97 protein-coding genes, 2 tRNA genes and 2 pseudogenes (1 of these 101 running past the window's edge) are annotated in these 115343 nt (G+C 45.9%); 41 read left to right on the top strand and 60 right to left on the bottom strand.

Going from position 1 to position 115343, the window contains the following annotated elements:
* Together D7V92_RS03900 and D7V92_RS03895 are read right to left on the bottom strand one after the other, a co-directional pair.
* A protein-coding gene (locus D7V92_RS03900; RefSeq protein ID WP_227805101.1) for an ABC transporter permease crosses the window boundary here: on the bottom strand, positions 1 to 870 show its 5' portion. Its footprint begins 336 nt before the window's first position; only the first 870 of its 1206 coding nucleotides appear in the window; it begins with the start codon at positions 868 to 870; its stop codon lies off the left edge, out of view.
* 83 nt (positions 871 to 953) lie between these two features.
* Entirely contained in the window at positions 954 to 2198 is a 1245-nt protein-coding gene (locus tag D7V92_RS03895; RefSeq protein WP_034531981.1) for an efflux RND transporter periplasmic adaptor subunit, read from the bottom strand.
* 183 nt (positions 2199 to 2381) lie between these two features.
* Here D7V92_RS03895 and D7V92_RS03890 point away from each other — a divergent pair, with 183 nt between their 5' ends.
* Positions 2382 to 3224, top strand: a complete 843-nt coding sequence (locus D7V92_RS03890; protein WP_005864747.1) for a PepSY-like domain-containing protein — start codon at positions 2382 to 2384, stop codon at positions 3222 to 3224.
* Between the two features lie 94 nt (positions 3225 to 3318).
* Here D7V92_RS03890 and galB read toward each other — a convergent pair whose 3' ends face one another.
* A complete protein-coding gene (galB, locus tag D7V92_RS03885; protein WP_121772303.1) occupies positions 3319 to 5823 on the bottom strand; it encodes a beta-galactosidase GalB in 2505 nt (834 codons plus the stop codon).
* Between the two features lie 87 nt (positions 5824 to 5910).
* Here galB and D7V92_RS03880 point away from each other — a divergent pair, with 87 nt between their 5' ends.
* Entirely contained in the window at positions 5911 to 7221 is a 1311-nt protein-coding gene (locus tag D7V92_RS03880; RefSeq protein ID WP_121772302.1) for an anaerobic C4-dicarboxylate transporter family protein, read from the top strand.
* A 70-nt stretch (positions 7222 to 7291) separates the two neighbouring features.
* Here D7V92_RS03880 and D7V92_RS03875 read toward each other — a convergent pair whose 3' ends face one another.
* A complete protein-coding gene (locus D7V92_RS03875; protein WP_005854641.1) occupies positions 7292 to 7651 on the bottom strand; it encodes a thioredoxin domain-containing protein in 360 nt (119 codons plus the stop codon).
* A 97-nt stretch (positions 7652 to 7748) separates the two neighbouring features.
* On the opposite strand from D7V92_RS03875, the gene ilvA reads away from it, so the two are divergent.
* Positions 7749 to 8948, top strand: a complete 1200-nt coding sequence (ilvA, locus tag D7V92_RS03870) for a threonine ammonia-lyase (RefSeq protein WP_008773447.1) — start codon at positions 7749 to 7751, stop codon at positions 8946 to 8948.
* A 162-nt stretch (positions 8949 to 9110) separates the two neighbouring features.
* Here ilvA and D7V92_RS03865 read toward each other — a convergent pair whose 3' ends face one another.
* The 4 genes and pseudogenes from D7V92_RS03865 to D7V92_RS03850 form a co-directional block, all read right to left on the bottom strand.
* Complete coding sequence (locus D7V92_RS03865) at positions 9111 to 9395, bottom strand: transcriptional regulator (RefSeq protein ID WP_005864739.1); 285 nt, start codon at positions 9393 to 9395, stop codon at positions 9111 to 9113.
* Positions 9380 to 10009, bottom strand: coding sequence for a hypothetical protein (locus D7V92_RS03860; RefSeq protein WP_005864737.1), 630 nt, complete (start codon positions 10007 to 10009; stop codon positions 9380 to 9382). The genes D7V92_RS03865 and D7V92_RS03860 overlap by 16 nt, the downstream gene beginning before the upstream one ends.
* Positions 10010 to 10027: 18 nt before the next feature.
* Positions 10028 to 12405 (bottom strand): annotated as a pseudogene (locus D7V92_RS03855) (outer membrane beta-barrel protein).
* 4 nt (positions 12406 to 12409) lie between these two features.
* Positions 12410 to 12781 (bottom strand): DUF2141 domain-containing protein, encoded by a 372-nt coding sequence (locus tag D7V92_RS03850; protein WP_008773449.1) that lies wholly within the window; start codon positions 12779 to 12781, stop codon positions 12410 to 12412.
* 334 nt (positions 12782 to 13115) lie between these two features.
* Here D7V92_RS03850 and D7V92_RS03845 point away from each other — a divergent pair, with 334 nt between their 5' ends.
* The gene (locus D7V92_RS03845; protein ID WP_005864731.1) at positions 13116 to 13643 is read left to right on the top strand and encodes an O-acetyl-ADP-ribose deacetylase; all 528 of its coding nucleotides are present in this window, start codon (positions 13116 to 13118) and stop codon (positions 13641 to 13643) included.
* Here D7V92_RS03845 and D7V92_RS03840 read toward each other — a convergent pair.
* Complete coding sequence (locus tag D7V92_RS03840) at positions 13624 to 14283, bottom strand: DUF5715 family protein (protein WP_008773450.1); 660 nt, start codon at positions 14281 to 14283, stop codon at positions 13624 to 13626. The two genes, D7V92_RS03845 and D7V92_RS03840, sit on opposite strands and share 20 nt — an antisense overlap.
* 226 nt (positions 14284 to 14509) lie before the next feature.
* Here D7V92_RS03840 and D7V92_RS03835 point away from each other — a divergent pair, with 226 nt between their 5' ends.
* Genes D7V92_RS03835 through D7V92_RS03820 form a run of 4 tightly spaced genes read left to right on the top strand, consistent with a single transcriptional unit; the run spans position 14510 to position 17976 of the window.
* Positions 14510 to 15502, top strand: a complete 993-nt coding sequence (locus D7V92_RS03835; RefSeq protein WP_005854625.1) for a PhoH family protein — start codon at positions 14510 to 14512, stop codon at positions 15500 to 15502.
* 11 nt (positions 15503 to 15513) lie between these two features.
* Positions 15514 to 16464, top strand: a complete 951-nt coding sequence (locus D7V92_RS03830; protein WP_005864727.1) for a phosphoribosylaminoimidazolesuccinocarboxamide synthase — start codon at positions 15514 to 15516, stop codon at positions 16462 to 16464.
* A gap of 10 nt (positions 16465 to 16474) precedes the next feature.
* The gene (ubiE, locus tag D7V92_RS03825; protein ID WP_008773451.1) at positions 16475 to 17218 is read left to right on the top strand and encodes a bifunctional demethylmenaquinone methyltransferase/2-methoxy-6-polyprenyl-1,4-benzoquinol methylase UbiE; all 744 of its coding nucleotides are present in this window, start codon (positions 16475 to 16477) and stop codon (positions 17216 to 17218) included.
* 14 nt (positions 17219 to 17232) lie between these two features.
* The gene (locus D7V92_RS03820; RefSeq protein ID WP_005854619.1) at positions 17233 to 17976 is read left to right on the top strand and encodes a shikimate dehydrogenase; all 744 of its coding nucleotides are present in this window, start codon (positions 17233 to 17235) and stop codon (positions 17974 to 17976) included.
* 87 nt (positions 17977 to 18063) lie between these two features.
* On the opposite strand, the gene D7V92_RS03815 is transcribed toward D7V92_RS03820, so the two are convergent.
* The 5 genes from D7V92_RS03815 to mutY are packed head-to-tail and all read right to left on the bottom strand — an operon-like array spanning position 18064 to position 22286.
* Positions 18064 to 18681 (bottom strand): 4'-phosphopantetheinyl transferase superfamily protein, encoded by a 618-nt coding sequence (locus D7V92_RS03815; RefSeq protein ID WP_121772301.1) that lies wholly within the window; start codon positions 18679 to 18681, stop codon positions 18064 to 18066.
* 1 nt (position 18682) lies between these two features.
* Entirely contained in the window at positions 18683 to 19264 is a 582-nt protein-coding gene (locus D7V92_RS03810; protein WP_121772326.1) for a gliding motility protein GldD, read from the bottom strand.
* Between the two features lie 6 nt (positions 19265 to 19270).
* A complete protein-coding gene (gene gldE / locus D7V92_RS03805; protein WP_121772300.1) occupies positions 19271 to 20623 on the bottom strand; it encodes a gliding motility-associated protein GldE in 1353 nt (450 codons plus the stop codon).
* Positions 20624 to 20648: 25 nt separating this feature from the next.
* Positions 20649 to 21158 carry a single-stranded DNA-binding protein gene (gene ssb / locus D7V92_RS03800; RefSeq protein WP_121772299.1) on the bottom strand — a complete coding sequence of 170 codons (510 nt, stop codon included), beginning with the start codon at positions 21156 to 21158 and terminating at the stop codon, positions 20649 to 20651.
* A 48-nt stretch (positions 21159 to 21206) separates the two neighbouring features.
* Positions 21207 to 22286, bottom strand: a complete 1080-nt coding sequence (gene mutY / locus D7V92_RS03795) for an A/G-specific adenine glycosylase (RefSeq protein WP_005864713.1) — start codon at positions 22284 to 22286, stop codon at positions 21207 to 21209.
* A 189-nt stretch (positions 22287 to 22475) separates the two neighbouring features.
* Here mutY and D7V92_RS03790 point away from each other — a divergent pair, with 189 nt between their 5' ends.
* The 5 genes from D7V92_RS03790 (at position 22476) to D7V92_RS03770 (ending at position 31209) form a co-directional block, all read left to right on the top strand.
* Positions 22476 to 22748 carry an HU family DNA-binding protein gene (locus tag D7V92_RS03790; protein ID WP_005854607.1) on the top strand — a complete coding sequence of 91 codons (273 nt, stop codon included), beginning with the start codon at positions 22476 to 22478 and terminating at the stop codon, positions 22746 to 22748.
* A 225-nt stretch (positions 22749 to 22973) separates the two neighbouring features.
* A complete protein-coding gene (locus D7V92_RS03785; RefSeq protein WP_005864710.1) occupies positions 22974 to 24551 on the top strand; it encodes an Rne/Rng family ribonuclease in 1578 nt (525 codons plus the stop codon).
* 201 nt (positions 24552 to 24752) lie between these two features.
* The gene (gene dnaK, locus D7V92_RS03780) at positions 24753 to 26684 is read left to right on the top strand and encodes a molecular chaperone DnaK (RefSeq protein WP_005864708.1); all 1932 of its coding nucleotides are present in this window, start codon (positions 24753 to 24755) and stop codon (positions 26682 to 26684) included.
* Between the two features lie 208 nt (positions 26685 to 26892).
* Positions 26893 to 28809 carry an ATP-binding protein gene (locus D7V92_RS03775; RefSeq protein WP_121772298.1) on the top strand — a complete coding sequence of 639 codons (1917 nt, stop codon included), beginning with the start codon at positions 26893 to 26895 and terminating at the stop codon, positions 28807 to 28809.
* Positions 28810 to 28902: 93 nt separating this feature from the next.
* Positions 28903 to 31209: a sensor histidine kinase gene (locus D7V92_RS03770; RefSeq protein WP_121772297.1), complete on the top strand. Its 2307-nt coding sequence runs from the start codon at positions 28903 to 28905 to the stop codon at positions 31207 to 31209.
* Between the two features lie 2 nt (positions 31210 to 31211).
* Here the strand turns inward: D7V92_RS03770 and D7V92_RS03765 are convergent, their stop codons facing one another.
* The 4 genes from D7V92_RS03765 to D7V92_RS03750 all read right to left on the bottom strand — a co-directional run bounded on the left by D7V92_RS03765 (position 31212) and on the right by D7V92_RS03750 (position 34267).
* Positions 31212 to 32462, bottom strand: coding sequence for an MFS transporter (locus D7V92_RS03765; protein WP_121772296.1), 1251 nt, complete (start codon positions 32460 to 32462; stop codon positions 31212 to 31214).
* Positions 32463 to 32482: 20 nt separating this feature from the next.
* Positions 32483 to 33268 carry an amidohydrolase gene (locus tag D7V92_RS03760; protein WP_121772295.1) on the bottom strand — a complete coding sequence of 262 codons (786 nt, stop codon included), beginning with the start codon at positions 33266 to 33268 and terminating at the stop codon, positions 32483 to 32485.
* A gap of 157 nt (positions 33269 to 33425) precedes the next feature.
* Entirely contained in the window at positions 33426 to 33974 is a 549-nt protein-coding gene (locus D7V92_RS03755; RefSeq protein WP_121772294.1) for a 1-acyl-sn-glycerol-3-phosphate acyltransferase, read from the bottom strand.
* Between the two features lie 2 nt (positions 33975 to 33976).
* The gene (locus D7V92_RS03750; RefSeq protein ID WP_005854588.1) at positions 33977 to 34267 is read right to left on the bottom strand and encodes a hypothetical protein; all 291 of its coding nucleotides are present in this window, start codon (positions 34265 to 34267) and stop codon (positions 33977 to 33979) included.
* 128 nt (positions 34268 to 34395) lie between these two features.
* On the opposite strand from D7V92_RS03750, the gene D7V92_RS03745 reads away from it, so the two are divergent.
* A complete protein-coding gene (locus D7V92_RS03745; RefSeq protein ID WP_121772293.1) occupies positions 34396 to 36054 on the top strand; it encodes a glycosyltransferase in 1659 nt (552 codons plus the stop codon).
* Between the two features lie 73 nt (positions 36055 to 36127).
* Entirely contained in the window at positions 36128 to 38698 is a 2571-nt protein-coding gene (glgP, locus tag D7V92_RS03740) for an alpha-glucan family phosphorylase (RefSeq protein ID WP_005864633.1), read from the top strand.
* A 212-nt stretch (positions 38699 to 38910) separates the two neighbouring features.
* On the opposite strand, the gene D7V92_RS03735 is transcribed toward glgP, so the two are convergent.
* A complete protein-coding gene (locus D7V92_RS03735; RefSeq protein ID WP_005864631.1) occupies positions 38911 to 40293 on the bottom strand; it encodes an OmpP1/FadL family transporter in 1383 nt (460 codons plus the stop codon).
* A 347-nt stretch (positions 40294 to 40640) separates the two neighbouring features.
* On the opposite strand from D7V92_RS03735, the gene D7V92_RS03730 reads away from it, so the two are divergent.
* The 5 genes from D7V92_RS03730 to D7V92_RS03710 all read left to right on the top strand — a co-directional run bounded on the left by D7V92_RS03730 (position 40641) and on the right by D7V92_RS03710 (position 45198).
* Entirely contained in the window at positions 40641 to 41810 is a 1170-nt protein-coding gene (locus tag D7V92_RS03730) for an esterase (RefSeq protein ID WP_121772292.1), read from the top strand.
* A gap of 13 nt (positions 41811 to 41823) precedes the next feature.
* Positions 41824 to 42702, top strand: a complete 879-nt coding sequence (locus D7V92_RS03725; RefSeq protein WP_121772291.1) for a helix-turn-helix domain-containing protein — start codon at positions 41824 to 41826, stop codon at positions 42700 to 42702.
* Positions 42703 to 42785: 83 nt separating this feature from the next.
* On the top strand, positions 42786 to 43250 hold the full coding sequence (locus tag D7V92_RS03720) for a nuclear transport factor 2 family protein (RefSeq protein WP_121772290.1): 465 nt from the start codon (positions 42786 to 42788) through the stop codon (positions 43248 to 43250).
* Positions 43251 to 43293: 43 nt separating this feature from the next.
* Positions 43294 to 44283, top strand: a complete 990-nt coding sequence (locus D7V92_RS03715; RefSeq protein ID WP_009018142.1) for a fimbrillin family protein — start codon at positions 43294 to 43296, stop codon at positions 44281 to 44283.
* 87 nt (positions 44284 to 44370) lie between these two features.
* Complete coding sequence (locus D7V92_RS03710) at positions 44371 to 45198, top strand: DNA-formamidopyrimidine glycosylase family protein (protein WP_121772289.1); 828 nt, start codon at positions 44371 to 44373, stop codon at positions 45196 to 45198.
* Positions 45199 to 45845: 647 nt separating this feature from the next.
* On the opposite strand, the gene D7V92_RS03700 is transcribed toward D7V92_RS03710, so the two are convergent.
* Positions 45846 to 45919: transfer RNA gene (locus D7V92_RS03700), tRNA-Asp, on the bottom strand.
* Between the two features lie 33 nt (positions 45920 to 45952).
* Positions 45953 to 46026, bottom strand: a tRNA-Asp gene (locus D7V92_RS03695).
* A 268-nt stretch (positions 46027 to 46294) separates the two neighbouring features.
* Here D7V92_RS03695 and hisH point away from each other — a divergent pair.
* The 8 genes from hisH to D7V92_RS03655 all read left to right on the top strand — a co-directional run bounded on the left by hisH (position 46295) and on the right by D7V92_RS03655 (position 53568).
* Positions 46295 to 46885 (top strand): imidazole glycerol phosphate synthase subunit HisH, encoded by a 591-nt coding sequence (hisH, locus tag D7V92_RS03690; protein ID WP_008780097.1) that lies wholly within the window; start codon positions 46295 to 46297, stop codon positions 46883 to 46885.
* A complete protein-coding gene (hisA, locus tag D7V92_RS03685) occupies positions 46882 to 47601 on the top strand; it encodes a 1-(5-phosphoribosyl)-5-[(5-phosphoribosylamino)methylideneamino]imidazole-4-carboxamide isomerase (protein WP_005854558.1) in 720 nt (239 codons plus the stop codon). Before hisH ends, hisA begins: the two co-directional genes overlap by 4 nt.
* Before the next feature lie 17 nt (positions 47602 to 47618).
* The gene (gene hisF / locus D7V92_RS03680; RefSeq protein WP_005854556.1) at positions 47619 to 48374 is read left to right on the top strand and encodes an imidazole glycerol phosphate synthase subunit HisF; all 756 of its coding nucleotides are present in this window, start codon (positions 47619 to 47621) and stop codon (positions 48372 to 48374) included.
* Between the two features lie 15 nt (positions 48375 to 48389).
* Complete coding sequence (gene hisIE / locus D7V92_RS03675; protein WP_005854554.1) at positions 48390 to 48986, top strand: bifunctional phosphoribosyl-AMP cyclohydrolase/phosphoribosyl-ATP diphosphatase HisIE; 597 nt, start codon at positions 48390 to 48392, stop codon at positions 48984 to 48986.
* Positions 48987 to 48994: 8 nt separating this feature from the next.
* The gene (locus D7V92_RS03670; RefSeq protein WP_121772288.1) at positions 48995 to 49672 is read left to right on the top strand and encodes a cell division ATP-binding protein FtsE; all 678 of its coding nucleotides are present in this window, start codon (positions 48995 to 48997) and stop codon (positions 49670 to 49672) included.
* A 66-nt stretch (positions 49673 to 49738) separates the two neighbouring features.
* Complete coding sequence (locus tag D7V92_RS03665) at positions 49739 to 51055, top strand: aspartate kinase (protein ID WP_005854548.1); 1317 nt, start codon at positions 49739 to 49741, stop codon at positions 51053 to 51055.
* Positions 51056 to 51117: 62 nt separating this feature from the next.
* Positions 51118 to 52278: a diaminopimelate decarboxylase gene (gene lysA, locus D7V92_RS03660; protein ID WP_008773487.1), complete on the top strand. Its 1161-nt coding sequence runs from the start codon at positions 51118 to 51120 to the stop codon at positions 52276 to 52278.
* Between the two features lie 126 nt (positions 52279 to 52404).
* The gene (locus D7V92_RS03655; protein ID WP_121772287.1) at positions 52405 to 53568 is read left to right on the top strand and encodes a glycosyltransferase; all 1164 of its coding nucleotides are present in this window, start codon (positions 52405 to 52407) and stop codon (positions 53566 to 53568) included.
* Here the strand turns inward: D7V92_RS03655 and D7V92_RS03650 are convergent.
* From D7V92_RS03650 to D7V92_RS03585, 12 genes are all read right to left on the bottom strand, one after another.
* Positions 53565 to 54098, bottom strand: a complete 534-nt coding sequence (locus D7V92_RS03650; protein ID WP_121772286.1) for a very short patch repair endonuclease — start codon at positions 54096 to 54098, stop codon at positions 53565 to 53567. The two genes, D7V92_RS03655 and D7V92_RS03650, sit on opposite strands and share 4 nt — an antisense overlap.
* A gap of 42 nt (positions 54099 to 54140) precedes the next feature.
* The gene (locus tag D7V92_RS03645; RefSeq protein ID WP_009018135.1) at positions 54141 to 55385 is read right to left on the bottom strand and encodes an ABC transporter permease; all 1245 of its coding nucleotides are present in this window, start codon (positions 55383 to 55385) and stop codon (positions 54141 to 54143) included.
* Positions 55386 to 56585: a pyridoxal phosphate-dependent aminotransferase gene (locus tag D7V92_RS03640; RefSeq protein WP_005854538.1), complete on the bottom strand. Its 1200-nt coding sequence runs from the start codon at positions 56583 to 56585 to the stop codon at positions 55386 to 55388.
* Positions 56586 to 56662: 77 nt separating this feature from the next.
* Entirely contained in the window at positions 56663 to 57949 is a 1287-nt protein-coding gene (locus D7V92_RS03635) for an MBL fold metallo-hydrolase (RefSeq protein ID WP_036613173.1), read from the bottom strand.
* Positions 57950 to 58007: 58 nt separating this feature from the next.
* On the bottom strand, positions 58008 to 58907 hold the full coding sequence (locus tag D7V92_RS03630; protein WP_121772285.1) for a YitT family protein: 900 nt from the start codon (positions 58905 to 58907) through the stop codon (positions 58008 to 58010).
* A 141-nt stretch (positions 58908 to 59048) separates the two neighbouring features.
* A complete protein-coding gene (locus D7V92_RS03625; RefSeq protein ID WP_005854532.1) occupies positions 59049 to 59441 on the bottom strand; it encodes a hypothetical protein in 393 nt (130 codons plus the stop codon).
* Between the two features lie 74 nt (positions 59442 to 59515).
* Positions 59516 to 59899 carry a hypothetical protein gene (locus tag D7V92_RS03620; RefSeq protein WP_005854530.1) on the bottom strand — a complete coding sequence of 128 codons (384 nt, stop codon included), beginning with the start codon at positions 59897 to 59899 and terminating at the stop codon, positions 59516 to 59518.
* Positions 59900 to 60355: 456 nt separating this feature from the next.
* Entirely contained in the window at positions 60356 to 60739 is a 384-nt protein-coding gene (locus D7V92_RS03605; protein ID WP_044545832.1) for a hypothetical protein, read from the bottom strand.
* Between the two features lie 118 nt (positions 60740 to 60857).
* The gene (locus tag D7V92_RS03600; protein ID WP_009018133.1) at positions 60858 to 61751 is read right to left on the bottom strand and encodes an agmatine deiminase family protein; all 894 of its coding nucleotides are present in this window, start codon (positions 61749 to 61751) and stop codon (positions 60858 to 60860) included.
* A 10-nt stretch (positions 61752 to 61761) separates the two neighbouring features.
* Entirely contained in the window at positions 61762 to 62418 is a 657-nt protein-coding gene (locus D7V92_RS03595) for a hypothetical protein (RefSeq protein WP_036613185.1), read from the bottom strand.
* A gap of 28 nt (positions 62419 to 62446) precedes the next feature.
* Positions 62447 to 63622: an MFS transporter gene (locus D7V92_RS03590; protein ID WP_022191729.1), complete on the bottom strand. Its 1176-nt coding sequence runs from the start codon at positions 63620 to 63622 to the stop codon at positions 62447 to 62449.
* 13 nt (positions 63623 to 63635) lie between these two features.
* Entirely contained in the window at positions 63636 to 65519 is a 1884-nt protein-coding gene (locus D7V92_RS03585) for an ABC-F family ATP-binding cassette domain-containing protein (protein ID WP_005864442.1), read from the bottom strand.
* A gap of 99 nt (positions 65520 to 65618) precedes the next feature.
* Between D7V92_RS03585 and ung the strand changes: the two genes are divergently transcribed.
* From ung to D7V92_RS03570, 3 genes are read left to right on the top strand one after another with little or no spacing between them, the layout of a single operon-like run.
* A complete protein-coding gene (ung, locus tag D7V92_RS03580) occupies positions 65619 to 66281 on the top strand; it encodes a uracil-DNA glycosylase (protein ID WP_036631024.1) in 663 nt (220 codons plus the stop codon).
* 27 nt (positions 66282 to 66308) lie between these two features.
* A complete protein-coding gene (locus D7V92_RS03575; protein WP_121772284.1) occupies positions 66309 to 66854 on the top strand; it encodes a DUF169 domain-containing protein in 546 nt (181 codons plus the stop codon).
* The gene (locus tag D7V92_RS03570) at positions 66844 to 67155 is read left to right on the top strand and encodes an MGMT family protein (RefSeq protein ID WP_005864435.1); all 312 of its coding nucleotides are present in this window, start codon (positions 66844 to 66846) and stop codon (positions 67153 to 67155) included. Before D7V92_RS03575 ends, D7V92_RS03570 begins: the two co-directional genes overlap by 11 nt.
* A 52-nt stretch (positions 67156 to 67207) precedes the next feature.
* Here D7V92_RS03570 and D7V92_RS03565 read toward each other — a convergent pair whose 3' ends face one another.
* The 5 genes from D7V92_RS03565 to D7V92_RS03545 form a co-directional block, all read right to left on the bottom strand.
* Positions 67208 to 68266, bottom strand: coding sequence for an alpha/beta fold hydrolase (locus D7V92_RS03565; protein ID WP_121772324.1), 1059 nt, complete (start codon positions 68264 to 68266; stop codon positions 67208 to 67210).
* An 11-nt stretch (positions 68267 to 68277) separates the two neighbouring features.
* On the bottom strand, positions 68278 to 69429 hold the full coding sequence (locus D7V92_RS03560; RefSeq protein WP_008780082.1) for a carboxymuconolactone decarboxylase family protein: 1152 nt from the start codon (positions 69427 to 69429) through the stop codon (positions 68278 to 68280).
* 12 nt (positions 69430 to 69441) lie between these two features.
* Positions 69442 to 69630: a nuclear transport factor 2 family protein gene (locus D7V92_RS03555; RefSeq protein WP_233572784.1), complete on the bottom strand. Its 189-nt coding sequence runs from the start codon at positions 69628 to 69630 to the stop codon at positions 69442 to 69444.
* Positions 69631 to 69696: 66 nt separating this feature from the next.
* Entirely contained in the window at positions 69697 to 70506 is an 810-nt protein-coding gene (locus D7V92_RS03550; protein WP_008780080.1) for an AraC family transcriptional regulator, read from the bottom strand.
* A gap of 36 nt (positions 70507 to 70542) precedes the next feature.
* Positions 70543 to 71577, bottom strand: a complete 1035-nt coding sequence (locus tag D7V92_RS03545; RefSeq protein ID WP_121772283.1) for an alpha/beta hydrolase — start codon at positions 71575 to 71577, stop codon at positions 70543 to 70545.
* A gap of 180 nt (positions 71578 to 71757) precedes the next feature.
* Here D7V92_RS03545 and D7V92_RS03540 point away from each other — a divergent pair, with 180 nt between their 5' ends.
* The 5 genes and pseudogenes from D7V92_RS03540 to D7V92_RS22385 all read left to right on the top strand — a co-directional run bounded on the left by D7V92_RS03540 (position 71758) and on the right by D7V92_RS22385 (position 75769).
* Positions 71758 to 72756 (top strand): aldo/keto reductase, encoded by a 999-nt coding sequence (locus D7V92_RS03540; protein WP_005864422.1) that lies wholly within the window; start codon positions 71758 to 71760, stop codon positions 72754 to 72756.
* Positions 72757 to 72851: 95 nt separating this feature from the next.
* A complete protein-coding gene (gene msrB, locus D7V92_RS03535; protein WP_036613204.1) occupies positions 72852 to 73943 on the top strand; it encodes a peptide-methionine (R)-S-oxide reductase MsrB in 1092 nt (363 codons plus the stop codon).
* Positions 73944 to 73979: 36 nt separating this feature from the next.
* A complete protein-coding gene (locus tag D7V92_RS03530; RefSeq protein WP_036613207.1) occupies positions 73980 to 74789 on the top strand; it encodes a helix-turn-helix domain-containing protein in 810 nt (269 codons plus the stop codon).
* 110 nt (positions 74790 to 74899) lie between these two features.
* Positions 74900 to 75337 (top strand): annotated as a pseudogene (locus tag D7V92_RS22390) (GyrI-like domain-containing protein); the annotation flags it as partial.
* A gap of 15 nt (positions 75338 to 75352) precedes the next feature.
* The gene (locus tag D7V92_RS22385; protein ID WP_227805176.1) at positions 75353 to 75769 is read left to right on the top strand and encodes a pyridoxamine 5'-phosphate oxidase family protein; all 417 of its coding nucleotides are present in this window, start codon (positions 75353 to 75355) and stop codon (positions 75767 to 75769) included.
* 116 nt (positions 75770 to 75885) lie between these two features.
* On the opposite strand, the gene D7V92_RS03520 is transcribed toward D7V92_RS22385, so the two are convergent.
* Positions 75886 to 76743, bottom strand: coding sequence for a GyrI-like domain-containing protein (locus D7V92_RS03520; protein ID WP_005864418.1), 858 nt, complete (start codon positions 76741 to 76743; stop codon positions 75886 to 75888).
* Positions 76744 to 76890: 147 nt separating this feature from the next.
* Here D7V92_RS03520 and D7V92_RS03515 point away from each other — a divergent pair, with 147 nt between their 5' ends.
* On the top strand, positions 76891 to 77541 hold the full coding sequence (locus tag D7V92_RS03515; RefSeq protein WP_005854501.1) for a pentapeptide repeat-containing protein: 651 nt from the start codon (positions 76891 to 76893) through the stop codon (positions 77539 to 77541).
* On the opposite strand, the gene D7V92_RS03510 is transcribed toward D7V92_RS03515, so the two are convergent.
* The 6 genes from D7V92_RS03510 to D7V92_RS03485 all read right to left on the bottom strand — a co-directional run bounded on the left by D7V92_RS03510 (position 77538) and on the right by D7V92_RS03485 (position 85690).
* Positions 77538 to 77798 (bottom strand): GNAT family N-acetyltransferase, encoded by a 261-nt coding sequence (locus D7V92_RS03510; RefSeq protein WP_005864416.1) that lies wholly within the window; start codon positions 77796 to 77798, stop codon positions 77538 to 77540. The genes D7V92_RS03515 and D7V92_RS03510 overlap by 4 nt on opposite strands.
* Before the next feature lie 3 nt (positions 77799 to 77801).
* A complete protein-coding gene (locus D7V92_RS03505; protein WP_057329054.1) occupies positions 77802 to 81041 on the bottom strand; it encodes a hypothetical protein in 3240 nt (1079 codons plus the stop codon).
* A gap of 131 nt (positions 81042 to 81172) precedes the next feature.
* The gene (locus D7V92_RS03500) at positions 81173 to 82177 is read right to left on the bottom strand and encodes a sugar phosphate isomerase/epimerase (RefSeq protein ID WP_121772282.1); all 1005 of its coding nucleotides are present in this window, start codon (positions 82175 to 82177) and stop codon (positions 81173 to 81175) included.
* 23 nt (positions 82178 to 82200) lie between these two features.
* Positions 82201 to 83649: a Gfo/Idh/MocA family protein gene (locus tag D7V92_RS03495; RefSeq protein ID WP_121772281.1), complete on the bottom strand. Its 1449-nt coding sequence runs from the start codon at positions 83647 to 83649 to the stop codon at positions 82201 to 82203.
* A 150-nt stretch (positions 83650 to 83799) separates the two neighbouring features.
* Positions 83800 to 84582: a porin family protein gene (locus D7V92_RS03490; protein WP_008773509.1), complete on the bottom strand. Its 783-nt coding sequence runs from the start codon at positions 84580 to 84582 to the stop codon at positions 83800 to 83802.
* A gap of 13 nt (positions 84583 to 84595) precedes the next feature.
* Positions 84596 to 85690, bottom strand: coding sequence for a PCMD domain-containing protein (locus D7V92_RS03485; RefSeq protein WP_008773510.1), 1095 nt, complete (start codon positions 85688 to 85690; stop codon positions 84596 to 84598).
* Positions 85691 to 85954: 264 nt separating this feature from the next.
* Between D7V92_RS03485 and D7V92_RS03480 the strand changes: the two genes are divergently transcribed.
* On the top strand, positions 85955 to 87268 hold the full coding sequence (locus tag D7V92_RS03480) for a Gfo/Idh/MocA family protein (protein ID WP_121772280.1): 1314 nt from the start codon (positions 85955 to 85957) through the stop codon (positions 87266 to 87268).
* Positions 87269 to 87316: 48 nt separating this feature from the next.
* Here D7V92_RS03480 and D7V92_RS03475 read toward each other — a convergent pair whose 3' ends face one another.
* Positions 87317 to 88837, bottom strand: a complete 1521-nt coding sequence (locus tag D7V92_RS03475) for a DUF4301 family protein (RefSeq protein WP_095231455.1) — start codon at positions 88835 to 88837, stop codon at positions 87317 to 87319.
* Positions 88838 to 89013: 176 nt separating this feature from the next.
* Here D7V92_RS03475 and D7V92_RS03470 point away from each other — a divergent pair, with 176 nt between their 5' ends.
* Positions 89014 to 91227 carry a bifunctional (p)ppGpp synthetase/guanosine-3',5'-bis(diphosphate) 3'-pyrophosphohydrolase gene (locus tag D7V92_RS03470; RefSeq protein WP_121772279.1) on the top strand — a complete coding sequence of 738 codons (2214 nt, stop codon included), beginning with the start codon at positions 89014 to 89016 and terminating at the stop codon, positions 91225 to 91227.
* Positions 91228 to 91334: 107 nt separating this feature from the next.
* Here the strand turns inward: D7V92_RS03470 and D7V92_RS03465 are convergent, their stop codons facing one another.
* Positions 91335 to 92765 (bottom strand): CCA tRNA nucleotidyltransferase, encoded by a 1431-nt coding sequence (locus D7V92_RS03465; protein WP_005854484.1) that lies wholly within the window; start codon positions 92763 to 92765, stop codon positions 91335 to 91337.
* Positions 92766 to 92853: 88 nt separating this feature from the next.
* Here D7V92_RS03465 and D7V92_RS03460 point away from each other — a divergent pair, with 88 nt between their 5' ends.
* Positions 92854 to 93678 carry a hypothetical protein gene (locus D7V92_RS03460; protein ID WP_011966674.1) on the top strand — a complete coding sequence of 275 codons (825 nt, stop codon included), beginning with the start codon at positions 92854 to 92856 and terminating at the stop codon, positions 93676 to 93678.
* A 108-nt stretch (positions 93679 to 93786) separates the two neighbouring features.
* On the opposite strand, the gene D7V92_RS03455 is transcribed toward D7V92_RS03460, so the two are convergent.
* The 3 genes from D7V92_RS03455 to D7V92_RS03445 form a co-directional block, all read right to left on the bottom strand.
* Entirely contained in the window at positions 93787 to 96441 is a 2655-nt protein-coding gene (locus D7V92_RS03455) for a DUF6383 domain-containing protein (protein ID WP_044545365.1), read from the bottom strand.
* A gap of 266 nt (positions 96442 to 96707) precedes the next feature.
* On the bottom strand, positions 96708 to 97037 hold the full coding sequence (locus D7V92_RS03450; protein WP_121772278.1) for a hypothetical protein: 330 nt from the start codon (positions 97035 to 97037) through the stop codon (positions 96708 to 96710).
* Positions 97038 to 97526: 489 nt separating this feature from the next.
* The gene (locus D7V92_RS03445) at positions 97527 to 98372 is read right to left on the bottom strand and encodes a mechanosensitive ion channel family protein (RefSeq protein WP_005854480.1); all 846 of its coding nucleotides are present in this window, start codon (positions 98370 to 98372) and stop codon (positions 97527 to 97529) included.
* Between the two features lie 158 nt (positions 98373 to 98530).
* Here D7V92_RS03445 and D7V92_RS03440 point away from each other — a divergent pair, with 158 nt between their 5' ends.
* Positions 98531 to 99352 (top strand): tetratricopeptide repeat protein, encoded by an 822-nt coding sequence (locus D7V92_RS03440; RefSeq protein WP_008773516.1) that lies wholly within the window; start codon positions 98531 to 98533, stop codon positions 99350 to 99352.
* 132 nt (positions 99353 to 99484) lie between these two features.
* Here D7V92_RS03440 and leuB read toward each other — a convergent pair whose 3' ends face one another.
* From leuB to D7V92_RS22380, 10 genes are all read right to left on the bottom strand, one after another.
* Positions 99485 to 100546, bottom strand: coding sequence for a 3-isopropylmalate dehydrogenase (leuB, locus tag D7V92_RS03435; protein ID WP_036613247.1), 1062 nt, complete (start codon positions 100544 to 100546; stop codon positions 99485 to 99487).
* Between the two features lie 15 nt (positions 100547 to 100561).
* The gene (locus D7V92_RS03430; protein WP_005854477.1) at positions 100562 to 101005 is read right to left on the bottom strand and encodes a methylglyoxal synthase; all 444 of its coding nucleotides are present in this window, start codon (positions 101003 to 101005) and stop codon (positions 100562 to 100564) included.
* 20 nt (positions 101006 to 101025) lie between these two features.
* Positions 101026 to 102540 (bottom strand): alpha-isopropylmalate synthase regulatory domain-containing protein, encoded by a 1515-nt coding sequence (locus tag D7V92_RS03425; RefSeq protein ID WP_008773518.1) that lies wholly within the window; start codon positions 102538 to 102540, stop codon positions 101026 to 101028.
* A 2-nt stretch (positions 102541 to 102542) separates the two neighbouring features.
* Positions 102543 to 103130: a 3-isopropylmalate dehydratase small subunit gene (gene leuD, locus D7V92_RS03420; protein ID WP_005854475.1), complete on the bottom strand. Its 588-nt coding sequence runs from the start codon at positions 103128 to 103130 to the stop codon at positions 102543 to 102545.
* A 26-nt stretch (positions 103131 to 103156) separates the two neighbouring features.
* The gene (gene leuC, locus D7V92_RS03415) at positions 103157 to 104554 is read right to left on the bottom strand and encodes a 3-isopropylmalate dehydratase large subunit (protein WP_005864399.1); all 1398 of its coding nucleotides are present in this window, start codon (positions 104552 to 104554) and stop codon (positions 103157 to 103159) included.
* A 14-nt stretch (positions 104555 to 104568) separates the two neighbouring features.
* Positions 104569 to 106071, bottom strand: coding sequence for a 2-isopropylmalate synthase (locus D7V92_RS03410; RefSeq protein WP_048927576.1), 1503 nt, complete (start codon positions 106069 to 106071; stop codon positions 104569 to 104571).
* A 408-nt stretch (positions 106072 to 106479) separates the two neighbouring features.
* On the bottom strand, positions 106480 to 109902 hold the full coding sequence (locus D7V92_RS03405; protein ID WP_121772277.1) for a T9SS type A sorting domain-containing protein: 3423 nt from the start codon (positions 109900 to 109902) through the stop codon (positions 106480 to 106482).
* Positions 109903 to 109905: 3 nt separating this feature from the next.
* Entirely contained in the window at positions 109906 to 114369 is a 4464-nt protein-coding gene (locus D7V92_RS03400; RefSeq protein ID WP_121772323.1) for a T9SS type A sorting domain-containing protein, read from the bottom strand.
* A gap of 173 nt (positions 114370 to 114542) precedes the next feature.
* Complete coding sequence (locus tag D7V92_RS03395) at positions 114543 to 115004, bottom strand: HU family DNA-binding protein (RefSeq protein ID WP_121772276.1); 462 nt, start codon at positions 115002 to 115004, stop codon at positions 114543 to 114545.
* 91 nt (positions 115005 to 115095) lie between these two features.
* Positions 115096 to 115343 (bottom strand): hypothetical protein (locus tag D7V92_RS22380; RefSeq protein WP_233572782.1); only part of this gene is annotated, 248 nt, incomplete at its 5' end.

The following is a 115343-nucleotide window of genomic DNA, read 5'->3' as shown; positions in this document are numbered from 1 at the left end:
GGACGACCGTGTCACGCCCAGCAGGTTCAAGGCAGGCACCAACAGCAAAAATAGCAAGAGGCAACCGGTCTCCGGCAAGAAGTCTCGCAACTCCACCCGATCCAGTCCCGCCGATCCGATAGCCAGGTCGAAACGGGTATATATATAGTCCAGGAATTCCACCTTCACCTCTTTCTTCGTGGCTTGGTAAGCGCCCAGCCGATGGGCGATCTCCTGCCGGATCGCGGGAAAGTCCCCGGTAGCGGGCGCCAGCAGGCAGACCGAGAAGTTTCCCAGCGTATGCTCGTGGAAAGAGCTCATGCGCAACTCACTCTCGCAGGTATAAGGCACCCATGCCTCCGCATAGGCGGTATTCGCCACCTTGCTGACATTCTCCACCACGCCGCATACGGTATAGGGGGTCACGTCTACCAAGATCTCCTTCCCGACCGCCTCATCCGATCCAAACAACCTCCGGGCTACCCGCTCGGACAAGACCATCTGACGGACTCCCGACAGGAACTCCTCCTCGGAAAAAGGCTTCCCCTCCAAAAAGCGAAAGCCAAAGACCTTCCAGAAACCGTCATCCACGTATTTCACCCGATAGGTCTTATTCGAACGCCTTCCCTGCAAGGAGAGCGTACGATCCGTATAGGCGATAGCCGTAACAGCCTCCACAGATCGAAGCGGATAGAATATCTCCCTTACCGGCTCCAAGCCCAAGGATCCCCCGCTAACGTTTCCATTCTCGTAAGAGACCCGCAAGGACTGCACCTGTAGCGTCCGGTCCCGATGGTATTCCGGATAATAGTTCACCCATTGGATTTGCAGCACAAATACCACGACCATGATCATCGCAATCGCGACCGCCGTCCCAATGATAGATATCATACTAATTAAGCGATTCTCCTTCAACATGCCAATCGCCTGCATCCCATATTGCCTAATCATTCCGCAGTCCATATCACCGAGCCTTATCTCAATTTCAACTTGTTCTTCTCTTTGAAGCTACTCATGTCCGAGATCACCACCTCATCGCCCGGCTCTAGGCCGCCCACTACCTCCACGTACTCAAAGTTGCTGTCGCCCAGCCGTACCTTGCGCTTGATGAGTTGGTCGCCATTCACCACGAATAGCTCATATTCGCCCTTGCCCACATAGAACGAGGCGTTGTGGATGCGCATCACGTCATCCTTCACGGCATTCATCACGTATACATCGGTCTTCAAACCGGAGCGCAAGCGGCGATGATTATCCTCCTCCAACTGTACCGTGAAAGAGATTACACCGTTCTTCGATAAGGGGGTAACATCGCTAACCACCCCATCCAGTTTATCGTTGCCGATCTTTACGACGGCTTTGCTACCGGCGGCGATCCGGTCACCATAGGTATCGGCGATCTCCCCCTCTATCTTGAAATGGGACAAGTCGGAGACGATAGCGACACGACTGCCTTGAGAGACTTGGGCACCTACCTCGTTGTTCACGTAGGTCAGGATCGCCTTGCGGGGAGAGCGTATCTGGGCGTCTTCCAAGGTACGCTTCGTCTCGGCTAGGCTCTTTCGGAAGATGTTCAGGTCGAGTTCTTTCACTTTATAATCGGCATCCGTCAAGGATTTCTCGTTCTCATATTTTTGCTCATCCTCTTTCAGTTTCAAGACGCTAACGTTATAGTCCAGTTCCACTTGACGGACCTTATCGGTCGTTCCGGCGCCTAGGCTATCCAGATAACGCTCGTTGCGCAACTCCACTTCCTTTCGGTTCAGTTCCATGCGAGAGACTTTCAATTGCATCTCCATCTCGGAAAGCTTATTGCGGTTTTGGATACGGAGTTGATCCAATTGGAGGCGTTTCATTTGCTCCTCGTCCAATTGTTTCTTATAATCCGTCTCGGCGCTGAGCAAGTCCAGTTTCAAGATCGGAGTACCTACATCCACGGAATCGCCTCCCTTTTTATAAATCTCGACGATACGGGAGTTGATCGGTGAGTTGATGATTTCCTCGAAAGCAGGAACCACCTTGCCTGACGCGCTAACGGAAACCTCGATCACTCCTTTATCTACCGTTGAAAAAACCAAGTCCTTCCGTTGCAGGCTGGTTTGCATGAAACCGATCACCCCGCCTATTAAGACAACGGCAATACCAATCCCCGCCCCCAGCTTTATAAACTGTTTACGCTGCTCCTTCTGCCGAACCTCTTTTGATATCTCTCTGTCCATATTTCGTTTGTTTTTATTTTCCACCCTCCAAAGAGCAAACCCCGTGCCAAAAACGTAAGTAACTGATTCTATGAGAATATCCATTTTTAGTACTGTTCGATTTCGGACACTGTGTTCGGTTTCGCTCAAAACTTTTCCGATAGGCCTGTTGTTCTATGCCCAAAACTTATAAACGCAAAATGTATGAACACAAGACTTATCCTATTCACATGTATAGCCGGTCTGACTCTCTTTTTCTCTGGCTGTAGCAAAAATGATGATGATCATCAAGGTATTATCCCTCTCCCCCCGGTAGAGAACGCTTTCCAAGAGAAATATCCCGATGCCAAGAACCCTGTTTTTGAGATCGAAGGTAACTATTATGTGGTAGATTTCAATAATGAAGGCTCCGAGACAACCGCTTGGTTCACGGATCAAGGCGTATGGATGATGGAAAAGATAGACATCTCTTTCGCCCAATTACCGGCAGCGGTATCCACCGCCTTCAAACAAGGCTTTTACTCAAATTGGACCGTGGATGACACGTACGCCATCAATCGCCTAAATATGGGAATCGTTTACAAGATCGAGGCAGAGCAGTCCAATAGCGAAGTAGACCTGTATTATTCACAGTATGGAAACCTGATCAAAGCCGTGGACGATGAGATCAATAATGACGCACCGATCGTTATCCCGAAAGAGGTCAGCAACCTGATGGAGATCACTTTCGCCAACGCCGAGTTGCTGGATATCCAACAGAACAGCCTAGGTTACGAGTTGGATATGATCGATAACCAGATTTATAAAGTGGCGCAATTGAATAAGGATTACAGGTGGCAAAGTACCACATGGGCCATGTCCGAGCAAGAGGTTCCGCAGATCGTGATGCAAGGCTTCGAATCCTCCGCTTACGCTAGCGACAAGGTACAGTCCATATATACGTTATTGAATGCCAATGGCACCTTCTACCTATTCAAGGTTTCACATAACGGGCAGGACGAGACGATTACCTTTGATGTATTCGGGAATATCGTGAAGCCTGAATAAAGAGCGGAAACAACATCCAACTGATAACAAACCGCGCGATTCACAGCCGTCTCCGGACTTGAATCGCGCGGTTTGCGTTATATGATAATCAAGCTTATTTACTGATCAATTCCAAGGTCGCCCCTTTTACTCCCGGTGCGGAAGCCTCGAAATAGATCGTTCCCGGTTCCTCGGCCGTCTGCACGATAGCGGTAAGTTGCCCGCTAAACAGTTTCATTTCCGGAAGATGGAAGAGTTCCAGACTGGCGCTATTTCCATTTGCCGCCGCACGGTAGGCTCCGGCACCACGAACCTTAAACTGGATCTGTCGGGTATCATCCGGACAAAGGTTCCCGTTCTTGTCTACGACTCTAACATTGATGAAAGAAAGGTCTTTTCCGTCAGCCGTCAATTGGTTACGATCGGCGGATAACTCAATATGATGCGGCTTCCCTGCGGTATGAACCTCCTCCTCGGCCACAGCGTTACCCTCCTTGTCATAAGCGACCACCTTCAAAGTTCCCGGCTCGTATTTGGTATCCATCCACATCAAACGATATCGTTTCTGGCGCTCGAAACTCTTTTGAGCCGCTTCGGTATAACTACTATCGATACCGATGCTTAGATCTTTCGTACGTTTCCCTTGGCTCTTTCCGTTGATAAACAATTCGGCGGAAGGATAATTGGTATAAACGAATACGGGTGTCACCTCGCCCTCACGTCCCGGCCATGTCCAATGCGGCAGGATATGCAATGTCTTGGCGCTTTTGTTCCAATGACTACGGTATAGATAGTAACGATCCTTGGGGATACCCGCCAAATCGATAATACCGAACAAGGAGCTATGGCTTGGCCAATTCGTATAATAAGGAGTAGGCTCGCCCAGATAATCAAATCCAGTCCATACGAATTCCCCGATACAATACGGAAGGTCCTCATGCTGGATAAAATCGTCTTCCGGCAGATTAGACCAGCTGCAATGCTCCACGTCGTACGAGGAACTTTGGTGATCCTCATAGACAGCCATCGCCTTACGCTCTACCGGGAATTTATACACCCCTCGTGAGCTAACCGTGGAGGCAGTCTCGCTTCCCAAGATTATCCCTTGGGGTAATTTCTGGTAATTCACCTGATAACGGAATGGACGATAATTAAATCCCGCCACATCCATTACCGCCGCCATATTATTATTCACGACGGCATCCGGGGCATCCATACCTTGCGTCACCGGACGAGTCGGGTCTTCCCGATGGCAGATATCCTGTAAGAACTTGGAGATCTTACAACCGCTCTCATCCCATTGGTTAGGCACCTCGTTACCGACGCACCACATCACGACGCTCGGGTTATTCCGGTAATGATGTACCAAATTCACGAGGTCTTTCTCCACCCATTCGTCGAAAATCAAATTATAGCCGTTCGCGCATTTCGCCTTGTTCCATTCGTCGAAGCTCTCTGCCATCAACATCATACCCATCTCATCGCAAGCCTTTACCAACTCGGGAGCCGGCATATTATGGGAAGTACGGATAGCGTTGCATCCCATGTCCTTCAAGATCCGGATCTGACGACGGATAGCGGCATCATTGACGGCAGCCCCTAACGGGCCTAAGTCATGGTGATTACAAACGCCTTTGAATACCGTCTTCTCACCATTCAAGAAAAATCCTTTATTCGGAATGATCTCGATCGAACGGATACCGAATGGGGTCGTATAGAGATCTTTCAGTTGATCGCCCTCATAGAGACGAGTCTCCGCAGAATACAAGGCAGGCATATCCGGCGACCATAAAGTCGGGGTCTGGATGATAAACTCTTGGGAGAGGCTATTATCATTGTACTTAATCTGTGAGAGAGGCATAGTCTGCTCCGTCAACTTTTGCCCGTTCGGATTCCATACACTGGTTTTCACGCTATACTTGCTGGCATCGGCCCCTTCCGGCAGTACGATTTTCGTCTGTACATTGACTTTCGCAAATTCCTTCGTGGCGGTCGGGGTCGTAATATAAGTTCCCCAGACCGGGATATAGGCGTTTTCCGTCACGATTACATGTACATTCCTATATAGTCCCGCTCCCGGATACCAACGGGAGGATTCCGGCAAGTTCTCAAGGCGAACCGCCAAGGTGTTCTTTTTCCCCGGGATGAGCTGTTTCGTGATATCGAAATAGAAAGAATTATAGCCATACGGCCAATATCCAACCTCTTGCCCGTTCACGTAGACCTTGGCATGGCTCATCGCACCGTCGAACAGGATCGTGGCACGCTTCCCATCCGTAAATTGAGGAACCTCAAACTCGGTCCGGTACCAGCCGACTCCCACGAAAGGCAAACCTCCGGTTCGGCCGGCATGTTCCATGGCCTCCGTTTGTCCGTCTTGGGCGATAGCGACCTCTTGCTTATCATTCTGAGAGCTGAAAGGGCCGTAAATCGCCCAATCATGCGGAACGGTCACCGATTGCCACTTACTATCATTGAAAGTAGGATTGATAAACTCCGGGCGGTCTTCCCGGGTGAACTTCCAATTCTTTTCCAACAGGAACTCACTGCGTACTTGCGAGAAAAGCGCAGGGAAAAGGCAAAACAAACCGATCAAAATAGCGAAACTTGTTCTTTTCATTCGTTTTTTGTGTTTTTGTTATTCATAGCGGAACAAAAATAAGTATTTTTGTCTCCAATACAAACTAAATCAAAAGAATTGCACAGCATGTTGTTACAATTAGCTTTCGTTTTAATAGCCATCATCATAGGTGCCCGTATCGGTGGTATCGGATTAGGCGTGTTAGGAGGTCTCGGACTCGGTATACTCACCTTTGGATTCGGGCTCCAGCCCACTTCCCCTCCTATCGATGTCATGCTTATGATCGTTGCCGTAATAGCGGCAGCTAGTTGTATGCAAGCCGCTGGCGGACTTGATCTGATGGTTAAGTGGGCGGAGAAATTGCTTCGCAAGAATCCTCAACGAATCACGATATTAAGCCCGTTCGTCACCTATTTGTTTACCTTCATAGCCGGAACGGGGCATGTGGCTTATTCGGTCCTTCCGGTAATCGCCGAGGTCGCTACGGAAACGAAGATCCGTCCCGAACGTCCGATGGCGATCGCCGTGATCGCTTCCCAGCAGGCTATTACGGCCAGTCCGATATCGGCGGCTACGGTAGCCATGCTTAGTATGTTATCCGGATATCATATTTCCTTGATGAATATCCTTATGATATCTGTTCCTTGTACCTTATTGGGGGTATTGGCGGGAGCGATCTATTCTTTAAGGGTTGGTAAAGAATTGGATCAAGATTCGGAATACTTAAAGCGGGTAGCGAACCATGAGTTCAGCACGAAGCATTACGAGGCGAAAGGCGTTGAAAACCAAATAAAAGCGGCCTTATCGGTCTCTATATTTGTTCTCGCTACGATAGCGATCGTTATTTTTGGTTCTATGGAGTCCCTACGTCCGGTCTTTACCGTCGGCACGGAAAAGGTCTCGATGCAGATGTCACATATTATTGAGGTATTAATGTTGACAGCCTCCGCTTTCATCTTATTATTTACAAAAACAGATGGTATCAAGGCCGCACAGGGTTCCGTTTTTTCCGCAGGCATGCAAGCGGTGGTAGCGATCTTCGGTATCGCTTGGATGGGAGATACATTTATCGCCGGCAATATGACTGAATTAAAGGGATCTATCGAGCATATAGTTACACAGATGCCTTGGTTATTCGGATTGGCCCTTTTCGTAATGTCCATTTTATTATTTAGCCAAGCGGCTACCATTCGTGCGTTATTGCCGCTAGGGATCGCATTGGGAATCTCACCCTATATGTTGATCGCTTTATTCCCCGCCGTAAACGGTTATTTCTTCATCCCAAACTACCCGACAGTCGTAGCCGCCATCAACTTCGATCGTACAGGCACGACCCGCATCGGTAAATACATCTTGAACCATTCTTTCATGATGCCGGGATTGATAGCGACCGGGGTTTCTGTAGGATTGGGGTTACTATTCATTCAATTCATATAATAAGAAAGCAAAAATAGAGACGCAGCATACACGCTACGTCTCTACACCCCACACCATATATCATATTATATTACTTCAACAATTTTTCCTGAATCAACTGCTTTAACTCCAGTTTTCCCATCGTGCCGATCATCATCTCACGGGGGCCGTCTAGCGGGCAAAACATCAAAGTGGGAATCGTTCGGATATTAAAGGCTGTCTCGAGTGCCTCCTCTTGATCTACATCCACCTTATAAATATAAATCTTCCCATCAAATTCTTTGGCAAACTCATCCAATATAGGGCTTAAGCGTTTGCAATAACCGCACCAAGGAGCGTGAAAATCTATGAGGCAAGGACGACTTCCTATATATTTCCAATCTTTGGGATTCGCCTCAAAATCACCGACATTGGCGATAAAACCATCTTTCGTTAAATCGATCACTACCATACTTCTCTATATTTTGATTTATAATATAACAAAGATAAGTATGAATAGGTTGCGGTATTTTTTATACTTTTGCGGCATCGTTTTAACAACAGACAGAATGCTCACACTTGATAAAATTTATCAGGCATCATATGCCTTGAAGACAGTCATCAGACGCACTGATTTAATCAGCGCTCCCAATATCAATCCGGAATCCCATATTTTCCTAAAACCAGAGAACTTACAAGTAACCGGATCGTTTAAAGTGCGCGGCGCTTGTTTCAAGATCGCCCAGCTTACGGAAGAAGAGAAATCGCATGGCGTAGTGGCTTGCTCGGCGGGAAACCATGCCCAAGGTGTGGCATTAGCGGCTACCGCTCATGGTATCAAGTCCTTAATCTGCTTACCCGATAACGCTCCTATCTCTAAAGTCGAGGCTACTAAATCTTATGGGGCAGATGTATGCCTTGTCGAAGGTGTTTACGATGACGCCTATAACAAGGCTTTACAATTGAAGGATGAGAAAGGATACACATTTATCCATCCGTTTGATGATGAGGATGTGATCGCCGGACAAGGGACCATCGGTTTGGAGTTATTGGAACAACTCCCGGAAGTAGAGGCCGTAATCATTCCGATCGGAGGGGGTGGGCTGATCTCCGGAGTCGCCTATGCCATCAAGAACTTGAACCCGAATATCAGAGTTTACGGAGTGCAAGCCAAAGGAGCGCCCAGCATGTTAAACTCTATCGAGCATGGGAAAATCGAACGCCTCGAAGGTGTCCGTACCATAGCCGACGGTATCGCCGTAAAAGAACCGGGAATACATACTTTCGATCTTTGCCAGCAATATGTGGACGAGATCGTATCCGTGACAGACGATGAGATTTCCACCGCTATCCTCGCGTTGATCGAGCAACATAAATTAATCGCCGAAGGGGCGGGTGCCGTAGCCGTGGCCGCCGCCATGTTTAATAAAGTACCCATCAAAGGGAAAAAAGTAATCTGTTTGATTTCCGGCGGAAATATCGACGTGAATATCCTTTCCCGGGTAATCGGACGTGGTTTGCAGAAATCCGGCCGCTCTTGTTCCATGACGATCGAATTGGTAGACAAACCCGGACAACTACAGCACGTATCTGAAATCATTGCCTCTACCGGCGCTAACGTAGTATCCGTATATCACGAGCGTGTCAGCCATACGGCTGATATCAATGGCTGTTATCTGCGGTTGGAGATGGAAACAAGGAATCAACAGCAGATTAATGAGATCCGGCAATTACTCACCGTTTCGGGATATAAGATAGTGGAAGGATAAACAATTCGCCCCTAAGCATACAATTGATTGGCAAACCATTACTGTGCCACTACTTTCCATAGGCGTGGCACAGCCGTGCCATCCTAGTGGCACACTTGTGCCATCCTTATGGCATAGCTGTGCCATCACGGTGGCACAAGCGTGCCCTAAGAATGGCACAAGCTAAATATTAATATATTGTCTTAATGTATTCACATACTCCTCCATCGCCAAGCGTCCTTTGTCTGTGATCCGGCAAACCGTTCGGGGCTTCTTCCCGGCAAACCCCTTCTCGATCTCGATATAACCAGCTTCATTAAGTTTGTCCAATTGGACGCTGAGATTTCCTGCGGTAGCGCTCGTCTTCTCCTTGATATAGACAAACTCCGCCTCCTCCACCGATAGTAAAATGGACATCACCGCTAGCCGGAGTTGGGAATGCAATAAAGGATCTAATTCTTTAAACATTGTTTTTTAGCTTTATTATTAAGAATATGCCCGGGAATAATCATCATTACCACAAATGAAAGGCCAAAATACAAATACCATAAAACCGTGACAGGATCATGATTTATCAAACTCATCAGCATGTGGATAACTAAAACGAAAGCAACCACCGGAGAGTAAATCATCCATTTCTCCCGCAAGATAATACCATTTATAGATACCCCTAATCCACAATATAATAACGATAAAGGAAGCATCAATATAAAATTGACGGATTGCCCATAAAGCGCACAAAATACCGCGATCAAGACGAACGTCAGTCCAAACATACAGCCAAACACTTGCCATACCTTGGAGATCGTCTTGTCCGTATAAGTCACCACGGCTGGCTCACAACCTCTTTGCTTATATGAAATAACTGGTCCGACAGCAAACATGAGCATCCATCCCCAAGACCAAATATAATTTTGAGTACACAATATCAAGGATGATATCACGACCGATAAGAGCACAGTAAAATATCCCCAATAAAGTAACACATTGCCACTCCCTACTTTCATGTTTCGCTTACTGGAGTTAATCATCTGAGTGATAATATCCAGACTTTCTTTTTCTGATAATTTTCTATCTTCCATAATTGTATTTATTTTATGTTATTTTTCATTCAAGCGACTCCGTTCGGAACCGGAACCTATCTCAATCTTACTCTTCCTTACTTTCTTTCCGCTATTGAAATTCCATGTCAACGCAACCTTAAAGACCCTTCCAGTAAGTCCGTTTTCATAACGGGATGATGTTCGATAAACATCCAACGTACTGGCGTACTCATTGGCTTGGTTAAAGATATTATCGACTGAAACTGCCAACAATAGCTTATCATTCAAGAGTTTCTTCCTCGCCATTACTCCAACCGTATGCCGGGGGGCGACCTCGCTATTACCGGAATAAGCCGGCTCGTTCCACTATACCGGGCCTCCACCGTAAAACCTGCCGGCAACGTAAAGGTAGCGATCGCATTGGCAAACCCTAAATAATGAGACGAGAAAGAAGACAATTCCGTCATCCGGATATCCTGCCGTACGCCTATGAAATTCCCTGTCAAGTTACACCAAGTAAAGGGTTGATACGGCAAGCTGACCGCTACAAACCAATGGTTTTCCCGATCGTGATTTTCATACGTGATATAGGATACATCGGGATTCACCACATCTTGTTTACAGAACTCCCGGATCAAGTCGTGGTGCAAGTTTCCTCCTACAGTCACCGTATAACGATAATTATAAACCAACGTTACACTGAAACGATTGATATAAGTAGGACGCAGATAGGGATTCCCGATCTGGTAGCTATAGTCCGAACTCTGTATACGATTCGGATTCAAGGTATAGAACGGAGGACGTTCGATATTACGAGCATATTGCCCGACCAGCATCCACCTCTTGATGGGATCGAACGCATAGGTCACGTTCAAGTTCGGAAAAAGATCCAGATAATCCCGACTAAAATCCTCACTTCTATCCGACGTCTTGGAATATTCCGCAAGTACCCCCGCAACGAACGACCAGTTCTTGATCGCCGCAGAGAAAGAGGCGTAAGCTCCTACAATGTTTTCATTATATCTCAAGGTATATCCATATTCCTCATTAGGAATCCAACTCCCACTAGAGTTTAAACCCTCGTACAAGGAATGATCATCCATCAACGTATAGGTATATTTAGCCCCGATTTTCAAAGACATTTTTTCACGCAAATTCTTTTGGAAAGAAATATCGGTTGTCGCCATATCATAATCCGCCGCCGCATGACTCCGGTAAACCGTATCACGGCTCCAATTAGATTGTTCATAACGGATCGTATGGAGATTATCCCCGGTTGATCGCTTATTTACGAAATCGGCTATGACCTTAAATATCGAGCCTCGTTCATCCATTTTACGTAAGTAATTGACCGTAGCGGAAAACGTGTTATAATCATCCTTCTGTCGATAATTCCCCGTACTCTTCATAGGATAAGAGTTCTTTACTAAATCCGTTTGACTCCAAGATGTTCCGTCCGAAGCTTGATTGATATATTCGATCTCAGCTCCGACACTATTCAGCGAATCGATCTCGAAAATAGCCCCGACACGTCCATTCCCATATTTGGAATCCGTATCATACAAAGATTGAGACACAAACTTATTCCCCACCGTTCCGTATTCCCTGTTGGAGTTCATCTCTCCTTTATCCCGGGGAGTAAAAGTACCCGATACCGCTCCATTCAAGCTCCATTTCCCGACACGTGCATTTACGGACGCCGATGGAATATACCCTTGTAAAGATGGAGACAATGACGTACCTAAAGATACATATCCTTGCATACCGTTATCCGGATGTCGCCGCAATGAGATCTTGATCACTCCACCCTTAGTTGAGGCCTCATACTCAACTCCCGCGATCGGTATTACCTCAATCCTTTTTATATCCTCCGATTTCAAAGACCGCAAATAAGCCAGTAGTTCCTCTCCCGTTAAACGAATCTCACGATCATCCACAAACACCTTCGTTCCTTGCGCCCCATTTATCGAGATAGTTTCATCCGAGAGCCAGACACCCGGTGCCTGTGATAATAATTCCGTACCATCCTTTCCGGCAGATGGCATGACCGACATGATAAAGCGGTCCGCCTTCCGCTCGATATTCTTCGCTTGAACAACGACTTCCCTCAGAACATGGTTCGATAGATCTAGAATCAAGGAATCCCGCCGTTTTATCGGCAAGATCAGCTCTTTCCGTAAAGGCTCGTATCCGAGGCATTGAACAACAAGCCTATACTTCCCAGCCTCCGCCTCCATGCTAAAATCGCCATCACTATTGGCCACGGCACCCCCTACCTGTTTTTCTCCCGATAAAAGCACAGCGATCGCATATTCCACGGCATTTCCCTCCGCATCGGAAACATGGGCTTTATAAACCGTTTGTCCCGAGATCTTTTGGGCACTACCCCCGCCTATCGCCAAAATCCAGAGCCATAGTAGTAAAAACCGTACCATGGCTCTATTGATTTACCGGATAATACAGTTTTAATTTGAAAGTCGCTTCCTCATCCTTCACCTCGCAACTTTTCAACACATATCCTTCCGCAGGCCCTTTTCCTTCCAGCATATCCATTTGCCAATTCTCGTTCTCGTCATGGAATACGGACAGATCAAACTTTTCCCAATCCACGTTTTCCAGCCGGATCGTAACCTTTCCTTTCTCAGACTTCGCCATGCCATAAACAGGCTTGGTATCTTTTCCTGACTGAGCCATAACTAGGATATTCCCATGGTTACCACGTATATTTCCAATCTCTACAATAATAGTACGTGCCTCTATGCAACCACATACCAACATGAATAAAGATAATATGAATAAAACTCGTCTCATTTTAGTATCCTCCTCTTAATTATTATCACTGTTACTGCAAACAAGTTTATTTTATAAACCATCCATGGATAAAAAAATGCAAAGGAGCTGCGCATCACTCTTTGCACATCGCAAATATAGACAAGTTTATTTTATAAACCAAATAATATTATAAAATATTCCAATAAAAATTTGACTCTGCAAAATACAGCCAAAATCCCCCACTAACCCTCCTAGAAAACACGTACATGCTTTCAAAACAACCATTTTAAGTTTGAAACAAAGCAACTTTTTCGCTATATTGCGCACATTTAGAATATATATGAACAGGACCAACATACAAATAACTAAAGATATGAACGAACGAATAATTGCTATACAAGCAGATATTACGACATTGGATGTAGACGCCATCGTAAATGCCGCGAACAATAGCTTATTGGGAGGTGGCGGCGTAGACGGTGCCATCCATTGGGCCGCCGGTCCGGAACTCCTTGACGAATGCCGGACTTTACAAGGATGCCCGACCGGAGAGGCGAAGATAACGAAAGGTTATCGATTGAAAGCCCGTCATGTCATACACACCGTCGGTCCCATCTACCGAAACGGACAACACGGAGAGCCGGAGCTACTGGAAAATTGTTATCGAAACTCCTTGCGATTGGCGAAAGAGAACAGACTGAGAACAATCGCTTTCCCATCAATAAGCACCGGCGTATATGGCTATCCTATCGAGGAGGCTGCACAGATAGCGATCCGCACGATCGATACCTTCCTAAAAGAGAATCCGGAAATCCAGCAAGTCACGATGTGCTGTTTCTCCGGATACGACAAATCGGTTTATACGAAAGCGCTGGAACAAATTACAACTCACGAGCCGTAATGTGGAAACACCCTTGCTTGCGTTCGTGCTTGATATAGCAACGATCCGCCCTGCGCAAATCACGAAGCACGGAGGCAAGCACCATTTTCAAGCGGTCCTTATCAATATTTAAGGTATCTTTCTCATCTATCTTAGTATAGCGTACCCATGATACATCGAACGTAGTTCCGTATTGGTGGGCAGAGTTGAGAGAAGAGTTCGTATTCCTTTTTCTCAATTTCTTGACATCGGCAACCGTACGGGTTACACTGGTTACCTTTATTTTATAGATGGAAGCATTCAAGTTTTTCAATGAGTCTTGGAAGTTTTTCCCGATATCCTCCAGCAGATTAGCGGCTTCCGGCACCAAATACGGAATAGAGTGCGTCAACTCCTCTACCTCGTAATAGTCATTCGTCTTGATCTCCACCATATCCCGGGAGGCGTGCTCCGCTCCTTCCCTCGAAGAGACAGGCTCTATGCCGATCTTCTTCGCGACGGACAAATGAACGTCATTCAAATCATTAAAATCACGATTATAGCTTCCATTGTACCAAATCTTCTTCAATTCACCTCTTTTCTCCTTACAAGAAGAAAAAGCCGTCGCCGACACGATCACGACCAGCAACAACATCACATTAAACACAGTCTTCATCTTCATTACCTTCGTTTTGCCTGACAAACATACGGAAAAATCCGAAATTCCCCCTTAACTCCAATTAGTTTTTCTCTAAATGGTAGACGGACGGCTGAAAGATGTGTTCCCGTGAAATAAAACTTCTCCCTTTGCATCAATGGATAAAGAATATTACTAATTTTGTAACTTGATTCGAATAATAAAAAATAGCACATCTTTTTGAAGCGTAATTTAATAAAAGGAATAGCGGATGATTGAAAGAATTTATATTCTTGAAAGCGTAGACCCGGTAATTTTCTACGGTGTGAATAACTCTAATATGCAATTGATCAAGACATTGTTTCCGAAATTGCGTATCGTTGCCCGTGGAAATGTGATGAAAGTGATTGGAGATGAGGATGAGTCCGAGCTTTTTCTCAAGAAAATCCGTGAGGTGGAAAAATACTGTGAGGAGTTTAACTCGCTCTCCGAAGACGTGATTCTGGATATTATCAAAGGAAAAGGTCCCACGGTCGTGAAGCAGGAGAACCTGATCATCCACGGCATGAATGGCAAGCCGATTACCGCACGTACCGAGAATCAACAGTTATTGGTAAAGGCTTTCGAGAACAACGATCTGGTTTTCGCCACAGGACCCGCCGGTTCGGGCAAAACATTCGTCGCTATCGCCCTAGCCGTAAAAGCATTAAAGAATAAGGAAGTACGGAAGATCATCTTAAGCCGTCCCGCCGTGGAAGCCGGAGAAAAACTGGGTTTCTTGCCGGGTGAGATGAAAGATAAGCTAGATCCCTATCTGCAACCGCTTTACGATGCCTTGCAGGATATGATACCGGCAGCTAAGCTGAAGGAATATATGGAGAATAACGTGATACAGATCGCCCCGCTAGCGTTTATGCGCGGTCGTACCTTGAACGACGCCGTCATTATATTGGACGAGGCGCAAAACACGACGACGCATCAAATCAAGATGTTCTTGACCCGCTTGGGAATGAACGCCAAGATGATCGTCACCGGAGATGTCACGCAGATAGACCTTCCGCCTTCTACCACGTCCGGATTGATACAGGCCATGCAAATATTGAAGGGCGTAAACGGGATCGGTAAGATCGAGTTCACCAAGAAAGATATTGTCCGGCATAAACTTGTCCAACGAATCGTAGAGGCTTATGATAAGTTCGATGATAAACGGAAGAAAGAGATCAAAGAGGCAAAAGAGAAGAAAACGAATATAGACAACAACTAAAAGTAAGAGTCATGAAGAAGGCATTAGTTAAAACAGACTTCAATTTCCCGCGACAAAAGAGCGTATACCATGGGAAAGTACGCGACGTATACAACATCAATGACGAGGTATTGGTAATGGTCGCTACAGACCGTATTTCCGCTTTCGATGTTATCTTGCCGGAAGGTATTCCTTACAAGGGACAAATGTTAAACCAGATCGCCGCCAAGTTCCTTGACGCTACGACTGATATTTGTCCGAACTGGAAAATGGCTACTCCGGACCCGATGGTAACGGTTGGCGTTCAATGCCAAGGTTTCCCGGTTGAGATGATCGTACGCGGTTATCTGTGCGGAAGCGCATGGCGTGCTTATAAGAGCGGCGTACGTGAGATCTGCGGCGTGAAACTACCGGAGGGTATGCGTGAGAACCAACGTTTCCCCGAACCCATCATCACCCCGACCACAAAGGCTGAGATCGGAGAGCATGATCAAGATATCTCTAAAGAGGAGATTCTCGCTAAAGGTTTGGTCTCTAAAGAGGACTACGAGGTTCTTGAGAAATATACGATGGCCTTGTTTAAACGCGGTACCGAGATCGCTAAGGAACGTGGCTTGATCTTGGTTGACACGAAATATGAGTTCGGTCATCGTGACGGCAAGATCTATTTGATCGACGAGATCCATACTCCGGATTCCTCCCGTTATTTCTACTCAGAAGGATACGAGGATCGTTTTGCCAAAGGGGAACCGCAGAAGCAACTTTCCAAGGAGTTCGTCCGCGAATGGTTGATGGAAAATGGCTTCCAAGGTAAATCCGGACAGAAAGTTCCTGAAATGACACCGGAGATCGTAGAAGGAATCAGCAACCGATATATCGAATTGTTCGAGCATATCACAGGGGAGACTTTCGTAAAAGGCGAGACTGATAACTTGCTGAACCGCATCGAGAAAAACGTTACCGAATATTTACAGAATAAATAAGATACCGCACATGACACAGTATGGTTCAGAGACAATACTTCCTTATAACAAAGAGGAACAAAAGGGTACGCAAGTCAAACGTATGTTCGACTCGATAGCCGAAACGTATGATCAACTCAACCATACTCTCTCATTTGGTATCGACAAGATATGGCGCAGGAAAGGGATCGCTTTCCTGCGTCCTTTCTCTCCTAAAACGATACTGGATATCGCTACCGGTACCGGAGACTTGGCTATCTCCATGTACAAAAAGCTGCGACCCGACCATATCGTCGGTGCCGACATCTCGTTAGGCATGATGGAAGTGGGACGGAAAAAAGTAGCTGCCGCCGGTTATTCGGAGTATATATCCTTCGAGCAACAGGACTGTACGGCCTTGACCTACGAGGAAAACTCGTTCGATGCCGTAACCGCCGCTTTCGGGGTTCGTAATTTTGAGAACATAGAGCAAGGTATCTCAGAGATGTACCGGGTGCTGAAACCCGGTGGACATATCATGATCTTGGAACTTTCCACACCGGAACATTTTCCCATGAGACAACTCTACCAGATCTATTCAAAGACCGTCATCCCCTTTATCGGACGTCTACTCTCTAAAGAAAAAGTCGCGTATAATTATTTGCCGGCTTCCATCAAGGTAGTTCCTCAGGGAAAGGTCATGACGGATTTACTCACCCGCCAAGGCTTCAAGCAGGCCCGTGTACGGACCTTTACCTTCGGGATCTGTTCATTATATACAGGATCTAAAGAATAAACAATAAAAAGGTTATGCAGAAATATGGCTTACTGGGATATCCCCTCGGACATTCGTTTTCTAAAACGTATTTCAACCAGAAGTTTGAGGCGGAGAAGATCGACGCTGAGTACTTGAATTTCGAGATTCCCTCTATCAAGGAGATTAAGAACGTAATCAAAGAAAACCCTGAACTTAACGGTTTAAACGTGACCATTCCTTATAAGGAACAAGTAATCCCATATTTAGACGATTTGGATGACGATGCCCGTCAGATCGGAGCGGTAAATGTCATCAAGTTCACAAAAGGTCTTTTCGGCAAACTTAAACTGAAAGGATATAACTCGGATATTATCGGATTCAAGCAATCGATTGATCCTTTATTGAAAGAAACGCACCGGAAAGCGTTGATCCTTGGTACGGGAGGGGCGTCGAAGGCAGTCTTCCACGGACTGAAACAGCTAGGCGTTGGTGCCACGCTGGTTTCTCGCAAACCGAAAGAATTTTGTATCACGTACGATGAGATTACTCCGAAAACCATGGAGCAATATACGGTGATCGTAAACACGACTCCCTTAGGCATGTTCCCTAATATAGACTCATGTCCGGATATCCCGTACGATTTACTTACGCCGAATCATCTATTGTATGATTTACTTTACAATCCGGATGAGACCCTTTTCATGAAGAAAGGAAAAGAAAAAGGCGCCGTCGTGAAAAATGGTCTGGAAATGCTTCTATTACAGGCTTTCGCCGCTTGGGAGATCTGGCAGAAATAGATCGAACGATATCTTTCCAACCACATGATTTGATGAAGCTAGCTTCGTGAGCCAATGAAGTTAGCTTCGTTAGTCAATGAAGTTAACTTACTTCAACCAAGTCAATACATAGTCCGGTGTAACTTGATATGCCAACTCATATTCCCGGCATGCCTCGGTCCGGGTTTCTCGTCCCTTAAACGTCCCACTCGATAAATAAGGAAAAGGATTCACGTGAAGATGCTTTTGAAAGTCCACTCCTTCCTGCTCGATTATCTTGAACAAGGTTTCTTTGGCGCACCAATGGATTAATAGATGCTCGACCTCATGCTCCAGATCGATACCCGCCTCTTCCTCCGGATTCATAAAGCGACTTCGTATTTTCAAGATCCGGTCCGAACGATACTCGATATCGATCCCTGTCGGACGCTTATCCAAGATTACCGCCACATAATCTTTCGTATGAGATATACTTATATATAAAGGTACGCACGCGAGGAACGGGGCACCCGTAGAATGATAGTCAACCCTTACCTCCTCTCCTAAAAGCTCTTTTAAAAGCACCCGGCTGGCGAAACGTTCCTGCCTCCGCTTCTCTGCCGATACCCGCTCCAAAAAAGAAGAATAGTCCGCTTTATGCTCAAGCATCCCCAAAAGCTCATCAGAACTTTCTTCCATTTTCCAGACTCCATGCAGCGGCGAGAGTTGTTTATATAGCAAGGCCATATTATTCTTTCCAACTAAAAGTTTGTATAAGTTCTATGATATCTTCCCGGATATATTGGATAGCGGGAGCTAATGAATCCGCATTGGGTTTACAGTCAAAATACAAGGCTCCCCGGAAGAAATTCGATACACTATCTGTCAACAGGAATTGTATGGGAGAAGCCGATTCTCCATCCAGAAGAAACAGCGAGCCATAAACGTTTGCGGCAGGGTTGGAATACGCTTTCTCCGATATCCGACTCTCCGACTTTATTTGGCGGGCGACGAAAGAGCGGCTTTCCGTCTCCACCGTCACCAAGGACGCGGGAGTAATTGGCAAATAGCTGCAATAAAGCTTAGCCTCTAACTCCGGATACGAGATATTCAAGCCCGTAACACCCTTCTTTTGATCCGGCACCTCTATGACCGCAGTCTGAGAGACATCAAAATTAAAAGGCAGGTAACTGAGATCAAGCGGTTTATATTGTGCCTTCGAAGGTTCGATACGAACATAGCCCCGTGGCTTCGGCGTATATTCCACACACGAAATACAGCATATCCCTAAAAACAGAGAACCTCCTATGACAGCAGCTATCCATTTCATAAACATTTACTTCGTATCTTTCCCATTCTCATCATTCCCTGTACCTTCAGGGATACGGTTAAATTTAACCTTTAATATCCTCCTGTTATCCACTTCCAGCACTTGGAAACGATATTCCTTAAAATCTATAATCTCCCTACGGCGTGGAAAATCCCCTTTTATCTCCAACAAAAGACCGGCCAAAGTTTCCACTTCTTCCGTCAATTTACCAAAATCTGAGGGATCGGCATCGATAACCCGGAAGAAATCCGTCAATAATATCTTTGCCTCAAAGATCAAGCTACCGTCTGCTAAACGGATGAATTGTTGCTCATCCTCATCATACTCATCGGAGATCTCTCCGACAATTTCCTCTAGGATATCTTCCATCGTCACGATACCGGAGGTACCGCCAAACTCATCGACCACGATCGCCATATGAATTTTATTGGTACGGAACTCTTCCAGCAAATCATCGATCTTCTTGGTTTCCGGCACGAAATAGGCCGGTCTGATCAAACTCTGCCAACGGAATGTATCGGGCTTGTCAATATAGGGCAATAAGTCCTTGATATATAAGATACCTTTTATATTATCCTCAGTCTCGGAATATACCGGAATACGCGAATAGCCGGATTTGATAATAAAATCAACCACCTCACGGAAACTGATCTTGATCTCGATATCTTCCATATCCAGACGAGGAGTCATGATCTCATCAGCGGTCTTATTATAAAACTTGATAATCTCCGCCAGCATCTCCTTCTCCTCCGGGATCTCGGTAGAGGTTAGCTCTAACGCTTTAGAAAGCTCATCTACAGAGATATCATATTTCTTTTTCGCTAACGCTTTATTGATGACCGATGTGGAATTAACCAAGATTTTCGAGAATGGGCGGCAGAAGCTTTCCAAACCACTTAATACAGAGGCTGAAAAACGAACAAAACGCAAAGAATTCTTCTGTGCGTAAATCTTAGGCATGATCTCCCCAAAAAGTAAAAGCAAGAAAGTCAGTAGAATCGTCTCAAGCACAAAGCCTAGAAGAGGAGCGGCCGAGAAATTAATCCAAGCGTTAATCGCATAGGTACACAACATAACGACCGCCACATTTACGAAATTATTAGCGATCAATATAGATGCCAATAGATACTCCGAACGTTCAAGGAGACGTTTGATAACAGGATCTGCCGGGCGATTCTCTTCCCCGATCTCATTTAGGTCGCCCGGGGTTAGAGAAAAGAATGCCACTTCAGAGGCCGACACGAAGCCGGAAACAAACAGCAGTAAAAAAGCGAGGCTTAATGCGATCACAGGACCCGCTGTCAGCGCCTGCACCGTTACGTTTTCAAATAAGCCCGATAAATAATAGTCCGAGTCCAAGGGAAACAGTATTAGTTAAACAATATCAGAACGGGAGATCATCCGCGTCACTGGATTCTGAGAATGCGCTAGGCTGCGAGGCGGCTGGCTGTTGATAAGCGGTATTTGGCGCCGTAGTCGGTTGAGCCGATTGTCCTTGCTCCACATTGGGCTGCATACTACCGCCTTGTGCAGTCGTATTTCCACCATCGGCCGGACGGGAACCCGTACTGTAAAACTCGATACGATCCGCATGGATCTCCGTAACATATCGTTTCACGCCGCTTTGGTCATCATAATTACGAGTACGAATCTTGCCTTCCACATATACACCGGAACCTTTACGTACCCATTTTTCCACGAAAGGAACCAAATCCCGACGAACTACGATATTATGCCACTCCGTACGTTCCGGAACCACCGTTCCATTTGCCAACGTATACCCACGTTCCGAGGTTGCCAGCGGGAAATTAGCGACAGCGGCACCACTGTCAAAATAGCGAACGTCAGGATCTTTGCCTACGTTGCCGATCAATATAACCTTATTCAATGACATAATTCAAATTCTTAATAACCATACAAAGAAACACAAATTCAATCATTCTCACAAGTTTCCGTTTAATTTCTCTAAATAAATATGTATCAGCCGGGGAACGGCATACTTCTCAATATCCCGGCAAGGCAAAGAGAGATAATTCCCCAAGGATTCCGGAACCAGCTCTATCTCTATTTGATAGAAAGAAGCGTATAAAATTTGATGGGAGAGCGTATGCTTTACATTCGATAACCCTTGGGTGATACTCAATTTTCCAGCATCTCCCAATAGGTTACGGAAGGCTTGCGTCTCACACAAACCGGAAAAATCCATCGCATGATCCGTCTCGATCAAAGGAAATTCATACAAGCCGGTCCAGATATCCTTCCCCGCCCGTCTGTTCATCCAAGTTTGTCCTTTATATATAATGTATAGATAGTGGAAATAACGATCCCTTGTCTTCGTCTTATTTTGTTTCACCGGATAAGCTTGCACATTGCCGGAAGCGAACGCCATGCATTTATCTTTTAGCGGGCACACCCCGCAGTCCGGGTTTTGAGGAACACATTGCAAAGCACCCAATTCCATGATCGCCTGATTATGCGTCCCTGCGTTCTTAGGGTCCAAGATCATTCCGGCCAGTTCCGCAAATTGCTTTTTACCCTTCGTGGTGTCGATCGGCGTATCTACGGCAAACAAACGGGAAAGTACCCGGTACACATTTCCATCCACGACCGGACACGGTTGGTTCCAAGCAAAGGAGACGATCGCCGCCGCCGTATACTCCCCGATACCTTTCAAGGATAATACCTCTTTATAATTCTCCGGGAAAACCCCGTTAAACCGCTCCATGATAGATTTAGCCGCCGCATGTAAGTTACGAGCCCGGCTATAATACCCCAAGCCCTGCCAATATTTCAGCACCTCATCCTCTTCCGCCGCCGCTAGAGATGCCACATCCGGGAAACGTTCGGTGAAACGCAAAAAATACTCCAATCCCTGTACAACCCGGGTTTGTTGCAATATAATCTCCGATATCCAGATGATATAAGGGTCTCTCGTTTCCCTCCAAGGAAGCTCTCTTTTATAGGTTTCATACCACTCAACCAATATCCGGCTGATTTCTAACTCACTTTCATACTGTAACATAACTGCTCCCTTTCTCACTTTTCAACATCATAACTATTTGATTACCGCAAACATACATATATATTACGAATCGAGAAGAATCTTTTTATTTAAAAATTGAAGCTCAATTCTTTTTCCACTTAAATAAAAAGCTATATATTTGCATTCCAAAAAATTAATAGGTCAAAATCAATTAATTAATTTATAGACATGACTAAAGCAGATATTGTTAGCGAGATTTCAAAAAGCACTGGTATCGACAAACAGACAGTGCTAGCAAGCGTTGAGTCCTTCATGGATATCGTAAAAAGTTCTTTAGCCCAAGGCGAAAACGTTTACTTGAGAGGTTTCGGAAGTTTTGTTATTAAGAAGAGAGCTCAAAAGACAGCTCGTAATATTTCAAAAAATACTACGATCATCATCCCGGAACACAACATTCCGTCATTCAAGCCGGCTAAGACTTTTATTGGTGAAGTTAAGTAATTAATTATTATACGTTTAATTTAAAATTTTAAAGCGATGCCTAGCGGAAAGAAAAGAAAAAGACATAAAATGTCTACGCACAAGCGCAAAAAGAGACTGAAGAAGAATAGACATAAGAAGAAATAAGTCTATCTAACGAACTCTAAAGAACAAACTTAATAAGTGACCTTTTAAGTTTGTTCTTTGCGTATTTTATAAGGTCTGATCTTAAAAAACACATCTTAAGTGATTAGTGAATTAGTAGTTGATGTACAGCCCAAAGAGGTATCTATCGCCGTCTTGGAGGACAAGAGCCTTGTGGAGCTCCAAAAGGAGGCCCGCAACGTCTCGTTCGCCGTTGGTGATATCTATCTAGGTAAGGTTAAGAAACTGATGCCGGGCTTAAACGCTGCGTTCATTGATGTCGGTTACAAAAAGGATGCGTTTCTTCACTATTTGGACTTAGGTCCTAACTTCAACACCCAACAGAAATATTTAAAGCAATTGCTGAGCGATCCCAAAAAGGCGCCGGTACTGTCGAAAACTCAGATTCTACCGGAGATCGAAAAGAACGGGAGTATTAGCGACGTGCTGAAAGTAGGACAAGAGGTGTTGGTTCAAATTGCTAAAGAGCCTATCTCGACGAAAGGTCCCCGATTGACTTCCGAGCTTTCTTTTGCCGGAAGATATATCGTGCTGATACCGTTCGCCGATAAAGTATCTGTCTCCACCAAAATTAAATCAAGCGAGGAACGGGCTCGTTTGCGCCAGTTAATCCAAAGTATCAAACCGAAGAATTTCAGTGTTATCGTACGGACATCCTCGGAGGGCAAACGTGTCGCAGAGCTTGATCATGAACTAAAGACATTGGTGAAACGATGGGAAGATAATATCGTGAAGGTGCCTAAACTCAAAGCTCCGGCTATCGTTTACGAAGAAACGGCACGTACCGTAGCTTTACTTCGGGATATATTCAACCCCTCTTTCCAAAATATTTATGTAAATGACAAGGAGGTCTACAATAATGTCCGCGACTATGTAAGCTTGATCGCACCGGGACGGGAAGAAATCGTACAGTTATATACGGGAGAGCTTCCTATCTTTGACAACTTTGCGGTCACCAAGCAAATCAAGTCGCTATTCGGACGAACTGTCACTTACAAGAGTGGAGCTTACTTGATTATCGAGCACACGGAAGCTATGCACGTTATCGACGTGAACAGCGGGAACCGTTCCAAAGGCAGCGATGCTCAAGAGAAGACAGCTATCGACGTAAATATAGCCGCCGCCGATGAGATCGCCCGTCAGCTCCGCTTACGAGACATGGGAGGTATCATCGTTATAGACTTTATCGATATGGCAGAGGCTGCCAACCGGCAAAAGCTATTTGAACACATGACAAAGGCAATGGCAAATGACCGGGCTAAACACAACATCCTTCCTCTTAGTAAGTTTGGCTTGATGCAGATTACCCGTCAGCGGGTACGTCCGGCAATGGACGTGGATACGTCAGAAGACTGCCCATCCTGTTTCGGAACAGGAACGGTTAAGCCTTCCATCCTGTTTACCGACAGCCTGGAAGAAAAAATAGATTGCTTAGTAAACAAACATCACGTGAAGAAATTCACCCTGCATGTACATCCGTATGTCGCAGCGTATGTGAACAAGGGGTTGTTCCCCTTGAGCATGAAGTGGAAAATGAAGTACACCCATGGTTTAAAAGTTATTCCCAATCAAAGTCTCGCCTTTCTTGAATACAAATTCTTTGATGCCGACAAGAATGAGCTTGACATGAAAGAAGAAAAGGAAATAATCAACAAATAACAAGAGAAGCCCCGGGCCTATTAGAACGGTTCCGGGGCTTTTTGTATCCTGCCAAACCGTCAAAATGTCACGATTCATGACACGCATTATTTATTTTCAAACCCGAACTTCTTTGGCACGGCATTTGTTGAATACTATGTGAATCCTTTCAACAAGGAAGATGACGGACGATGAATAATAACAATTAAAATATTTACAATCATGGGAAAGATTATTGGAATCGACTTAGGAACAACCAACTCTTGTGTTGCCGTATTGGAAGGTAACGAACCGGTTGTTATTGCGAACAGCGAAGGTAAAAGAACAACACCTTCAATCGTAGCTTTCGTAGAAGGCGGCGAGCGTAAGGTAGGTGATCCCGCAAAACGTCAGGCTATCACCAATCCTGAAAAGACTATATTCTCTATCAAACGTTTCATGGGTGAAACTTATGACCAAGTACAAAAGGAAATCAATCGCGTTCCTTATAAAGTAGTGCGTGGTGATAACAACACTCCTCGTGTAGATATCGAAGGACGTTTGTATACTCCGCAGGAAATCTCAGCGATGATCCTGCAGAAAATGAAAAAGACAGCTGAGGATTATTTGGGACAGGAAGTAACGGAAGCCGTTATCACAGTACCTGCTTACTTTAGTGACGCTCAACGTCAGGCTACGAAAGAGGCTGGTGAGATCGCAGGTTTAACCGTACGCCGTATCGTAAACGAACCGACTGCCGCTTCTTTAGCTTATGGTTTGGATAAGACGAACAAAGACATGAAGATCGCCGTATTCGACTTAGGTGGTGGTACATTCGATATCTCCATCCTTGAGTTAGGTGACGGCGTATTCGAGGTAAAATCAACAAACGGTGATACTCACCTAGGTGGTGATGACTTCGACCACGTAATCATCGACTGGTTGGCTGAAGAATTCGAACGAGAGGAAGGCGTAGACTTACGTAAAGACCCGATGGCTTTACAACGTTTAAAAGAAGCTGCCGAGAAAGCGAAGATCGAGTTGTCAAGTACGACTAGCACGGAGATCAACTTGCCGTATATCATGCCGGTAAACGGTATTCCAAAGCACTTGGTTAAGACTTTGACTCGTGCTAAATTCGAGCAATTGGCTGACGGTCTGATCCAAGCATGTATCGAACCGTGCCGTCAATCCTTGAAAGACGCAGGTTTGTCAACTTCTGATATCGACGAAGTGATCTTGGTAGGTGGTTCTACTCGTATCCCGGCTGTACAGGCTATCGTTGAGAAATTCTTCGGTAAAGCTCCGTCTAAGGGCGTTAACCCGGATGAAGTAGTAGCCGTAGGTGCAGCGATCCAAGGTGGTGTATTGACAGGTGAGGTTAAGGACGTATTGTTGTTGGATGTTACTCCGCTGTCTTTAGGTATTGAGACAATGGGTGGTGTAATGACTAAATTGATCGAGTCTAACACGACCATCCCGACCAAGAAGTCCGAGACATTTACGACTGCTGTAGACAACCAGCCTTCTGTTGAGATCCACATCTTGCAAGGAGAGCGTTCTTTGGCTAAAGACAACAAGTCTATCGGCCGTTTCCACCTAGATGGAATACCTGCCGCACAACGTGGTGTCCCTCAGATCGAGGTTACATTCGATATCGACGCCAACGGTATCTTGAACGTATCCGCCAAGGATAAAGGAACCGGTAAAGTACAAAGTATCCGTATCGAGGCTTCCAGCGGTTTGAGCGATGATGAGGTTAAGCGTATGAAAGAAGAGGCTGCCGCAAACGCAGAGGCCGATAAGAAAGAGAAAGAGCGTATCGATAAATTGAATCAAGCGGATAGCATGATCTTCCAGACCGAGAAACAATTGAAAGATCTTGGCGACAAGCTTCCGGCAGACAAGAAAGCTCCGATCGAAGGTGCCTTGAACAAATTGAAAGAAGCTCATAAAGCTCAGGATATCGCAGGTATCGATGCTGCTATGGCAGAATTGAACAGCGTATTCCAAGCAGCTAGCCAAGAAATGTACAACGCTCAAGGTGGCGGTGCTCAAGGCGGCCCGCAAGCAGATCCTAACTTCGGTGGTCAACAAGCTGGCGGTAACGCAGGTAGCAGCAACAACAGCAAAGACGGTAACGTTACGGACGTTGACTTTGAGGAAGTAAAATAAAAAGAAGCGGTTTTTAACCGCTCCTTTACTCCACATAAGATAGAAAAACGGCTATCGGGTCCTTCGGGATCTGATAGCCGTTTTTTATTTTAGCCCTATATATTCAATAAAAAAGCCATTGATATCCAATAATTATTAATAAGTTTGCACTCGCATAAAAACACTCATTTTAAATTACGATTAAGGGCAACGTACTAATTTTCGACTTATGCTAGCGAGATCTATACAGAAATATTACATATTTGTTCTACTTTTTCTGCTAGCCATTCTACAGTCCTCTTGTCAACAGTCGGGAAATAAATATCGTATATTAGTAGTACATTCCTATGAAAGCGATTATGTAGCTTATAAAGACTGCGATCGGTTGATCCGGGAATCCCTCGAGAAAAAGGGGATTAATCCGTCGATCCAAACATTCTATTTGAACTGCGAGCAATATGCGGCACCCGCCGAAGAAAAACGGATGTACCTGTATCTAGATTCGATCTCTACTTGGAAACCCGATCTGATATTAGTCTACGAGGATCAAGCGACTTACACGTTAATGCAATGCCATCATCCGCTAATTTCTACAATTCCCATTGTATTTGGCGGCGTAAATTTCCCCAATAAGGCACTATTGGCGCAATATTCGAATGTTTCCGGATTCTGGGACGAGCCCGACTACGTCACGAACATCCGCTTGATAGAACATCTGTTGGGCAAGTCTACGATTTATATGTTGCACGATAGTACGTATATAGATAGGCACATTAAGGCTACGTTACATGAGCAATGTGCTCAAGTAGACATTCGGGTCGATAATAATCGTATCATGTATATACCGGTAGAGATCGCTACTTTGGACAGGGTCAATCAAAGCTTAAAGCGGCCGGATAGTACGACCGTCAACATCGTGCCCGTACAAGGAGACAAGCTATCAGCTGTTTCTTGGTACATGAGTAAACACGTCCCTTACATCTACTATCTACAGGCCAAACGGGATTACCGGGTATTGAACACCAGCCGTTTTTCCAGTAAACCCTCTTTTACGGCGATCAACGAGGATCTAGGATATTCGAATAAACTTGTAGGTGGCTATATCACCTCCTTGGAAACCCAAATAGAAGAATCTACCGATAGAGCCGCAGAAATATTAAAAGGCTCCCCTAGCGAATCATTCCCACAGATAACAAAGAGCAAGAAGAATTATGTATTTGATTTCAATGAAGTCAAATATTGGAATATCGATAAAAGGCTTCTTCCGAAGGATGCTATACTTTTGAACTTTCCTTTTAAGGACCAATATCCAAGATTATTCTGGAGCTTGATAATCGTAGTCAGCACGATGTGCTGCTTTGTCTTCGGTAGCTTCATCATCATGTATACCCAAGAATCCAAGGCAAAACGACAAGCGCAAAAAGCCCTATTACATGAAAAGGAATCATTAGCGGAAGCCTTGGAGAAAGCCAATGAGTCCGACCGGATGAAATCCGTATTCTTGGCTAACATGAGTCATGAGATACGTACCCCTCTAAATGCGATCATCGGCTTTTCAAGCCTAATCGCCGAACTGGATCTGACAGCGGAAGAGAAGGAGCAATACGCTAATATCATCACGACCAATAACGAGTTATTACTAAAGTTAGTCAATGACATATTGGATTTGGCAAGGATTGAATCCGGAGGTATCGTCTTTCATAAAGAATCCTGCAATTTAACGGATTTAGTGAAAACCCTTTACAAACAACATCTTTCCGATGTCCCCGAAGGTATCGAATTCAAGGAGAAATGCCCCGATACGCCGATCTGCTTATATTCGGATAAGGAGCGACTTTACCAAGCGCTCGAGAACATACTGAAAAATGCCATAAAATTTACTTCCGCAGGCTTTATAGAGATCGGTTACGAGTATTCCGCTGACGCACAAGACGTCCGACTTTATGTGCAGGATACAGGCATCGGGATCTCTCCCGAGGACCAAGAAGCGATATTCGAGCGTTTCAAGAAGCTGGATGATTTCGTGCAAGGAACAGGTCTTGGATTATCGATCTGCCAAGCTATCGTAAAACAATTAAACGGGCGTATCTTGCTCCAGTCCGAAAAGAATAAGGGGTGCCGCATCTCCTTGGTTTTCGAATTATAAACCAACCTCAGAAGCCAAGAAAAATAGACATTTGTCTCTTTGATATCCAATTACTTTTTATACATTTGTACCTATTATATTGAAGCTATACACATGGCGAACACTTCTTATCGTTATCTTTTTTTATTGTTGCTTCCATTATTTCTATTGGTCGCAAATTCTTGCGAACGCTCAACCACGGAAAAGCGTATCTTGATAGTCCAATCTTATGAGCCGGACTTTCAAGCCTATAAAGATATAGAAGAGGCTTTTAAAAAAGGATTCCAGAAGGAAGGCATTCATGCCAGTATCTTCACGTTCTATCTTAATTGCGAAGCTTATCAATCGCCAGAAGAGAAACAAAGAATATATACGGAACTCAATACGTTATCTTTATGGAAGCCTGATATCATAATCGTAAACGATGATCAAGCGACCTATTCCTTATTGGCTTGCGAACATCCTTTATTAGATAGCGTACCTATCGTTTTTACCGGAGTCAACTACCCAAACATACCCTTAATTCAAAAGTATCCTAACGTATCCGGATTTTGGGATAAGCCGGACTATCGGAAAAACGTCGAACTTATTGAGCGAATCATGGGAAAATGCGTGATTGTACGTGTCTCTGATAGTACAGCTCTTGACAAAAAGATCCTGAAAGATATGGATGAGCAAATAAAAGGGCTATGCTCCAAGGCTAGACCCGATTACCTTAAATATCCCCAGTATTCATCCCCATCCGATAAAAAGAGATCCTCTTCTTTAGTGCGGTTCCCAAAAGTACCGTTCGATTCCCTCTATATACAAACCATTCAACCCCGCACCAGTTCCAACTTGATCTGGGGATTAGGTACAAGTACTTACAACAAGGCCTACCTTGCTACCAAAAGAGATTATACCTCGATAGCCTTAGGTAGGTTCTGCTCATTTCCCAGCTTCTCGGCGATCAACGAATCCGTAGGATATGACGGAGGCTTCATCGGGGGATATATGACCCCGGTAGAGAGCCAAACCCAAGAAGCCTTACGACGAGCTGCCAGCATACTCAAAGGCACACCGGCCAATAGCTTCCCACAAATAACAGAAAGCGCCAAAAACTATCTGTTCGATTACCCGACTTTAAATAAATGGGGGATCGATTGGAAAGAACTGCCTCAAAACAGCATCTTCTTGAACATGCCCTTTGTGGTTCGTTATCAAACATATATTATTCTATGCGGGATTCTTCTAACCCTATTTATCCTATGGACGCTTTTCTATCAAAGAGTACAATACCGTCGCGAAGCCTCTCACAAGAAACAGGCTCAAGAAAGTTTACGGAAAGAGAAAGAATTCCTCTCGTTGGCTTTAGAGAGCGGTGATATTTTCGCATTCCGATACAGCAACGGCGTATTCGAGTTCGACCATGATTTCTATAAGTCGTTGGATATGCCGATAAAGCCGATCACCTCCACGCAATTCCAAGAGTCTATCCACCCTGAAGACCGGGAAGATTTCATCCAACATAAGCACCTGCTTGATACAGGATTCCCTTCCCGTAAGATCACCCGCCGCCGATATAATTTCAACGGCAAAGGGCATATATGGTGGGAATTCAGATATGCGCAAGCGAAGAATGGACAAGACTCCACCCGCAATAATGTCGGAGTAAACGGGCTCTGCTTAAATATCCAACAAAGTAAGGAAGTAGAGGAAGATCTTATCAAAGCCCGTATAAGGGCCGAGGAAGCGGACCAAATGAAATCAGCGTTCCTCGCCAATATGAGCCATGAGATACGTACCCCGCTTAACGCCATCGTTGGATTTTCGGAACTGCTAACAAGCGATATGGAAATAAGCCCGAACGAGAGGGATGAGTTCATGCAAGTTATCAGTAAGAACAGCGACCTCTTATTGAAATTAATCAATGACATTCTCGATCTATCCCGCATCGAGTCCGGTAAGATGTCGTTTACCCTCACGAATTGTGACTTAAACGAATTACTATCCCATATCTACCGCACCCATCAATTGTTGATGCCCCAAGGCGTAGCGCTTAAAATACAACTGCCGGTCCTCCCGGCCATTATCCAAGCGGACTTACATCGATTAACCCAAGTGATTACCAACCTCATAAACAACGCCGCAAAATTCACGACGCAAGGATACATCTTGATTAAATACGATTATACGCAAGATAAACGTTGGATCCAGATCTCCGTTACCGATACGGGCAAAGGCATTCCCGCAGATAAGCAAGCCCAAGTATTCGAACGGTTCAACAAACTGGACGAGTTTGCGCAAGGGACAGGTCTCGGACTGGCGATCTGCCAAATTATCATCGAACACTTCGGAGGATATATCACCCTAGAATCCAAAGAAGGGGAAGGTAGCACATTCATCGTGACCCTCCCCTACACTCCCGGATTATCGGTATAAGATTATTTTTTCTTGAAACGCAAGAACGGCAATACAATAAATAAAGGTATGCAACAGATCATTACCCAGATAAAGAAATGTTGGTAACCGATCTGCTCCTGTATCCATCCCGATGCCATTCCCGGTAGCATCATACCTAACGCCATGAAACCGGTACTGATCGCATAATGCGAAGTCTTATATTCCCCTTCGGCGAAAAGCATCAGATACATCGTATAAGCCGTAAAGCCAAATCCGTAGCCGAATTGCTCGACAGCGACACAAGCGTTTACGACAACAATACTCTCCGGCATCGTATAAGCCATATACAAATAAACCAGATTCGGCAAGGAGATAGCCAATGCCATAGGCCATAACCAAGTCTTCAAGCCCCCCCGGGATATAGCCAGACCTCCTAAAACCCCTCCGAGCAATAAGGAGATCACTCCCACCGTACCATAAGCGAACCCGACCTCACCGGTACTGAGCGCCAGCCCGCCAACCTCCCGCCCATCCAGCAGGAAAGGAGAAGCCAACTTTACCAATTGGGATTCCCCCAAACGATACGTCAGCATAAAAAGCAAAGCCGGGACAATCCCTTTCTTGCTGAAAAAACTCACGAAAGTATTGCCAAACTCCACCAAGATGGTATGAGGGGTGATATTCGTACGTTGCGCGTCACTCGCCGGACGGGGTAAGATATACTTATGCCACAAAGCCAAGGCGATAAAGGTACCGGCTAATACAAAAAACACCAGACTCCAAGCAAAAGAAATCCGCCCGGTACTCTCCTCCAAAAGCCCCGCCAGCATGACCAGCAGACCTTGTCCCGTTAGCATCGCCACCCTGTAGAACGTATTTCGGATACCGATAAAGAACGCTTGTTGCTCCTCCGTCAAGCCCAGCATATAGAACCCATCCGCAGCGATATCGTGCGTAGCGGAACTAAACGCCATCAACCAAAAGAAAGCCAAGGTAAACCGCAGAAAGAAATCCCCGGGAAGGACGAACGCCACACCTGCCATTCCCCCGCCAATCAATAGCTGCATGCTATAAATCCACCAACGCTTCGTTTTAATCAAGTCTACGAACGGGCTCCAGATGGGCTTGATCACCCAAGGAAAATAAAGCCAACTGGTAAATAAGGCGATATCCGTATTTGAGACGCCCAGACGTTTATACATGATCACAGAAAGCGTCATGACTACCACATAGGGCAAGCCTTCGGCAAAATAAAGAGACGGGATCCAAGCCCAAGGATTACGTTTTTCCATAATAAGAAGGAATTAAACGATTAGAAGTCAATACTAAATCCATCCGCATCCTTCCACGCCGGGAACTTAGCCCGGAACTCATCCAGCTCGCTCTTCTTCAAGGTACATGTCCGGGTGATTTCCTCTCGTTTTCCGGCATCAGCCAATTTCTTTCCTTTTGCGTTATAAATCATGGAATCCCCTCTGAAAAGAAAACCTTTCCCATCTACCCCCACACGGTTCACGCCACAGACATAAGCCATGTTCTCGATGGCACGTGCATGCAGCAATGCCTTCCACGCCTTCTTCCGGGCCTCGGGCCAATTGGCTACATAAATCAAAAGATCATATTCGTTATTCACGTTGCGGCTCCAAACCGGGAAACGTAGGTCATAACAAACCTGCAAACAAATATTCCAGCCTTTATAAGGCACGATCAGACGTTTGTCGCCCGCCGAGAAATGCTTGTCCTCTTCCGCCATACGGAACAAATGACGCTTATCGTAATAATGCTCCTCTCCTTCCGGAGTGATGAAAAAAGCCCGGTTGTAGAACTTTCCGTTATCTTTCGCGATAAAACTTCCAGCCACGGCCAGTTTATATTTCTTAGCCCATTCCTTTATAGTCGGTACAGTCCGTCCATCCATCGTATCGGCTTGTTTCTCTACGTCCATGGAAAATCCCGTAGTAAACGTCTCCGGCAATACCGCTAAATCGGTTCTTCCACTAACACGGCGCAACAGTTCGCCATAATAACCCAAGTTCTCTTCACGGTCTTCCCAAATGATATGGGATTGTATCATACTGATACGTAAGTCTTCAGTCATAGAATAAAGATATTAAGGTAATAAAAAGACATATTGTGACAAGGAAACAGTTTCATGGTGAAGAAACAGTAGTTTCTTCATAGCAAAACTTTTGTTTCTCCTAGGGAAAACTTTTGTTTTCCTATAGCAAAACTCTTATTTCTTCACCATGAAACTCCTATACCTGTACGAAATTCTCAGGATGGCAGGCGGTAACTCCCCGATACATCTCTCGTATCGTATGGATATCTTTATCCACATCACCTGTCGGATAAAAAACACCTTTCGTGCCAACCTCTTTCTTTCCATAATCAAAATAAGCCACCACGATCGGCACGTTCGCTTTCAAAGCGATAAAATAGAATCCTTTTTTCCAGTCCTTGGCCCGCTTCCGGGTACCTTCCGGTGTGACGGCCAATTGAAACCGCTCACTGGTCTTGAAACGTTCCACCATCTGATCGGTCACCGACGTACGTTTACCACGATCCACCGGAACACCTCCCAGCCAGTTAAACAGCAAATTAAAAGGGAAAAAGAACCACTCTTTCTTAATAAGGAAACCGGCGTTACACCCGATCGAGGTATAAAAAAGTTTCCCTACGATAAAATCCCAGTTACTGGTATGCGGAGCCACACATACGATACATTTCGGCAAATCCACGCCATCCACCGGGCCCAGCTTCCACCCCGCCATACGGAGTATCGTCTTACTAATTGCCTTCTTCATGCCTATTTGTCCTTGCTCAACTCTCCTATCTCGTCGGCGATAGCGTTAACCTCGTTTTGCAAGTCCTCTCTTAATTTGCGATAATAATTCCGTACGAGAGCCTTGTTATCCTTGCCGTCGGGGTGTCCGGCACGAACGATATAACTATCTTGCATATCTAGGATACGAGCCATCAAAGCATCCGCTTTCTCTTGATTTACTCCGGGTATATACAATTTGCAAACCAGCGCTTCCGTGAACAATTCACCAGCCACGTAGCTGATCTCTTTCTTTAAAATTCTTCTTTTAGCCATAATTATTTCATATTTAATTATCCACAAATATAGAACATATGTTATTAAATACCGAGGAAAGGCCAAGAAAAAACATAAAATGAATTATCTTTGCAGCGGTGAAATCATTGATTATAAACAAATCAAATATGAACGAAATGATAAAGACGCCAGAGTTTCTCTTTGAAAGCAGCTGGGAAGTCTGTAATAAAGTGGGAGGTATTTATACCGTACTATCGACTAAAGCTCATACGCTTCAACAAATTTTTAACGACAAAGTAATATTCATCGGTCCGGATGTGTGGGCAAACACAACCGCTCCCGATTTTACGGAAGACGCATCTTTGTTTGAGGATTGGAGAAAGCACGCCGAGGCAGTAGATCACTTGAAAGTTAAGGTTGGTCGCTGGAACGTACCGGGTATCCCCCCTGTTATACTGGTAGATTTCAAATCCTACTTCAGTGAACGAGACGCCTTTTTCTATTCTATGTGGGAAAATTTCCGAGTTGACTCCATCCACGCCTACGGCGATTACGATGAGTCTTGTATCTTCGCGTATGCGGTCGGTAAGGTAATAGAGAGTTTCTATCACTTTTACAAACTGGAAAACAAGAAAGTCGCCGCCCTATTCAACGAATGGATGTTGGCGATGGGAGCGCTTTACATTCAAAAGCAAATCCCTGCCATAGCGACACTTTTCACGACGCATGCCACATCGATCGGACGCTCTATCGCCGGTAACAACAAAGCGTTATACGCTTATATGGACGGTTACAACGGCGATCAGATGGCTAAGGAGCTAAACATGGAGGCCAAGCATTCCGTAGAGAAGCAGGCCGCCCATTACGTAGATTGCTTCACGACCGTAAGCGATATCACGGCCCGTGAATGTAAACAGTTATTGGATAAGGCACCGGATATCGTTACCCCGAACGGCTTTGAGCCCAACTTCGTACCCGAGGGTAAGGAATACGCTAAAAAGCGGAAGGAGGCACGTCGTACATTAATTAATGTAGCGGAGAAATTATTGGGCTGCTCTATCGACCCGAACGCTTTGCTGGTTTCCACCAGTGGCCGCTATGAATACAGAAATAAAGGTATCGATGTCTTCATCGAGGCGATGAACCGTGTACGTACGTCCGGACGCCTGCAGCGTGAGGTCGTCGCCTTTATCATGGTACCGGCTTGGGTACGTGCTGCCCGTGCGGATTTAAAAGAGGCGATCGAGCAGGACATAAAGACGACCTCTCCGCTTCAAATCCCTTTCATTACGCACTGGTTGCATAATATGCCAGAAGATAAGGTCTTGAATTATATCAACCACGCCGGCTTCACGAACGCGGCATCCGAAAAACTAAAAATCATATTCGTTCCTTGTTATTTGGACGGTAAAGGAGGTATTTTCAATAAGACCTATTATGATATGCTGATAGGGATGGACGCTACCGTATATCCTTCCTACTACGAGCCGTGGGGATATACCCCGCTGGAAAGTATCGCTTTCGGTATACCGACGATCACGACCAATCTGGCCGGTTTCGGTATGTGGGCGAAGAAAACGGTATCCGGAGATAACCTTAGCGAAGGCGTAGAGGTTATTAATCGTACGGATTTCAATTATTTTGAGGTAGCGGACGCTATCATGAACTCCATCCTAGCTCTCAGCCAAAAGGATGCTACGGACATCGAGGAAATCAAACAGCGTTGTTTCGATCTCGCTCGAAAAGCTGAATGGAGCAAGTTTATCGACTATTATCTGACCGCATTCGACATCGCCATAAAGCATGCCGAGGAAAGAAACAGCTAAATATTGCTCATAATTAATAAGATAATGCTATCTTTGCACTCGTTTTTAGACAAACACTTTAAACTTCACGATAATGAAAATTAAGGCGAATAACGCAAACAGTCCTATTTGGAAGGACGTCTACTCACATTCCAAGCTTCCACAACAGTTGGAACCACTTAATGAGATCGCTACGAATCTTTGGTGGGTATGGAATCATGAAGGCGCTAAACTATTTGGCAAGATCGACAAACAACTTTGGAAATCCACAGAAGGTAACCCTGTACAGCTATTGCAAAGCCTTTCACACAAACGTATGGAAGAGATCTTAGCAGATAAGGAGTTAATGGCTGAAATCCAAAAGGTATACGCTGATTTCAAAGCTTATATCAATGTAAAACCCGACAAGACACAACCATCTGTAGCCTACTTTAGCATGGAGTACGGTTTGACCAATGTATTAAAGATTTACTCAGGTGGTCTGGGAGTATTAGCCGGTGACTACTTGAAAGAGGCCAGCGATAGTAATATCGATTTATGTGCCGTAGGTTTCTTGTATCGTTACGGATATTTCACACAGACTTTGTCCATGGACGGTCAGCAGATCGCCAATTACGAGCCGCAAAATTTCAACGCCCTGCCGTTGACTCAGGTATTGCAGTCGAACGGAGAGCCGATGGTATTGGAAGTTCCTTATCCGGGCAGAACCGTTTACGCTCATATCTGGAAAGTTAGCGTAGGTCGTGTACCTTTGTACTTAATGGATACGGATATACCTCAGAACAGCGAATGGGATCGTTCCATCACGCACCAATTATATGGTGGCGACTGGGAGAACCGTATGAAACAAGAGTATTTGTTGGGTATCGGTGGTATCATGATGCTGAACAAGTTAGGTATCAAGAAACAGATTTATCACTGCAACGAGGGACACGCCGCTTTGATCAACGCTCAGCGTTTGGTAGACTATATCCAAAACGACGGCCTTTCATTCAACCAAGCGTTGGAGGTAGTTCGTGCTTCCGCTCTCTATACGGTACACACTCCGGTTCCGGCAGGTCACGATTACTTTGATGAGGGTTTGTTCGGACGTTACATGGGTGAGTTCCCCGGCAAGTTAGGTATTAGCTGGCAAGACTTCATCGATATGGGACGTGAGAACCCAGGCTCTAACGAGAAATTCTCCATGAGCGTATTCGCCTTGAACACTTGCCAAGAGGCTAACGGCGTAAGCTGGTTGCACGGTAAGGTTTCTCAGCGTATGTTCGCCCCGGTTTGGAAAGGTTACTTCCCGGATGAACTGCACGTTGGTTATGTAACGAACGGTGTACACATGCCGACTTGGGCCGCTACGGAGATGAAGAAATTCTATGCGGATAAATTAGGCACGAAGCTTTTCGAGGATCAATCAAATCGCAAATGTTGGGAAGGAATTCAGAATGTATCCGACGAGGAAATCTGGAATCTCCGTATGACCTTGAAGAATAAATTGATTGATTACATCCGTGTTCAATATAAAGATAGCTGGTTGAAGAACCAAGGTGATCCTTCCAAGGTGGTTTCTATCCTAGAGAAGATCAACCCGAATGCCTTGCTGATCGGTTTCGGTCGTCGTTTCGCTACTTACAAGCGTGCGCACTTGTTGTTCACGGACTTAGACCGTTTGGCTAAGATCGTTAACAATGAGAAGTTCCCGATTCAGTTCGTATTCACCGGTAAGGCTCACCCAGCTGATGGTGGTGGTCAAGGTTTGATCAAACACATCGTAGAGATCTCTCGCCGTCCGGAGTTCTTAGGAAAGATCATCTTCTTGGAGAACTACGATATGCGTTTGGCCCGTCGTTTGATTTCTGGTGTAGACGTATGGTTGAACACGCCGACTCGTCCGTTAGAGGCTTCCGGTACTTCCGGTGAGAAAGCCGAGATGAACGGTGTATTGAACTTCTCCGTTCTTGACGGTTGGTGGTATGAGGGTTACGTAGAAGGCGCAGGTTGGGCATTGACCGACAAGCGTACTTATGAGAACCAGCAATACCAAGACCAATTGGATGCGGCTACGATCTACCATTGCTTGGAAACTGAGATCATCCCGACTTACTACGCTAAGAACAGCAAGGGTTACTCTCCGGACTGGATCCAATATATCAAGAACTCTATCGCCAAGATCGCTCCGGATTATACGATGAAACGTATGTTGGACGATTATGAGGATCGTTTCTATCACAAATTGGCTACTCGTTCCGCTCATATTTCCGCTAACAACTACGAGATCGCTAAGCAATTAGCTGCTTGGAAAGAGGAAGTTGCGCAACATTGGGATAGCTTCCAAGTGGAATCCTTCACTTGCGACCAAGATTTGACGGTGAATGGCCCGGTTGTAGGAAAAGAATACAACTTCAATTTGGTAATCGACCGTCATGAACTACAAGGTATGTTAGGTGCTGAAATGGTTGTCATGAAGGAAGATCCGGAGAAACACACGCTGTCACCAATCAATACCGCTCAGTTCGAGTTGATGAAGGAAGAAGGCTCCAAGTTATTCTTCAAGTTAACGACCACTCCTTCCGAGGCTGGTAACCATAAGATGGGCTTCCGTGTATATCCTGTAAACAAGGAGTTGCCTCACCGTATGGACTTCGCTTATGTACGTTGGATTCAGTTATAATCGGCAACAAGTAAAACAAATAATCAAGAAAGAGGGTGCGTCATGCACCCTCTTTTTTTATGCCATACCCAGCTATGCTTTACAGCGACTAAAACCTATGGTTACGAGCCGTAAAGCATAGGTTCATATAGTCCGTGAATACCCATGAATCAAAAAAAGGAAGCCGCACGACAGCAGCTTCCTTTTTCAATAGGATACGAATATTTTCAAGCTTAGAAAGCGTAGTCCAAACTTAATCCGAACACCTTGTTGGTGCGGCTATACACATTCTGCCCAGGAAGTCCCGTGCCGCAGTAGTTGTCCATCTTCTTGGTATAATCGTGGTAAGTTGTCCACATATATCCCACGTTCAAAGCCATTTTTTCGCTCAACATCACTTTAGCACCAAAGCCCAGCGAATAAGAATCGCAGGAGAAACTAACATCACTTTGGAAATTATCAGACAAACCATAATCTGTAATTTGAGCGCCACCGCTAATGGTCAATCTCTTGACAACATCCCACTCTATACCAAACAGATACTCATTCGTACCTCTTTCCAGTTCCTTCTGCTTTCCACCGGCCATTCCCGCCTTCTTGTCATCGAAGAAGTGATATTCAACAGAAGCCTTCAACATGGGCAAAAACCGATAAGAAGCTGCCACCGAAAGCATGGAAGGAATATCGTTCGGCGTATTTACACCATGCTTATAAGGGCCAACCAAATCTTCCGCACTGTCGGGATAATCCAACTTCTTGGTATTGTTTTCGATGTTCAAGTTCGTCTTAAACTCATATTTAGCTCCGAAATTGAATTTACCATATTTGACATCGACACCCAAAACCGGTGTCAACCCCCAACCTGTCTGGTCGCAATCCAAAGCCAGGTTCATTAAATCCGCTCCACCAAAATTCTGTTTTAATTTTGCATCCAGATACCCGTCATAGTTTCCTGAGAAATAGTTCATCCGGCCACCGGCAAAGGCAGAAAGCCAATCCGTGATCTTGTATGATAGGCCAAGTTGTAGGGAATAAATATACTGTTTTCCGTCCATCGCACTGTTAATAGTATACATATCCGGCGTGACGATGGGACTTTGACCGCCAGTCTTTATATATTTCGCTACACTTTCCTTGAAGATACCGGCCATAGCAGCCGATTCGAACATTGGCAGGCCATCGTCAAACGAAGCCTTACCACCTCCACCCGTAATGGCAAAGAAACCGGAGATCGTCCAATCACCTTTTTTGTAAGCCGCAAAAACACTCGGAATCACGGGAGCGGCTGCCTTTCCTTTGTAATACTTTTTATAGGGAACGTCGCTCACTGTCGGCACCTTATTCACTGGGTCGAAACCATTGTATGTACTGAAAGAGGCATCGATATCCCGGGTCTGGAAAGCACTTTGGATACTCACACCAACGCGGAAACCGTCTGTCGGCAAAAAAGAAAGACCCGCCGGGTTTGACAAAGCGCCGTCTATATCAATTGCAGCACCTCGCGAAAGTGACCTTAAAAAGGCTGCATGCTGATTCGTATTCGTCAAATATCCTCCAGCGAAAGAAACCAAAGGCATCATCATCAATGCCGCACCTAATACTACTTTTTTCTTCATGTTTTACTTTTCTTGATTACAAAACGGTCGCAAAGATAAATACTTTTTTCAAACACTGCACACTTTTAATAAAAATGTGCCGCACAAAACAGCAAATACTGTGCAAACACATAAGACTAATTAACAATAGAAGAGCCGCAAAGGTAGTAACGTGAAATCAGGTATTAGTTATAATCAAAAAGAATCATCCTAATCAGAAAAGGATATATACAGCAAGTACTAAAGAAGATATACTTACTTTACCAAAAAAGATATACTACAAGTGCCAAGTAAGTATAACTTCTATTTTTCCGAAATAAATCGTATATTTGTCTCTATAACTTAATTCTTTAAACCGTATAGATAAAATGAAAAGACTAGCATTACTCGCGGCTCTCTTACTGCCTCTATCCATGGCTTTCGCCCAACAGAACGTAGGATTCAAGACCGATAAGGTAGAACCTCTCGTGATCAACTCAGACAATAGCGTTACTTTCTATGTAGAAGCCCTAAAAGCGAAGTCCGTCTCCGTAAAAGGAGACTGGGAAGCCAACGAGGGCAATGGCCAGATGACGAAAGGGAAAAACGGTACATGGAGCTATACGACTCCCCCACTGCCATCCGAAATGTACACCTATCGTTTAAACATAGATGGTATTTACAACATCGCCCCAAACAACCCATTCTCTTGCCGTGACGTAGGCACCTTGTTCAGCCTGTTCTATATCAACGGGGGAAATGGGGATTATTATCAAGTACGTGACGTGCCCCATGGCGATGTAACGACCACGTGGTATCACTCGGATATCCTCGGGAGCGAACGTAGGCTTAGCGTTTATACACCTCCTTTTTACGATAAGAACATCCAGTCTTATCCCGTTCTGTACCTGTTACACGGCAGTGGCGGCGACGAGAACGCTTGGCTGGAGCTTGGCCGTACCGCCCGTATCATGGATAACTTGATTGCCGAAGGCAAGATACAGCCAATGCTTGTCGTTATGCCAAACGGCAATCCCAGTAAACAGGCCGCTCCCGGCGAAACATCCGATAACCTGAATTACAAACCAGCCATGAGCAACAGCTTCCCCGGTTATAAGGATGGCTCGTACGAGAAGAGTTTCACCGAGATCATTCATTTCATCGATAACCGTTACCGTACGATCCCGGATAAGCGACACCGAGCCATAGCCGGACTTTCGATGGGTGGTTTCCATACATTATATATATCATTGAATTATCCGGACTATTTTAACTATATAGGACTTTTCTCCGCTGGGCTCAGCGCAAATGGTGTAGACCCCAATAGCCCGATGTACACGAACCTCGACGAGAAGTTAGGAAACCTCAAGAGATCCGGTTATCAATTGTTCTGGATCGGTATCGGAAAGGACGATTTCCTGTACGACGCGAACCAGCAATTCCGCCAGCGAATGGATAGCCTAGGTATGAAATACCAGTACGTAGAATCCACCCGAGGGCATATCTGGGCCAATTGGCGGGCTTATCTCCTCCAATTCGCTCCTATGCTTTTCAAATAAAAGACATGAGCAGATGAATCATAATATACCGCAATACGACTTCTATAAACACAAATACGGCGATGAGCTACTTATCGACGTCGTTCCCTTGAACACGATCAAGAAGTATCTCAAGGAACAACCCGTACATATATTGACGTATTACGATATAACATTGATCACTAGCGGGGAGGGAGAATTCCTTATCGATCATCAAGCGAACCGGGTAAAGCCTCAAGATATCATCTTTACCCGGCCCGGCGAAATACGCAAATGGGACGATAAAACGATACAAGACGGATTCGCTCTTATCTTTGAGGAAGAGTTCCTGCTCTCTTTTTTCAATGATCCGGCATTTCTCCGGAACCTCTCTTATTTCCATACGGAAAGACGGTCTTCCAAGCTCAGTCTCGACAAGAAAGCCTATGCCCGCATCTCCGAGTTGATCTCGGAGATCGATAAAGAGATCAAGAACTATCAGTCGAAAGACAAACACTTGCTCCGGGCCTTGTTGTACGAGACATTAATGTTGCTCAACAGGTTATATTCTAACTCGAACGCTTTACCACCAGACACAAACGCCCGATCTAAAAGCATCTATGTAGACCGATTTATCGAGTTAGTAAACCATTCCTTCAAGCGAGATCATTCCATCCGGAGCTATGCCGATCAGCTTTGCATCACCCCGAACTACCTGAATGAGATCGTGAAAAACGCTACGGGCATCAACGCTAAACAATACATCCTAAACAAAATACTAATCGAGAGCAAACGGCTATTGACTTATACAGACTTGCCTATATCCGCCATAACGGAAGCTCTAGGTTACGAGGATCCATCCTATTTCATCCGTCTATTTCGTTCCCAAACAAACATGACCCCGCTAAACTATCGCAGGAATACAAAACCGTAAAAAGTACTATTTCCTCCTTTATACGTATTATACGAACTCCATTCGGTATGTCTAATTTTGCCTCTATCAATAAATAAAGCATCATGAGACAATACAAATCATGGATAGCGGCTCTCATATTAGGAAGCACGTTATCCGCTAACGCACAACAAAAGAATATGGAGAACAAAACATTAAACGAGAACATCCCGGAGATGATCATCTCCCTTGAAAAAGAGGCCCTAGCCTCGACCGACCCGATGGTATTCGTAGAGCTTTCAGACACCGACGTGATTTACTTCGATCCTTCCCTAGAGACGAAAATAGAGGGATTGGAACAACTGCGCACTTATTATAAAGGTATGCAACTTCCTCCTGCAGATCATTTCGACATGATCCGCCCGGTCGTACAAGTCGCACAAAACATAGCGGTACTCACCTTCAACCTTGATAGCTACTTATCCGACAAGGTAATAAAATGGAACTGCACCGAGGTTTACAGACGTAACCCCGACAACCAATGGAAGATCATACAAACCCACTGGTCTTACGTGAAACCGCTAGATTAAAGTTAAAACATTTGCCGCTTTCTGAACCAAAACGGTTCGTAAAATGTATTATATAGACTATTCACTAAACACAAATTATATGATACGGAATTTACTGAAAGCGGCAAATGCGCTTACATTTAGCACGATGTTCCTGTTACTCCTCGCCGGATGCAACAAGAACACGATTATTTTTGAGGATGGAACAACCCCAAACGGCTCTTCGGGAAACGAGGACCCGGGAAACAGTACGTTGGTGACTTTCAACGCCTCCGTGGAGGGCCGGAACCTATTACGTTCCATGTCTCCCATGAATAAAGGGATACAAAGCAGGGTTTATGTCTTCGACAGCAACGCCGGAACCAAGGGAAGCCCCGAGGCGTCAGGTCTTTACATAACCTCATCTCCCGGGGTGTTAACAGGAAGTGACGGATATAAAATGTTTCTCTCCAATGGCACTTATAATTTCTACGCCGTATCCGACAATTTCTCCACGATTCCCCCGACATTCACGAGTGGCGTATCCGAACCCCTCTTCAACGGTATCGATTATCTTTGGTGGAGCGCCATACAACAGGATGTTAATAGCTCCCAAATCAATATACCGATTGTTTATGGCCATGTGGCTACCCAAGTCGTAGTAGAATTAACCGGCGGTGAAGGTATCACGATCAACCAATTGGTCTCCGCCATGATCACTCCTCCTGTGGTTGGGGCTACCATGGATCTGGGCACAGGTGTCATCACTCCTGCTACCGCCTTCGGGAAAGCTGATAAGATGGGGATAAACGGATTAACCGCCCAATATATCATGTTGCCGATAAGACATACGGCTCCTATGACTCTCACGCTGGAAATATCCGCCGACAATGAAAACAGTACCCGCACCTATACCACCCAGATCCCTCTTCCGGATGGCGAGTTGAAAGCGGGAAACTCTTATTTATTTAAAGCGGTAATCAACGGTAATTCGGTCACTTTGGCCAGTGTCAACGTAAAAGACTGGACAGATGTGGACGAGACAGGAAAGCCCCTTTATCCGACCCAGAATTAAAGTCCGGTTCCTATTTTCCGTATTAATGAATATTGATACGGAAAATATGCCTATATTTACCCTGTCACCTCTAAAAACAATACGAATATGATTGAGATTCCCGAATCCGCCACCATTGGCAAACAGGCTAGCGAAACGCTAAAGGGTAAAAGAATAGCGCATGTTATCGAGTCGAACAGTCCTCACCGTTTCACGTTCTATAATGGCGATCCGGCGGAATACTCCAATAGGCTGGTAGGACGAACGGTCCTAGGCGCCCAAGGCTATGGCGCATTCGTGGACATCCTTATGGACGCAGATACCCACCTCTTAATCGGAGACGGAACCAATATGCGTTATTATACCTCTGCGGAAAAGGCCCCGAAGAAATATCAGCTTATGATCGTATTCGAGGACGATTCGTTCCTAGCTTTCACGGTTTCGATGTATGGTTCCATCTACGCTTTCAAAGGCGAGTTTGACAATCCCTATTACCAAGGTAGCATCCATAAGCTATGTCCGTTGGACGAGAGATTCGATAAAGCCTATTTTATCAGTCTCATCCGGAATCTCAAGAAAGATATATCTGCGAAGGCGTTACTCGCCACCGAGCAACGTATTCCGGGCCTGGGCAACGGAGTCTGCCAAGATATCTTGTTCAATGCCCGGATCTCCCCCAAACGAAAAATATCGACTTTATCAGAAGAGGATACAGACCGCCTCTTCAACACCGTGAAATCCACGCTGGAAGAGATGACTCGCGGAGGAGGCCGGGATACGGAGAAGGATCTATACGGTGCCTTAGGCAATTACCGCACGATCCTATCGAAGAACACCTACCATGACCCTTGCCCCGTCTGTGGCGAACAGATACAGAAAGAGGCTTACCTCGGAGGCAGCATTTATTATTGCCCGCATTGCCAGCGAGAAAGATAAGTAATACGCTCAAATTGACAATATGACAATATGTAATCTGAAGCCCCGGAGAATCGTTTTTTCCGGGCAAAGATACATGCTGTTACCAAATACGAGAAAAAATATCAGCAATCAATTGTATTATAACACTTTGCTTAAATATACCCTTTCATTCTAGCGAGATTAATTCATCCTATCTCATATTTATGCAGGAGAAAGGTGCTTTTCATACGGATGCGTCGCCCATTTCTATAGGTTGCGTACCCAATTCCTACCGTATGTATCGCCAAACACATACGGTAGCGTTGCCTAACACTGGTTTTCGCGTTACCTAATCCCATTACTTTCGTCTCCCAACAGAGATATTCATGCAAAAAAACAGGGTAAAATGGATAATTTGAACATAAAGCACTCCCTATTTCTTCTATTCGCAAAAAGGCCCTGTCATCATAATCCCTGATTTTCAAACAAAACGTCAAGGTTATCGCATTTTCGCTTACAACATCATTGAAGCCAACCGCAAAACAGATTGCCGCCCCCTGCTTTTGCGAGTGTTTTACAAACATAGAGTTTTGCAGGTGAGCCGTCATTCTTGATAAGTGAGGAAAAAGAAAAAGCCCTGTAATCTTTAAATTACAGAGCTTTACTTTATTTTGCTTTCTTTGAAGCGGTCCGGACGGGACTCGAACCCGCGACCCCATGCGTGACAGGCATGTATTCTAACCAGCTGAACTACCGAACCATTTTATAATCAATAATAATTTTGAAAAAGAGGCGGTCCGGACGGGACTCGAACCCGCGACCCCATGCGTGACAGGCATGTATTCTAACCAGCTGAACTACCGAACCTCTTTTCTTTTATCGCTATCTCTCGATTGCGGTGCAAAGGTAAGTATTATTTTTAAACCTGCAATAGCTGACGCAAAAAAATATCATATTTGATAGTAAAAATATCTGGAGAGACCTCAGAAGCTACATAATTATGCCGCCCCTATCCCCTTCCCGATCACACCAGTTTATCACAAATACATTTCATTTTGGAACTTTTCAGTCGCCATTCATAATTATGTAATGATAATTTGTTACTTTTGCGACTCAATATAAATGCTTAACAACAATGGACGTTGCCATTATTAAATATAATGCCGGAAACATCTACTCGGTAGATTACGCTTTGAAGCGGTTGGGCGTTACCCCGATCATCACGGCTGATCCGGAATTATTAAATAAAGCGGATAAGGTTATCTTTCCCGGAGTAGGTGAAGCTTTCACGACCATGGAGTATTTAAGGGAGCATAAATTGGATCAGGTGATCTTGAACCTAAAGCAACCGGTACTCGGGATATGCCTCGGCATGCAATTGATGTGCATGCGTTCGGAGGAGGGAAACGCGGATTGCTTGGGGATCTTCCCTACGGAAGTGAAACGTTTCATTCCGCAAAAGCATGAGGACAAGGTTCCTCACATGGGTTGGAATACCTTGACAAACGTTAAAAGCGGCCTATTCAATGAGCGATTGGAGAACAAATTTGTTTACTTCGTACATAGTTATTATGTACCTGTAAATGAATATACGGCGGCTACGACCGATTACATCCTTCCGTTCAGCGCCGCTTTACATAAGGACAACTTCTACGCGACACAGTTCCATCCGGAAAAAAGTGGATCGGTAGGAGAGGTTATATTGAAAAACTTTTTAAAGATATGATTGAGCTTATTCCCGCTATAGATATAATAGATGGCAAATGCGTCCGGTTGACGCAAGGAGATTACGCGACCAAGAAGGTTTACAACGAAGATCCTCTGGAGGTGGCCAAGATGTTCGAGGGTAACGGCATCCGGCGTTTGCATGTGGTAGATTTGGATGGAGCCCGCGAGGGACGCATCATCAACTACCGCATCCTTGAGCGGATAGCGACCCGGACTTCCTTGATCATTGATTTCGGAGGGGGCTTGAAACAAGAGGATGATCTGGAGATCGCCTTCGAAAGCGGTGCCCAGATGGTAACCGGGGGCAGTATCGCCGTGAAGAACCCGGAAATGTTCACCTCTTGGATCAGCAAGTTCGGTAGCGAGAAAATCATATTAGGGGCCGATGCCAAGGAAAAGAAGATCGCCATCAGCGGTTGGGAGGAAACGACCAGCCAAGAGTTGATTCCTTTTATCAAAGGATATTACGACAAGGGGATTACCAAGGTGATCTGCACGGATATCGCACGGGATGGTATGCTGCAAGGCCCGGCTATCGATTTATATAAAGAGATACGGGACGAGATCCCCTTCCTTTATATCATAGCGAGCGGTGGCGTAAGCTCGATCGAGGATATTGAGAAATTATCTGAGGCTGGGATTCCCGCTGTCATTTTCGGCAAGGCCATTTATGAGGGGAAGATCCAGTTGAAAGATTTACTTCGTTTTACTTGAAATAATAAAATAGATATATGCTAGCCAAGAGAATTGTTCCCTGTCTGGATATAAAGGATGGAAAGACCGTAAAAGGCATCAACTTCGTGAACTTTCGCGACGCTGGAGACCCCGTGGAGTTGGGCGCCCAGTACAGCCGTGAAGGGGCCGACGAATTAGTGTACTTGGATATCACCGCCTCACACGAGGGGCGAAAGACTTTCACCGAGTTGGTAAAACAAGTGGCGGCCCATATCAGCATCCCTTTTACCGTGGGTGGAGGTATCAACGAATTGAAGGACGTGGATCGTTTGCTTAGCGCTGGCGCCGATAAGGTCTCGATCAACTCGGCGGCTTTACGTAACCCGGCATTAATCGAGGAGATCGCCAAGAACTTTGGTAGTCAGGTATGCGTAGTCGCTATTGACGCTAATTTTGAGAACAATGACTGGCTATGCTATCTAAACGGAGGGCGTGTCCCGACGGATAAGTATTTGTTTCAATGGGCCTCGGAAGCGGAAAGTCGTGGCGCCGGCGAGATTCTTTTCACCAGTATGACGCACGATGGCGTAAAAGACGGATACGCGAACGACGCTCTGGCTACCTTGGCCGATACGTTGCATATCCCGGTTATCGCTTCCGGTGGAGCGGGAAAGATGGAACATTTCCGGGATACGTTTTCCAACGGGAAAGCGGACGCGGCTTTAGCGGCCAGCGTTTTCCATTTCGGCGAGATACGGATAGGCGACTTGAAGCAATACCTCAAGGACGAGGGGATCAATGTAAGGATATAAACATTATATATAAAGATGAAATTAGATTTCGAGAAAATGGGCGGATTAATACCCGCTATCGTACAAGACAACAACACTAGTAAGGTATTAATGTTGGGCTTCATGAATCAAGAAGCTTATGATGAGACAGTAAGTACGGGTAAGGTTACATTCTTTAGCCGCACGAAAAACCGTTTGTGGATGAAGGGAGAGAGTAGCGGAAATACGTTGCAGGTGGTTAGCATCACGGCGGATTGCGACAACGATACATTATTGATCAAGGCGATTCCAGCCGGACCGGTTTGTCATACGGGAGCGGATACTTGTTTCGGCGAGAAGAACGTAGAGGATATCATGTTCTTGAAATACTTGCAGAACTTCATCGAGCGTCGCCGTCAAGAAATGCCGGAAGGTTCCTATACGACTACCTTATTCCAGAAAGGAGTGAATCGCATGGCCCAGAAAGTCGGCGAAGAAGCGGTAGAGACCGTTATCGAGGCGACCAACGGAACCGAAGACGGCTTCATCTATGAGGCATCCGACTTGGTTTACCACTTAATCGTATTATTGACAAGCAAGGGACTTCGTCTGGAAGACCTCGCCCGTGAATTAAAGAAAAGACATAAAGGTTGATAAATTCTATGGAAGAAGATATTCTACTCAAATTAGAAAACGTGGAGATATGCCGTGAGGAAAACAGGGTATTACACGACGCATGCCTCACGCTTCGTAACGGGGAGTTCGTATATGTGATCGGAAAGGTAGGCTCCGGTAAAAGCAGCCTGCTCAAGTCCTTTTATTGCGAGATACCGATCTTGCGAGGCGAGGCACGTATCATGGATTACAACCTCACCAAGATGAAGCGGAAGGATATCCCTTATTTGCGTAGGAAACTAGGTATCGTCTTCCAAGATTTTCAATTGTTGACCGACCGTTCCGTCTCCAAGAATCTGGAATTCGTGTTGAAAGCCACCGGATGGAAAAAGAAAAGCGAGATCAAGGAACGGATAGACAACGTGCTCCGTCAGGTAGGCATGCAAGACAAAGGCTATAAAATGCCGCATGAGCTATCCGGCGGGGAACAACAACGTATCGTTATTGCCCGTGCCCTTCTGAACAACCCCAAGTTGATACTGGCGGATGAGCCGACCGGCAACTTGGACCCGGAGACGAGCGGACAAATCGTACAACTCTTACACGACATCTGCCAGCAGGGAACGGCGGTGATTATGACCACTCATAACTATACGATCGTGCATAATTATCCTGCCCGCATAGTAAAATGCGAGAATGCCTGTCTAAGTGATGTCAGAGAATAATTTTTTTGTAACTTTGCGGTCGCATTCGATTGAAAAAGAAAACAATTTAATATAGAACAAAAGAAGATGAAAGTTTTAAAGTTTGGCGGTACTTCTGTGGGATCTGCACAGAGAATGAAGGATGTAGCGAAACTGATCACGGGAGACCGTAAGATCGTTGTATTGTCAGCCATGTCGGGTACAACCAACTCGTTAGTCGAGATTTCCGACTACCTGTACAAAAAGAACCCAGACGGAGCGAATGAGATCATCAACAAGCTTGCCATGAAATACATGGGCCATGTTGAGGAACTATACAGCACCGAGGAATATAAACAGAAGGCCAAAGAACTGATAAAATCTCATTTCGAATATATCCGTACGTTCACGAAGGATCTGTTTACCTTGTTCGAGGAAAAGGTTGTCTTGGCACAAGGAGAGTTGATCTCTACGGGTATGATGAATCTTTATTTGAACGAATGCGGCGTGAAATCCGTATTGATCCCGGCTTTGGATTATATGCGTACGGATAAGAACGCGGAACCGGACCCAGTCTATATCAAAGAGAAATTGGTGAAATTACTCGCTGATAATAAGGATGCTGATCTATACATCACACAAGGTTATATCTGCCGCAACGCTTACGGCGAGATCGATAACCTACAACGGGGTGGTAGCGACTATAGCGCATCCTTAATCGGTGCGGCTATCGGTGCGGAAGAGATCCAGATCTGGACAGACATCGACGGTATGCACAATAACGACCCTCGTATCGTACAGGGAACGTCTCCAGTCCGTCAATTGCATTTCGAGGAAGCTGCCGAGTTAGCTTATTTCGGAGCCAAGATCCTTCACCCGACTTGTATATTGCCGGCTAAATTGAACAACATCCCGGTCCGTTTGCTAAATACGATGCAGCCGGACGCTCCGGGTACATTGATCTCTAACGCGATCGAGAAAGGTAAGATCAAGGCGGTTGCCGCCAAAGACAATATTACCTCTATCAAGATCAAGAGCGGACGTATGTTGCTAGCTACAGGTTTCTTGCGTAAGGTATTCGAGACTTTCGAGAACTACCAGACTCCGATCGATATGGTTACGACTTCCGAAGTGGGTGTCTCCGTTACGATCGATAACCGCAAGCATCTGGAAGAGATCGTTGACGATTTGAAGAAGTACGGAACCGTGACCGTAGACGAGGATATGGTTATCGTTTGCGTGGTTGGCGACCTAGAATGGGATAACATCGGCTTCGAGGCTCGTATCGTACAGGCCATGAAGGATGTCCCGGTTCGCATGATCTCCTACGGAGGAAGCAACTACAACGTCTCCTTGCTGATTAAGGCCTCGGACAAGCAGAGAGCGCTGCAAGCTCTAAGCGATCATTTATTTAACAACAAATAAAAACAAACGAGGGCGGCCTTTTACAGACTGCCCTTATTTATCTTTATATAATTTCGTATAATATGCTCAAAGGAACATTTCCTGTAGAAAAGTTCAAGCAGCTTTCTACGCCTTTTTATTATTATGATGTCAAGCTATTGCAAGACACATTAGACGTAGTAAAAACCGAATCCGGGAAATATGGTTACCACGTGCATTATGCCGTGAAAGCGAATGCCAATCCCCGTATCCTTTCCATCATAGCGGCAAACGGCCTTGGCGCAGACTGCGTAAGTGGCGGCGAGGTACAGGCAGCTTTAGATGCCGGTTTTCCTGCCGATAAGATTGTCTTTGCTGGTGTTGGCAAAGCGGATTGGGAGATCAACCTAGGGCTGGACAATGATATTTTCTGCTTTAACGTGGAATCTGCCGTTGAACTGGAAATCATCAATGAGCTGGCGGTCGCTAAAAATAAAGTAGCCTCTATCGCCCTTCGTATCAACCCGGAAGTGGATGCCCATACGCATGCCAAGATCACGACAGGTATGAAGGAGAATAAATTCGGTATCAACCTGAGCCAATTAGGAGGCGTACTGGATAAATTAAAGGAGATGAAGAACGTGAAGTTGATCGGTATCCATAGCCATATCGGTTCACAGATCACGGATATGTCTAGCTTCCGCAATTTGGTAATTCGTTTCAATGAGATACAGGAAGAACTGGAAGCTCACGGGGTTACAGTGGAGAACCTGAACTTCGGAGGTGGATTAGGTATCGATTACTATCACCCGAATCATTTATCGATCCCGGCTTTCGATAACTATTTCGCGGCCATTCATAAACTGCTTCAAGTACGTCCGGGTCAACAGGTACATTTTGAGCCGGGACGTTCGATCGTCGCTCAATGCGGAACATTAATCTCTAAGGTATTATATGTCAAGGAAGGAGAGACGAAGAAATTCGCTATCCTCGATGCAGGTTTCACAGAATTGATCCGCCCGGCGATGTACGACGCTTATCACCGTATCGAGAACATCAGCAGCGATGAGGCAGTAGAGACTTACGATGTAGTGGGCCCGATCTGTGAGTCATCGGATGTATTCGGTAAGGATGTAGAGTTGAATAAGGCTCATCGTGGCGACTTGATCGCCCTTCGTTCCGCCGGCGCTTATGGCGAGGTCATGGCCTCCCAATACAACTGCCGTCATTTACCGAAAGCCTATTATTCCGATACGATAAAATAATGAGCCAATTGATCAATGTGCCAATGTAAATACCTTGAGTAGCTTATTGGCACATTGGCGTATTAATCATATTGGCTCATTAATGATATTGGCACATTGGCATATTAATCACATTGGCACATTATTATGTTTCTACTCAATAATACAGAGCTTTTCCTATTGGGAATCTCCTTAATAGGGTTCGTTATCTTATCTCTTTATTATCTGATCGCTTATGCCCGCCCTTTACGTGCGTCAAAACGAACGGATGATACCTTAGAGGAAGGTAATAAACTCCCCGTATCCATCATCATATACGCTAAAAATGATTCTGAGAACCTCAAGAAACACCTTCCTGCGTTACTTACACAAGATTACCCTGAATATCAGGTAGTCGTTATCAACGATGGCTCGAGCGACGATACCGACGATACGCTAAAGTTCTTTCAAAATGAGTATAAACATTTGTATCATACTTACGTCCCCTCGGACGCTCGTTACCTAAGCCGCCGTAAACTGGCGTTTACCTTAGGTGCGAAAGCGGCCAAATACGATATTCTTCTATTCACGGAGGCGAATTGCCAACCGCTCAACGATCAATGGTTATCCGCCATGGTTGGTGGATACACACCCGAGACCAGTATTATCTTGGGCTACTGCAAATACAGCAACTACAAGGGATTCTTTCATAAGTTGATCGCCTATGATAACTTATTGACGGGTTTACGTTATCTATCTTCCGCCCTCTCCCATCACCCATATACCGGAAACGGACGAAATTTATCTTATCGGAAAGAGTTATTCTTCAAGCATAAAGGTTACTACCAATCCTTGAACTTGCATGCGGGAGACGATGACTTATTCATCAACGAAGCCTCGACCAAGGAGAATACGAAAGTAATCTATACCCCGGACAGCCTAACGGAAATGGATCAAATCGAACGTTTTGGAATCTGGAAAGAGATGAAGGTTTCCCGTGCCGCCACTCAACGGTATTACAAAGGAAGCGCCTTGACATTCTATCATCTCGAATCCACTTGTTTCTACCTTTTCCAAGCATCGGTTATCGCTACGGTAGTGATCGGATTACAGGGCAACTGGCTAATCTCCTTGATCGCCATATTATTATATTTGATACGTTTTATAATCAAGGCAATCGTTTTCGGCAAATCGGCTCGAATGCTTCAACAAAGCCCTACTATCGGTTGGTTATTCCTATTGGAGTTTATTCAACCCATATTCAATGGATATGTCCGTATTTACCGGCTTTTCAGAAGTAGGAAGGATTATACGTTCCGGTTGGAGAATTAATAATGATGAGCACTCTCATAGGATATCTCTTCTTCCGCCACTTTGGGAAGTTCTTCCTCCTCTAATAGCGGGTAGGCTGGGGTAAACTTCGCATGATAGGTAGATTCCAAATACGTCTTTTCCAATAAACGGACGACATTTTCTAAAGTAGCTTGCCGTTCTTTGGGTTTAAGCTGGCATTCCCAGATCACCATCGTATTCCAGCCCATCGCTCGTAATTCCTCACGTACACGGGCATCCCGAGCTTTATTCCGGTTTAGTTTCTCGGTCCACCACTCTACCCGGGTACGGGGAGGACGAAATCCAGGGCAACCCTCGTGCCCATGCCAGAAACAGCCGTTCACGAAGATAGCGGTCTTATATTTACGCAATACGATATCAGGGGTACCGGGAAGGCGCTTTACATTCACACGAAAGCGAAAGCCACAATGGAACAGGTATTTACGGACTATAATCTCGGGCTTTGTATTCTTGCCCTTAATCATAGACATGATATAGCTACGCTTTTCTTTAGAGATAAGATCTGTCATATCAATCCGGCAAAACTAGAACGTATGCCAAAGATACGGCTTTTATTCAAAACGGATACTCTTGGCCGGATCAATCTTCGTAATCAAATAGGAAGGTCCTAACATCATCAACATGGAGGCGACCAATGTCCCTATATTCAAAAGGAACAGTGAAAATAGGCTCAGATCGATAGGCACGGCATCCAAATAATAAATAGAAGGATCTAATTGGATAATGTGGAAATGAGATTGAAGCAAACAAAGAGAGATACCGATGATATTCCCCCACAACATTCCTTTGCCGATCAAGAAGAAAGAGACATACAAGAAGATCTTGCGAATACTGTTATTATTTTGTCCCAAGGCTTTTAGGATTCCGATCATATTGGTACGCTCTAAGATTATGATCAATAATCCGGAGATCATGGTAAACCCTGCGACGGAAAGCATCAGCGCCAAGATAACCACCACATTGATGTCCAGCACATCCAGCCAATTAAAGATCATCGGGTTCAACTCCTTGATCGAGCGGGCGTAGAACGTATTGCCATTTCGGTCTTGCCGTTCCGTCAGATCGAAATAAACATCCTCGGCCACTTGGTCCAAACGATCATAGTCATCCACTTGCAACTCCAGTCCGCTTACTTGATCTTTATCCCAACCGTTCAAGCGGCGTATCTGCTTAATATCAGCGATTACGAACATCTTGTCATAATCAAGGAAACCCGTCTCATAAATCCCCGTGATCGTGAACTTACGGGCACGCACGTCATCTTGCACAAAATAAGTCAGGAAAGAATCCCCTACCTTTAGTCCTAGCAGATCTGATAAATACTTGGAAATAATAACATCTGTAGAGTTCTTATCCGGTTGGATCGTAAAGATCTCGCCTTCTTTTAAATTATCCTTGAAGAAAGTCCAGTCATAATCCGTGTCCACCCCTTTCAAGACAATTCCTTGAAAATCTTGGTCAGTCTTCAAGATGCCTAGCTTCGTCGCAAATTTCTCGACATGGCGAATACCGGGGAATGCATCGAGCGCATTCAATAAAGTATCGCTAACCGCTATCGGCTGCGACTCATAGGAAGAATTACTATCGAAATTCGTGATCTGGATATGCGAGCCGAAACCGATCACTTTGTTCCGGACCTCTTTCTTAAAGCCTATCACGATCGCCACCGAAAGAATCATCACCGCCAATCCCAAGGCGATCCCGATCATGGCAATACGAACAGCGGGAGGAGTAACCTCTCGATCCCCCTCCTTGCTGAAATGTATCTTTTTGGCGATAAATAGCTCTAAATTCATTTATAACATTCTTCCCGGATAAGCTTCCAGCGCCTTTGATAACACCGTCAAAGCTTTCGCCAAATCTTCCTTTTTCAAGACATAGGCCATACGAACCTCATTCTTACCAAGTCCCGGTGTCGTGTAGAAACCCGACGCCGGTGCCATCATGACCGTCTGACCCTCGTATTCGAACTCTTCCAGACACCAAGCGCAGAACTTATCGGCATCATCCACCGGAAGTTTAGCCACCGTATAGAAAGCGCCCATCGGTATGGGAGAATAAACGCCGGGAATACGGTTCAAGCCATCGATCAAGCATTTACGCCGTTCCACATACTCGTCATAAGTTTCACGGGCATACTCCTCGGAAGCATCCAAAGAAGCCTCGGCCGCGATCTGTCCGATCAAAGGCGGGCTTAAACGAGCTTGGCAGAACTTCATGACGGCACTACGCACTTCGGCATTTTTCGTAATCAACGCACCGATACGGATACCGCATTCCGAATAGCGTTTTGAGACAGAATCGATCAATACCACGTTCTGCTCGATACCTTCCAGATGACAAGCCGAGATATACGGGGAACCGGTATAGATAAACTCCCGGTATACCTCATCCGAGAAAAGATAAAGATCATATTTCTTTACGATATCCCGGATTTGATTCATCTCACGACGCGTATACAAATAACCCGTAGGATTGTTCGGGTTACAGATCAGGATCGCTTTGGTACGCTCATTGATCAACTCCTCGAATTTCTCTACTTTCGGAAGAGAGAATCCTTCCTCTATCGTAGTCGTCACTGTCCGGATCACGGCTCCTGCCGAGATAGCGAATGCCATATAATTGGCATAAGCAGGTTCCGGTACGATAATCTCATCACCCGGATTCAAGCAACTCAAGAAGGCAAACAAAACAGCCTCCGAACCACCGGTAGTGATGATAATATCGTCAGCCGTAAGATTAATATCATACTTTTTATAATATCCAACCAACTTCTCGCGATAACTGCGATATCCCTGACTAGGGCTATATTCCAACACCGTACGATCGACATTACGGATCGCGTCGAGTGCCGCTCGCGGAGTGGGAAGGTCGGGCTGACCGATATTCAGGTGATACACATGAACTCCTCTCTGTTTGGCAGCATCGGCCAATGGAGCCAGCTTCCGGATCGGGGAAGCGGGCATTTCGACTCCTCTTTGTGAGATGTTGGGCATTATTATTCTATATTTATTCGTTTTTGAATGGCAAAGATAGGTATTTTAGTTGACAGTTGACACCAAATTCAAGCCGTTTATGACTTGAACCGCATCACGCTCTTTACAGTCATCGACTCATCATTGGCAGTGAGGTAAGTAACCGAATAGTCCTTGCCTCCCTCCTCGACATTGACAATCACATGACCGGCATCAAACGACGAGGGGTTAAGTATATCAAGCCACGGCTGTCCGGCATCCTCGGCACGACGCTCCGCGGGAAACACGGTAGGACACACGATGCGCTCGCCGGGATAAAGATTCCGGTTATAAAAACGCTCCATGACCGAGGGCAGCGTATGAAGCTGATCCCACACGTTGTTGACAACTACACGCGGACGCAACGCAGCCACGAGCTTATCAGTCATTGACTTGTGTCCGTGGTGATTGATTTTCGCCACACTCACCGGCTCAACCACGTCGGCTATCGCATCCTCTATCTCGAATCTCTTTCCATTAGGCAACTCCCAGCCATCCGAGAAGTCTCCCGCCGTATAAAACTTGAAATCACCGTAGGTAAAGATCACACCCAGGCTCATCCCGTTTTCACTGAACTTAACCGGATTGGATTTCTTGCGCTCCGCATAGAGGTCACGTATATTCCCCTCCTTATCGGCAATGCGGCCGTTGGCACAGATATTTCTTACCGAGAATCCCGGATATGCCGTAGCGTCTTTCTTCAAGGCGATCTGGTTGGTTTCGCCAAGACGGAACTTCTCAATCTCCATCTTCTTATGAGCCAACATATAGTCGTAAAAATCCTTCATGTGCTCAAAAGCATCGGCTGCCTCCTGGGTCAAAGGAAGAGGATCGTTGTAGTCGGGCCAGCAACGGTCAAAAGCCTTGCCAAACGTAAGGTACTCGGCAGCCTGAGAGAATCCACTTAGGTAGTAATCCTTACCATCCCTCGTCTCCTTACGAGCGTAGAATTTATTGTTGCCACCGTGATCTGAATGATAGTGCGTCAACATCATATAATCAACATAATCCTTCTGAGGGTTCACTCTCCGGACATAGCGTGAGATCCACTCCCCGGCATGCCGATCGGGATTGGGAAGCACCGGCACAGCCAATTTACCGCGCCCAACCGCATTATGATCACCACAATCAAGCAGCATCGTTGTACCGTCGGGGAAAATCAAGAACATCGATTCCGACACCCCGGTATAAATCAGATGAATCTGGAACTGCCCCTTTTTCCATCCTTTCCATGCTTTTCCTACTTCAGCATCCTTAGCGCCCCACGCCAAAGCCTCCCTGAAATCCATCAAACAAGCAGCGCTCACAAGCGTAGCATTCTTCAAAAAACCTCTTCTATCCATCATTCAAAACCGATATTAATATTAGCCTACCCACAAATATACGGAATAATTCTTAATTCTATTAAATACCCGGCCGTGGCGAATCCTTGCTAGCGTGCATCGTAGAAACAAAGGCATTCGGATCGATCTCTTTCACCTCATCTTTCAAGCGGGGCATATCTTTTCGTTCAGCGATCGTGAATATAATCTCAGTCTCATTTCCCTGATACATTCCCTTACCGTGAATAAAAGTACCCCTCATACCCATTTTATCGACTATCAAGGTCTTCAACTCCTGTGTCTTACGAGAGACAATGAAGACGGCACGGTTCGGGTTCTCCGTCTGGAACATCTCCACGATCTTTCCATATACGAAAATAGTAAACCAAGAATACAAAGGTACCGCCCAATCCTTAAACACGATCAAGCCCAACAATACGACCGCGGAATCCAATACGATGATCATATTGCTAACCTTCAAGTTGGAGTCATTAGCGATCACACGTGCCAATACATCCGTACCGGCACTCGTACTTTGCGCCCGGAAAATACAGGTAACGCCCAAGCCTAAAATAGCTCCACCGTAAAAGGCGGCGATAAAGGCATCGTTCTCCACCAATGGATCGGTAAGGAAATAAGATAATGAGTCGGTAAATATAGAGATCAGCAAGAAAGTGACGATCGTCTTCGGGCCGGAAGACAATCCGATCTTTTTCATCGCCAAAATCAGCAACGGGATATTGAAGCAAAGCGCCGTCGCACCCATCGGCAAACCATCCGGGAAGAACGGGAACAAATCTTTCGTCACATAGTGGATTACGATAGAGATACCGTACACACCTCCCGGTACGATTTTGTAAGGCGCTAGGAAAAGCACGTAACTAAGTGCCTGCAAAAATGAACCTACCACGATTAAGGAGTAGTCCATTACATTTCTCTTCAAAGTAGCATTAGAAGGGACTAAAAGTTGTTGTGTTGTCATGACTCGAATTAAGCGTTATTTGTAAAACGCCGCAAACTTACACAATCTTCTTCGATTTATACGCAAGCCTTAAAAAAAAGTATCCCCACTATTTACCTTTTGACAGGAAATAGTGGGGGACACACTCTTATATAGTATAAATTACTTACTTGCGTTATCCGCTAAGTACACTTCCGGGAACGTATTAACACCCAGTGTACGGTTGTTATTATTCGTGATGTTCAATAAAGTAACATACTTACGATATTGATCCGGGCTCAAAGCCTTCTTCATCAACTTCAAGTTACCGTAAACCGCCTGATACATCTTCTTGTCCTGCAATTTAGCGCTAGCTTTTACACTTGCGTTCTGCATCTCGATGAAATATTCGTTGATGTTAGCTACCTCGTCCAACTGGCTCGGAGTCAATTGCAAATAGTTCGCTAACTTCTCTGTACTTACCACAAACGGTTCTCTACTCAAACTCGGTTTCTGAGCGAAGCTCATTGTCGCACACATCAATAAGGCTGCGACTGCCATTCCAAAACGTTTCATAATACCTAAAAACCTTAAATTGTTAAACCTAAACAAAAACCTTAAAAACACATAGCCCAATCACATTGGCTTAATTACTTCTCAGCCAAATAACTGTCCAAAAGCGGATTAGAAACCTTATCTTCCTGATTAGCGCGAGTCACATTAATCAACGCTACATATTTACGATATTGATCTTTAGTCAATGCACGTTTCATCAGTTTCAAATTACACAACAATGCGTTGCGAGTTTCTTCCGGTCTTGCGTTATTGCAAAGCGCTTCCGCAGACAGGGGTTGACCTAATTGATTCTCGAAGTAAGTATTAATCTCTGACACCTCAGCGATCTGGTTTGCGTCAAGCTGCAAATATCTGCTTAGCTTATCGAAACTCATACTCTTTGAATCACTAACCTTTTGAGCGAAGCTCATTGTCGCTACCATCATTAAAGCGACTACCATCATACCTAAACGTCTCATAATACCTAAAATTTAAACCTAAACTAAGACCTTAACTAATAAATGCGGCGTTTCCGCATCTTCTATCTTTCTCTTTTTGTTACTGCAAATATAACAGTATGTTTTATAACATTGTTCTTCAATACGGTTAATTTTTGCAAACAATTGACGTTATTGATATATATCAAGGCATATAGCAATCATTTTGTAACACATATTACGATAAACACTATCTATTTCATCATAGACACCGTTTATAAACAAACAAAAGCCTAGATATATTCTTATACAAGCCTAGCTGTATTCTTATACGATACCATATCTATTCTATAATCTCCGTCGTGGATTATACAAACCACAGCGTGGTCTATAAAAACCACGACATGATCTATACAGACCACGACGTGGTTTATAGAATAGATACAGTCACAAGATACTTTTTATGCAATAGCTTGATACTTTACATCTATCCTTTACTTATTTATCGGCTAGATAAACATCGGGGAAGGAAAGCCCGCTCGTCATCCGGTTATTATTGTTCGTTACGTTGATCAAAGCCACGTATTTCCGATATTGATCGGTGCTTAACGCCTTTTTCATCAACTTTAAGTTGCCAAATACGGCTTGCCGCATCCGTTTATCCCGCATTTTATGACTTCCCCTCAAGCCCTCGCTTTGCTTTTCCCTAAAATAATCGTTGATCATCCCTACCTCATTAATCTGGCTGGGACGTAATTCCAGATAGCTTACCAATTGGCCCACATTGACTACAAACGGTTCTTTATGTAAGCTCGATTCCTGCGCAAAACTCATTGTCACACTTACCAACAAGGCTGACATAGCCATTACTAAACGTTTCATACTACCTATTCCTTTCATTTGTTAAACCTTAAAAACCTATTTCTCTGTGATCTTTGATACAAATATAGGGTGAGGTTTCCCGCTAGAAAAGGAAGAATCGACGAAGTACGCCGTAGGTTTAGACGAAACCGGGAATCGAAATGTATGAATCAATATCTTCTGTATTTACAGTCCAAGTCAAACAATTGAAAGCCCCTCCATATTCTTCAACAATAGGTGCAATAATGATTTGATGGATTCGTCCTTTATAATCGGGATATAACCTCTCTATCTGACCCATGGCTTCATTGTCAGAATCTGTTCCTAATCCGGGTACTATGACGAAATCTTTTGTGCGAAGCAAATTAACATAGGCCCAGTTATTCTTTTCATCATGCGTGAAAATCAATTCATGAGTATCAAATACATCATTCAAGAGTTTTCTCATTTCTTTAGCGATATTCTTAGGATAAAGAGAAAAATATGCCATGATAGAAGGTTTGGACGATAACCCATTAATAAAATTAACAATTCCATCTGTGTGTCCGCATTCATCGCTAGTATCCCATGGTAACCATACTATTTTTGCACCCAAATCTTTTTCCAACATAGAAGTAATTTCCGCCTTTGAGAAATCAGGATTCTCTATAAGAACCTTTTCAGTCATTACGACCCAAGTCTCTTCGTTGATATTATTACATACAACTATATTCCCTCCATCAACAAGCAACTTTGACTTTGAAATCTTAGGAGTAAAATCAGTGATATGCTTTACCGTATCATTCGGATTCGTTTTATACTTCCTTAAATCAGTCAAATAATCCGGATCATATTGGAACTGCACGAACTCATTGCTTCCAACTTGAATCGGCATGAAATCTCTACACCAATAATCTTTGGTATAGGTCAATCTGCCTGCCGAATAACCATAGATTGATAGGACATTACATATCTCCTTCCATATTGACGGATAGTTCAAGGCTAACAGATTGGAGAAATATACTTTATTCTTTTGATTCTCTGACAGTACCATATCGTAAGAGTTATCTATTCCAAGGTTTTATCGAATAAGTATTTACAACTGATTTCCTCGTGCTGGGATTATATCGTTTCAGTTCAGCATCTTCAAAGCCCCACTTTCCACTTTTGTGCATATATTTTTTGTTGTAAAAACAATACGGTGCATTCTTCATAGAACTTCCCACAGGAACATTATGCCGTATTGCTGTTTCCAACTCGACCTGAGTATCTTTTTCTTCTCCATAAGTCAATTTCGAAAACACATTTTCTGAACCTCCCATATAGTTTATGAGTGCATAACAGCAATCCCAAGGACCAGTTACTACCGACTGCTCTTTACCTTCAATTCGTAACAATGAACGAATCAATATGCCACCATAGCCATTATCGGATTTGAAGCAAAGATCCATACCGCTAGCATGTACCAAGTATTGCGCAGGCTGAGTATTATTACGTGGGTAGACAAAAGGCACTTCTTTTTTTCCCTCATTATCAAGCTTGTTATCTTTATGGGCTTCACTCCAAAAGTAAAATTCAACTTCAAGGAATTTGTACTTTACGGCTTCGCCTTGTTTGATAAAGCAATGCTCGAATAATTCAGTCGCAATATCCGCAAATATTTTTTGAGCATTATCCTCATTGACATTCCCAATTGTAAATAGACTATTAATTTTATCCATATTTTATGATTTAAGTTCCACATTTAGATCAAGAAATCAGCTTATTCCTCTCGTACGAGGCTTTTACCAAGCGGATATAGACGAATAAGGAAAGAAGGCAACAAACCGCCCCGACTCCGTAGGCGGTAGCCAGATTGGCACGGGTAGCGATAAAGCCGGCGGATAACATCCCGATCCCCATCCCGAAATCGAAAGAGGTCAAGTAGGTGGAGGTAGCCGTACCGCGCATATGGTGCGGAGCGACATTCACGAAAAGACATTGAAAAGCCGGTACACTCACGCCAAAACCGATACCGATCGCCAAGGCGCAAGCGAAAAAGACAAACGATGTATGTACGGTAGCGAACACGGAAAACGAGATCGCTAAAGAGACCAAGGATACGATGGACACGACATGGATCTTGCCATGGTCCACTAACCGTCCGGAAATCAAACGGGCCGTCCCTACACCGATCGCCATAAATATAAAGAAGTAGCCGGGGTCCGGCACCTCGATCTCTTTACCATATAATACCACGAACGAGAGCAACATCCCATAAGGTATAGCGACCAGCAAATAGGCCAAGGCCGCAGGAAGTGCTTTCACCAAGATAAAACGATCCAACGAGAAGGCCGGACGAGGCACTTTCTCCCGTTTCGGATAACGGATCAGCCCGACGGAGCCGATCCCGACCAATGCGATCACCAAAGCGACCCCTATAATCCAGAAGAACCCCTGCCGGTCGTACAACCCGACCGCAACCAAAGGGGCCAAAGACATCGCGAGATTGATCGTCAATCCGTAAAAGCCCATGCCTTCTCCCCTTCGCTTGGAAGGGATCACGTCTATCGTAATCGTATTGCCGGAAACAGAGGTCAGTCCCATGAACCCGCCTTGGATGAAACGAACCGCCATGATCGTATAGACCGTCATGGCAAACCAATAACCGGCGAACAGACAGGCGAATATCGTGAAGGCGAATACATATAACGGTTTGCGGGAGAAACAATCTACCAGATATCCCGAGAACGGGCGCACGCACAGCAAGCCGATCGTATAGCTAGACAAGACCATCCCCACCTCAGACGTGCTGATGCCCAATTCCTCTACCAGATAGACCGGCATAGTAGGCATCAACATATAAAAGGCGAAATTCATCAAGAAGTAAGAGATACAACATTGGACGAAATTCCGGTTCCAAAGTACAGGTTTAGTCTCGCTCATTCCTCTTTATTACTTATGCCAGCTCGCTCAACTCCAGCCAGCGCATCGTTTTCTCGTCGATCTCTTCCATGACTTGGGTGATCCGTTGAGATTTAGCCATGAGCTCGTCCGTAGACAAAGTACCACTGCTCATAGCGGTCTCCAACTCCGCTTTCTCTGCCTCCAAAGCCGGTATCTCCTCCTCTAAGGCCTCGAACTCTTTCCGCTCCTTGAAAGTGAGTTTTTTCTTTTGCTCATTGACAGGACGAGACGGTTTCTCCGGAGCCGGGTTTTGTCTCGCTTGCAAAGCAGCCTCCGCCTCTTTTTCCAGTTGGTCTTGCACGTCTTTCCAATCCCGGTACTGCGTATAGTTGCCGGGGAAATCCTTGATATCGGCGTTACCCCGGAAAACCAGCAGGTGATCTACCACCTTATCCATAAAGTAACGGTCGTGGGAAACAACGATAGCGCACCCCTTGAAGTTACGAAGGTATTCCTCCAATACGTTCAAGGTCACGATATCCAGATCATTGGTCGGCTCATCGAGCACCAAGAAGTTCGGGCTACGCATCAATACCGTACATAAATACAGGCGACGTTTCTCCCCACCGCTCAATTTATAAACGTAACTATGCTGTTTCTCCGGCGTGAACAGGAAATAGTTCAGGAACTGGGAGACACCCATCTTCTGTCCGTTACCCAAATCCACGTATTCGGCGATCGCCTGCACCACGTCGATCACTTTCATTTGCTCATCGAACTTCAAGCCATCTTGACTGTAATAACCGAAACGAACGGTCTCGCCGACATCGAAATGGCCGCTATCGGGAGCCACCTCCCCCATCAGCATCTTGATAAAGGTAGATTTGCCCGTACCGTTATTCCCGACAATACCCATCTTCTCGTAACGGGCGAAAATATAGTTGAAATCCTCCGTAATCTTCAAATCACCGAAACGTTTGCTTACATTCACCGCCTCGAAAATCTTCGAACCGATGTAAGAAGCCTTCACGTCCAAGTTCACCTTTCCGGTATCCCGTTGTTGCTTCGCTTTCTTTTCCAGCTCATAAAAGGCATCGATACGGTACTTCGCTTTCGTGCCCCGTGCCTGCGGCTGGCGGCGCATCCAATCCAGTTCCGTACGGAGAAGATTCTTCGCGCGCTCCACGTCGGCGTTCATCGCCTCGACACGCTCTTGGCGTTTCTCCAGATAATAACTATAATTACCTTTATACGAATAGATTTGCTTATTATCGATCTCGATGATCTCACTACAAACACGATCCAAGAAGTAACGGTCGTGCGTCACCATCAAGATACTGATATTGGCCCGGCTCAGATAATCTTCCAGCCATTCGGTCATCTCCAGATCCAAATGGTTCGTCGGCTCATCCAAGATAATCAATTCAGGGTCCGTGATCAAGACATTCGCCAAGGCTACCCGTTTCAACTGTCCTCCGGACAATTCCCCGATCTTCTGATTGAAGTTATGAATCTTCAACTGCCCGAGGATTTGTTTCGCCTTTTGCTCATAATCCCACGCCTTGAAGCTATCCATACGGGTAAGGATGTCCTCCAGATTCGAATGATCCTCTTTCGCCATCGCCTCCTCGTACTCAGCGATCAACCGGACAGTCTCGTTCTTCGAGTGGAAGCAAGCCTGTAGCACGGTCAGTTCTTCCGGGTAGGAAGGTGATTGCTCCAAATACCCGACCCGCAAGTCTTTCCGGAAAACCACCTCACCCGAGTCGTAATCCTCCTTACCACCGATAATATTCAATAAGGTAGTCTTACCCGTCCCGTTTTTAGCGATCAACCCGATCTTCTGTCCTTGTGCGACTCCGAACGTTATATCCTCGAAAAGAACCAAATCACCGAAGCTCTTGGTCAGCTTATCTATCTGAAGGTAACTTATCATGTTTTCTTATTTAAATTCAAATCGGAAGGCAAACTTACACAAAATCCTCGAATTTTAAGCTTTTCTCCGTACCTTTGGTGGAAGAATAAGAAAAACACCATGAATGTTAGAATAGATGAAAGTTGGAGAAAACGTCTGCAAGAAGAATTTGACAAGCCTTATTTCGAGCAATTGGTGACATTTGTCAAAAACGAATATAAGCAAGCGCACGTACTTCCTCCCGGGCCTCAGATATTCCATATATTTAACGCATGCCCGTTCGAGAAGGTTAAAGTCGTTATCTTGGGACAAGACCCCTATCCTAATCCGGGGCAATACTACGGGGTCTGTTTCTCGGTACCCGATGGCGTGGCGATTCCCGGCTCCTTGATGAATATATTCAAAGAGATCCACGATGATCTTGGGAAACCGATCCCTTCCTCCGGGAATTTGGATCGTTGGGTAAGCCAAGGCGTATTTCCGATGAATTCCGTCCTCACGGTACGTGCCCACCAAACAGGTTCGCACCGGAACATGGGATGGGAAACATTCACGGACGCCGTTATCAAGAAATTAAGCGACGAACGGGAAAATCTAGTATTCATGTTATGGGGCAGTTACGCAAAAGCCAAGATTTCCCTTATCGATACGAGCCAGCATTTGGTCCTAACGACCGTACATCCATCTCCCCGCTCCGCCGAATATGGTTTCTTCGGTTGTAAGCATTTCAGTAAGGCTAATGATTTCTTACGGGGTAAAGGCATCCCGGAAATCGATTGGTAAGTATAAATCAACCTAAATCAATCGCATATGGATATTCAAACTTTCATCAACAATTATTACGAGGCATTTTCTCTAAAGGCGGAATTGCCGATCGCTTTCTGGTATTCCGATTCTCTGCTTGGAGAATTAAAGCAGACACAAGGCTGTTTATTCAAGGCCCTTCCCGCTATCAGGCAAGGCGAGATTATCAGATACCTCCATTTCGCAAGGATCGATCGATTAATCTCGTTTGAAAAGGTAGAGGGGCTTTTGTTCCTCGCGACTCCGGATATCTTGTCAGGGTTAATTACTTGGACCTTTTTCGACAACAATAATCCGGATGCCGTCTCCACACCATTTGGTTCCGGTTGCAGCTCTACCATCACGCTCACTGTCAACGAAAATAGACAAGGAGGTCACCGCACGTTCCTTGGTTTCTTCGATCCCTCGGTCCGACCATATGTGGAAAGCAACTTATTAAGTCTCACGATCCTGATGTCACGTTTCAAGACGATGTATCAGACAATGCGTAACTCCTCCCTATACGATACACACGCATGGGCGAAAATAAAAACCAGAATCAATGAAGGCTGATTTTTATACGGAAGTTTATAACATCGTCAGAGAGATACCGGAAGGATGTGTGGTTACCTACGGGCAGCTAGCCAAGCTCGCCCGAAGGCCACAATGTTCCCGTATGGTAGGGCAGGCAATGTTCAACGTCCCGAAAGAACTGAACCTGCCTTGCCACCGGGTGGTAAACAGCCAAGGCAGATTAGCTCCCAACTGGGCGGAACAACGGGGATTATTGGAGAAAGAAGGCATTACCTTCAAGAAGAATGGCTGCGTTGACTTGAAGAAACATATTTGGGAGGATATATTACCGATTATCTAATCCGATAACAAAATGTAAAATCAGCAAGTTCTTAAAAGAACCATTCCCAATGCTATTTGCCAAGATCATTCTTTTCCAACCATTCGCCCAGCAGATCCGCTAGTTGGCCATTATTCAAATCCTGCATCAAGAAATGGGTATTACCATAAATACCGATCTTGGGCAACTCAACTAAGGTCGCGTTTCCCCCATGCCTATTTATGGCCTCCACGAATTTACGTCCCATTTGCAGACGTACACGCCAATTCTCGCCACCAAGATTCTCTGATGGAGTCTCCGGAATATAATCACCGAAATACATTACGATTGGAATCCGGGTAAGTCGCAAGAACTGTTCCATAGGAATAGCGAATCCAGCCGCCCCACCGGTAAGTCCGGCGATCGGATCAGGCACCTCCCCCTCGGGAAACACATAGCCACCCGGCTCATATGAAACGACAGCCTTGACATTCGGATTTTGTATAGCGGCCATCCATCCCGGGAAACCTCCCGCCGAATGTGTTACAAGGATATTGTCCCCTATTTTTTCCGTCAAGGCATTGATTGCCGGTACATCTTGTTTGTGATCACTGATATCGGGCGTCATCTCCCGGAAAAACTGCGATAGATAGGCTGAATCAGACGGGAACTGCACACCTTTGTTATATTCCGGCCAAATCCCGATACGCCAGATGTCAAACCAGAACATCTCATCGGCCAGCGGCTTGACCGTAGTCGTAGCAGATGTCCTTCCGGCACGGCCACGACCGGGAAGATCCATCACGTAACAGCTATATCCCCGGCGTAACATGAGAGTAGCGAAACCATCCCGCCCATCGGGTGTCATTTGCCAACATACTCCAGAGCCACCATAACCATGAACATAAACCAAAGGCAATTTTTTCGCATGGGCCGGAACTTGGAAATCCACGAAAGCATGATCCGCACGATAGCTCTGCCCGGTCTCGACTTGGGTAGCCCAACCGACAAACTTACTGTTGTCATACGTACCCGGACGCTGTATGGTTTGTCCTCCTACTGAGAAATGCCCTTGTTTAGCGATCACTAAATCCTGAGCATCTGCCATTCCAAACACGGGTATTAATAAAGCTAATAATAAAATCTTCTTCATATTCTTCTGATTCATTTTTTATCCGTTAATTGTCCGAGCACATCACGTAATGGATCTGAACTCTTTTTCCCTAGGTTTATCTCTACGATATTTAGCAAAGCCGTAAGTTGCTCTGGCGTAATACCCAGATGCAAGCAAATTGACATATGGCCGTAAGCCATAGGTTCAACACCGCCAACGCCTGCCAATACAGACACGGTCGCCAATTCACGCTCCCTATATGTCAATAAGTCGCGCTCAAAAAGGTCCGCGAACAGATGTTCCTTGAGGAAACGTTCGATCGTCGGGGCAAATACCGCATATCCGGTTTTAGGGACAGAAGCAGACGTACCCGATATTTCCGCCAGAATATCCCGTCCCCGCTCATATCGACTCCCACCATCCTCGATAGCAGAGGCTTCACGACCCTCTACATCTTTAATTCCCATGCTTTTTCTCTCTTCAATGACTTGCATAAATGTCTGTATGGCTCTTAAGCTGCGAGGAAATCCACAATAAGCATAGGCATGTATTAGTACTTCGTTTACTTCATTAACGGTCATACCGGATTCAAGTCCTTTCACAAGCGCCTGTCTCAGATGCGCCAAGTCTCCCTTGCCCGTGTACGCCGCGATAGAGACAATGGCTTGTTCCCTGGCTTCCAATACCCGGTTTGCTTCGGCATACACATTCTCCGCTTGGCTTGTCGCTTCTTGATATTCCTTCTCTCCCACCGGACTGAGCCACACCGCCTCATTCGTTTGAGGATTGCAACTTACGGCAACGTGAGCAAACCAGCTATCCGGAGCCGCCCCATGCCAGTGAATCACGTCAGGCGCAATTTCCACGATATCCCCCGGATACAATCTTCTGGCCGGTTTCCCCTTTTCCTGATAGTAGCCTATGCCTGCTGACGCGACAAGTATCTGCCCCCCTTTATGATAATGCCAGTTATTCCGGCAACGAGGCTCAAAAGTGACATTAGACATTGGGACATTCAGCTCCCTATTAACCGTAATTGGAGCGATATACGCCTGACCAATGAAGTTCTTCGCGGACGCTTCCGGCAACTTAGTACCCAAGGGGTACGGTTGTCTGAAATTATCCATATTTTGCGCCATGGTGAAAACCGGGAACAAACATAGGCAGAAAAGCCGGATTAGAAAGTTCTGTCTCATATTCATATGTATTTATCATTATTCTCCTACCGTACGAGTAAATGCTAAGGTAGCAAGTTTCCATTGTCCGTCTTCCTTCACGTACGTCTCAGTCACGATGAAAGGGAACCTGACCTCCCTACCACCAACTACCGAATTAAGATGAATACGGCTATATACGATTCCGGCGCAACCGGCGAAGTTACGACCAAAGGAGTTTTGAGACAATACAAAAAAGTCGGTGTCAACTACAAATTTTACCGAAAAGGAAAGGAGTGAAGCTAGCTTACAAGGTCACTCCCTATAATCTGAGGACTTTATACCTAAATTATGCTGCACATAACGGCTGAAATAAGAGGGAGAAGAGAAACCAAACAAATCGGAAATATAAACGAAAGATAATGACTTATCACGCAAAAGCCGTGATATATCCAATATCGTATAACGGTTAATCCAATAATTTGCCGCATAGCCACTCACCTTTTTCGTCACTTCCGATAAATACTTCGGCGTCACGCATAATTCCGAGGCATAGTATGTAACGTCTCTATGCTGGCGATAAACCCCATCTTCCAGCATTTGCAGGAACTTACTCATAATGGAGGCATATTGGGCCGAGATCTTCTCCTCCCCATAAATATGTGAGTGAAAATCGAAGAAATCCAGAATCATTGTCTGGATCACATTAATCATTATGTCACGATAAAAATTATGGTTTTCATTGTTAAACCTATACTCTATATTCTCGAAATCTTTCTTACAGATATCCTGTTGCTCGCGATCCAGACGCATCACAGGATTCAGGAACAAAGATAACTGGCCTTTCATTCCATAATTATTCTGGGGAGTACAAAGCTCAATGAATTGGGGAGTGACATAAATGACTTTAACCTTAAAATCCGCAGATGGGGTGATCTTCTCAACCAGTTTTCCTTTACGCACAATCATACAATCTCCTTCATGTAACTCGAATGGATTTCCATTGAACTCGAATTTACATGCTCCACCCAAACACAAGGCATGAGACAGATACTCTTTATAAATATCTGTCCCAAGCCCATTCAGACTATCAGAGATAATAACACTATCTTTGTCATATTTCATGATACCCCCATTTTAGATCGTACAAATTTAATCAAATTACAATTTCATCCCGAAGAAATCTTTCATTTTATTTACCGCTAGATTCACATATTCCGGGACAAAATAAGTTTTGATATGCTCCGCTCCTGGAATAAGATACATCTCTTTATCTTTTGTTCCGGTAGCCTTTTCAAAAGCTTCGTCAGACATATATTTTGTATCGGCATCACTTCCGGCGATCAATAGCAAAGGCTGGTCGATCAAGTCGATATGATCCGTAGCATCCCAAGTCATAAGATCCAATAAACTGCTCATGGTATAGCGAAATGTCGAATTCGGATGAGCATGGGTTTTAAAGTAATACTCATAACCATCACGATATAGGGCAAACGGTAGTTTCGCCGCCTCCTCATCGGAGACATTCATCTCACCCGTGTATAGAACTTTGCCTTTGGCCTCTTCATTTCTAGCCTCAGCCGCTTGGGTTAAACGTTGTTGTATGGTATTTATCTGGGAATCCTGAAAACCATTACGACGTACACGCCCCGAATTAAACATGCTGAGTGTAGCGACCGCCTTTATCCGTTTATCACCCTGTGCAGCCCCAAGCGCGTAACCTCCACCGCCACAAATACCAAGCGCACCTATACGACTGGCATCTACACCCGGATATTGAGATATGAAATCCACCATACCATGAATATCTTCTATCCGGTTGGCCGGACGATCTGTATTCCGAGGCTCACCACCACTTGCTCCTTGATAACGCGCATCGGCAGCGATAGTTATATATCCAAGCTCTGCCAGCCGTTGCGCATAGAGACCCGCAACTTGTTCTTTCACGCCCCCATTAGGATGAGCAACAACAATAGCTACATACTCTTTTGAGGAATCATAATTCGCAGGAGTATAGACATTCGCCACTACCCCTATACCTCCAACCTCATACGAGACAGGATGTATAGTTACTTTTCCAACCACATTTTCACTTATCGCATCGCGATATACCAATCCATACTGATTCTGATTTTGTGCGGAAGCACTTATTACCATGTTCATAATTAATAAAACTACAATAATTTTACTCTTCATATTCTGTTATTTTTTGACCGCTAAGATACATTTACCCAATCATACAGAATGAATACAGATTACGGATTGTATCACCATTTTTACAGAAAACCGAAATAATTGTATTTATATCCGCAATTGTTGTTACACCGGTGGAGATACTTCTTCCCAACTTTGCGCTCAGATAAAATATAAATAAATATGGAATACAGAGTTTTGGGATTAAGCGGACTTAGGGTCTCAGCTATAGGATTGGGTTGCATGGGTATGAGCCATGCTTATGGCGCACCTGCCGACAGAAAAGAGATGACGGAATTATTTGCCCTCGCCGTTGATATGGGATATACCTTCTTCGATACGGCCGAAGTATATGGTACAAACACGAATCCTCATGACAATGAGGAGCTTTTAGGCGATGCCTTAAAGCCATTTCGTGATAAAATCGTGATCGCTACTAAGTTTGGACTCACTTTTGATAAGTCTAGCGAATGTGGCCCTTATCCCCTTATCCCGAATTCTAAACCGAAGTCGATTCGTTTAGCCGTGGAAGGCTCTTTAGCCAGACTTAAGACAGACCATCTTGACCTTTACTATCAGCATCGCATAGATCCCCAAGTAGAACCGGAAGAGGTAGCTGACACGATGGCCTACTTGATCAAGGAAGGCAAAGTATTGCATTGGGGTATATCAGAGGCGGGCGAGGACTATATTCGCCGTGCGCATAAGGTCTGTCCTATAACCGCCATACAAAATCGTTATTCCATGATGGCACGTTGGCATGAAAACCTTTTCCCCTCTCTAGAGGAATTAGGCATTGGCTTCGTTGCTTTCTCGCCATTGGCAAACGGTTTACTTTCCGCTTGCTATGATGTCAAAAGCGTATTCAACCCTCAAAATGATTACCGGGCAACTATGCCGCAATTCAAAAAAGAAAGTTTCGAGAAGAACAAGCCTCTTCTAGATCTCATAAACCATCTGGCCGATGAGCATCATGCTACTCCCGCACAAATATCCCTAGCTTGGATGCTACAAAAAAAGCCGTGGATCGTTCCTATTCCCGGAACTCGTCATCTCTGCCGGCTAAAAGAGAATGCGGGGGCTGTGGATATAAAGATAAATCCCGCCGAGATCAATCAGATAGACACGGCTCTTGACCATATGGATATGAGCGAGGTATTCGGTGGGACAAAAATCAAATAACAGCCAAGCATATAATCCTCCGCATGAAGGCATACGACTTTTAGTTGAAACCATTTTCTTAATATTTTGGTTATATAATAATATATATATATAAGATGAAACATGTAATTTTGACTATCGTTTTGCTATTGGCAAGCGGTTTAGTAATCGCACAAACAAAAATGAGTGATCAACTATCTAAAACAACTAAAATGAATGCACAAAGTAAAATCTATTTCGCCGGAGGATGTTTCTGGGGAACAGAACATTTCATGAAACAAATCAATGGTGTTACTAGTACCCAAGTGGGTTATGCCAACGGTAAAACAAGCATCAAAAATCCAACCTACGAACAGGTATGTAACGACAATACCGGATTTGCCGAGACAGTAGAAGTAAGCTACGATCCTCAACAAGCCGATTTAAAACTATTGTTAGAACTATACTTCAAGACCATAGACCCTACAAGTCTCAATCGGCAAGGTAATGACAGAGGATCACAATACCGTACCGGCATTTATTACACCAACGCCGCCGATCTGCCTATCATCAAAGAGGCTATAGAGACATTGGCTAAAAAGTACTCCAAGCCCATCGTTGTCGAGGTGGAGCCATTAGTTAATTTCTATCCGGCAGAAGAATATCATCAAGATTACTTAGGCAAACATCCGGACGGTTATTGCCATATAAGTCCGGAACTATTCGATTTCGCACGTAAAGCAAATAAGGAGAAAACGACCGGCAAGCCCCTTTCTGAAAAGAAATTCCAGAAACAGGATGATACGACACTACGCTCCAAACTGACGGCCGAGCAATATGCGGTAACACAAGAAAATGCCACGGAAAGAGCATTTAAAAATGAATATTGGAACGAAAAGCGTGAAGGTATTTACGTAGATATCACCACAGGAGAGCCTTTGTTCATATCGACAGATAAGTTCGACTCCGGTTGTGGGTGGCCTAGCTTCTCAAAACCGATAGATAAAGACCTTGTTATGGAAAATACCGATAATTCTCATGGCATGAAACGGATAGAGGTGCGCAGTAAAACAGGAGACGCACATCTGGGACACGTATTTAATGATGGTCCGACAGATAAGGGCGGATTACGATACTGCATCAACAGCGCATCCCTGAGATTTATTCCCAAAGCAAAAATGAAAGAAGAAGGTTATGGCGATTATATGTATCTTTTGGAAAAGAAATAAAACAAATCATAGGATCTACTATTTGAATAAAATCGTATGTATCGAGAATTTACCCCATGCGCCCTTTTAGCACCCTTCATCGATAAGTTTTGGGTGTTTAAAGGTTATGCTGAAATAGGAACACGCTTTAAGATTTTAGCGGACGGCTGCACGGATTTCATCTTTTCCATCGGGAATATGACAATTCCCGCGGATGAGCATCAAATGATCATGCAGCCTTATCGTTCCTTTTTTGTCGGTCCCATGAGGTCTTATTCCAATCTTACCGCTACGACAGATTCCCTACATATGCTAGGAGTTCGTTTCCAACCCTGTGGGCTGGCAGCTTTCACGAATGAGCCTTTGGGACAGTTTGCCGATCTTCGCATCCAGTCTTCAGATATTAACCTTTTATTCGATAATTCCTTTGCCGAGATGCTTTGCGAACAGCCGGACGATTCCGTCCGTATCCGCATTATCGAAGGCTATCTTATACGCCTTCTCACCCAATCCATTCAAGTAGACAGACAAATTATATACGCCACCTCATTTATAAAACAGTCCTGCGGACAGCTACCCGTACAAAACTTGATCGACAAGATTTGCATTTGCCAGCGGCATTTCCAACGTAAGTTCAAGGATGCCACCGGATATACTCCCAAAGAATTCAGCCGGATCATAAAATTCCAATATGCCATAGAAGTACTGAGGAACGCCCCACACACGGACTTAAGCAGCATCGCCTTAGATTGCGGCTACTATGACCATTCCCACTTTATCAAAGAATTCAAGCGTTTAGCGGGAGACGTTCCCTCTTACTTCCTTACTTTACCAAATCCTGCGGATGAACCGCTTACTTATATTTGATTAAAAATAAAATCGCAAGAATCTATCACATAAAAAGTCGTTTTTTTACAACCAGAAAGAATAGTCATTCCGTATGTTTGCACTATTGAACTTTTACAAATAAGAATCTTATGAATTACACTTTTGAACTAAAAGAACTACAAGCTACACACATCGTGTATCTTCATCATCAAGGAGATATGAGCTTGATCCCAAGCTCTATCAGAAAGCTTATGCAATGGGCCGGGCCAAAAGGACTTATAAACGGTCCGGCAAATAAACTTATATCAGTTTACCAACACGAAGGAAAGGAGTTAAGTGTGGATATCGGTTTAACAGTGCCTCAAGAGGTAGAGGGAGAAAATGAGATCTCAAAAGGATTATTATCCGGAGGACTTTATGCGATCGGGCATTTTGAGATAGGAACGGATGAAATACCCGCCGCATGGAGCTTGATGTACACGCTTACATCCAAACACCAATGCAAACCTTGTGCGGGCAAATCATTCGAGATCTATCAAAGCATCCCCCTCGATCAACATCCACAAGATAAATGTATGATCGATTTATGTATACCCGTCCAGATGATAGACCTCAAGCTAATCGAGGAAAAAGCAATTTCCATATTAACGGAATGTGATACCGCTATGCTCGCGTCTGTTACGGAAGAGGGTTATCCCCGTCCGGTTCCTATGGGAAAAATAATAGCGGATGGTATTTCCCAAATATGGTTCTCTACAGGCACGTTCTCTGATAAGACAATACAATTCCAACTCAACCCGAAAGCCGGAGTTTGCTTTATGAAAGGAGGAGACAGTATCGTGTTAACGGGTAAGGTCGAGATCGTTTCCGATATGGAAATCAAGAAAGCCCTTTGGTCTGACTGGATGTTCGCCCATTTCCCTGGAGGAGTAATAGATCCGAGCTATTGTATATTGAAATTCACTTCCGAAGAAGCGACTTATTGGATCGATAATGAATTTGTAAAAGCAAGTATATAAGTTATCACATCATACTATCGCATCTAAAATATTAAAAATCTTGATTGCCGCTAATTATAGAAGACGGCAATCAAGATTAATTCATTTATTCACTTCAGAAACCTCTCTAGCTCTTATTATTCTACCGCCACATAAATCTGAGTCAATAAATCCTCCGGCTTCGTATTACGAGGATCATTCAAGTAGATCTCGCCGCTAGGCACTTCCCGTAAGGAAAGACCCATCTCGGGGAGATATTTGCCGTAAAGCGTATCATACACAGCCCCTAATTGCTGATAAGTTCCCTTATAAAGAGCGACCATAAAACGCCCTTCCAATACCTTTTTCGTACCAATCTCCCCTTTAGGGCAAACCGAAGGAGCGACTTCCATACAAATATCGGTACGCAGCTTATCCGGTGAGGTTACTTTCGGATCATCATGGTACAAGCAGATCGGTGAAAAACTCAATGGCTGGATGTTTTGCTCCTTGGCGAATTGGAGCAAGCGCATCCAAGTTCCCAGATAATCGATTTCTTTATACCCTCCGTTTAGACGAATGTAGGCTACTTGTTTGCCGGGTAAATCTTTTACCTCGACCTTCAATTCCATATCGGGCATTATTCTATTCGGTTCCATAATTACATAATCTTTATTGTTTCTATATTCATTTGGAGAAATCCCATAAAACTGGCGAAAAACCTTAGACAAAGAAGAAGGTACGTCATATCCTACCTTATAGGCGATCTCCTTGACAGGTATTTCTGTATAACGCAAAAGCCGAGCGGCCGTCTCGACCCGCATCCTAACGATAAACGTACCAACCGGTTCCCCTAAGAACTCTGCGAAGATCCGATGAAAATGCCAACGAGAGAATCCGGATATCTCCGCCAGCTTATTTAGATCGATATCCTCGCCTAAGTGATTATTTATGTATTCAACCAATACATTGATACGTTGTTGATACTCTGTCTTTGTCGTTGTCTTTATTCGCATGATTCTTAGGATTTCAAGGCAAAAATAGAAGAATTATCCCGAACACACTTTTCCGATATTGCTAAAATGAACTATAAAGTAAAGATATCGTTTATTTAGCCCAAATCCGTTATCTTTACCATCTAAATTAAAATAGGAAACAATAACATGTTGAAAATAACAGCGCCTAGATTGGTAAAAAACTTACGGGAGGATGTGGACTGGATGGATTGTATATCCAGACAAGAGGATGATTTTACAGAATGTTCTTTCAATGGATTATGCGTCGAGGACGTATCTAAACAGAACCTATCCGTTAATTCCTGCTTATTCACCAATTGTGGTTTCATTGCTTGCAATTATCGTAAATCTCAGTTTAGCGATGTGGTATTTAAGAACTGTGACCTATCAAATATAAATTTATCCGGATGTGGCTTTTACCGGGTAGAGTTCATTGGGTGTAAACTTACCGGAACGAATTTCTCCGAATCAATCTTTAATCATACTACCATCCGGGATTGCAAAGGAGATTATGTAATCTTCTCCATGAGCAAACTCCGGAACGTATCTTTTAATCAATGCTTTTTACGAGGAGGCGGATTGGACAATTGCCAATTTACGAACGTAGAATTCGAACATTGTAATTTAGTAGAGGCCGAGTTTCACCGGACCTCTTTGAAAGGGATCGATCTTACTTCCTCCGAGATCGCCGGTATACGTATTGGCTCGATTCCCGGAGGAGAGTTGAAAGGTGCTACCGTAACCTCCTTACAAGCACTGGACATCGCTAGAATGTTAGGTATTACGATCAAGGATTAAAACTCCGGATGGCGTTTTAACCACACAACCGCATAGGAACAGGTAGCCAAAGGGCGCAACCCCTGTTCCTTTGCGTATTTATAAGCTGTTTCAACAAGAGTCGCCGCAATCCCACGCCCTTCCAAGTTTTTTGGGACAATGGTATGGATAATGTCCAAGGCATCTCCTCTTAAACGATATTCCACATAGGCTGTCAAGCCGTCTTCTACTACCTCGAAACGATGTTTCTCCGGATAGTGATTTACTGTATATTCCATTATTTATTCTTTTAAAGGTTCTATTTCCTTATTATTTGTATCAATCTCCTCCCGCTTATCCTTCTTTTTATCGAGACCGAAAAAGCGCTTTACCTTCGTGAAGAAACCTGCCACTTTCAAGGCCGCATCCTGTTCTTTTTTCGAGACTCCGACTGATTCCACCAAGGCTGGTCTTAGCATCTGCCATAGATAGTTAAACGTGGAATGATAGGGATCTCGCACAATTTCCATATCGACCTTACGCAATTTACTATCTTTTCGCTCCGGATGAGCCGGATTATTATCCCGTAGAACTAAGTTCGCCAATCTCGACAAGAAACCTTTTTGTGTGGTCTCTCCGTCTTTCTCTTTCAATAAAGCCACTTTCAATTTCCGGTACGGGAAGTCTAACCGTATCCGTCCTTTCCGGCTTGAGGCATCCATATGAAAGACCACATCCTGTGCCCAACCGCTCACTACTTCCGCCGGCGCCAGAGGTTTTACGATCTCATTCAAGGAAAGCAGGTCTAGGCTATCCAAACGGGCATCCAATAGAAAGCGGTCGTATAATGAATCTACCGGGAGTTGCCATGTAGCCGTAAAATGCCCCGATCCCATCAGGTTCCCGTCCGCATGCAATCTGATGAATTGCTCCGGATAGGAAACGATATTGGTCAAACCTGAAAATTGGCCATTCATATCGGTAAAATAAAGCTTACCGGGCTTATCACCTTCAACGGGTAATTCCTCATAAACCACGGAGAAATTGGCAACGGAAGCGGTATCTATCTTGAAACGGACCGGAGCCTTTTGTAAACCTTCATAAATCATCGGAACGATATGAGGCTCCACCGGGATCTTCCGGTTCTTTAAGTTTTGTAGTAAGACATCGTTTATCCAGAGTCCCCCCACACGTAATTCCTTGGTTGAGAAATATCCGGGAATATCCACGTCGTTCAATCTTACGTTCCCAACCTTCACGTCAAACCAATCTTGATGCTTAGGCTGTTTATAAGCGAATTCCATTTTGGAATAAGGCGAGACTAAATGTACGTGATCCAACCTCAAACCTGACTTTCTCAAATCCAGCCCCCCGATTTTCAAACGGTAGAAGCCGTTATCCAACGGTATATCGATATCCTTCGTCTGTAGCTGAAGATCACCTAATTGAAACGTCTTCTTCTTCAAATCCACAAACACATTCTCCAAAGCCAATTGGATATCCTTTTGGCTCTCAGTCCGCAATATTGTCGTATCCGATCCCCAAGACATAGAAAAATCACCATCGGATAAATCAAATCGGTCAAACCCGATCTGATAGATGCTATTCTTGGGAATCCGGATTCCCGCTAAAGAAATCAATGGGGTTGAAAAACGTATCGAGTCCTTTTTAGCGGCCAAGGTCACATCCTGTAGACGGAAAGAGCCGTTTACAGTGGATAGCGAACCTTTTCTTATAGTCACACGCAGATCCTTTCCCGGTAAGTAGTTATCGAAATCCCGGAAACTAAGACCAAAATGATCATACTTGAAAAACAATTGCCCACTCCGGTTCGTTTGCTCATCCACCAAGAAATTCGTAGCAAAGAAATTAAGGCCGTTGAGTCGGTACCGGGTCGTGTCATTTATCTCACGATCCTCCAATGTCACATTTGCGTTCTGAATCTGGATCTTACGGATGGAAAGATACCGAAGGAAAGGATTTAACAAACTTTCCACATCCACACGGCTATTTACAGATGTGCTTTTCCCTTTATCCGGAGATTCAACGGAGGGCGTTTTATAATAAACCAAGCGAGGCGACCGAATCATCAGTAAATACGCACTAATACCTTTGTTGTACGCCAACCCGTCTATCCGGATCGTATCGATACTTCCCGACAAATAATCATTGCGGGAACGAACAGACAACGGACGCAGCCGCATGCTATCTATATGAAACGAGCCTGAGGCCGTATTCATCGCCAAGCGCTTGATATCGAACCGGTGATTACGAGCCCTCATGATCCCTTGTATATCATTCGCCTCAAACGCAATGGAACGAAAATAATTCAGTTCCTCGCCCGGAGCTACCAAGGAGTCGATCAGAAGACCTTCCGCATGGAAATTAAACTCAGGGATCGAGAAATCCTCTATCTGCCCTTTCAAGGCCAAGGAATAGTGAAGGGCAGTCCGCTCTATCCGTATCTGATCCACGGATATACTGTGTAGTACCGGGGAGATCACATCATACAACGACAAGGCTTGCACCAAAGAATCCGCATCGGCATTCGCCAGCTTTTTCTCCCTAGTCAAGTCATACACCTTAATATCCGAAGATTGTATCTCAAAATTACGGGCAGACAAATAGTTCAAGGCATCTTCCCGTCTAAAGTGAATCCCTTGTATCTTTACGGTTTGCACTTTCCCTTCCAGATAATTCGTAGGTTTCCGATTGGTCTCCCCCCACAATAATTCTTGCGGAAGCAATTGGATTTTTTGGATATAGATAATGGAATCTTGAGTACTGAGGCATATACTATCCGTCTCCAACCTAAAATCATTATTTACCAACAAGGTTTGCGGCTGGTTCGTGACAAAATCGAAGTTATCGCAATACAACAGCTTCCCGCTCCGTGAAGAGGTAGAATCCAACATAAAACCATACGCATGGAAACTTACGTTATTCAACGTATAGATAATCGGCGAGACTTGGTTTTCCACATTATAAGAGATACTGGCATTTTCCAAGTTCAAGGTCTTTACGCTCAGGGCATCTATGTATGGAGAGATCACCTCATACAACGTCTTCGATTCAGCATGCTCTACCGTATCTGCCGCCAGTCCGGAAACTAACGGGTTTGATCCGGAAGAGCCGTATACACGAACCTCCGGCGAGCGGATCTCAAAGGTATTGAAATGGAGTTGCCGGTAATTCCATCGCCATACCAAATTAATTCCCTTAAAATCTATCACCTCAATCCGGGTACTTACATAGGTATCGGGCAAGCTATCCAAGGCGGCCCAATGTTCAAAGACCTTAGAGTCCGGCTCCAATGAAATACCCTCTAACCTTAGCTCTCCCTTGAAGAAGCTAATAGAAAGCTTATCGAAAGAAAGACGATAAAAACCATCCGTAGCATTCGCCGTACGCTCTATCAGTTCTCTTTTCAGGTACCGCTCCAAACGACCTGTCAGGAAAAGATTCAAAACTAGGAACAATACAGCCAGCGATAAAACAGCGATCACCGTATGTTTCAATATCTTCCTTATCCTAGAACTCATCCTTTCCTTTATTTTTGCGATATAAACTTCTTTTTATAAAAACAAAATAGACCCGTTTATGTTGCCTTTCATCTAATAAAAAAGCCCCGGAGTCTATTGACCCCGAGGCTTACGATCTATCGATTGTTACTTCATTTTACAAAAGGAGCCTTGATCAAATAGTCGGCACAATCCTTCACACCCGCAAATTGAGTACGTCCGTCCGGCATTTGCTCCAACTCTACAAAATAGTCTTTGATTCCGTTCGCGTACATTTGCTTGAATATCATCTCAAAGTTCATCATACCACTTTGGCCGAATACGGCACGATCCTTGATATGTAATACCTTGATACGATCCGGATGTTTCTGCATATACTCGACAGGATCGTTTTGTCCCATGACAGTCCAATAAACATCCATCTCGAAGTAAACCTTGCTCGGGTCCGTATCTTTCAGCATCAAGTCATAAATCTGGTCTCCGACTTTCATGAAGGCAGCGAAAGGATTTCCCTTCACTTTCTCCTGTTGCTCTTTCGTTGCGACACGATTGAACTCCATATTATGATTATGATAGCCAAAACCAGTGGCGATGCCCTCTGCCTTGATAACATCCGAGGCCTGATTGAAAATATCGCAAACAAGTTTAGCCTCATCGTGCGTAGTAATCGTCGGCATCATCGGCTGGATCAAATATTTACAGCCTAGTTTCGCATGATCGGCAGCCGTAGCTTTCCAATACTCCATGATCTTTGGGGTAACCTCCTTCGAGTATTTGAAAATCATAGCCTTAAAAGGGTCAGAGATAGATGTGTCTACCGGATTCACGTGCGAGCTAATGATCTTCAAGCCAGCGTCTTCCGCCATTTTCTTGAAGTCCATCATAGGAACACCTCCGATAGCGCCTTTACCATAACCCGCCAACTCCAGCTTGGAGTATCCCATATCCTTCACCTTCCGAAGATTAGCGGCCACGTCGCCTTTATATAATTCTTGGGATAAAGAATAGATCTGCAAGCCAATCTCTTTGCCGGCATGGACCTCATCCACAACTCCCAACGCAGCGTTCTCCGCATTTACGGAACCGGCTTTACCAGCCAGCAATCCACCAGCGGCAAAGAGAGAGATATTTTTTAAGAAATCCCGTCTGTTACTCATAACATCATTCTATTTAAATAGGCTTATTTACAGAAATAAGGCAATGAATACGGGTTGCGATATTGATACCAGTACAAACGGTGGGAAGCCGCCTCCTTATCATTACCGAAGCTTAATGTAGCCGGGTTCCATTTAACCGGACGGCCTAGCTCACGAGCGATATTCTGTAAGCAACAAAGCGTATTCGTACTGCAACCTACCTCAACCGGAGCGATCGGGTTCTCACGTGAACGAACGCAGTCGATGAAGTTCTGCATATGCGGAGCACTAGTCTCATAATTACCCGCATCGTTACCCTTCTTTTTACTGTCTTTCAGCTTCTTCATATATTCCTCATACATCTTCTTACGCTCTTCCGGAGTCATCATTCTCGGGCGCTTCTCGATCAAGTTCTTCAGGTCGGAGGGGATCTTAGACTGATCAGAGCAGTTGATGTAGCCACGGGCTACCTCGATCCAACCGTTATCACCGATAAACTTAATACCCTGCGCATCCGGATTATCCTCCAAATAAGGTTGTTCAGTCATTACGATACCATTCGCATAGCGCATAGTTGAATATTGTGTGCCATTGTATCCCTTGGGCGTAAACTCAACCGGACCAGAGCCATCCATACCGATAGCAGCTTGGGCGATATCAAACATATGAGCACCCCAGTCAGCAGTATAGCCATTACCGGTCTCTTGATACCAACGCCATGCACCCCATAGTTTCTCGTTCTCTTCCGGGTTCAGAGAAATAGGAGGACATAAATCGGGATGATAATGGATCTTCGGATCGTTCAACGGACCCATCCACTGATTGAAGTTCAAATTAGCGGGAACCGGCATTTCCGGCAAGCTCAGCGGCGTAGGAGGCTCACCTACACGTGCATATATTTTCTCTATATGACCGATGGCTCCATTCTGAACCATATCGATCGCAGCTTGGAACTCTCTGCTGGAACGTTGCTGGCTACCTACTTGAAGCACACGTTTATTATTGCGTACGGCTTTTACCATAGCCAAACCTTCAGCGATCGTATAAGCCAACGGTTTCTGGCAATACACGTCTTTTCCGGACTGGCAAGAATGGATCGTAGCCAAGGCATGCCAATGGTCGGGAGTAGCAACTTCTATAGCGTCGATATCCTTACGCTCCAGCAAATCCTCGTAAAACTCATATTGATCACAACGTTGGTTCATTCCCTTTGAGGCTTGCCATTCAGCGACACGTCTTCTGAAACGCTCTGTTTTCATCGTGTCCACGTCACAACATGCGGCAACCTGTACGCCCGGACATGCGGCAAATCCTTTAAAGTCTGATAATGCTTGCTGACCTAGGCCGATAAAACCTAAAACGACTCGATCGCTCGGGGCGATACGGACTCCATCAATGGCCCAACTGGGAAGAATTGTTAAACTAGCCAATCCTAGCGCGGAAAGACCCAAAAACTCTCTACGGCTTACGCCCTTCTTAGTGTTTTCTTTCATGGTAATTTTGTTAATAATATAAGATAAAATGTAACTTGGTCTGAGAATTATTGCCCCAAAGTTATAAAAAATAATTTATTTCCATAATAATCTTTTAATAAAAAAGGCTATCCTTGTCTGGGATAGCCTTTTTTTGATTCATATCAATTCCTAAAACGCATATCCGAAGCCTACGTTCAGATAGATCGGATACATCCCGAAGGTAATCGTATCGAAATTCTTTTGGAAGATATCGTTCAATCCCCATGTCAAGTCAGCGTATACGATAAGGTGCTTAAACGCTTTCCATTCTGTACCGATCTGCGCTCCCCACTGAAACTTTCTTAAGTTATCCGAGAAATCATAGGAAGCACGGTTGTCGCCGGAAAACTCCACCTTCGTACCGGTAGGATTGATCTCACGCAGATATCCGTCGTATACGTAGCCGGAGAAATTCCGGTTTGTAGCGAACGAGACAAATGGTCCCGCCGAGAAACTCACCCGGTTATTCAATTGGTAAAGAGCCACGACCGGTATCGAGAAATAAGTGTTCTCCACTTTCGTCTGCACGCCGCCGGTCCAGTTTCCTTTCAGCTTCTCGCCACCGGAGCCAATGATCTCCATGCTGTAATTCTTAACCGTCGCTTTTGTCTCCATACCTTTATTCTCCAGACGGAGACCGATCATCATACCCCATTCCTTGCTCTCGCCGAACCATTTCTTGATATCGCCCTCTATGGAGACACAAAGCGTAGGACGGTAACTATCTATCGCACGAATCTCACGAGGCAATGGCACCGGAGCGGTTCCGCCGATATTGATACCGGCCTTTACCGTATATTCCAATCCCCTTAGGGAAGACCAGATGATTCCTTGGTTTCTTTCCTGCTGCGCCTTCAACGTAACGACACCCGACAGGCACAGTATACCTATTAATACTATATATCTTTTCATATCCTCTGTTTTTTTAGTTCTCACCGGACTGGATTATCTCAACCTCATCGATCCAAAGCGTGCTACCTTCCGCTCCCTCGAAGACATCACCTTTCAAACTCGAAGAGAAGACTATGGATAACTGATAACCACCTTTCGCCAGCTTATCCTTATCGATCACCTTACCGGGCTTAGCCACGAACGGGATATAGAAACGCGTCCACTCATCCGTCTCTTTCTGATCGCTGATCCGGGCAACGGATATCAGGTTCGGGCTTGTCAGCCCGTTGAAACCATCCAAATATTTCACATTCTCATCCGTCTCATAGAAGATGGCGTAGATATCACATTGGTCTTTCTTACCTTTTACCTCCTCGCCATTCACTTTATACGACTCTCCCGCTTTATATTTATAATAACCACTCAAGTAAGTCGGCACATGATCGAAAGGACGTCCCAATCTCGTGCCTTTCCTTGCGTCCGGAATAGCGTTCAGCAAATCAAACGTACCGATAAAGAGATTTCCGGCGGCTATAGGCATACCGAATCCGCTACCGAAGCTACCCGTACTCCGGGTGACCAGTTTAGCGCATTTACCGATATAGCCGTTATCGTCTTGCATGGTGGGATAATCCAACGGAGTCTTGGGCACACCCGTCAAACCAAAACCGGCGTTACCACTCGCCCATGTCACGGAATCTCCATTCGACGTGAAATCATAGAATATCTGATAACGTTCATTCTTCGGCTCCATCGTTATATGCTCGAAATGATATTCCGTGCTCACACCAGAGACAATGCAACGTACCGTATAGGTCTTCGTCCAGTGGCCATCCTCGGAAGTAACCGTATAGGTTCTCGGGGTCGTAAAATCAAAAGCGGTGCCACTAGCCGGCTTGATAGTAGCGCCGGGAGTCAAGGTGAATACCGGGGCTAGGTTTGTAATATCGGCGTCACTTTTCACGGTCAGCGTCACGGACTCGTTGTCGATCTCCGGCTCGGCTTTCAATATATCGCCATCTACCGTACACGATAAGATATCCGCTTCCGCATTGGGCGCCTCCTCCCGGATACAAGAGACGGAGAGTAGCGTCAATAAAAAGCATAAAACAAAACTTTGTACCTTCATACTTCAAAATCTTTATAATTCATATTGAAAAAGGATCACACCTCCCTATTATTCATATAGGTCTCTTTCAAGTACCTATAACGGGGAACAAAGGTAATCTATTATACGATACGTAGTATTCCTATATATTTTAATAACTTTTTTTACAATGCCCTTTTCTCACACCTACGGAAATGACGAGATTCCAAGAGAATGAGGTTTATATATTTGCGATTGTCATAAAATACTACTAATATCGCGTATACTTAAATCTGTATAGACCATATGACAACACGAAGAGATTTTCTCCGGCAGACCGCCTTGCTCGGTGCCGGACTTACCATCAGTCCTTTTTTCATTAAAGCTGGGAATGCCGGTGTGGGCGCAAACGATAAGATAGGCGTTGGGCTTATCGGATGTAACGGCATGGGATTCGAAGACTTGAAAGCTTTCCTTCGTAATCCGGAAGTAGAGTGTATCGCCTTGTCGGATATCGACGAGAACGTATTAAACAACCGGGCGGCAGAGACCGAGAAGATCACCGGGAAAAAAGTGAAGCATTTATATAAAGACTGGCGTAAATTGATAGATAATAAGGATATCGATCTCGTAATCGTAGGAACTCCCGATCATTGGCACTGTCTGCAAATGGTATCCGCTTGCCAAGCCGGGAAGGATGTGTATTGTGAGAAACCGCTGGGAAATAGTATCGAGGAATGTAATATAATGGTACGTGCGGCCCAGAAATACAATCGGGTTGTACAAGTGGGACAATGGCAACGAAGCGACCCGCACTGGCAGGACGCCATGCAATTCGTACATAGCGGACAGCTGGGTAAGATACGCACCGTACGTGTATTCTCTTATCAAGGTTGGTGCCCCTCTATCCCCGTAAAGCCGGATGAGGCGGTTCCTGCCGGTGTTGACTATGATATGTGGCTGGGGCCGGCACCACGACGCCCATTCAACCGGAACCGTTTTCATTTCACGTTCCGTTGGTTCTGGGATTACGCGGGAGGTTTGATGACAGACTGGGGAGTGCATCTACTGGATTACGCATTGTATGGCATGAACGTCACCGCACCGGAGTCTATCATGGCTTCCGGAGGTAAATTTGGTTATCCGGATGACGCTTGCGAGACCCCGGACTTATTGCAAACCATCTATACATTCAAGGATTTCACCGTTATGTGGGATCATGCGATCGGTATTGACGACGGGGCTTACGGACGGAATCATGGCCTAGGATTCGTTGGCGAGAACGGTACCTTGGTGATCGATCGTGACGGCTGGGAGGTTATTCCGGAAAAAGTAAACGGACAGGCCCGCATGGAGGCGGTTCCATTGAAGAACTCATACGGCGAAGGGGGACTGAACTTACACGTAAAGAATCATCTGGAATGTATCAAGAGTCGGAATCGTAATTGCAACGCAAGTGTAGAGATCGGAGCACATATCGCCAAGTTCTCCCAATTAGGGAATATAGCCTATCGCACGGGTAAGAAATTGTCTTGGGACGGAAAGAGTTTCCATGATACGGAGGCGGATAAACTATTGTGCAAGGAATACAGGGCACCGTGGGAATTACCGAAAATATAAGGATCTAGTTGTAGAGACGGGGCGTGCCCCGTCTCTACAACTGGGTATTTATTGATGTTCGGGGCGTAACAGGTCGTTCACCGTCTTCACGGGGTTGAATGTCTCGATAGGAACTTCTACGAATACCGTGTTCCAGTCGCTCATGGCACCGTTCCACAAGCCCGGCAATTCCAGCGCTTTCAATTCGCGACCATCCTTGCTCTTATAAGAGATGAAGCCCGTATTCTTATCCACGTAATCCGGCAAGTTGTATTTCTCTCCCTTATAATTCTTAACGGCGCAAACTAAATCTACTGGATTGAAGTGAGTACCTTGCTCAAACATCGCCTTCTTAGCCGGATCGCTCATATCGATCTGGGAGCTTTCAAGCACCTGCAAGGAAACCGTACCGTCCGGATTCACCGCCAGGAACGGACCGCCACCCGGCTCGCCCACGTTCTTCACCATACCGCATACACGCAACGGGCGAAGCAGCTTGCTCTTGATATAAAGGATCAACTCGGCGTCCTCCAGCAATCTCGTATCCGGGTTCTTGATACATAGGTCGTCTTGCAAGAAATGGATCATCTCCTCTACCTCGGCATGGGTATATTTGCCGGTCTCGATCTGTTCCAGATATCTGAAGGCTTTCTCCTGCAATGTTACCAAGACACCGGCGATCACCTTCTTGTAGATAACCGTAGAGCATTTGAAGCTATCCGGAACCACGTTATCTATATTCTTGATAAATACCACGTCGGCATCCACATCGTTCAAATTCTCGATCAAGGCACCGTGTCCACCCGGACGGAACAACAGCTTATCATTCTTATCGCGGAACGGCGTGTTATCCATAGCGGCCGCTACCGTATCGGTACTCGGTTTCTGGATACTGAAAGAGACATCGTATTTCACAGAGAACTTCTCCTCGTACTCGCCAGATTTATCGGCAACCAATTGCTCGAATAAAGCCTGATGCTCCGGAGATACCGTGAAATGGATATTCACCTCGCCGGCGTTATTCTTGGCGTACATGGCACCTTCGGCCAGATGTTCCTCCATCGCCGTACGAACCGTATCGGCATATTTATGGAAAAGCAACAAGCCTTTCGGTAGCTGTCCGTAACTCAAGCCTTTCGGCTCCAATAAATTGGATACCACCTCCTTGTACTCGCCCAAGGCTACCAACGCAGGAATATCTTTCCCTGTATTCTCCACGCACTTCTTGTCCAAAGCCTTATAGAAAGCGAATTTCTCGATCTCGCTAAAGAATTTCTTCTCGAAAGCGTTCATCGGTTCCTTATAATCCGCTGAAAGGAACTCGTACAGATTCTTAAACATACGGCTAGCGGCGCCGGAGGCAGGTACGAATTTTACGATTTTCTTGTTTTTAGCCAGATAAGCGTCCCAAGCATCCATATAAGAAGCCTGTTCCTCTTTAGATATTACCATAATACCTTTTTCTACCGAAGCGGAGGCCGCTATCTCAAGGAAAGGGAAACCTTTTACGAAGCAAGCGAGTTGCTCTTCAATCTGTTTTTCGCTGATTCCTTTGGCTTTCAGCTGTTCTAAATCGTTCGCGTTTAACATAGTATAGTATTTAATGTGAATAATCTCATCAGTAACGCCACAGGGCACTTATGCGCTATGTGTATCGCAAATGTATAAAATAACCGCAAGATACGTGTTGAAATTCCATAGAAAAAAGTATTTTTACAGCATGTTTTGCGGTTAGTCCTCAACCGGGCAATAAAAATGATATAACTATGGATACAATTGGATTCTTTACGTCTGAGGAAAAGAAGCTGTTCTTCTCCAAATACAGGCTCCTGTTACGAAACCTTTACTCTTTCCTCGAGAGGGAAGATATTCGGAAGATGAAGGAGCTGATGAAGCGGGTTGTCGCCCTCGATTGCTACGGCAGGGATAAGAATGGTATCAACGGTTTATTGCGAAATATCGACACGGCCTTGATCGCCACCTTGGAGATTGGCTTGAAACGTACCTCGGTCATCGCCCTCCTATTATACCGCCCGGTATTGAAGAAGGCGATCACGATAGAGGAAGTGGAGCAAAAATTCGGGGCGGACGTGACCTTGATCATCCGTCGCCTCTTGAAGACCTCCGACCTGTATGCCCGGAACACCGCCGTCAACTCGGAGAATTTCCATCATTTGCTTTTCTCGTTTGCCGAGGACGTACGTGTGATCTTGCTTATGATCGCCGACCGCCTCTGCCTCATGCGTATGGGAAAACAGATGCAAGAGGATGATCGTATCCGGCTGGCTACCGAGGCCTCTTATTTGTACGCTCCCCTCGCCCACCGACTGGGTTTATATACGATCAAGAGCGAGCTGGAAGACCTTTCCTTGAAATATACGGACAGGAAACAGTATGACTTCATCAAACGGAAACTGAATGAGACGAAACGCTCCCGCGACGCTTATATCGCCGAGTTCATCGCCCCGATCAAGCGGAAGCTGGCAGCGGCAGGATTCAAGTTCGATATCAAGGGACGTACCAAATCCATACATTCCATTAATAACAAGCTGAAAAAGCAGCAGGTGGAGTTCGAGGGTATCTACGATCTTTTCGCTATCCGGATCGTATTGGATACGCCGCTGGAGAAGGAACGCTCGGAATGCTGGCAAGTCTACTCCATCGTCACCGATATGTACCAGCCCAACCCGAAGCGTATGAAGGACTGGATCTCTATCCCGAAGAGCAATGGTTACGAGAGCTTGCACATCACGGTTATGGGGCCGCAAAACAAATGGGTAGAGGTGCAGATCCGTACGAGGCGAATGGATGAGATCGCCGAGCGAGGCCTAGCGGCGCATTGGAAATACAAGGGCGTGAAAGCGGAGAGCGGGCTAGACGAGTTCTTGAATACCGTACGTGCCGCCTTGGAGGCCAAGGAGAATAATCCGCTCGACTTGATGCAGGATTTCAAGATGGATCTATATAAGGATGAGATCTACGTCTTCACGCCTACCGGCGAGCTTATCAAGCTGGCCAAGGGAGCGACGGTCCTCGATTTCGCCTTTGCCATCCACACGAAGCTAGGAAGCAAATGCGTGTCGGCGAAAGTGAACGGTAAGAACGTTCCGATCAAATACACCTTGAACAACGGCGATAGCGTATCCGTCATCACGTCGCCCGCCCAAAGCCCGAAGCGGGATTGGCTGAACTTCGTCGTCACCTCCAAGGCCCGTGTGAAGATCAAGCAGGCCTTGAAGGAGGAGACCGTGAAGGCCGTGGAATTCGCCAAGGAGATGTTGCAGCGCCGCTTCAAGAACCGGAAGATCGACATGGACGAGCCAACCATGATGCGCTATATCAAGAAGAAAGGATTCAAGACCGTCACGGACTTCTACATCGAGATCGCCGAGGAACGCCTCGATCCCAACCAAGTAATCGACGAATATCTGGAGGCTTTCCGCAAGGAGACGGAGACGAACGAGCGCACCGAGGTGCGTAGCGCGGAGGAATTCGTGACCACGACTCCGGTGGAGGAGATATCGACGAACAAGGATGTCTTGGTGATCGACAAGAACCTGACGGGTATCGAATATAAACTCGCCAAATGCTGCAACCCGATTTATGGCGACGAGGTTTTCGGTTTCGTCTCCACGCAAGGTATCAAGATCCACCGTATGGATTGCCCGAACGCCCAAGAGATGTTCAGCCGCTTCGGGTACCGGATCATCCGCGCGAAATGGAGCGGCAAGGGAGACAATGGCTATACGGTTACGCTGCGGGTGATCGGACGGGACGATATAGCGATCGTCACCAACATCACCTCCGTGATCGGAAAGGAATCGAACGTCACGCTTCGCTCCTTAAACATCAACTCGGTAGACGGATTATTCCAAGGGAACTTTACCGTATTGGTAAGAGATACGACCGCGTTAAACTTGCTGACGAAAAAGATCAAGGCGGTAAACGGCGTGAAAGCGGTAGAGCGATTAAATTCTTAGACAGTGTACTCTGTACGAAGTACTACAGTACCCTCTAGGAAGTACCGCAGTACTTCGTACAGGGGACTGGGCCAACTGTACGGCTGGGCCTTGTGACTATACCCGGATCACAGAATCGGCTTCAGCCCCATCTTCTCCGCACGTTGTATTAGGAACTGCCGGGCCGCCTCATACTCGTTCGGGATCACGCCGTCGAGGATGGCGTTCTTGATCGCCTCTTTCAGCACGCCGACAGGCTTGGAGGGAGCCAAGCCAAACGTCTCCATGATCTCCTCGCCGGATACCGGAGGCTGGAAGTTACGGACACGGTCTTTTTCCTCTATATCGGCCAGCTTCTCGCGCACCTTTCGAAAGTTGTTCAAAAAACGGCGAACCTTCTCCGGGTTCTTGCTCGTGATATCGGCCTCGCACAGTTTCATCAAATCGTCGATATCATCTCCCGCGTCAAACAGCAGACGGCGGATCGCCGAATCCGTCACCTCATCGTCCGACAAGGCGATCGGACGCATATGCAGGCTTACCATCTTCTGCACGTACTTCATCTTCTCGTTCATCGGGAGTTTCATCTTCCTAAAAATACCGGGGATCATCCGCTCGCCGATAAAATTATGATTATGGAACGTCCATCCCAAGCGAGGGTCGAAACGCTTCGTGGCAGGCTTGGCGATATCGTGGAAGAGGGCGCTCCAACGCAGCCATAGATTATCGGAAGTCTTGCTCAAACGATCCAGCACCATCAAGGTATGGGCGAAATTATCCTTATGCCCGATCCCCTCCTTGGTCTCCACGCCTTTCAAGGCGCAAAGCTCGGGGAAAATCAATGGCAACAGTCCGCATTTATCCAGCAAGTCGAAACCGATAGAGGGCTTTGGCGAGAGGACGATCTTGTTCAACTCGTCCACGATACGCTCCTTGGAGATGATGGAGATACGCTCCCGGTTACGGATGATGGCGTCGAAGGTATCGGGATCGATAAAGAAACCTAATTGAGTGGCGAAACGAACCGCGCGCATCATCCGGAGCGGATCATCGCTGAAAGTAACATCCGGGTCTAAAGGCGTACGGATCGTAAGCTCGTCCATATCCTCCAACCCGCCGAAGGGATCGACCAATTCTCCGTAACGCTCCTTATTCAGGCAAAGGGCTAAGGCGTTGATCGTGAAATCGCGGCGGTTCTGGTCATCCTCCAAGGTGCCGTCTTCCACGACTGGCTTACGGCTGTCATGGCTGTAGGATTCTTTCCTTGCCCCCACGAATTCCAGCTCCAGATCGCCGGCTTTCACCTGCGCCGTCCCGAAATTCTTGAAGACGGAAAGATAAGCGCCACGCCCGATCTTCTTGGCCACCCGTTTGGCCAACTCGATACCGCTGCCAACCGCTACCACGTCTATATCCTTGGATGGGCGGTTCAAGAAAATATCCCGCACATATCCGCCTATTACATATACCTCAACACCTAGCTCTTCCGCCGCCTCCGATATCAAATGGAAAGGCTTCGCGGATATATGATTTACTATCTCTTCCTCGTTTATATACATATTTATGTATTCCAAATCCAATAAAGAGCGCAAAGATAATCAAATTTCATGTACTTTTGCGGTATCAAATACATTGAACGAGAAAGATATGAAAAAGTTAGCGATCTGTATAACGCTCATTGCCGCCATTTTAACGGGCTGTAACGGAGATGAGAAAGCAGCTCAGGCCCGTTTGGACAAGGCCCGGGCCATGTACGAGAATAACGAGTTTTTCGGGGCGAAGAACGAGATAGACAGTATCCGGGCGCTCTATCCCAAGGAAGTAAAGGTACTGAAGCAAGGATTAACGCTTATGCGCCAAGTAGAAGTAAAGGAGGCGGAGCGCAACATCGCTTTCTGCGACAGCTTACTCCCTATCAAGCTGGAGGAAGTAGAGGGATTGAAGAAAGGCTTCGCTTTCGAGAAGGATTCCGTTTACGAGGAAATCGGCAATTATATCTGGAAACAGCAGACGATCGAGCGCAACGTGCAACGTTGTTACGTACGTTGCGGCGTGAACGAGGAGGGCGAGATGTATCTGGCCAGCGTATATTACGGCGGACGCCCCATCGAGCATACGGGAATCAAGCTGAGCCTGAAAGACGGCCAATTCGCCGAGACCGCTTCCATCCCGTACGACGGCGGACTGAATTACCGCTTCAAGGATATGGGAAGCACCACGGAGGTAGTGACCTACAAGGGGGAGCACTGCGTCGATGCCGTCAAGTTCATCTACGATAACGAGAAAGAGCGGATCAAGGTGGAATACACAGGAGGCAAGCCTTACATTATATATATGGCGGACGCCGACAAGAAAGCGATCGTCAACACCTTCAACCTCGCCACCGTATTAAGCGATATCAAGAGCATGAACACCTTGAAAGAGAAATCAGAGAAGAAGATCGCTTATCTAAAGAATAAACTGGAGGAGTAGAATCCCTCCATACAAATGGCCTACCTATAAACAAAGCACCGGGACCCCTACCATACAGTAGGAATCCCGGCGTTAGTATACAGACTGATATCCACTATCAGTTATTCATCATTTAACGACGACCTTCTGGGCGGTCTCGCCATCAACGGAAACTACCACGATACCTTTCGATGCCGGCATCACGAAGTTATCTGAAGAAGCGATAGCGGAAGCGGTGGTCTGACCTAAGATGTTAGACAATGTAACCGTCTTGCCTGCCGCGTTCAAGACCGTAACGCTAGCCTCGCCAGCAATTACCGTGAAGCTGGCAACCTCTTCCAATTGTTCGTTGGAAACCGGAGTCGGAGCATTCTCGATCGTGAATGGAACGCCAACATTAGACATTACCACAACATTGTTTACCACACCTACATAAGGAGTCTTCAACTCGCCTGCGGCCACGGTGCGATTCAGCTCTTTCTGGTTCTCCAATAAGTAACCACCATCCTGAGTTGTCTTGAAGGCGAACAAAGCGTTGTTATCCAAAGACGGAACGATATTCGCTTTATCGCTGAAGCCTACACGGTAGTAAGTAGCGCCATTGCTAACGAATGTCTCGTTAGAATCCCGCAAGGATACCATATAGTAGCGAGGAGAAACAGCTTTGGTAGTTGTCTCCGGCGTATAGATCGATGTCGTGATGAAATACAACGGTTTACCAGCGATCACGGTATCGGCTTCTTGAACCCACAAAGAGAAGTTGTCAGTCTCATAAGTTGACTTCAAGATATCTTGGCCTTCGTTCTTCACTTCGGCAAAGAAATTCAGCGGATTCATCGTCAAGAACTTGCCATTCGTACCGAAACGTTTGTGAGAATCGTCGATAGAAGCGTACTCCGGAGCCTCTACAGCGACAAAGTCGAAGTAGTTAACCTTATCGGAAAGGATCAGGTTCGCCGTATTCACGTTCATAAAGACATATTGAGTGGTCGCGCCTACCCTTGTAGCCATCTGGTATTTGCCACCGGTCGTAGCCGTATTGAATACGAATTCCAACGGAGCGGTATAATCAGATAATTTCAACGGTCCACCATTCTCGCTGGCAACCAAATCATTGCTGAAACGTTCTTTCAACATATAAGTCGCATGATACAAGGTATCACCTAAAGCACGGGCACCTAAACCATCCGTTACATTCTGTACGGAATCTTGGCTAACCACGATACGAAGAGCGGCTGCGTTCGCTGCGTCACCAGATTTAATCATCAATACAGAATCTGAAGTAAACGCATACAGATCGTCTACGCCCGGAGTACCGGAGATTAAGTTCAATACATAACCATTATCGGCGAGTTCCTCCGCAGAGAAGTGACGAGTACCCAAGAACTTATCCTTTAAATCCACATTCGCTTGATATTCCACCGTAATAGAATCGGTGCTACCCCCAAATGTATAGGTATTGGCCATACCTTGAACGGCGAAGATCTCCTCGTTAGAAATAATAGTCGTATTCGTATTACGGTCTACAACCGAATACATTCCGTTGTTTTCCTTGATATACCATTGTCCCTTCGGTTGATAAATGGAAGGTTTGAAACCTGCCGCGGTTACCAACTTATCGGAAGCGGCACTCTTATCGTAAGCGACAGCGTATTGTCCGCCCTTATCGCCCTTGCTCGCGCTCTTCAAGAAGTATACGCCTGTACCTGTAGCGATCGTAGAAGGAGTTCCCTTCGTTACGGTAATAACAGGAGCGGCTCCTTGAGCAGGTTGAGTAGAGCCGGACTGCAAGTCAGATACGGTCAAGGCTTTCGTCTCGATTACGCTGGCATATACGACACGTACGTTCGGAACGGAGGTCATCGGACTTGCGTTCACGGTCGGAGCGGCAGCGGCGTACATAGCCAAAGCATCATTCTTCAAGTTGATCGTAAAATAGAATTTCTGGAAATCAGCGTTACCCAGTGTATGCAAGCCACTAGCGGCATAGGTGGAGTCAGCCGTAAACTTAGCCCCATATACACCGGTAGCACCGGCTATCACATTCTTCAATGTATCGACACCTAAGTATTTTGCTTTACCATCACTAAATACTTGGTCACCTTGGATCTGCAAGGTCACATATTTAGCGTTCGCAACAGCGCCTGTAGCGGGAGCCGCCGTATTCTTCGCTATCAAGTTCTTACCCTCGAAGATATTTCCTTGATAATTTCCTCCAAACGTCAATTGAAAGACTTGGAAACCATCCCCCAGCTCACTTGCGCTCAAATACATAGCGTCGCTAGGAGCCTCTACGGTAAATTTCGTAGAAGAGGCAGAAGAACCTAAACTCAAGTCTGTCCCAGCTACATCCAACGCCAAGATTTGATTGTTTCCGTAATAAGCCTGAATAGCGCTACCACCGGCAGCGTCAGAGAATGTCCACTGATTCACGCCCGATGTGATAACAGGTTTTGCCGTAGATGAAGCCGCAAACGACAAAACGGCCTGTGTCTTCTTGTTCTTGAATTGATACACAGGACCAGCAGGAGTCGTGCCCGCATTCGTGATTTGCCACAAGGCAGAATCAATAGCGGCTTTGGTAGCGTCTGACGCCAAAGTTTTAACAATTACTGAGTCGGCTTTCTCACCACTTAAAGACAAAACGGAAGAACCTGTCTTTAAATAATAATAGTTACCGGCTTTCCACTGAGCCTCCGGAACGGTCGTACTCGACTGAGCATTAGCCGAGAATACGCCCGCAACCATCAGGGCCGCAGCAATAAGAGTACATTTTTTGTCCATAATCAAATAGATTTTATTTATTAATCACAGTCTAAACAGGGGTTGTTTAGAAAAGGTTTTGAGGGGGTATGAGATTAACAATCAATTTAGCGTCTTATAACAAAAATCGTCCTATTCTCACGAACAGGACGACTATACTACTAAAAATGTAAACAGTGTATTTATATAGTAATATCATGAAACTATATATTTTGGAGAAAAACCGCTCCACCTTCACAGGCAAAACGGCTGGAAATCTAATCTACTCAATAAATATCTTCACAGGCTTACTCGAAATAAGCATGTTCTTTTACGACATGACCTCTGTCATCGAAATAAACCTTATATATCTTACCATTTCTGGAAAGTAATACTACCTTATACTTCACAAACGTGCTATTGTTTGACACCTCAACTGATTTCACCATACATCCCTCATAGGAAGTATTTACCGCATCACGCAATACTTGGGGCATATCAGTTACCTCGATCGGATAAAATTTATCCTGTGCCACTGTTTCCTTAGCGCTACCGACCATCCCGGCTTGCGCTTCTACATCAGGGGCAATAAATAAGCCACATAAAACGACAATAACCCCGTAAACAATCTTTTTCATACCTTAAAAACCTAAATACCTAAACATTTTTTCTCTTACATCATAAATTCGCACTATAGGGTGCAATCTCCGTGCCAAAACTCACCCTAAAAAACAACCAGAGAATAATAAGTTGTAAATCCGACAATTAACCCAAAGCGAAGAACCAATCATGTGGTTGCCAAAATGTGGAATAAACCGTGGAGCGTGGAAAATTTCCCCACGAAAGTGTGGAATCTCTACACATTACTATAAAAACGAGGCCCACCCTTAATCTATAAGGATGAGCCTTAAATCATTCTACTTAAATATAATCAAATAAAAATACTAAAGTAATAAAATAAAGTTCCGTAATATCGTATACACTCTGTGTCTAATCTCTAATTTGTGGTTCACAAAGATAAATCTTTTTGTTCAACCATCTATAAAATAATCGCACATCTAACGAAACTCAAAGATTTTTGAACAAAGAGATTCCTTTTAAGGACAAATCATAGATTATCACAAACTTCAATCCTTCGCTTGATGTACGGTAAGTTGCGGGAACGGGAAACCGATACCTACCTCATTGAAGGTCGCATAGATATTCTTGTTAATATCGAAATACACACCCCAATAGTCGGAACTGTTTACCCAAACACGTACCACCACGTTTACGCTGCTGTCCGCCAAGGCTGTCAAAGCAATAAACGGAGCGGCCGGCTCGGACAAGATGCGGGAATCCTTCGCTAATACAGACTCTATCACTTGCTTTACTTTCTCATAATCGCTGCCGTATTCCACGCCAAAAGTCCAGTCTACACGGCGAGTCGTCTGGTTACTGAAATTAGTCACAACGCCACTGCTCAAAGAGCCGTTCGGTATATAAATGACCTTATTATCAACCGTACCTAATACGGTATGGAACATCTGGACCTCTTTCACGGTACCGCCAACGCCCTGCGCCTCAATATAATCACCCACCTTATAAGGCTTGAAAAGAAGGATGATCAATCCACCGGCAAAGTTTGACAGGTTACCGCTCAATGCCATACCGACAGCGACACCGGCGGAAGCCAACAAGGCGGCAAACGACGTAGTTTGAACGCCTAACGCCCCTACGACTGAAATAATCAATAAAATGGTTAAACTGACATTCACCAAACTGCCGACAAAAGTCTTGACAGAAGGATCGATATCCCGTTTGCTCAATATCTTCCGAACCAGTTTATTAAGTAAGTTTATAACCAATCGTCCCACCAAGAAGACAATAAGGGCTTTAATAATCGTAAAACCCAATTGGGAGCCATGCTCAACCAAGGATCTGATAGCTTCCTCTAATTTAGAACTCGCTTCTACAGCTGCTAATAATACCATATCTCTTCTATTTTAATTAATCTATTAATTATATAACAATCTGATCTTCCAAAATATTATGAAATGTAGCAAAGGTATAAAGTTTTTTTAATCTGGTAAAACCATGAAATAATTACGTAGCTTTGCGATCAATCAAATAACACGTTAAATTCGACAGCATGAAAATCCTTGCGATACTCGCCGCCCTTTTCCTTTCAATAGGCTATGGCCACGCTCAGACATACGAGAAGTTTGTCGAGAAAAGTTTTGACTTCTTGGACAAGAACGACTTAGTCTCCGCCGAAGAGAGCCTACGAGCCGCCATGCGCCTTGAACCGGGCAACCCCAATAACTACGCCTTGCTCATGAATCTCGGGACGATACAGCGTAGACAAGGGAAACTGGAAGATGCCCTTCTCTCCTATACCGCCGCCCTAAGCCGTCATCCGAATAATGAGGCCATACTGGAAAATCGTGCCGGCTTATATACGGAAATGGGTGAGATCGAAAAAGCGATGAACGATTACAACGCCCTGCTAATCTTGAACCCCCATCATCAAGAGGCGTTATATTGCAGGGCGATGCTTCATTTGCAACATAAGAACTATCTGTTGGCCGAGCAGGATTTCGATAAGATATTAGAAGTAAACGAGAAATCCGTGAAAGGACGTCTGGGACACGCGATTCTCGAAAAGCTACGGGGGAATTACGATGAGAGCGAACGCATCTTTAATTACTTGATCAGCGAGATGCCCCGTGAATGGATCTTATACGAAGGCCGTGCCGATCTATACTTCATGATGGGCAAGAACGCCCGGGCTATGGCTGATATCAATCGTGTTTTCGTGGAAAGTACCCCGACAGCCGCTTTATATGTATTGCGAGGCAAAGTAAAACTCGCCCAATATGAGAAGGCATCGGCCGCCTTAGACTTCAAGAAAGCTGAGGATATGGGATATGATAAAACGACTATCGACGAGTTGATGAAGATGGCTCGTTAAGGCTGTTTTTATACGTATAGTGGCATCGGCTCACGCGAGTAGTGGCATTGGCCTACGTCACTACTTGCGTGAGCCGATGCCACTATACGTGTGAGCCTGCGCCACTACTGGTGCGAAATCGGCCTATTTATACTACTTTTCCGTGATATAATTGACAATCCAACTACCCACTTCTTTCGTTCCATATTTCGCTCCACCTTCCACTTGGATTTCCGGCGTACGGACATTCGCATCAAGGGAAGCGTCTACGGCTTCACGGATCAAGGCTCCCTCTTCTTTGAGGTCGAAATACTCGAATAACATCGCTACTGAAAGAATTTGCGCCAAGGGGTTCGCGATATTCAGCCCTTTCGCCTGCGGCCAAGAGCCATGGATCGGCTCGAAAACCGGTGTGCTCTCTCCGGTAGAAGCGGAAGGCAGCAAGCCCATAGAGCCGCTGATGCAAGAACCCTCGTCCGTCAAGATATCACCAAACGTATTCTCGGTTACCATTACATCGAAGAATTTCGGCTCTTGGATCATACGCATAGCGGCGTTGTCCACATACATATAGTCTGTCGTTACTTCCGGATAGCTAGGAGCCATCTCTTGAGCGATCTGGCGCCATAGACGGGAAGAGGCAAGTACGTTCGCCTTGTCAACAACCGTCAGGTGCTTATTCCGTTTCATCGCATACTCGAAGCCCACTTTCAAGATACGCTCGATTTCCGGGCGGGTATACATATTCGTATCGTATGCCTTATCGTTGTCTTGATATTTCTCACCGAAATACATACCACCGGTCAACTCACGGATACATAAGAAATCCGCGCCATCCACCAATTCGGCACGCAACGGCGATTTATGCAATAAGCATTTGAAGGTCTGCACCGGACGGATATTAGCGAACAGGCCCAACTTCTTACGCATCGCCAAAAGACCTTGTTCCGGGCGTACTTTCGCTGTCGGATCATTATCAAACTTAGGATCGCCCACGGCCGAAAAAAGAACAGCGTCGGCATCCTTACAAATCCGATAGGTCTCCTCCGGGAAAGGATCACCTACCTTATCGATCGCGTCAGCGCCACAAAGGGCATACTCATAGTGAACCTCATGTCCAAATTTCTCACAAACGGCACTCATTACCTCCACGCCTTGCACGGAAATCTCTGGTCCGATCCCGTCTCCGGGAAGTACTGCTATATTCAGTTTCATCGTAAATGTTTGTTATTATTCTCTGTTAAAATGTACATACTTAGGCTCCGTGGGGAAATACGTGTCATCATCCCACAGGGTACTTGTAATCATCAAGTCGGCGCTATAACGGTTACAAGCGATAGGTACGTTATGAACACGGCACTGGCGAAGCAACATCTGGATGTCGGCCTCGTGCGGTTGCGGATTCAAGTCGTCTATCAAAAAGACCGCCAAATCGATCTCCTTACGGACAACCATAGCGGCAATCTCAGCATCGCCTCCCATCGGACCGGAATGCATGCAAGCAATATCCGCGTTCACCCCTTTTTCCTCGAGAGCTTTACGAACCAAATTTCCGGTCGTACCCGTACAAACAATATGGTGGTGAGACAAGAACTCAGCGTTATGTACCGCCCATTCTACCATTTCCGCCTTACGATTGTCGTGCGCTACAAGCGCAATAGTCAACTTTTTCATACCCTTTACTTTTTTAATTATTAATCCTCTATCTTGTTCAGCATCTTCAATGTCGCCTTGATCGCCGCCTCGGTCTGATCAGCGTCCAGACCACGAGTCTTGAAATCGACCCCGGCATAATTCCAGCTGATGACCGTCTGCACGAACGCATCCGTACGTCCTCCCGGCGGGATGGATACCGAATAGTTCGTCAACATCGGGAACGGGCGGTTCAAACGGGAATAAATCCGGCGTAGGGCACGAACGAAAGCGTCGTATTGTCCATCACCGGAAGCCGATTCCTCGTAAGCCTCGCCATTGATCTCGATCTTTAAGGTAGCTACCGGTTTCAACCCTTGGGCCAAGGATAAGGAATAGTTCAAGATCCGTATTTTCTGATCCTCCAGCGCGTTATCATGATGAAGCACATCGCTGATAATATAAGGAAGATCCTCCGGGGTAACCATTTCTTTCTTATCGCCCAGCTCAATGATCCGCTCCGTAACCTTACGCATCGAGCCCTCATCCATGTCGATACCGAGCGCTTCCAGATTCTTACGGATATTCGCTTTTCCGGAGGTCTTGCCCAAAGCGTACTCGCGAACCCGTCCGAAACGTTCAGGAAGCAAGTCGTTGCAATACAGGTTATTCTTGCTATCACCGTCTGCGTGAACACCGGCGCACTGCGTAAACACATGCTCTCCGATAATCGGCTTATTGGGCGGGATATGCACCCCCGAATAGGTCTCGACCAAACGACTGGCCTTGTTTATCTTTTCCTCCCTCAAGTTCGTCTCCTCTCCCAACTGGTCCTTGATAACGGCAAGTACGCTGCTCAAGGGAGCGTTACCCGCACGCTCGCCCAAACCGTTCACGGTCGTATGGATTCCCTTGATACCCGCACGGATGGCGGAATATACATTCGCGACGGCAAGATCATAGTCGTTATGCGCATGGAAGTCAAACCGTAAATCAGGGTAACGGTCCACCATCATCTTGCAATACTCGTAGGTATTTCCGGGATTCAAGACTCCCAAGGTATCCGGGAGCATGAAACGGCGGATCGGAAGTCCTTTCAACGCATCGATTACCAAGAATACGTAATCCGGGGAATGCTTGATACCGTTCGACCAGTCCTCCAAATAGATATTCACGTCGATCTTCCGTTTCGCCGCTTCCAATACGACCGTACGAATATCGTCAACGTGTTGCTCGGGAGTCTTTCGAAGCTGTTCGGTGACATGCTTATAAGAGCCCTTGCAAAGCAAGTTCACGACACGGCAACCTGCGGATTCAATCCAGTCGAGAGAGACCGTACCATCCACGAAACCCAAGACCTCCAATTTGTCTAGGTTTCCGGAACGGGCGGCCCAAGCGGCTACACGCTTCACGGCCTCAAACTCTCCGTCCGACACACGGGCGGAGGCGATCTCCACCCGGTTCACGCCTAAGTCGCTCAGCAGCACTTGCGCTATGCTGAGCTTCTCGTGAGCGGCGAAGGAGACGCCCGAAGTTTGCTCCCCATCTCTGAGGGTTGTATCCATTATTTCTATCATAATCAGCGTGCTGCCTCGAAGGCTTCTATCTTTGATTTATTTGCCAGTAAATAGTCGATATCGTCCAATCCGTTGATCAGGCAATCCTTTTTATAGGCGTTGATCTCGAAATGCTCGCTTTTGCCCGTAGCCTTGTTCGTGATCGTTTGCTCCGGTAGATTTACCTCGACCTCAGTTTTCGGGTCCTTGTAAATCGAATCGAACAATTCAGCGAGGAACTCTTCAGTCACAACAACCGGCAGCACGAAGTTGTTCAACTCGTTGTTTTTATGGATATCGGCGAAGAAACTGGAGACCACGACACGGAAACCGTAATCGGCGATCGCCCAAGCCGCATGCTCACGGCTGGAACCGGAACCGAAGTTCTTTCCCGCTACCAATATCTTTCCGCTATACGTAGGATCGTTCAAGACGAACGATTCGATCTTATTACCTTCCTTATCATATCGCCAATCCCGGAATAAGTTCTCGCCGAACCCTTCCTTGGTAGTCGCTTTCAAAAAGCGGGCTGGGATAATCTGGTCGGTATCCACGTTCTCTAAAGGAAGAGGCACGCAAGTGCTTGTGATTATATTGAATTTTGTTTTCATCTTATGCTACTTTATTAGATTCGTCTTTACATCAGTTCTCTCGGATCCGTGATCTTACCGGTCACAGCGGCGGCGGCGGCCACAAGCGGCCCCGCCAAGATGGTGCGAGCACCCGGTCCTTGGCGACCCTCGAAATTACGGTTGGAAGTGGAGACTGCGTATTTACCCGCCGGAACCTTATCCTCATTCATCGCCAGACAAGCGGAACATCCCGGTTGACGAAGGACGAAGCCGGCCTCGGCCAAAACCTTGTCGATCCCCTCGGCACGAATCTCCCGTTCTACCTGCCAACTGCCGGGAACCAGCCAAACCGTTACATCATCCGCTTTCTTCTTTCCTTTCACCAAAGAGGCGAAAGCACGGAAATCCTCGATACGGCCATTCGTACAGCTACCTAAAAAGACATAATCCACTTTCTTACCCAACATAGACTCGCCTGCCTTGAAGCCCATATAATCCAAAGACTTCTTATAAGAGATACGGCCTGCCTCGGGCACGCTTTCTAAGGAGGGGATATCTTTGCTGATACTCATACCCATGCCCGGGTTCGTACCGTACGTAACCATCGGGTCGATATCCTCGGCGTGAAAAACGATCTCCTTATCGAACTTAGCGTCCGGATCACTATACAGCTGACGCCACTCGCTCACCTTCCGCTCCCATTCCTCGCCTCTTGGGGCGAACTCACGGTCTTTCAAATAATCGAAAGTAACATCGTCCGGAGCGATCATACCACCACGGGCACCCATCTCGATCGAAAGATTGCAGATCGTCAGACGTTCCTCCATGGTCGTATTACGGATCGCCTCGCCGGCGTACTCCACGAAATAGCCCGTAGCACCGCTGGTACTCATCTTACTAATAATGTATAAGGCAAAGTCCTTCGCCGTAACGCCCGGTTTACGTACACCATCGATCGTGATACGCATCGTTTTCGGCTTACGCTGCATGATACATTGGGTAGCCAAGGTCATCTCCACCTCGCTCGTACCGATACCGAAGGCGATAGCGCCCATGGCACCGTGCGTAGAAGTATGGGAGTCGCCACAAACGATCGTCATACCCGGCTGCGTCAAGCCTGTCTCCGGACCTACCACATGGATGATACCATTCTTCGGATGTTGAAGACCGTAATACGTCAAGCCGAAATACTTCGCATTCTCTTCCAAGGTATCCACTTGATTCTTGGATATAGGGTCCTCGATAGGCTTATCTTGGTTCAATGTCGGGATATTGTGGTCCGGCATACAAGTGATTTGCGCGGGACGGAAGGGCTTCAATCCACGTGCACGTAATCCGGCGAAAGCCTGCGGGCTAGTCACCTCATGACAATACAGACGGTCGATATACAATTGTATGGTTCCGTCGGGCAACGTGTCCACCACGTGTTTGTCCCAGATTTTCTCAAATAATGTCTTGCTCATTGTCTTGTCTATTTTTAGTCTACTATAAACTTATTGATGGCGTCCACGAAAGCCTCCACCGAAGCGGCGATAATATCGGTATTCGCGGAGAACCCATAATAGGTAGCCCCATTATACTCTACCTGCATATGTACCTTACCCGTATCATCGCTACCTTTATTAATGGCTTGAATCAAGAATTCCTGAATCGTCATGTCACTATTACTAATGGCTTTTTTCACCGCCTTGATACCCGCATCAACCGGACCGTTACCAGCCGCGGCCTCGTATTTTCTTACTCCCGACAAATTTAAACAAATACTTGCGACTGATTGTACTCCAACGCCACTAGTTACCTGTAAATATTCCAATTTAATACGGTGGGTGGCCGTACGATCCTTTCCGACCAACATCAAAACATCATCATCATTAATATCTTTCTTACGATCGGCCAGTTTCAAGAACTCATCATACACCTTGTCCAATTTCTCCTGCTCCAGATCCACACCTAAAACATGCAAGCGATGCTTCAACGCCGCACGACCGCTACGAGCAGTCAATACGATCGCATTATCATCGATACCCACATCCTTCGGATCGATGATCTCGTAGGTTTGCGCATTCTTCAAAACGCCATCTTGGTGGATACCGGAGGAGTGAGCGAACGCGTTACGTCCGACAATAGCTTTATTCGGTTGTACCGGCATATTCATCAAGCTAGAAACCATACGGCTCGTACTATAGATCTTATTCGTCGTGATATTGGTGATGATATCACGTTCTTTATGGCTCTTGAAAACCATGGCGACTTCTTCCAATGACGTGTTACCCGCACGCTCACCGATACCGTTTACGGTTACCTCCACCTGACGGGCTCCGTTCAACACGCCTTGTACGGTATTCGCGGTAGCCATGCCCAAGTCATTATGGCAATGAGTGGAAAGAATAGCGTTATGTACGCCATCCACATGTTCCATCAGATACTTAATCTTCGCCCCGTACTCATCCGGCAAGCAATATCCTGTCGTATCCGGGATATTCACTACGGTAGCCCCGGCCTTGATCACGGCCTCCACGACACGGGCCAGATATTCATTATCCGTACGCCCGGCATCCTCACAGTAGAATTCTACGTCCTCCACGTACTTTTTAGCGTATTTCGTGGCGGCGATCGCACGCTCTATAATCTCCTCTCTCGTTGAGTTAAACTTGTATTTGATATGAGAATCAGAAGTACCGATACCCGTATGAATACGTCCTCGCTTAGCGAATTTCAACGCCTCGGCTGCCACGTCGATATCTTTCTCCACCGCACGGGTCAAGGCACAGATGGTCGGCCAAGTCACGGCCTTTGAGATCTCAACCACACTCTTAAAATCCCCGGGACTGGAGACAGGGAAACCAGCCTCGATCACATCAACACCTAGCTGTTCCAATGCCTTAGCTACTTGAATCTTTTCCACTGTATTCAACTGGCATCCCGGAACCTGTTCACCATCACGTAAGGTGGTGTCGAAAATAAATAATCTGTCTGACATAATCTTATATTCTTAATTTACTAATATCCTATACTAACTAAAAAAGCCTCTCTCACAAGGAAGTGAGAAAGGCTCTTTCATCTATCGTAATGCTCGCAAAGCATACAGTCTCACTTCCTATCCCGTTCCCAGAGTAGAATAATGTTTAGAGAAATAATGAGACTATTTTGCAAGTTGCGTGTCATTGTTCTTGTCTTTATTGTTTTTGTTTCAACGTTGCAAAGATACGGCCTTTTTTGATACCACCAAATATAATTCGAAGTTTTTATCCATTATTTATTACAAACTATAAGCCAAACAACCATATGCCTTACGAAATAACACTGCCCATCGTTAGGTTGTTACGATGGGCAGTATAAAATGTTTACAATGCCCATTGTAGTCATATTACGATGGGCATCGAGGATATCAATGAACTACGATCTTCTTCACGAACACCTCGCTGGCGGCCTCGCAACGAACAAAGTAGACTCCCGCATGGCTTACGGGTATCATCACCTCGCCCGCTACCGTTTCCTTATAAACGATAATACCGGCCACATCAATCACCGTCAGCGTAACCGACTTAGGCATATTCGCTAAAATAGAAAGATTCGCGGCATACAAAACAGCGTCTTCCTCAATGGATTCTACGCCAGTCGGCGTGTCCGGCCCTTCTGGATTCTCCGGATCAACCGGATCAACCGGAGTCACCGGATTCTCGGGATCCGTAGAGGAGGAAACAGAGGAAACAACCGTTACTTTCACCTGAGAACTCTGCGGCTTATAGTTCGGATCAGTCGGCGTGAAGATCACTTCTTTGTCGCCCCCGGCCGTCATCACGACTTCCGGATCATTCCAAGCGAACGTTCCGGCAACGATACCGGCGTGGCCACCTTGTAAGACAGACTCTGCCAACGCATGCCCGGACAAGATAGCGGATGCGGTAGGCCATACCACCTTTGCGTCAGCCTGCTCAATTGTGTATTCAAAGGTCTTCTCATACGCTTGATAGACATCATCCTCTAGACGGTATACACGGACGTAATACGTACCGGCATTTTTCAAGATAGCCGGTTGTGTACATGCTCGATCGAAGAAGAAGGTGATCTGGCACTGCTCGTTACCCTCACCCGTTACAGATACAGTCTGCGCCACACCATTGTAAGCGGAGATGTTTCTCGCCAAGGCGAAAGAGGCCTCGGGCTTGCCGACAAATTCGGGCGTGAGACCTGTCGCATCGGCAGTCACCTTGTATTCTCTCGGGTTCTCCATATTACCATCAGCCCACTTAGAGAATTTATACCCCGCAGCAGGCACGGCCTCCAATAGTACCGTTACCCCTTCGGGAACAGACACCACGCCATTCTCTGCCACATACGGCATACCGCCGTTGGTGATGCGTACATAGCCGTTTGGCTCTCCACCCGAACGCAAGACAGATGCACCAAAGTTCAATGGCTTCGCCGGTTTCGTTGAATGGTAATAAACCGTACCTTCGTAGTTCTTCTTAGCAGAAGTACTCTTAGGAGAAATCACATATTTTGTCACATCGGCATCAGGATAGGACGGGTCAATCTCTACTTCCACCTCATCCCTGCCTGGACGTGTCTTCAAGCCCTCGGCACCGTCAAGTACCTGTGTCACCGCAATTTTAGACTTCTTGATGACCAAGCCATCCTCATAGGTCTCGTTGAACTCTTTGTACAGGCCATCCTCATCACGATGCAACAAGACGGTATAATGATCCGCATCGATCGCCTTCTTGGTCACATTCTCTTCCGAGTCCTTATATAATACCTCGAACGAGAAGCCCGCATAGGTTTGGGAAGCGAAAGGCACGAAATTACGAGACACACCATTGTAGTAATATTCTTGGTAAGGCCACATGATATATTCCTTCTTGATCGCCACCCGATGATCGAATACGGCCGTTACTGTCAAATCGCCGGTCACAGTCAAGACCTCATTCTGGGCAACTTCCTTACCATTCGCCAAGATCGTAAGCAAGCGTGCTCCGTCTTGTCCCTCGACATCTAGGATACGTACCTCCGTGCCATACGGCTGCTCGCCTACCTTATCCAAGGTGATCTTGCCGGCGGCAGTCGTCTCACCCGGGTTGCTGCTCACGGCAGAAGCGGCCACCTTATACTTTTTCTCCGTGAAAGAGGCGGTTGCCGTGATATCACCATTCACGGTATACAGATCGTCCGTACCACCCGATACGTTCGACAAGGCCACGTTACCCTCCAACTGATACCCGGCGTCCGGAAGCGCGATCACCCGTACCTTCGAGTTTTTCCGCACGGTAGAGCCGGAAGCGATCGGCGATCCGTCTTCCTTATATAATAAGATAGAGCCGTGAGCCGTCTGCCGGATGTTGACAAGTGCCATCTCCACGGGTTTCGCCTCGAACGCAGCCCGGATCTCCAAGGCTTTCGTTAGCGTAACCTTATCCCCCTTGAGCGAGTCGCCATTTATAGTCAATTCCTTCAACTGAGCGTTCATGTCGGGAGTCGCGAGGATCTGCAAGACCGTCCCCTGCTGTAGGGAAACGCCGTTGGTCACCTCATTCCCTTCTGCCGTAACCGACAGGCTACCATTTCCTTCCACAGCGATTGACAACGTGTGCATAATCGGTGAGAAGTTGGCGGTGTAAGTCTTGTCTGTATCTACCATGACAGCGATAGAATCACCAGTGGTCAACGTCTCGCTCGAGCCTGTCACCGACCAACCGTCAAACTGATAGTTAGGCAGCGGGATCGCTTTCAAAGAGACAGTCTGTCCTTCTACATATTTATTATCCTCCGTCTTACCCAACACATTCACCACACCACCGGTAGACGCCACGGCGGTAATCGTATAAGTCTTGGTTACCGCTACCGGCACGGAAACCGATGCCGTAGCATAATAAGAGGAATTATCAGGATAAAAAGTAACAGAATATGCTTTTTCACCAGCCGGAACCACGATACTTCCATCCGTCCAAGCGAACTTACCGACTACGGTATAACCTTCATCCGTAACGCTACCGCCAGACAGCAAGGAAGCGGAAAGTAATTGTCCTTCCTTGATCGAGGTGGCCTCAGGCGCAATGATTCCACTCGTCGCAATCGCCTTCTTGCTGGTCAAACTCATGACATAGACCTTCTCGAAAGCGTTATAATCCTCATCACCCGCATAGGAGAGTTTTACATACAGAATGCCCTCTTTCGTGCGATCAGCGTCAGTAGCCGCTTCCGTACAAGCATCGTCCGTGTAGTAAGCGACCGTCAATTCCTTGCCTTCCGGTACGGTCGTATAGCTTAGCTCGGCGGGGTTTCCGTTCAGATCCGCCATCACCTTTTCCAAGCCCGATACGTTCACCACCAAATCTGCCTTCTCTTTATACGATTTCAAGGTAGCGGTCATATCCGGTACCGTTTGTCCCTCGGACTTCTTATTGGACAAGAGACCGTTCTTAGCCGTGAAAGTACCCATTTTAAAAGAAGCGGCCAATTCCACGGGAAGGTAAAGCAGGCCTCCCTCCGGGGTTTTCATTTCCGTGTTCTTCGGGCTATAGACTACGCAACGGTAGCTGCCATTCTCCTGTTTCCACGTAAGCGCATGGTCGATCGCGACATCGCCCAAAATAGGCGCACCATCCGGCAAGACCCCTTCCGGCAAGGTGAAATCCACTTGGAAAGAAGAGAAACCAAAGGAATTACCATACACGCCCAAGACAAGCGTGTCCTTGCTACCCGCGGCGTTCAAGTCCGTCTTCTTCAACATCCACTGGGCGGCGGTAGCCGTTCCCGCTGATAACAGCAGGAAGAGGGCTACGAATAATTGTTTTATATGATTTACGTTCATAACTTACTTAATGATTAAGATGTTAGTATTACTTGCCTTCACGCCTCGACCGGCTTTCGCTGTCAAGCGATAGTAGTAGACACCGGCCGGAAGCGTAAGCGCGGCGGTATGCCGGTTCTCGCCTACCTCGCCGGGCAGACCGTTCAATACTGCGGCCAAAGCTCCGTTGGCAGAGAATACATGGATCGTCACTGCGTCGGCCGGCTCAGCCAGTTGATAGCGGAAAGTCGTGCTGCCGCGGAACGGGTTCGGGTAGTTGGACACGGCATCCAAGCGCTCGATCGCCTCTATCGGGGCGTTGGAAGTCACGATCGCATCTCCCGCAGACTTCAAGCTATTCGCCTTCGCGTCGGAGAAGGACGCGCCCACCAAGGTAACGCCCGCCGGCATACGTAAGATACGGGTCTTGCCCGAAGGAATCGTCCGTCCGTCCAAGCTATAGCCGATCACACGCAACGTGTCGCCATTCCGGTGAGAGGCTTGCAAGAACTTGGCGGCCTCACCCACGAGCGGAAGTTCCTCGGTAGTGCCTACCAGTTCCAAGTAGATACCGGCTACCGGCACCTGGCTGGAGATGGTCAGGAAGTTGTCCGTATCCAGTTCCACCAACACGGGAGCCTCGGTCTCGGCACGTAGCATGCCGGCCTTGGTAACAGGCTGGTCGCGGATGATGTTGACGATACCGACCACATCGGCGATCTCTACATTATTATCATAGTTCACGTCCGCCTCGGCCCATCCGAAGTTTGTTATCATATTAGCCGAGTCTCTCAAGATGTAGCTTACGGTAGCCGTCACGTCTTGCACGTTCACCTGCTTGTCGAGGTTCGCATCACCGTCGCAAGTATAAACCCAAGCACGATACTGAACCGTCCAGCCGGGGAACAATGGGTTGGTTACATTACCGGCGATTTGATAATTCGGGGTCAAGTCCTCCGTAATCGTATAGCGGCTGTCGGTATGGTCGATCGTGTCATTGCCAAATACCCAAGTGAAGCGAGAGGCAGATGTTCCTACCATCTTTTGTGAGGAAAGATCGATTGTCTCCCCATAAGCCACGAAACCTCCCGGGCGAACCTCGCCTACCGGCAACCTGACAACACCGAAGGCGGCTTCCATTTGTCGCGGGTTCTCCACGTTGGTGAACTCCAAGCCCGAACCATCGGCATTGAAAGACATCAAGGCCGGGAAGTTCGCTAAGTCGATCCGGGTAGTGGACATAGGCAAGCCATATGCGGTTAATTGAGCGGCAAGGTCCGGAGTGCCGTTCTCTACCCCGTCAAGCATCGTCCAATTCAAGAACAGTTCCTTTAAGTTCTTGTTGTTAGACAAGTCGAGAGCCGTCAAGCCCGTATTGGATACGTCCAAATACTCCAACGACGGATATTCGGATACGATCAAGGATTTCAAGGAATAGTTACCACCCAGCATCAAGGAACGCAATACCGTATTGTTCTTCGGCAAGAACAATTTTTCCACTCGATTGCCAGCCAACGACAGGACTTCCAATTTATCCAACGCCAAGAGATCTACCTCCTTTGCAAAGCTGTTGCCCATCTGATATAAATATAATTCCGTCAATCGGCGCGGGTTCTCCTTGTTCCAAACAGCTTGCGCATTTGATGAGTTCTCATTCGTCTGCCATGCGCCGCTGTTCCACCACTCGGTCAACGCCTTGTTGTTGGAAGCGTCCACGATACGGGCCAAGGTAACCACGTCGCTCTCAGCGAATACTTGCGGTACGGAGGTCTCGACGTGGATGTATGAGGTCTTGACCTGCCAGCCATTTCTGTAATTAATCTCCGTGATCTCACAGAACTTCGTGTTCATCATCTTGCAATAATAATTGCCATATCCTTCCTCCTTGCTATCCAGCACGAATACGCCCGGACGACCCGGTACCGGCTTCAAAGCCTCTTTCTCTTCTATACCGTACTTGCCGTTCACCCAAAGGAATACGGTCTCCACGCCATCGATCACGGCCTCGGATGAAAGGTCGATCGTATCGCCGTTCATGAATAAATCAGGATCATGCGGATGAGAGGGAGAGGTAAGCTGATAACGACTCAATCCATTATACCGAACATTCTGCCGGTAATTCTTCAAGGTGGAATACCTCAAGCCGGAACGGTTATCATAACCAACCTCCAACCTTGTCAAATTCGGATATTGAGCCATATCCAAGCTCTCCACATTACTTGGCACGCCTAATGTAAGTAAATGCCTCGCCTCCTCAGAGGAAGGAAGGGCATACTCCGTACTTTGTAAATACAAATGACGGATGTTAGCGGGTAAGTTCTTCAAAAGATCGGAGAACTGGTCTGTATGCGGCAAGGCTAAGTATTCCAATCGTGTAGCGTTATCAAAGCCTTGCAACTTCAAGTTCGGACAATATTCGATCTCCAACCGGTTCAATTGCTTGAAAGAAGAGATATCCAGCAAGGCAAGCGGCGAGTGCTCCAAATAGAGCTCCGTCAACTTTGTACAACCACTCAAATTGACCGTACTCAGCTTCGAATTCTGATAGCTACCCTCGCCAATAGAGTTTGTACCAAAGCGGAAATATTGCAGATCAGGACAATTAGAAAGATCCAAAGAAGCCAGATTCTTGCTGTATACGTGCAAATGCTCCAGTTTCGTATTCTTCGAGAGATCCAGCTTCTCGATATTCATGAAACGCTCGCACTCGAAATACTTCAATTCAGTAAAGGCGCTTAAGTCGAGGGAAGAGATCGTATCTTTCGAGTTCCAATCCAATTGGATACGTAGATGCGTCAATCGGCCAAGCTCCTCCGCACTCCAGTCCGTACAAACCGCATCCCCATACGTATTCCAATTCTCATGTTCCCAGCCCTTGCTGTCCACGAACTCTTGCAACTGGGTGACGTTCGGATTGTCGGCGGCCAGTTTCTTCAAGGCGGCGATGTCAACCGGAGAGTAATCATCCGATCTGCGGGCTACCTTGATCTCGGGCGTACGCATATACCAATCGTAATACGTAGTGTTACGGATCTCGCAGAGGTAATATTCGCCCGGCGTTCCCTTAAAGATAAAAGCACCTTCCTTGCCGGATACGGCTTCCATCGTGGCTTCCGTCCTGCTATAAGGCTCCCGAACCACACGATACCATTGATACGTAGACTTCACGCCATTCACCTCAGCGTAAGCGGAAAGGTCGATCTCCGTACCGGAGGTGACGTATGAATTATAATCGTCTACCGGAGTACCGGCCATAATTTTCGTAAAACCTTGCACGTTAAAATTATCAGGCAATGGATCTGGGAATTTCACAGTAGACCATGTGAGGGAATCGTTGCCATCCAAATACAAATACCTCAATTTCGTCAGCGCAGATACATCCAAAGACTTCAATCGAGTACCATTCAAAGAGACGCTTTCCAGCCCGGTCAAAGCCGACAAGTCCAAGGAAGAAACAGTATGTGTCCTATAATCCTTAATAAAGAAACTACTCACTTGAGCAGGAAGTTTCGTATTCCAACGGACTCCCACATTATAACCATCACCCTGCATCCGATCCTTCAGATACTCCTTGTTAGCGATGAAGTTCCGCAAGTCATTACTCAAAGGATTGGCCTCGGCGATCGCTTTCAAGGCGGCGATATCCTCAGCAGAGTACTCAATAGGGATGATAAACGAGGCTTGATCTGCAAAAGTCACATTGTTTCCATCCTTATCACATATATGTATTTCATAATTTCCACCACACACATCCGTCGCATGGGCTGTCAACGTATATTGCGAAGCGGAGAAAGAAGGAACACTCAAATAATACCTATTGCCAGACTCTTTCCGTAAGTTTTCCCCAGAAAGGCTCAAATTTTCGTACGACCCTATCAAATAGATCATAATCTGCACAGGTTGCCCTTGCAGGAATCCAGCCTTCGATACATTAATCGTAAAGGGAATATCAGTATTTAATTCGCCGGATATACGATCCGGTCTGCTAATCTCCGGCCTATCGCTAGAATTCATATACCGTACCGTATGCAAGGTAGTAGCCAAAGGAGCGGTCGCCATATCCATCGATGCGTACACGCTCACGGTATACTCCACATCGCACACCTTTGAACTAGTCAGCCTCAAGTTAATATTAGCGGACACCACATCATCCGGTATCCAACATCCACCGTCCACCAAATCAAGCATAGATTCCGCATCATTCGCCCAAATAGCAAACCTTACCCCATTAGGATTCGCCTTGTCCGCCAACTGCACCCGGACTGCCATGCCTTCCGTGAAGCCGGACACAAAAAAATGAGAGTAGTCGGTCGTTTCATTTGAATCATAAATAAATCCATAGGAAACAGGATCAGGAGTATTTCCAAACCGTACCTCCCCATCCGTCTGCCCCCACGCCAAGCCCTGCCCCGGCAAGGCGGCGTACAAGCACAAGATCATCGCCACCAGCGACAACCTCAAACTGAATCTTCGTAAAGATGTCTTCATAAACATAAAGATTTAAATAAATGTATTCTATCACGCTTAGAACGCAGGGATAGGTCGTCCGGCACGTTCGTACCGAACGACATTCCCGCACATAATCAGGTTACGATATTCTCGTCAAGCACATCCACCTAGAGGTGTACTCCGGCGGGAACACGCCGCACAAACGCCCGGGATCAGACCTCGTCCGGGCTCTCCGAATCTCCACTGCCCTGCTCCGGATCGGTGGTCTTCGCATTGGCCGGCAACTCCATCCAGAAGATGTTGTCGCTGATCAAGGAGCGTACCATGTTCCGTCCGCTACCACTCCTACGAGCCTCGGGGATGAAGCGCACGCGCACGCCGGTAATCTGGGAGGCGTTCACGTCCTTCTCCTCCTTCACGCCCTGCTTGGAGGCGTTGGCGGTGTAGTAGAACGTACCCAACCCATCGATCTTCACCGTACGACCTTGCGCCATGTAGTCTGCCAGTACCCCCGCCATGTCTTTCAACACGGCGTAGGTGTCGGCACGGCTCACGGTGGAGATCTGCGACAGGCGGTCGGCGATCTCGTCCGTAGTGACTGGTTTGCCAGCCGTTACAGACATGGGATACCAAAGCCCGTTGACCTTTTGCTGATACTTCTTATAAAATGCCATAATGTCATTTTTACAGTTTACGGCAGCTCATGGGGAGAGACAAAAATGAGGGCCGCCACCCGACATGGTCGGAGTCGTCACCAGACACTGCCTAGTGACGACTCCGACCACGTTCGGTGACGACCCTTCCAAAACCATCTTTCCCGGACGGGAATCGCCCTTCCGGAAGACTGCCAAAATATCTTATACCGGGATTCCCTCGCCATTCCCGGCTTAGCGTGTCGTATTGTGTCCGGATGACCTTTCCGGGGTATGGATTGCCATAAACACAACGATCCCGCACGCAGAGGAAATCCTCCGCACACGGGATCGCATATTCCGTATATCTAAAATTTAAAT

Origin of the sequence: Parabacteroides sp. CH2-D42-20 (assembly GCF_003670185.1) — a bacterium.
Taxonomy (GTDB): domain Bacteria; phylum Bacteroidota; class Bacteroidia; order Bacteroidales; family Tannerellaceae; genus Parabacteroides; species Parabacteroides distasonis.
Note: the sequence above shows the minus strand (reverse complement) of the source record. Positions and strands in the feature narration are given on the sequence as shown.

Bases quoted from the DNA above. Each gene is read 5' to 3' on its own strand.
- D7V92_RS03520 (WP_005864418.1), bottom strand. From the start codon at position 76,743: ATGCGAATAAAGACAACGACAAAGACAGAGTATCAACAACGTATCAAT.
- glgP (WP_005864633.1), top strand. From the start codon at position 36,128: ATGAAAATTAAGGCGAATAACGCAAACAGTCCTATTTGGAAGGACGTC.
- D7V92_RS03630 (WP_121772285.1), bottom strand. From the start codon at position 58,907: ATGACAACACAACAACTTTTAGTCCCTTCTAATGCTACTTTGAAGAGA.
- D7V92_RS03840 (WP_008773450.1), bottom strand. From the start codon at position 14,283: ATGAAGATGAAGACTGTGTTTAATGTGATGTTGTTGCTGGTCGTGATC.
- D7V92_RS03440 (WP_008773516.1), top strand. From the start codon at position 98,531: ATGAAAATCCTTGCGATACTCGCCGCCCTTTTCCTTTCAATAGGCTAT.
- D7V92_RS03710 (WP_121772289.1), top strand. From the start codon at position 44,371: ATGATTGAGATTCCCGAATCCGCCACCATTGGCAAACAGGCTAGCGAA.
- D7V92_RS03410 (WP_048927576.1), bottom strand. From the start codon at position 106,071: ATGTCAGACAGATTATTTATTTTCGACACCACCTTACGTGATGGTGAA.
- D7V92_RS03510 (WP_005864416.1), bottom strand. From the start codon at position 77,798: ATGGAATATACAGTAAATCACTATCCGGAGAAACATCGTTTCGAGGTA.
- D7V92_RS03490 (WP_008773509.1), bottom strand. From the start codon at position 84,582: ATGAAAAGATATATAGTATTAATAGGTATACTGTGCCTGTCGGGTGTC.
- D7V92_RS03430 (WP_005854477.1), bottom strand. From the start codon at position 101,005: ATGAAAAAGTTGACTATTGCGCTTGTAGCGCACGACAATCGTAAGGCG.
- D7V92_RS03730 (WP_121772292.1), top strand. From the start codon at position 40,641: ATGAAAAGACTAGCATTACTCGCGGCTCTCTTACTGCCTCTATCCATG.
- D7V92_RS03635 (WP_036613173.1), bottom strand. From the start codon at position 57,949: ATGATGGATAGAAGAGGTTTTTTGAAGAATGCTACGCTTGTGAGCGCT.
- D7V92_RS03815 (WP_121772301.1), bottom strand. From the start codon at position 18,681: ATGGCCTTGCTATATAAACAACTCTCGCCGCTGCATGGAGTCTGGAAA.
- ssb (WP_121772299.1), bottom strand. From the start codon at position 21,158: ATGTCATTGAATAAGGTTATATTGATCGGCAACGTAGGCAAAGATCCT.
- D7V92_RS03830 (WP_005864727.1), top strand. From the start codon at position 15,514: ATGAAGAAGGCATTAGTTAAAACAGACTTCAATTTCCCGCGACAAAAG.
- D7V92_RS03530 (WP_036613207.1), top strand. From the start codon at position 73,980: ATGTATCGAGAATTTACCCCATGCGCCCTTTTAGCACCCTTCATCGAT.
- D7V92_RS03845 (WP_005864731.1), top strand. From the start codon at position 13,116: ATGAACGAACGAATAATTGCTATACAAGCAGATATTACGACATTGGAT.
- hisIE (WP_005854554.1), top strand. From the start codon at position 48,390: ATGAAATTAGATTTCGAGAAAATGGGCGGATTAATACCCGCTATCGTA.
- dnaK (WP_005864708.1), top strand. From the start codon at position 24,753: ATGGGAAAGATTATTGGAATCGACTTAGGAACAACCAACTCTTGTGTT.
- D7V92_RS03760 (WP_121772295.1), bottom strand. From the start codon at position 33,268: ATGACTGAAGACTTACGTATCAGTATGATACAATCCCATATCATTTGG.
- D7V92_RS03725 (WP_121772291.1), top strand. From the start codon at position 41,824: ATGAATCATAATATACCGCAATACGACTTCTATAAACACAAATACGGC.
- D7V92_RS03565 (WP_121772324.1), bottom strand. From the start codon at position 68,266: ATGAAGAAGATTTTATTATTAGCTTTATTAATACCCGTGTTTGGAATG.
- D7V92_RS03655 (WP_121772287.1), top strand. From the start codon at position 52,405: ATGTTTCTACTCAATAATACAGAGCTTTTCCTATTGGGAATCTCCTTA.
- D7V92_RS03460 (WP_011966674.1), top strand. From the start codon at position 92,854: ATGAAAAAGTTAGCGATCTGTATAACGCTCATTGCCGCCATTTTAACG.
- D7V92_RS03400 (WP_121772323.1), bottom strand. From the start codon at position 114,369: ATGAAGACATCTTTACGAAGATTCAGTTTGAGGTTGTCGCTGGTGGCG.
- D7V92_RS03715 (WP_009018142.1), top strand. From the start codon at position 43,294: ATGTATTATATAGACTATTCACTAAACACAAATTATATGATACGGAAT.
- leuC (WP_005864399.1), bottom strand. From the start codon at position 104,554: ATGAGCAAGACATTATTTGAGAAAATCTGGGACAAACACGTGGTGGAC.
- D7V92_RS03765 (WP_121772296.1), bottom strand. From the start codon at position 32,462: ATGGAAAAACGTAATCCTTGGGCTTGGATCCCGTCTCTTTATTTTGCC.
- ung (WP_036631024.1), top strand. From the start codon at position 65,619: ATGAATGTTAGAATAGATGAAAGTTGGAGAAAACGTCTGCAAGAAGAA.
- leuD (WP_005854475.1), bottom strand. From the start codon at position 103,130: ATGAAAACAAAATTCAATATAATCACAAGCACTTGCGTGCCTCTTCCT.
- leuB (WP_036613247.1), bottom strand. From the start codon at position 100,546: ATGAAACTGAATATAGCAGTACTTCCCGGAGACGGGATCGGACCAGAG.
- D7V92_RS03605 (WP_044545832.1), bottom strand. From the start codon at position 60,739: ATGAAACGTTTAGTAATGGCTATGTCAGCCTTGTTGGTAAGTGTGACA.
- D7V92_RS03890 (WP_005864747.1), top strand. From the start codon at position 2,382: ATGAACACAAGACTTATCCTATTCACATGTATAGCCGGTCTGACTCTC.
- D7V92_RS03640 (WP_005854538.1), bottom strand. From the start codon at position 56,585: ATGCCCAACATCTCACAAAGAGGAGTCGAAATGCCCGCTTCCCCGATC.
- ilvA (WP_008773447.1), top strand. From the start codon at position 7,749: ATGCTCACACTTGATAAAATTTATCAGGCATCATATGCCTTGAAGACA.
- galB (WP_121772303.1), bottom strand. From the start codon at position 5,823: ATGAAAAGAACAAGTTTCGCTATTTTGATCGGTTTGTTTTGCCTTTTC.
- lysA (WP_008773487.1), top strand. From the start codon at position 51,118: ATGCTCAAAGGAACATTTCCTGTAGAAAAGTTCAAGCAGCTTTCTACG.
- D7V92_RS03585 (WP_005864442.1), bottom strand. From the start codon at position 65,519: ATGATAAGTTACCTTCAGATAGATAAGCTGACCAAGAGCTTCGGTGAT.
- D7V92_RS03650 (WP_121772286.1), bottom strand. From the start codon at position 54,098: ATGACAGATCTTATCTCTAAAGAAAAGCGTAGCTATATCATGTCTATG.
- D7V92_RS03475 (WP_095231455.1), bottom strand. From the start codon at position 88,837: ATGTTAAACGCGAACGATTTAGAACAGCTGAAAGCCAAAGGAATCAGC.
- D7V92_RS03550 (WP_008780080.1), bottom strand. From the start codon at position 70,506: ATGAAATATGACAAAGATAGTGTTATTATCTCTGATAGTCTGAATGGG.
- D7V92_RS03775 (WP_121772298.1), top strand. From the start codon at position 26,893: ATGCTAGCGAGATCTATACAGAAATATTACATATTTGTTCTACTTTTT.
- msrB (WP_036613204.1), top strand. From the start codon at position 72,852: ATGAAACATGTAATTTTGACTATCGTTTTGCTATTGGCAAGCGGTTTA.
- D7V92_RS03595 (WP_036613185.1), bottom strand. From the start codon at position 62,418: ATGGATAAAATTAATAGTCTATTTACAATTGGGAATGTCAATGAGGAT.
- D7V92_RS03505 (WP_057329054.1), bottom strand. From the start codon at position 81,041: ATGAGTTCTAGGATAAGGAAGATATTGAAACATACGGTGATCGCTGTT.
- D7V92_RS22385 (WP_227805176.1), top strand. From the start codon at position 75,353: ATGATAGACCTCAAGCTAATCGAGGAAAAAGCAATTTCCATATTAACG.
- D7V92_RS03560 (WP_008780082.1), bottom strand. From the start codon at position 69,429: ATGAATATGAGACAGAACTTTCTAATCCGGCTTTTCTGCCTATGTTTG.
- D7V92_RS03665 (WP_005854548.1), top strand. From the start codon at position 49,739: ATGAAAGTTTTAAAGTTTGGCGGTACTTCTGTGGGATCTGCACAGAGA.
- D7V92_RS03860 (WP_005864737.1), bottom strand. From the start codon at position 10,009: ATGGAAGATAGAAAATTATCAGAAAAAGAAAGTCTGGATATTATCACT.
- hisF (WP_005854556.1), top strand. From the start codon at position 47,619: ATGCTAGCCAAGAGAATTGTTCCCTGTCTGGATATAAAGGATGGAAAG.
- D7V92_RS03645 (WP_009018135.1), bottom strand. From the start codon at position 55,385: ATGAATTTAGAGCTATTTATCGCCAAAAAGATACATTTCAGCAAGGAG.
- D7V92_RS03850 (WP_008773449.1), bottom strand. From the start codon at position 12,781: ATGAGACGAGTTTTATTCATATTATCTTTATTCATGTTGGTATGTGGT.
- D7V92_RS03445 (WP_005854480.1), bottom strand. From the start codon at position 98,372: ATGGTATTATTAGCAGCTGTAGAAGCGAGTTCTAAATTAGAGGAAGCT.
- D7V92_RS03735 (WP_005864631.1), bottom strand. From the start codon at position 40,293: ATGAAGAAAAAAGTAGTATTAGGTGCGGCATTGATGATGATGCCTTTG.
- D7V92_RS03770 (WP_121772297.1), top strand. From the start codon at position 28,903: ATGGCGAACACTTCTTATCGTTATCTTTTTTTATTGTTGCTTCCATTA.
- D7V92_RS03835 (WP_005854625.1), top strand. From the start codon at position 14,510: ATGATTGAAAGAATTTATATTCTTGAAAGCGTAGACCCGGTAATTTTC.
- D7V92_RS03470 (WP_121772279.1), top strand. From the start codon at position 89,014: ATGGATACAATTGGATTCTTTACGTCTGAGGAAAAGAAGCTGTTCTTC.
- D7V92_RS03485 (WP_008773510.1), bottom strand. From the start codon at position 85,690: ATGAAGGTACAAAGTTTTGTTTTATGCTTTTTATTGACGCTACTCTCC.
- D7V92_RS03395 (WP_121772276.1), bottom strand. From the start codon at position 115,004: ATGGCATTTTATAAGAAGTATCAGCAAAAGGTCAACGGGCTTTGGTAT.
- D7V92_RS03450 (WP_121772278.1), bottom strand. From the start codon at position 97,037: ATGAAAAAGATTGTTTACGGGGTTATTGTCGTTTTATGTGGCTTATTT.
- D7V92_RS03720 (WP_121772290.1), top strand. From the start codon at position 42,786: ATGAGACAATACAAATCATGGATAGCGGCTCTCATATTAGGAAGCACG.
- D7V92_RS03625 (WP_005854532.1), bottom strand. From the start codon at position 59,441: ATGAAACGTTTTGGAATGGCAGTCGCAGCCTTATTGATGTGTGCGACA.
- D7V92_RS03895 (WP_034531981.1), bottom strand. From the start codon at position 2,198: ATGGACAGAGAGATATCAAAAGAGGTTCGGCAGAAGGAGCAGCGTAAA.
- D7V92_RS03745 (WP_121772293.1), top strand. From the start codon at position 34,396: ATGAACGAAATGATAAAGACGCCAGAGTTTCTCTTTGAAAGCAGCTGG.
- D7V92_RS03495 (WP_121772281.1), bottom strand. From the start codon at position 83,649: ATGAAAGAAAACACTAAGAAGGGCGTAAGCCGTAGAGAGTTTTTGGGT.
- D7V92_RS03590 (WP_022191729.1), bottom strand. From the start codon at position 63,622: ATGAGCGAGACTAAACCTGTACTTTGGAACCGGAATTTCGTCCAATGT.
- D7V92_RS03810 (WP_121772326.1), bottom strand. From the start codon at position 19,264: ATGAAATGGATAGCTGCTGTCATAGGAGGTTCTCTGTTTTTAGGGATA.
- D7V92_RS03865 (WP_005864739.1), bottom strand. From the start codon at position 9,395: ATGTTTAAAGAATTAGATCCTTTATTGCATTCCCAACTCCGGCTAGCG.
- D7V92_RS03575 (WP_121772284.1), top strand. From the start codon at position 66,309: ATGGATATTCAAACTTTCATCAACAATTATTACGAGGCATTTTCTCTA.
- D7V92_RS03875 (WP_005854641.1), bottom strand. From the start codon at position 7,651: ATGGTAGTGATCGATTTAACGAAAGATGGTTTTATCGCCAATGTCGGT.
- hisH (WP_008780097.1), top strand. From the start codon at position 46,295: ATGGACGTTGCCATTATTAAATATAATGCCGGAAACATCTACTCGGTA.
- hisA (WP_005854558.1), top strand. From the start codon at position 46,882: ATGATTGAGCTTATTCCCGCTATAGATATAATAGATGGCAAATGCGTC.
- D7V92_RS03750 (WP_005854588.1), bottom strand. From the start codon at position 34,267: ATGGCTAAAAGAAGAATTTTAAAGAAAGAGATCAGCTACGTGGCTGGT.
- D7V92_RS03540 (WP_005864422.1), top strand. From the start codon at position 71,758: ATGGAATACAGAGTTTTGGGATTAAGCGGACTTAGGGTCTCAGCTATA.
- D7V92_RS03570 (WP_005864435.1), top strand. From the start codon at position 66,844: ATGAAGGCTGATTTTTATACGGAAGTTTATAACATCGTCAGAGAGATA.
- ubiE (WP_008773451.1), top strand. From the start codon at position 16,475: ATGACACAGTATGGTTCAGAGACAATACTTCCTTATAACAAAGAGGAA.
- D7V92_RS03405 (WP_121772277.1), bottom strand. From the start codon at position 109,902: ATGAACGTAAATCATATAAAACAATTATTCGTAGCCCTCTTCCTGCTG.
- D7V92_RS03545 (WP_121772283.1), bottom strand. From the start codon at position 71,577: ATGAAGAGTAAAATTATTGTAGTTTTATTAATTATGAACATGGTAATA.
- mutY (WP_005864713.1), bottom strand. From the start codon at position 22,286: ATGTTACAGTATGAAAGTGAGTTAGAAATCAGCCGGATATTGGTTGAG.
- D7V92_RS03515 (WP_005854501.1), top strand. From the start codon at position 76,891: ATGTTGAAAATAACAGCGCCTAGATTGGTAAAAAACTTACGGGAGGAT.
- D7V92_RS03820 (WP_005854619.1), top strand. From the start codon at position 17,233: ATGCAGAAATATGGCTTACTGGGATATCCCCTCGGACATTCGTTTTCT.
- D7V92_RS03790 (WP_005854607.1), top strand. From the start codon at position 22,476: ATGACTAAAGCAGATATTGTTAGCGAGATTTCAAAAAGCACTGGTATC.
- D7V92_RS03880 (WP_121772302.1), top strand. From the start codon at position 5,911: ATGTTGTTACAATTAGCTTTCGTTTTAATAGCCATCATCATAGGTGCC.
- D7V92_RS03670 (WP_121772288.1), top strand. From the start codon at position 48,995: ATGGAAGAAGATATTCTACTCAAATTAGAAAACGTGGAGATATGCCGT.
- D7V92_RS03425 (WP_008773518.1), bottom strand. From the start codon at position 102,540: ATGATAGAAATAATGGATACAACCCTCAGAGATGGGGAGCAAACTTCG.
- D7V92_RS03480 (WP_121772280.1), top strand. From the start codon at position 85,955: ATGACAACACGAAGAGATTTTCTCCGGCAGACCGCCTTGCTCGGTGCC.
- D7V92_RS03620 (WP_005854530.1), bottom strand. From the start codon at position 59,899: ATGAGACGTTTAGGTATGATGGTAGTCGCTTTAATGATGGTAGCGACA.
- D7V92_RS03600 (WP_009018133.1), bottom strand. From the start codon at position 61,751: ATGGTACTGTCAGAGAATCAAAAGAATAAAGTATATTTCTCCAATCTG.
- D7V92_RS03465 (WP_005854484.1), bottom strand. From the start codon at position 92,765: ATGTATATAAACGAGGAAGAGATAGTAAATCATATATCCGCGAAGCCT.
- D7V92_RS03500 (WP_121772282.1), bottom strand. From the start codon at position 82,177: ATGAGTAACAGACGGGATTTCTTAAAAAATATCTCTCTCTTTGCCGCT.
- D7V92_RS03455 (WP_044545365.1), bottom strand. From the start codon at position 96,441: ATGGACAAAAAATGTACTCTTATTGCTGCGGCCCTGATGGTTGCGGGC.
- D7V92_RS03755 (WP_121772294.1), bottom strand. From the start codon at position 33,974: ATGAAGAAGGCAATTAGTAAGACGATACTCCGTATGGCGGGGTGGAAG.